Raw genomic sequence first — 84,631 nt, 5'->3', positions numbered from 1 at the left:
GGGTTATGCCGTACATCTTTGTCACTCTTATTTTCTTTAGCAGTCAAGAAAAATGAGTGCCTGTTTTGGGACATTAAAGTATCCTCATCTGAAAACAATACAGTTTGTTCCTTATTTTCATTACTATGGTCAGTTTCTGCAGGCAATAACGCGTGAATGGTCTTTAAACATTCAGGATTATTAGAAGCCAGATCAAGTACTGTATCGCCATATCTGTTTTTAACCATCACCACCTCTAGGCGTTTATTTTCCGGCAATAACTCTAAAATGGTCTTTAGGCTTTCAGCGCTCATAGACGCCCAATGAAGTACTGTTTTGTCATATTTGTCTTTAACCAGCACCGCCTCTAGACGTTGATTTTCCGGCAATAACTCTAAAATGGTCTTTAGGCTTTCAGCTCTCATATACGCCCAATGAAGTACTGTTTTGTCATATTTGCCTTTAACCAGCACCGCCTCTAGACGTTGATTTTCCGGCAATAATGCTAGAATGGTCTTTAGGCTTTCAGCTCTCGTATACGCCCAATGAAGTACTGTTTTGTCACATTTGTCTTTAACCAGCACCGCTTCTAAGCGTTTATTTTCCGGCAATAACTCTAAAATGGTCTTTAGGCTTTCAGCGCTCATAGACGCCCAATTAAGTACTGTTTTGTCACATTTGTCTTTAACCAGCACCGCCTCTAGACGTTGATTTTCCGGCAATAACTCTAAAATGGTCTTTAGGCTTTCAGCTCTCGTATACGCCCAATGAAGTACTGTTTTGTCACATTTGTCTTTAACTAGCACCGCCTCTAGACGTTGATTTTCCGGCAATAATGCTAGAATAGTTTTTAGGCTTTCAGGAATATCAGCCGCATCATGAAGGACTGTATTGCCGTCTTTGTTTTGAATCATCACCGCCTCTAAGCGCTGATTTTCTGGTAACAATTCGAGAATGGCCTTTAGGATTTCAGCTCTCGTATACGCCCAATGAAGTACTGTTTTGTCACATTTGTCTTTAACCAGCACCGCCTCTAAGCGTTGATTTTCTGGATATAATTCGAGAATAGTCTTTAGGATTTCAGAATTATCAGCAGCCCAATGAAGTGCTCTCTCGCCATATCTGTTTTGTTGTTTTATGGCCACTTCTTTTTGTGCCACGATTTTTTGTGCGATACTGAAATGGTGCTTGATTAGTGCAACCATCAGTGGTGTATTTTCTTCAGGATAACTGACTATATTGACGTTAGCACCGTATTTCAGAAGCACATCAAAAATGGCCCCATCTCCGTTCTCAGCCGCCCAAAATAAAGCGGTTTTCATGTCGCCATCAAAGGTTTCAAGACAGGCTCCGTGTTCCAACAGATAGTTCACCATGGCTAAGTCCTTGTTTTGAACGGCGATGATAAGCGGTGTATTTTCATCCTCATCTTTGATGTCAAGTTGTGCCTGCGCTGCAATCAATTGTTTGGCAATATCGCGCCCAACTTCGTTTTTATCTTTGTAGAGCACTTTAATGCCGCATGCAATGAGTTTGCTGAGACTCTCTTTATCGGCCTTTAAGGCAGCAAGATGCAAGGCGCTTTGCCCTTTTTTGTTCCTCGCATTAATAGAGGCACCTTGTTCCAAAGCATCAAAAGCGATGATTCCTTGGTCTAATTGCTGCAGATAATACCGGTTAGTTGCTAACAGCGCGTCAAAGGCTTCTTGGTGATGGGAAGCGGAAGCATACCGCGCTAATAACTGCAGTAACGCATGGTTCTTGGTATAGAGAATAAAAGCAATGACTTGTTGCAAGGCCTCGTTGTTGTGCAGTACATCTTGGGTGCTGAATAATTCTTGAAAAAAACGTTTCGTTTCCTCTGCAATCCTGGCTTGCAATTGAGAAGAGGCCACCTTGCCGTAGAAAAGGTAAGGCATGGTTACACCGGCAAGAGGAAGTTGCGATTTAGAATCGCAATACCCTTTATAATCCTGGAAGTGCTCTTTGAGCGTGGGATAATCTTTGAGCGCCACTTGACGCGTGATGCCGCTTTGCGCCCCTGTAGTAACCTGAGTGATGTGATGCTCCTGACACAGAGTGTGACCCAGCAACCGAAACATATCCGCCACCTGCGCGATTTTTTCTTTTTTCACTGCAGACTCAATTGAATCCAAACACAAACCACCTTGTTGCCCTTTCCAGACCCAAGATTGGGCCAAAATGGCATCATCTAGGGAGGGATTTTGTGCCTCACCTTGGCATAAAACATAAAAACCACCATTAGGCGAGGTGATGCCATGAATCACACACTCACTGCCCACACCGCCAAGATATTGGCAGCACTGTGTTATTTTCCCAAGACAGGCCGCAAGTGCTGCTCCTTTATTAGTGGTCGTATCGAGTTTTTTAATATAAATTCCAGGATAGCCAATGTCTTTGCCATCAATAACCACATCAGGAATCGTCTTCTCTGCATTATCGCGCTTGAGAGAATAAAATTGCTCTCTACTTTGGGGGCTGATGCCGTGTTTAATTAAGATGTTTTGGGCTGCACTGCTTTCTTGTTGGTATTTGGCATAAAAAGCTTCCAGAACAATCATGTCAACATTTGCTAAAGGTAATCGTCCTTGGCAAAGAAAGACGAGTTGGGTTTGCAGCTCAAATAGGCGTTGACTGAGTACTTTGAGCTGTTCTTCACGCGCTATTCGTTCTGCGGGGTTAGTCAAAGGCTTTTTCTTAAGGTTCTTGTATTGTCTTGATACCTGGGACAGTTCCTTTTTGACGTCTTGAATTGTATCTCTGACTTGTGCATCGAACTTTTGGCCTTCTTGTTTCGTTGCTTTCGTGCCCATCTTCCCCAGGGCTTCAATGGCTTCTGCATGCGGTAAGAAGGCACGAAAACGGGGATTGGCAAGGTAAAGGTTGGCCAGTTTTAGCCATTGCGGAAACGCACACGTATCTTTTTTGGGAAGCTCAAATAAGCACGCATCATGAACCAGGTAGTTGTAGGCATTATGGTCTTTAAATTGGAGTAAATAATTCAATACCGCTTTTTCATCCTTAAAAATCGTGGCTAGTTTCAAAGCGTGGTCTTCAGCAACCCCATTGTGCTCCACAATAAGGGCTAATTGGCATAAAGGAAGCACTTTTTGATAACATGCATGATGAACAAATCCCTTATCATTTTCTGCTCTAAAGTCCCCTAATCCCCATTGCTGTAACGTAGCCTTCATGAAAGTAGCAGCTTCTTCACCATAATCATGGTGAATGCGCTTGATGAGCTCATTGGCTTTGTCACTAAAGACGAGTGATTTTTGTTGTAATCCCTGAATAGTTTGTAGCTCTTGTAGAATATCCAGCATGGGCAAGGTTGGCATATCTTCTTTCTCTCGGGTTGGATTATGTGAAGTGGCCAAATCAGCCTTTTTTACTGACCGCATAGGAGTTCACTAAAAGTAAAACCAGTACAACAAAAAAATGGCTTACCTCACTTTAATATGCGCAGACTTTAATCTATCTGGTTACTCAATATAACTGTCAAAAATGAACAGGTTGCAAAAGTAGAAAAATACACTTAGTGAAAACGATGTATCTGCCTTTGCATGACGCAACAATTTCTAAGAAAAATTGCTCTACGGTTTCTACACCTCATCGTTTTTTTATACGACTTAAGAATGAGTGATGAGGGACAGGATCTTCAAAGTTAACCCATAAAACCATCGATAACAAATAGTGTATTTTGTATGATCGAAAATATGAAATTAGATCATTATCAACAGATTGAGTAAAGTTTTTTCATATTTTCAACACGCCGGTGGGCTTAACTTACTTTTCTTAATTAGCTCTTTATTACAACTTTTCGTGCAACTATTGATTTATAGGTTCAATTTAAATACCCTAGTGATGTTTATTTTATAAATGCTGTTCTACATCCATCATGCGAAGATAATAGCACTATTTCTTCATAAAGAGAGTAAATCATAATGACTTTAGATCTTATTCACAATGAACAAATCGATTCCAATGATTATGAGCTCTGGCTAAAAGAATATGGATATACCGAACTTGATGAAAATCTTAAGCAAGACATCTTAGCAATCTGTAAATTCTTCTGTAATGAAGAATTGATTTCGCAAGGTTTAAAAAAACTTGCAGAACAATATTTTGTTTTTAATAGAGTGGAAAAAAAATCTCTACGGCAATTTTTTGATAATTGGGGAAGTCAAAATCATTTTAATAATCCGAATCCGCTTAATAGTATCGAGGAATTTAAAACGAGTGCTAATTTCCAGTACCCCAAACAGATACCTATATTATATGGTGAATTAACAGCCAACTTATTTAATAATGTTCTATTAAAAAATGGTTATTTATCTGCAGACGTAGGAGCTGGCCCAAAACATGGGAAATGGGCTCATACGATTCAATTGTTTCTTATAGAAGAAGCAAGAAAAGAAGGAATTTTAAAACTTCATACACCAACCGCCTGTCAATTTATACAATTAATCTCTCAAATCAAAGGTCAGTTTGAATCTTTTAGCTTGTGGAATCTTTTATTTGATTCTTTTGACGATCATATTTTTACTAACCCAAACAACATCACAACTGCCTTAACCCATCCCCATAGTGCCACTGAAGCACAAATCTTTTTAGCATCCAAATTACATGCCTATGAAAAAAAATTCAATCAGGCTGCATCAGTCTCTGGTTATGAAAGTTTCGCTCATACTAAGTATTTAAGTAGGTTAAGTGAAGCAAGTTATGTCAGTTACAAAGATAAATGCGGACTATTGTGGTTTGCGCCAAAAAATAAAATTTCCAATTCCGCCCCATCGCAAAAAGTAGATGTATTTGTGCCAGATATATAGTAAATTAGGTGATAATTGACTTATAATTGTTCACCAATGGCATTTTTAAGTTAAAGATTATGAAGATAGCATTTATTGTGAGTAGCATAGGCGATACAGATTTAGCCCTAAATACAATTAAATCTATGGAGCAAAATAGTTTGCATAAAAGTACCTTGATATCGCTGACTAAAACAGCACAACAACGTATAGATGGTTTCAAGTTATCATCACATGTCGATAAAAAATCACTACCTGAAATACTTCATCTCAATCCAGATCTTTACCCAGAAGAGAAATGTACAGAAGAACAATTAAAAAAAGTTACTAAATTTCTCACAAGTGAAAATATTCATTACCTATACATTGGGGTGCCTTCAGTAAGTAATGAAATTCCCTTTCAAATTGCCGAAGCATCAGACAATATTCCAGTACTTATAGCCTATGAGTTTATGTTTAAACCAGAAACACATTGTTTATGGAACTATGTGCCAGTACTAAAAATGAAATCCAATATTCAATGGGCACTCCCATTGACAGAGGCAATAGCAGATTTTGGAGTTGATGAAAAGAGTAAAGTACATCTCACTGGACATCTCAGTATCGATAATGCTTACTCACTCAAATCGCCACCCCAAAAAACAGCTGAAGAAATCAAAACCACCCTGCAAGTAATCAAAAACCAATCACTGGCTTTTATTAGCAGTACCACACAACCAATTTCTACTGATATAAAATTTTTAGATTGTTTGTTAACTGAGCTTTCTAATCATCCCAATATACAAGTGCGGCTTGGGCTTCATCCAGGCATTCAAGATTTAGATACTTATCTCAATGAACTTTTAGTTATTTATAAAAGGCACATGGATGTAAGCAATCAATTTAAAATTATTTTGCCAGATAATTTAATAGAGCGTTTTAAACATCCCGAACTAACTATCAATGCACCGCAGTTTCAAGAACTATTTTTAAGAGTTAATATCAATGGAACTGAAGCATCTTTCGCGGCTGATAGAGTGGCTCAAGCTGTACCTGGAGCACTTCTAAATCAAGCTGTTTTAGAAGGGAAACCATCCTATTCCCATTTCGGAAAGCCCTATTTGCCAAATCAATATTTTTCAAACAATATTAATGGATTCTTTTCAGGAGTTCGACAAAAACCCCCATTAAAAACGGAATTAGGTTTAGATGAAAAATCGGCTCCTGAAAAATATACTGAAATTATGATTGGTTCAATTATTTGATGAGACGATTGAACAAACGTTTCAGAAAAGTGGCCATATGGGTATTTTCTGAAACGCTTTTTTTGCTAAATAGTACTTAAGAGGATGACTAATTATGTTGATTATGATGCGCAGGATGGGATTCCTTAAGCAAGAAAGCGGCAATAAGCAAACTGGCTAAAAAGCATATGGGCATAACTATCAAGGAAACTTGATAACTTTCAATACTGTATACATGAACTCCATTAACCAAATGCCAAGAATGAGTATGTTGCAATATATAACCAACTAAGGGTTGAAATATTGCCCCACCAATTAGTACAGAAAGATTATTAAACCCTGAGGCAGTACCAACAAGCTCTAGAGGATTATTTTCTTTAACTACAGCAAAGCTCACGGTTTGTCCTCCAGCTCCCAATCCAAGTACAAACAATATCAATGGAGCCCATCCATAGGTTAATCCCGGAACATACAATAATACTAAGGTTGCCAATAAACCTAAAACAGAACTAAGAATCAATGCTATGCGACGGCTTTCAATTCGATCACTGAGCCAACCAAGAAGAGGACTACCTACTCCTATACCAATCCAAATCAAACTGCAGAGACCTGAAGCAGCAACAACACTAATTTGAAATTTTTCTTGTAAATAAGGAACACCCCAAAGGGCAGCAAAAACAGCAATTGGAGTCCAAATAGCAAAAGCATATCCCCCTATTATCCAGGTATAACTATGTTTGCATACTGCAACAAGCCGCTTCCATTCTTCACGCAGATAATGTTCAGGTATAGGTTGATTTTGCTGATGCGGATAATCACGAATAAAAAACCAAAAAAATATCGCTAATATAAAACCAATAAAGGATAAAATAAAACTTGCATTACGCCAGCCAACTCCCTCAATCAAATAGGCTAATGGCATTTCTCCAAATATAGCGCCTACTGAACTCATTAACTGAGCAACTCCTGCCAAAATCGCAAAATAATAAGGAGGAAACCAACGAGATAAAAGAACCAAAACACCTATGAAAGAAAAAGCAGAACCAATTCCAATAAGAAATCTACCGATACAAGCAGTAAATATACTATCCGTTGACGCAAAAAAAGCGGAACCCAAAGCACATAAAATAATGGCAAAAGTCATTAACTTGCGTGGACCATAACGATCGTATAATACCCCTGCTGGCAATTGGGTTGGTGCATACGCATAGAAGTAAAAAGCTGAAATAAAACCAAATCCCTGCCCTGTAACACCAAAGGTTTTCATCATCGATTCCGCCATAACACTTGGCGCTACTTGAAGAATGAATTCATATAAATAAAATGAGGCAGCTAGAAAAAAAATAAAATATGCTGTTCCAAGTCGAGCATTCGCTCCTTGATGTGCATTATCAATACCATATGAGCTCAATTTAAGGTCACTCCGTTTGAAAAATTCCACATTTAAGCTTATACATATTTACTTTGTCAATATGATTCTAGTATATAAAGGCAATTACCACTCAATAGAATATAAAATATTCTGTAATATTTTGTCTAAAGTAAAACTCTCGCTCAAAATTGTTTGAATTTTATCCAGATCAAGTAATCGAAACGATTTTAATAGAGTCTTTGAGAAATAGCAGTGGTTTCTCAGCATAAACCCTGAGAAATTTAGAGAAATAAATGGAAATACCAACAAACGCTAGGTTTGTTTCGACTTATTTTGTTATAGGATAAATTGCACCTAATAGAGTAGGATGCGTTGATCCGGTTATCGTTCTTAAATCTAGGGGAGTATAATTTATTGTTTGCGCAGCTAGCCAAGCAAACATCATTGCCTCTAAATGGTCAGGACTTATGCCTACCTCTGCAATACTCTTCACTTCTGTTTCAGGCAATAGCTGATTAAGCATATCTAATAAAGCAAGATTATGTGTACCGCCTCCACATAAGTACAACTTCTCAACATAGTTTTCTTCTGTTAAAAGACTATTAGCAATCGTTTTTGCGGTAAATAACAGCAATGTTTTTTGCACATCTACGGGCTTATATTCATTGCGTAAATGACCTTCTAACCATGCTAAAGAAAAGTACTCTTTACCTATACTCTTTGGTGCTGAAAGATGGACAAAAGGATCTGCCATTAAGGTTGTAAGCAGAGGTTCAATAACGTCTCCCTGCTGCGCCCAACCACCATGAGCATCGTAAGGTTTCCCTTGATGCTTCATAATCCATGCATCCATTAAACAATTTCCAGGGCCAACATCCCATCCTTTAATAGGTTCATTGGGGTGAATCAGCGTAATGTTAGCAATACCACCCACATTAACTACAGCTATATGATTATTATCATGTTTAAATAGTTCTTGGTGATAAATTGGTGCAAAAGGAGCCCCCTGCCCTCCAAGTACTATATCTCGAGTTCTGAAATCAGCGACCACAGTAATGCCGGTTAATGTAGAAATAGTATGAGCACATCCTAATTGCAATGTATATGGTATAGCGCAATTAGTATCGTGGCAAACCGTTTGGCCGTGACTTCCTATAGCACAAATATCACTGGAGGATAATCGAGCTTCTTGTAACAGCTCATTGACAGCACGTGCAAATTCTTTTCCGATTAATGTATTTAATTGACAAATAGAAGCAAGACTTATATTTGAGCCATCCAACAGAGTATTAATGCGATTTTTGACTTCATCACTATATCTTATGGTGTTGCCCAAAAGTAACTTATTTTTAGAGATATCAACCAGTGCCGCATCAATACCGTCCATACTTGTTCCAGACATTAAGCCTATATATAAACTCATTAGCTATTCCTCAGTTTGAAACAATTATAAAAATTTTCTGTTGTTATCGCCGCAATTTCTTCAAATTTCATCCCACGCAGTTCTGCTAGAGCTTCTGCTACATATTTCACTAAAGCAGGATGGTTTTGTTTGCCACGATAAGGAACTGGCGCTAGATAAGGTGAATCTGTTTCTATAAGTATTCGATTTAAGGGTATTTGTCGAGCAACCTCTTGAAGAGCGGTTGCATTTTTAAAAGTAAGGATACCTGAAAATGAAATATAAAAATTAAGATCCATAGCTTTATGGGCTATATCTAAACTCTCCGCAAAACAATGCATGACCCCGCCAATTTGATCTGCATTTTCTTCTATCATCAGTGCGATTGTATCATCTGCTGCTTCACGAGTATGAATAATCAGGGGTTTTGCAGTTTTTAAGGCAGCTTTAATATGCTCTTTAAAACGATGGCGCTGTATTTCTCGTGCCTCCTCTGTATGTGTTCGATAATAATCCAATCCTGTTTCGCCAATTGCAATACATGCAGGATTCACAGCTAAATCACACAACATTTCAGAAGTAATAGGAAAATCTATTTCACTATTTGGGTGAACACCAACAGAAATACTAATATTGGAGTAATTCATGGCAAGATTTTCTAATTGTACATAATCAGCCAACTCCACACAAACACATAAAAAATGCGCCACATCATTGGCTTTTGCTTGTGCTAAAACATTTGAAATATCATGATTAAAATCAGTTAAATCAATAAAATTCAAATGACAATGCGAATCAACTAACATGGGGATGACCTCATTAAATAGCATAAAATGGCTTAGAATAATGAAGCTTCTTCAGAGCTTTGTTATTTCAAAACCAACTAAATTGTATCTGTTATCTGAGATGATTTTAACATGCCAGCTAAACAGGTCTCTATTTTATTGCACAAATTACGGCTATTTTCTCCCATAAACTGTACCCCTATTCCAGGAATCTTATTACCTTGAGCTCCTTTAGGTGTAATCCATACTACTTTTCCATCAACATCGAAACACTCATCCTCATCCATTAATTTTATTGATAAACTAACCATTGCTCCAAACTCAATCTTGTGATTCGTACGAATAAATACACCACCATTTTTTACAAAAGGCATATATGCCGCATACAGCGCTGATTCGTTAGGAAAGATACAGTTAATCTGTTGTTTATCCATATTTGATTTCCTTATTTCATAAATCAAAAATGCAATCCATTCTTCTTATTATAACTATTCACTGTGAATAGCCAACAATAGATCCTCTAAGGCTAAAGTTTGATTCACATTAATATTATGGCTTAACTTTCTCTGCAATGCGTTTATTCTATCAATTTGAGCAAAAATCATAACGGGACTTAATAAAGTTGCTAAGCTTTGCAATTGTTGAGTTGCAGGTCCAACATTAATAACTCCATTAATTTGTATTATTTGTATTTGTGAATAAACCAAATACAAAAACCACAATAAAGAATTAATCTCAAATTGGCCCCATTGAGCAGCAACCATACACGGATGTGTCTTTTCTTTAATCACAGAAATCAAACCATCTAAGACAAATTCTGCTTGATTTATAATTACAGTTTGTTCTGATTCTTGGGGGTAGAGCTCTGCCAACTGCAGAAAATTTAAGGTAGATAAATCAACATACGATGCAAAATGCATTATCTGGCATCGGCTTAGAACTGTTGGTAATACTGTACTCAACTGCTGTGCCACCAGTAAAAATAAAATATGTTGAGCAGGTTCTTCCAAAATTTTTAATAGTGAATTTGCTGCAGAGATATTCATGCGTTCGGCTGATTCAATCACAATCAAACGATGATTTGCTCGTTGTGGTGTTAAATAAGAATAATCGTGTAGCTCTCTTATGGAATCAATTTTTATTGGTCCTCCTTTTTTTTCTGGCTTAACCCACCTCAGATCAGGATGCTCAGAACAGAGAACCATTCGGCAATCAATACATTCACCACACGGTTTTGTTTCTTTTTTACAAAAAACGAATTGAGAAAATTTCCGAATAAAATCAATTAAAGCACAATCTAATGAACCAACAAATAACATTCCTTGGGGTATACGCTCCTTTTGCCACGATAATTGAATCTGCTTCCATTGAGATAAATATTTTTCTTCTTTTGGGGCATAAGCGATCATATTTGATGCTCTATAAACTCATTTATTGCTTTTTGAATCGCCATCTGTACTTTTTTTAATGGAAGTGTTGCATCAATACTCACTATATAGGGATTCATTTTGATATGTTGGAGATAACTATCATGCACTCGATGAAAAAATTCGATTGATTGTTGTTCGATTCTATCAAGTTCCCCTCTCGATTTAACTCGTTGCATCCCCTCCTCAGGACTAATATCTAAATACACAGTCAAATCAGGTTTCAACCCTTGTAATGAAAAAGAAGACAGATGACTAATCATCTCCTGATCCAACCCTCGACCTCCACCTTGATAAGCCATGGTTGACAATTCAAATCGATCAGCAATAACCCAAATACCATTTTGCAGTGCAGGCTCAATAACTTGTCTCAATAATTGGATTCTTGCGGTATAAAGAAGTAATAATTCACTTCGATCATCTAAAACATCATGATACTCAGGATTCTTTATTAGGTTACGTAAAATCTCACCGATAGCCGTCCCCCCAGGCTCACGTGTAGTAATCGTCTTAATCTGTCTTTCGGCCAAAAGGTCGATTACTGTATTTACTGCCGTGGATTTTCCTGCCCCCTCTAATCCTTCGATAACAATTAACTTCCCCTTTGAAGAGATCATTTAGAAATCCTTTCGTTTATATTGGTTAATTGCTTGCTTTTGCTGCTGATAAGTTTCTGAAAACTGATGGGTTCCATCTCCTCTAGCAACAAAATATAAATAATTAGACAGTTGAGGATGAGCCGCTGCATCCAAAGACTCTTTACCTACCATAGCAATGGGAGTTGGTGGCAAACCTCTATAACGATATGAGTTATAGGGTGAATCAATTTGCATATCATCATGAGATAGTTTTCCCGTGTATGCAGCACCTAAACCATAGATTACAGTAGGATCCATCTGCAATGGCATATTTTTATTTAAGCGGTTAATCATTACTCCAGAAATGAGCTTTCGCTCTTGTGCAATAGCAGTTTCCTTTTCGATAATCGAAGCTGCTGTAAGCAATTCATAAGGAGTTTTATAAGGTAAATGAGGCGCTCTATTAGCCCAACTTTTATTCAAATAGTTAATTAAATTACGATGTGCATATTCTAATAAACTCTTACTACTACTCCCACCTTGATACTGGTAAGTATCTGCAAGCAGCAATCCCTCAGCATTAGGATAATTACCTTTTATATTATTCCAATCACTAGCTTGATAGTGTAGATAAGCTGCTTTTGTTAAATCCTGCGTCACTTTTTGTTGGGTAGTTCCTGCAATAATTGTAAATTTTTGTGTTAAAACATCTCCATCTACAACTCGATGAAGCAATTGTAGTGCCGTTTCACCAGGGTTTATTTGATATACTCCTGCTTTGAGTTGTGACGAAAGACCTGTGAACCGAATCACCACGAGCAGGGGTGATCCCGCAGAAATTAAATTTCTTTCCTTTAGGATTTGCACAAATTGTGAGGCAGTAGTAGTCCGATCAAGAGTGATGACCACCGGTACCCCTTGAATAGGAACGAGCGGTTTTGCTATCTGAATATAGATAGACACAAGAAAAAACAGGCAAGACATAAAAAACAGTATTGCAATAGAGAATAACCACTTTTTATGTCTTAAAAATGCCATTTAGATCCGTTTAAATAAGAGACTACCATTAGTTCCGCCAAAACCTAAGGAATTGCTAAGAACATAATTAACATCTCTTTTTTGAGGAGTATGAGGCACATAATTCAAATCACATCCCTCATCTGGATTATCCAAATTAATGGTTGGTGGGACAATTTGATCTCTTATTGCCAAAATACTGAATATCGCTTCCACTGCTCCAGCAGCACCTAGTAAATGACCCGTCATCGATTTAGTAGAGCTGACAGCTAACTCATAAGCATGTTGTTTGAATATTCGCTTAATCGCTTTTGTTTCATTTAAATCGTTTAGATAAGTTGATGTACCGTGCGCATTAATGTAATCAACTTGTTCTACATCAATATGCGCATCATGTAAAGCCGCTTCCATTGCACGTGCGGCACCATCAGCATCTTCATCAGGTGCAGTTATATGATACGCATCCCCAGACATACCGAAGCCTACAAGCTCTGCATAAATTTTTGCACCACGAGCTTTCGCGTGTTCATATTCTTCCAACACTAGAACACCAGCCCCTTCCCCCATAACAAAACCATCTCTGTCTTTGTCGAAAGGTCGCGATGCTTTCTCTGGCTCATCATTACGTTTAGATAAAGAACGTACGGCAGAGAACCCAGCTAAACACAGTGGAGTTAAGGTCATTTCCGCTCCACCACATACCATAACATCAGCATCACCATAAGAGATCATGCGCCCAGCAAGCCCAATATTATGAGTTCCGGTAGTACACGCAGTAACTACGGAAATATTAGGACCTTTAAGCTGATGTCTAATCGAAATCTGTCCGGCAACCATGTTAATAATACCTGCCGGAATAAAAAATGGAGAAACTTTTCGAGCTCCACCTGCCATAAGTTTATCTTGATTATTCGTGATGGTTTGAATACCGCCAATACCTGCACCGACTGCCACACCAACACGTGTTGATAAACGTGCATCTATTTTTAAACCCGAATCCAGAATTGCTTCATCAGCTGCAGCAATACCATATTGGGTAAATACATCCATTTTACGAGCATCTTTAAGCGGAACATAGTCCTCAATATTAAAATTCTTAACCTTAGCCCATATCCGTGTGCTGTATTCATTTGGATCAAATTCTTCTGCCAAAACGACACCACTCACGCCGGCTAGTATATTTTGCCAAGCTTCTTTTACATTAAGTCCAACAGGAGTAATCATACCCATGCCAGTAACTACTACACGCCGCTTATTCAATGAAAGCTCCTTAAAACATCCTCTATCTCTTAACAATATGCAAAAGAGATGAGATAAAAGCAAAAAATCAGTAAGTGGTCAGCCCCCCTATTTTGGGACAGCAATATTTGGCACATTTTGCGAGAAAATTTTCCTAAGCAATGCTCATGTAACAATTTGTATGCTACGCTTACTTAGAAAAATTTCCTCACAACCCGAACTCAAATCCTACCGTTCAAGTGAATATTGGTATAGGGGTATCTGACTTATTACAAATTATGCTTCTTCTTTATTTAAATTAGATTCAATATAATCAATCGCTTCTTGAATTGTGGTAATTTTTTCAGCTTTTTCATCAGGAATTTCTGTTTCAAATTCTTCTTCAAGAGCCATAACCAATTCCACAGTATCTAAAGAATCAGCACCTAAATCATCAACAAATGATGCATCATTCTTTAATTCCTCTTCCTTAACACCCAATTGTTCAACAACAATTTTGCGAACACGCTCTTCAACTGTACTCATAACTTGATTTTCCTCTTTCGGTTGATAGAAATATAAAAACTATAGATATTTTACCATACTACTTCCACTTAACTTTAACTGCTTGACAAGAACATCAGTGAATTAACTTATTTGTAAGTATTACACGCATTAAATCAATTAATTATTTAAATTTAGCATCTAATCCAACAGAAAACAGCCAAAGTTAAATGGAAGTGGTATAGTTTATTCATTTATACAGATAACGCAAGTGCATTAATTCATATACATGCCACCATTGACATGAATTGTTTCACCTGTGATATATTTAGCACTTTCTGATGCTAGAAAAGCAACTGCTTCAGCGATATCAGATGGCTCACCAAGCTTACGCATAGGGATTCTTTTTAACATTTCTTCTTTAACCATATCGGGTAATGAAGCAGTCATATCAGTATCAATAAAACCAGGTGCAACAACATTAACAGTAATTCCTCTGCTTCCTAGTTCTTGTGCTAAAGATTTACTAAAACCAACGATACCTGCTTTGGCAGCAGTATAATTGACTTGGCCTGAATTACCACTTGAGCCAACAACAGAGCCAATGGAAATAATTCGCCCCCATCTTGCTCTAAACATCGACTTTATACAAATTTTAGTCATCTTGTATATGGAGTTCAAATTGGTTTCAATGACCTTATACCATTCATCATCATCCATACGTAACAATAAATTATCAGAGGTAATTCCAGCATTATTCACTAAGATTGAAGGGGATTGATTCTCATGACTCAACTTCCCAATCACCTCTTCTATTTGCTCTGAATTAGTTACATCAAGCACTAGGCCTTTTCCAGATAACTTTTCCTTCTCAAAATAAGCATTGATTGATTGAGCACCTTGTTCTGTAGTTGCTGTGCCAAAAACCAAAGCTCCTTGTTGTGCTAACTTTGAAGCTATTGCTTGACCTATTCCTCGGCTTGCTCCTGTAACTAAGGCAATTTTCCCCTCTAAATTGATCATTTAGTTTCCTCTAAATAGAAAATGTTTCTTTTAACACTCAGCCCTGCCTATATTCATGCTTGTCTGAGGAACATAACGGGTTGAATAATTTGTTATGTTTTGTTGGCAAAGCTCAATTTTTCAAGAGTTCTACCATTTATGCAAATTGTTCCTCAACTTGTTCAAGACTAATACTATCGTAAACACTAATAGTATTTAAACTTCTATCTATTCGTTTAATTAACCCACCAAGCACTTTTCCAGGCCCACACTCAAGAACAAGCTCTATACCATTTTGTTTAAAAAGTTGTATTGTCTCAACCCATCGTACAGGACTATATAATTGCTCTTGCAGTTTTTTACGTATATGTTCTGCTGAATGATAAATACTTAAATCCACATTACTAACAACATCAATTTTTGGTTTTTTGAATTCGATTTTAGCCAAATATTCACCAAAAACCGCCGCTGCATCAAATAATAAAGGACAGTGGCATGGCACACTGACAGGAATTATCTTAGCGAGTCGAGCTCCAGCATCTTCAGCTAATCCCAAAATCCGTGTCACCGCAGGAGTATGACCAGCAACAACAACTTGTCCAATTGCATTATAATTTGCCGGAGTAACCACTTCATTTGTTCGGCTTGCTTGATCACATAAATTTTTTACTTGCTCATCACTTAAACCTACGAGAGCTGCCATGGCTCCTAAACCTAAGGGCACTGCATTTTGCATTACTTGCCCTCTACGACTGACTAAACAAGCAGCATCAAACAAGGATAAAGCATCAGCACAGACTAATGCAGCATACTCACCTAAGCTATGACCCGCTATAATGCATGGTTGAACAATACCTTGTTGCATCAGCAATCTGTAGATAGCAACATCTGCAGTAAGCATTGCAACCTGAGTATGTTCTGTTTGATTAAGTTTTTCTTCAGGTCCATGTTGTATGAGTTTCCATAAGTCATAGCCTACAGCCTCTGATGCTTCAGCAAAAGTCTTAACAACAATAGGATATTGCAACTCAAAATCAGCCAACATCCCTATTGATTGTGATCCTTGCCCAGGAAATACAAACGCCGTTTTTACCATGTTAAAAATAGCTCCGAACTAGATTTTAATTTAAATTTACAATTAATTAATAACGAATAACCATAGCTCCCCAAGTCATTCCTCCACCAAACGACTCAATCAATAACAATTCATCTCGCTTGATCTGATTGGTCTTAATAGAATGATCTAGAGCTAAAGGAATGGAAGCAGCCGAGGTATTACCTTGACTGCCTATCGTAACAATTACTCGAGACATAGGCAGGTCTAACTTTTTAGCTATAGCTAAAATAATACGCATATTTGCTTGATGGGGAATTAACCATTGAATGTCTGATTTAGTCAATTGACTCGCTTCTAAAACCTCGTCAACAACATCTCCCATATATTTAACCGCGATTTTAAAAACTTCATTACCACGCATACTTATCACGGCTCGTTGGCTATCAAATGTTCCATTACTCAAGTTTAATAATTTTTCAGCATCATAAGATGCATGTAATACGCTTCCTAAAATACCTTGTCGATCACTTGCACTTAAAACTACAGCGCCTGCACCATCACCGAAAAGAACACAGGTTGCTCGGTCAGTCCAATCCACTGCCCTGGACATGCTTTCACTACCAATAACGAGAATATGTTTTGCTGCACCACTCATAATGTATTGTTTAGCAATATCCATAGCATACACAAAACCACTACATGCGGCACCGACATCAAATGCAGGTATGGATTTTTTAATTTTTAAAGCATGCTGTACATAGCATGCTACTCCAGGAAAAAAATGATCTGGAGTACAGGTGGCAACCACTATTAAATCAATTTCATTAGCATCTAAACCTGCTGCATTCAATGCCTGTTCAGCAGCTTGAGCTGCCATATATGATGTACTTTCATAAGGTTGCGCAATACTACGACTGCTTATGCCTGTTCTGGTGACAATCCATTCATCAGTGGTCTCTAACATTGACTCCAGTTCAAGATTGGTAAGTTGTTTCTCGGGAATATAACTTCCAGTGCCACTAATTACAGCATTTTTCATAACAGCAACCCTTGATTTATAAAATCATTTATTTGAGCACGCACTAAATCAATCACATTATTTTTTACTTCAAGAACTGCTTGCTCTATGGCATGTTGAAACCCAAGTTCATTCGCACCACCATGACTTTTAACGACTATACCATTTAAACCAAGCATACTCGCTCCATTGTAGCTAGAAGGATCGAACCGTCTTTTAAGATGCCTTAATGCCGGACGTGCAATTAATGCAGAAAGTTTGGTATACCAGTTTTTATTAAATGATTCCATGAGTAAGCCCACAAAAAGCTTTGCAAGACCTTCACTAGCTTTTAAAGCAACATTCCCCACAAAACCATCACAAACTACTAAATCCACTTCTCCGGTATAAAAATGATCTCCCTCAACATAGCCTACATAATTCATTACTGAGCATTCAGCAAGCATGTGTGCAGTACGCTTAACTTGATCATTTCCTTTCATTTCTTCTACGCCAATGTTTAATAAGGCGATTTTAGGTTTAGGTTTATTGGCAACAGCTTGTACCAATGCGGATCCCATCACTGCGAACTGAAACAAATGCTCGGCACAAGAATCCACATTAGCGCCTAGATCAATAACCCAGGTTCTACCAGTTTTCGTTGGTAATTCAGAAACAATCGCAGGTCTATCAATCCCGGGGAGAGTCTTAAGAACAAAACGTGCTGTAGCCATTAAGGCGCCAGTATTCCCAGCGCTAACACAGGCTTGCGCCATGCCTTCTTTAACTAAATTAATTGCCACTCTCATGGAAGAGTCTTTTTTATTACGCAATGCATGTGAAGGCAATTCATCCATAGTTACTACTTCTGAGGCATGAACTATAGAAAATTGATCTGAAGATGATACACCATATTTTTTTAAAAAAGCGTGTACCTTGTCGTGAACCCCGACAAGTATCAGCTTTAATTCAGGATTATTTTTCGCAGCGCGAACACAGGCAGGAATCACTACGCTCAATCCATGATCCCCACCCATCGCATCAATTGCAATGGTGATATTTTTCAAGAAAATTACTCTTGTTCGTATACAGTATCAGTATCAATAATTTTTTTACCACGATAGTAACCATCTGGGGTCATATGATGACGAAGATGTGTTTCACCAGTAGTTGCATCAACAGAAAGCGTTGGCTTAGTCAAGGCATCATGTGAACGACGCATATCACGACGTGAGCGTGATTTTTTATTTTGCTGTACAGCCATTGTATTACTCCTAAACAATTTGCATTCATAAAGCGTGAATATTAGTGTTAATTCAATAAAATTTCAATAAAATTCACTTTGTTCCCATCAAAATTTGATTTATTTCACTGCTGCAATCACTCATTTCAGCATGAAATTGTGGTGCATAAAGATGTAATTCGTCAATAAGCACGTCCTCTAAACTTATTTGTAAATTAGCAGAAACAATACACTCATAATGTTCAAGTATCTGTTCTGCACGTTCATCATTACGACATACAGCAACCACTGTCCTATTATCATATGGAAAATTAAATTCGTCTAGACAGCGCTGACATTGAAGAGGTAATTCACCTGTAACGTGAAGATGGATGAGGTAAAAATCCTCCTTAGCTTCAACCTGATAAGTCACATACAAATGGCATGGAGCAGTTATAAAATTTGGTAAACGTTCACTAAGTATAATTGTTCTATTTTGCGAGCCTTGTTTGACCATTTCTTGTAAGTGAAGCATTATTATCTTATCCTAGAATGTTATATTTTTTGCTTTAACGGTGAAAAAGCAGTTAAAATCTATTATATAAAACTAAATTTACTAAAATTAAATTTTTTCACTTAATATTAAGCGGTATCTCAATTTTATGAAAGCTAAAGTTATTATTGGAATGTCCGGAGGAGTTGATTCTTCCGTTGCAGCATGGTTATTACAAGAAGCAGGCTATCAAGTCGAAGGCTTGTTTATGAAAAACTGGGAACAAGATGATAAAGATGGATTTTGTCCTGCAGCACAAGATCTTGCTGATGCTCAAGCAGTATGTAATCAATTGCGAATTCCCCTACATACTGTTAATTTTTCTAATGAATACTGGCAAAATGTATTTACTTATTTTTTGAGTGAATATGAAAAGGGAAGAACCCCAAATCCTGACGTGCTCTGTAATAAAGAAATAAAATTCAAAGCTTTTTTAAATCATGCTTTAACACTTGGCGCCGATTATATTGCAACTGGACATTATGCTAAAAACGTAATCGATGGAGATGCTGGCTTTTTATTCAAAGCAAAAGATAGAGATAAAGATCAGACTTACTTTCTTCATGCGGTAGATCCCAAAGCTCTGGCAAAAACCTTATTCCCCATTGGCGATTATACAAAACCTGAAATTAGAGAGTTTGCCCAAAAGTTAGGGTTAGTTACACATGCTAAGAAAGACTCAACAGGTATTTGTTTTATTGGTGAAAAACGATTTAAGTCCTTCTTACAAGAGTTCATTTTGGCCCGACCAGGAGAAATCAAGAGTGCCGAAGGAACAGTATTGGGAAAACATGATGGATTAATGTTTTATACTATAGGACAAAGACAAGGATTAGGCATTGGTGGTCTACAAAACACAACAGATGATCCTTGGTACGTTGTCGATAAAGAGATAGGCACTAATACTTTATATGTAGCTCAAGGAAGTCAACATCCAATGCTTTATGCACATGGTCTTGTATGCGGCCCAATTCATTGGTTAGCCGATTGCAAGGATAAATTACCACTTACTTGTTATGCGAAAACAAGATATAGGCAAGTAGAACAAGGATGCATGATATCTCCTGAAGACGGGAATCAACATTACGTGATGTTTTCAAATCCACAACGTGCTGTTACTCCAGGACAATATATCGTTTTTTATGATAAAAACCAGTGCCTGGGTGGCGCTACTATTGAACACATTATTAGATAATTCTAAATTCGGCAATTGAATTTAGGATAATTAGATTATAATTATATGAATACAACGGGAGTTAAAATGGCTGCTATAGATATATCCCCTACTACCAGCGACATTCGCTTTTCTGTTAGTGCAGCAGATAAAGTGGCTGAGTTGATTAAGGAGGAAAATAATTTTAACTTGAATCTTCGTATTTCTATTACGGGCGGAGGCTGCTCCGGATTTCAATATGGATTTAGTTTCGATGAAGAGATTAATGAAGATGATACAGTAATTGTGCAACAGTGCTCGGACGGATTATCCTCCGTAAAACTTCTTATTGATTCAATGAGCTATCCATATTTGCATGATGCTGAAATTGATTATACTCAAGGGATTCAAGGCGAACAATTTGTTATCCGCAATCCAAATGCCAAAACTACTTGTGGGTGTGGTTCCTCATTTAGCATTGATGATGAAGAATAAAAAATGCCCAGTAAAACAGAAAATTAAATTCTGTTTCACTAGAACAATATTCAGATCAATAAGGATAAACAATTACCTTAGTTCCTATTTTAATAAAATTATTACTTAGCCACTTAGCATCACTAGGAATCAAACGTATGCATCCGTGGCTGGCGTTGTAATGAGGCACTTCATAGGAACCATGTATCGCATAATTCTTAGTAAAATACATGCAATAAGGCATAGGAGCTCCACCTTTACCTACAGGATAGCGACTGGAAACACATCCTGGCCCACCTTTGCTCCAAACTGAGAAAACGCCCGAGGGAGTTTTACAACCTCGATGTATATCGGGACAATATCGCCTGCCTCCCGAAGCTCTTCCTGTACGAACTACCTTGCCTTGTGAATTAATGGCTTTCCATGAAAGCGTATTTGGATTGAAAACAAAAGTATTCGCATCAGCTGGAGACAAACAAAGAAAATACAATAGAGGAAGGAATAAGGTATAAGCTAGCGACGATAAAATAGGATTTTGTTTTTCCATAATTATTCCCTAATTATTATTCATCTTCACTTTATATTTTAGATTAATTTTTAATCAAAACAAGATTTTTTTGTACAATCAAGCAATAATTGTTCTACTATATTAATTGAGCACCTTTAAAAGGATTCAATCATGCGTAGACTTATACCTGCAGTAACAGCAATTTTTATTAGTTGCACCATTATACCGTACACTGCACAAGCGGATAGCCCTAGCACCGCTAGCACGACAAACACTGACACTACAGGCACGAGCACATCTAGCACTTCTACAAGTATTACAAAAGATGAATGGTTCAAATCAATTACCCCTTTACTACCTGATCTTATTTGTAAAGGATTCGAGAATGATGCTCAGTTGAAAAAACGACTTGATGATATCAAAATGACTCACGAGCAATGTCTGACTGCAATTCCTGAAAGTGTCAGTAAATGTCAACAAGAGCTCTATTCAAAGATCCCCGATAAACTCAATGATGAGACCGCTGCTACTTGGGGAAAAACACTTGGTGAATGTATCGGTAAAGATTTTGCGATTAAGTATTTGATTCCAAAAAGCTAACAAAAGGACAAATAAAAGAATAAAGATTACTTAGGGCACCGCTATTACGTTAAAGTGAGCTCGGGATAGAAATTATTATTATTTCCTGAGCCTATTATTCACCGCACATAACACGTTCATTTATATGAACGTGTGCATGTCTATATATGTTGCATTTAATCGTGTAAATTTACCCATTTTTTTGAAGAGTCCTTAAAGATTAAAAAAGACATCATCCCAAATTCATTTATTCCTTATTTGTAAAAGTTATATGTCATATAAAAACAATCAGTTGGTCATATATATACCAATATGATTAAATATAATTATAAAAATTAATCAGACTACAGAATCTTATCGAGTTATAAAATGAAAGATATTAATCAGAACAAAGTAGATATATATGATTATTCCAAGAAAGTTGAAGAGGACCGAGATTCAACCACTATTGACACCCTTAATGGCAAATCACAAAAAATTATTGGATTACTTGCAGCTGCAGGTTTGTTGATTGGAATTGGTATCAGAGTTGGTCTATGCACCACCGAAATACTTGCTCCATTTAGTGTCGGAGTATTGGACATAATTGCTTTTACTGCAACAATAGGGGGCTTGGCATTAATTAGCGGTGCTCTGGGATACGGCACAACAAAACGTTCTTCACAATCTAAGGTGGTAAATAGTACGGTTCCACCTCAAGAAAGTTACAGGGTAATATCAAAATCTTTAGGTACAAGTTCAAAGACAGTTAAGAGTAAAGTAAATCACCAACAAACACAAAAAAGTCCCAGGGAAAACTCTTTATTATCAACTAACTTACCAAAAACCATCTTCGAAGAAGAAAAAACAACTCAATCAGGTGAACAGAACTACTCAAGTCTTTTCGGTTAATCATTTTAGTCATTGAGCACAGTGAGCAGAGCAGGAATTCCTCGCTCGCAAATTGTATTCTTGAAACAGAAAAAAACAATTAGTTGCCTTCCCAGTAATTCACTCCAGATTTTTTATGCAAAAAATCAATAAATAATTGATGTAATTCAAGCTCTCCAGAGCTTGCTGGCAAAACTACAGAATTTTCCAAGTGAAGTGCAACCGTTTCTTGGCTTTTAGAGTTTACATGAATGGAGGTTTCTTCAACTTCTGCAAATAAACTAGTTTGCCCACCAGTCATTGCTAAATAAACAAAGGCTAGAATCTCAGCATCTAGTAAAGCCCCATGCAACTCTCGATTAAAATGGTCAATTCCATATCGCTTACATAAGGCATCTAGGCTATTACGTTGTCCTGGATATTTTTCTCTTGCTAAAACTAAGGTATCGAAAATCTTACAGTAAACTTCAAGCTTCTTATTCCAGTTAATATGTTGTAGCTCAGAGTTTAAAAAACCGACATCAAAAGGCGCATTGTGAATAATTAATTCTGCACCACTAATAAACTGCCAAAACTCCTCAGCTACCTCTTCAAATAAAGGTTTGTCTTGTAGGAATTCATTACTTATTCCATGGACACGGAATGCTCCTTCGTCAACAAGACGTTGTGGATTGAGATAAACATGAAAATGATTTCCAGTTAATTTTCTATCAATTAATTCCACACAACCAATTTCTATGACACGATGTCCTTGCTCATGCCCAATACCTGTAGTTTCTGTATCTAAAACAACTTGTCTCATGCGTTACTCTCTTAACTCTTGAATAGCTTGGTTAGCCAAAGCGTCAACGAGTTCATTTTCCAAATGACCTGAGTGACCTTTAACCCAGTGCCAATTTATTTGATGACGAGAAGCCAACTCATCAAGCAACATCCAAAGATCAGCGTTCTTTACGGGCTCTTTCTTGGAGTTTCTCCATCCTTTCATTTTCCAATTAGGCAACCAATCCATCATTCCCTGTCTTAAATATTGAGAATCCGTATACAGATCCACAGTACAAGAACGTTTTAGAGCTTCCAAACCTTTAATTGCGGCCATAAGCTCCATCCGATTATTGGTAGTATGTGCCTCTCCGCCGTGTAGGGTCTTTTCCTGCCCCTTATAACGGAGTAGCACCCCCCAACCCCCAGGCCCTGGATTTCCTTTACACGCCCCATCAGTATAAATTTCAACAATCACATTGGATCCTACTCAACATCCCAGAAGTGAAAAAAAGGTGTCGCAAACTTCCCTGCTAGAATTTTTTCTTTGATTATGTCAATATCAGGCGCAAAGAAACGATCACTATCATAAGGTTCTACATCGGATCGTATACGTTGATGTACTTCTTCTAATAATTGCGATGATTTTAACGGCCTATGGAATTCTAATCCTTGACTTGCAGCTAATAATTCAATTGCCAAAATAGTTGAGGTATTATCATTCATACTATGTAATCGTCTTGCAGCACTTGTTGCCATAGAAACATGATCTTCTTGATTCGCTGAAGTAGGTAAACTATCCACTGAGTGTGGATGAGCAAGTGCTTTATTTTCGCTCGCACATGCAGCAGCAGTCACATGAGCAATCATAAAACCTGAATTTAAACCACTTTCTTTAATTAGAAAAGCCGGTAAATAACTAAAGTTTTTATCAATAAGTAATGCAATCCGACGTTCCGCATTAGAACCAATTTCAGCTATAGCTAAAGCAAGATTATCAGCTGCCATAGCAACAATTTCACCATGAAAATTACCGCCTGAAATAATTTGTTCTTGTTCACTAAAAACGAGGGGATTATCAGAAATAGCATTCACCTCCACCTGTAAAGTCTCCTTTACAAACTTAATTTGATGAAGTATTGCCCCCATAATCTGTGGTTGACATCGTAACGAATAGGGATCTTGTACGCGAGAACAATCAAGGTGTGACTCTCTGATCTGACTTCCTGCTAATAATTCTCTATAACATGCGGCCACACTTCGTTGAGCTTCGTGACCTCTCACCTTTTGGATGCGATCATCAAAAGGAACGTCACTGCCATTTGCTGCATCAACGGATAATGCCCCTGCAATCAATGCCGTTTCAAACAAATTTTCCGCAGCAAACAATGCGGTTAAAGCGATTGCTGTTGAAACTTGTAATCCATTTAAAAGTGCTAACCCCTCTTTAGCTTCTAACTCAATTGGTTTTAGGCCAGCAATTTTTAAGCCTTCTACTGCACTTATTTTTTTCCCTTGATAACGAACATCTCCTACGCCAAGTAAAGGTAAAGACATATGTGCTAAAGGAGCTAAATCACCTGAAGCACCAACAGAACCCTTAGATGGGATACAGGGGTAAATCCTATGATTATATAAAGAAATTAAGGTTTCAATGAGCTCTAATCGCACCCCTGAATAACCTTGTGCTAAGTTATTTATTTTAAGTAATAATATTAGTGCAACGATTTCATCGGAGAGTAATTCACCGGTCCCACAAGCATGAGAAAGCACAATATTTCTTTGTAATTGTTTTAAGTTTTCTGAAGAGATGGTTTGATTAGCTAATGAGCCAAACCCTGTATTAATGCCATATACTGTCTTTTTATCAAGAATTACTTTTTTAACAGTTTGATGCGATGCATTAATTTGCGCCAATGCATTTTCAGCTAAGGTGCATTTTAGCTGTTGATTTAAAACATGCTTAATTGACTGTAAAGTCAATGCTCCAGGTTGAAGAATAAAATGTTCAGACATTCAATTAACTCCTTGCTATTTAAAACATATAGCCTGGGTGCAGCGAAGCGAAACCCGGGAAATCGTGCTATAAAAATTGGGGTCGTATCGCTGCCCCCTGAGTCTTCTACCTCTCACTTGAAAGCCATATTTGATGCATATTCTCAAATGTGACATTTCCCTTTATAACCAGCAACAACGCTGGACTCAGCCAACATTTTTAAATGTCCATAGGCAGCCAAAGTAAATTTTCTTTAGCACACTTTTTCGCAATCTCATAACCTGCATCAGCATGGCGCATCACCCCTGTAGCAGGATCATTATGCAGGACTCGCGCTATTCGCAGTGAGGCTTCTTCTGTACCGTCCGCCACAATAACAACGCCAGCATGTTGTGAAAAACCCATACCAACTCCCCCTCCATGGTGAATACTAACCCAAGTTGCGCCACTGGCACAATTAAGTAACGCGTTAAGTAAGGGCCAATCAGAAACTGCATCGCTGCCATCCATCATGCCTTCTGTTTCACGATTTGGGCTTGCTACAGAACCTGAGTCTAGATGATCACGACCAATTACAATAGGTGCTTTAAGTTCTCCGCTACGAACCATCCCATTAAATGCTAATGCTAAACGGGCACGATCTTTTAAACCAACCCAACAGATTCTGGCTGGTAAACCTTGAAATGAAATTTTCTCTTTTGCCATATCCAACCAATGATGCAGATGGGGATTATTCGGAATAAGTTTTTTTACCATTTCATCAGTGGCATAAATATCCTCAGGATCTCCTGATAAAGCCACCCATCTAAAAGGTCCTATTCCCTCACAAAATAGTGGTCGAATATAAGCTGGAACAAAACCTTCAAATGCAAAGGCATTTTTTTCTCCTGCCTCAAAAGCCATTTGCCTTATATTATTACCATAATCGAAAACAGGGATACCTCGTTTTTGAAATTGCAACATTGCATGAACTTGAACTGCCATCGATTTTTTAGCTGCGGCCACAACTTCTTCAGGGGCAGTTTTTCGTAATTCAGCCGCATGCTCTAAAGACCAACCTGCTGGAAGATAGCCATTTAATGGATCATGGGCGCTTGTTTGATCTGTAACTAAAGCTGGAGAAACCCCACGCTCAACCAACTTAGGAAAAATTTCTGCGGCATTACCTAACACAGCAACAGATAAAGGAGTTTTTTTCTCACAAGATTCGTTTATCCAATTTAAAGCTTCATCTAAATCTGTAGTATAGCGATCTAAGTATTTGGTTTTAAGGCGTTTCTCAATTCTTGATAAATCACATTCAACCGCCAAAACACTCGCTCCTGCCATTGTGCCAGCCAAAGTTTGTGCTCCACCCATACCACCTAAACCACCGGTTAAAATCCAGCGGCCTTCTAAACGTCCTTCGTAGTGTTTGCGAGCCGCAGCAACAAAAGTTTCATAGGTTCCTTGTACAATACCTTGGGAACCAATATAAATCCAACTGCCTGCAGTCATCTGTCCATACATCATCAACCCTTTTTTATCTAACTCATTAAAGTGTTCCCAAGTAGCCCAATGGGGAACTAAATTAGAGTTAGCAATGAGTACTCGCGGCGCATCTTCATGGGTAGTAAATACACCGACTGGTTTCCCTGATTGGATTAATAAAGTTTGGTGATCTTCTAAGGATTTAAGAACTTCTACAATCTTATCAAAGCATTCCCAATTACGTGCCGCTTTTCCCAGGCCTCCATAAACAATTAAAGAATTAGGATCTTCTGCTACATCTGGATCAAGATTATTGCAAAGCATACGAAGTGCTGCCTCTGTCAACCAAGTTTTAGCTTGCTTTTCAGCTCCACGATTAGCCCTAATTACCCGATTTTGGGTGTGTCCATTCATACAAACGCCCCTATAGAAAATCAAATAGAAGCATCATACACCAGAGAAATTTCAGAGCATAGACATCTATACAGGTTCTGAGGTAATAATTTTTGTTTGACAAACATAAGAAGACTTTTATCAAGATGGAGAGGTATTTCTTAGGGTTAACACCGTATATTATTTTTAAATATCTAATAATTGTGTTATCTGACTTACAACATGTAATATAAAAAAACACTTTGTATATAACATAAAGAATGATATGTTATATAATTAAATTATCCAACCAAGTGTATTATTAAAGTGCAAAACGAAAAACATCCAAAATCACTACGCATCTTTTTCGCCACTGAAATGTGGGAACGTTACGGCTTTTATGTAGTTCAATCACTTCTTGCACTTTATTTAGCACTGTATTTTAAATGGCCGGATAAACAAATTTATGCATTAGTTGGCTCGTTTACGGCTCTAACCTATCTCTCACCAGTAGTTGGTGGTTGGATAGCCGACAAATTAATTGGCCAAAAAAGAGCTATTTTACTTGGGGCTGTTGTTTTATTTATAAGTTATTGTCTCCTATCATTGGTAGATAATCCTTCAGTGCTTACTGCGGCACTCGCTGCTATTGCCGTAGGAACTGGTTTGTTAAAGCCCAATATTTCCTCCCTTTTAGGTAATGAATATCTTGCAGGTTGTGCTCGACGCGAAAGCGGCTTTACTATCTTTTATATGGGAATAACCACCGGTATTATCTTAGGTACTACTTTACCAAGTATCTTACATGACCATTTTGGTTGGGTGGCTTCTTTTACAAGTGCCGCAATTGGAATGATCATTGCTTTTATTGTCTTTTTATATGGAATCCGGAAATATAAAATAAATGACTACAACCCTTTTGTTTTTCAATATAAAAAAATCATAGCAGCAATTGCTCTAATGATATTTCTTTGGTCTTTATCATTTTATATCCTAAACTCTCCCAAATTAGCTGATCTTATATTCGGACTTGTTGTTTTATTTTCTGCAGGTTACATCTTATATTCAGTGAGTAAAGAAAATGCCAATCAATCAAGACAAACACTGGTCATTGGTTTATTATGCATCATTTCAGTGGTATTTTGGGCTTTTTATTTTCAAATGTTTATGTCACTGACTCTGTTTATATCACGAGTTGTTGCGCCCACATTTGGTGGCATTTTATTTCCGCCTCCCTATTACGTTACCATCCAAAGCTTAGGCATGCTCGTTATTGGTTTTATTTTGTCACGAAGAAATCTCGAACTTAACTTAATTGAGCGTGGTTTAAGCATTGGAAAAAAATTCTTGCTTGCAATATTTATTACTACTTTAGCTTATGCAGTCATCGCGTTGGTCAGTAATTTTACCGACAAGAGCTCTTTACTCTCTCCACTTTTAATTATTCCCGCATATTTAATGTTTTCATTAGCTGAGCTACTGTTATCACCAGTGGGATTATCAGCAATTACACTTTTAGCCGATAAAAATAAAGTGAGTACTATGATGGGCATCTTTTTTGTTTCCTTAGGAATTGGAGGATTTTTATCAGGCAAACTCGCAGCATTAACCGCAATTCCTTCTGGGGAAACGAACATTGCTGTATTAAAAACACTTTATGCTACTGCATTTACACAACAATTAGGTATTCTTTTTCTTGCCTCTTTATGTTGTTTGGTTTTGTTTGCAGTTATTAAATTTTTATTAACACATGTCCATTTGACTGAATAAATCAGATTGAGTTCTTTGAATAGTGTTAGCCTAAAGCGAGTTTCTTCTTATAACTCTTTTTATATAGAGAAAATACTGTTATCATTCAGCGCTTTTTTATAAATAACTACCTAAAAATATGTCAGCACAAAATCCAATGTTAGACAAATTATTGCATCTGCTTGATGACAATCAGGCAAATGACATTAAAGTAATAGACGTTCGCAAACAAACCACTATTACTGACTATATGATTATTGCTTCGGGCCGTTCATCACGTCATGTCAAAGCAATCGCACAAAAGATAATGGAGGAAATGAAGTCCTTTGGGATTCCTGCAATGCACTGTACTGGCTTGGAGACAGGGGATTGGGTATTGATAGACTTTAGTGATATTATTGTTCATGTTATGCAACCTGAATACAGACAATACTATAATCTTGAGGGACTTTGGGAAGATCCGCATTAAAAAATATTATGCTAAAAGTTACCATCATCACTTTAGGCAATAAAATGCCAGCTTGGGTCATCCAAGGTTCTCAAGAATATGCAAAGCGGCTTAATGACGGTATTCAACTTAAAATCATCGAAATTCCTTTAATTCGTCGTAGTAAATCTTCTGATTTAATTAAGATATTAGAAAAAGAATCGGCGCTAATTCAAGAAGCATTACCGCATAACTCGCGAATTATTGCTTTAGAAATTGAGGGAAAATCATTTAGCAGTGAAGAATTGGCAGTTAAAATTTCCCAATTACAACATACAGACAGTCACCTCTGTTTTTTAATAGGCGGCCCGGAAGGACTTTCACAAGAAACGCTTAAACGTTGTGATGAACGATGGTCACTGTCAAAGCTTACTCTCCCCCATCCATTAGTACGAATTATTTTGTTAGAAACATTATATAGAGCTTGGTCTATTATTCACAATCATCCGTATCATAAGTAAGTAAATCTATAGTAAACAGCCCCATTTTAAGTTACCATGCGATTTTTTGTATCCTTCTTAATTGACTGTAGGTTATGAGTCGAAATCAATCATTTAAAAATTATCGAATCGAATCTCGGCATCAACTTTTCAGAATTAACTTGCTGGTCGCTTTTCTTATTATTTTATCTTTAATCCTAGTTTTAAGGCTTGCATTCCTACAAATTTCCGAATTCAAAAAATACCAAACACTTTCACTAAAAAATCAAATGAGTATTATTCCGATTGCGCCACCAAGAGGAGTTATTCTTGACAGAAATGGGATATTGCTGGCAGAAAACGTACCTGTATATGTTTTGGAAATTATTCCTGAACATGTAAAGAATATGGAGCATACATTAGCTGAACTACAAAAGCTAATTCCTTCAATTTCTGATGAAGATATTGAAAATTTCAAGCGCACTCGAAAACAAAATCGTTCATTTGTCCCCATACCCATCAAATTAAAATTAACTCAAGAAGAAGTTGCCATTTTTGCTATTAATCAATACCGTTTTCCAGGTGTGAGTATTAAAGCTCGTCTGATGCGACATTACCCTTTAGGAGAAATAACAGCACATGTTCTTGGTTATGTAGGTAGAATCAATATCCAAGAATTAAAGACTGTAGATCCTACCAATTACCGTGCTACAAACTTTATTGGCAAAGCCGGCATTGAAAAATACTACGAGGATATTCTCCACGGTAAAGTAGGATATCAAATGGTAGAAACAGATGTTAGTGGTCGTACTCTAAGAACCATTGATAAAATTAATCCTCATTCCGGGGCAAAACTCTATTTAAGCCTTGATGTCAGACTGCAACAAGCAGCTTATGAGGCATTAAAAGATAAGCGTGGGGCAGCCGTAGCTATCAATACTAAAAATGGCGAAGTTCTGGCTATGGTAAGTTCTCCTAGTTTTGATCCCAATATTTTTGTGGCTGGAGTAAGCTCTAAGGAATACAAAAAACTTTCTAATACCTTACAAAGACCACTATTTAATCGTGCTGTTCGCGGCGTCTATCCTCCTGCATCAACAATTAAACCTTTTGTTGGCTTAGCAGGCTTAGAGAAAGGATTTATAACTACAGCAACAACAATCTATGATCCAGGTAAATATAAACTACCTAATTCCACCCATATCTATAGAGACTGGAAAAAAACAGGACATGGAATGATCAATTTTAAAAGAGCAATCACTGTTTCGTGTGATACTTATTTTTATCAATTAGGTAATAAAATGGGTATTTCCAATATTGAAGATATGCTTGTCAAATTTGGCCTAGGCCATTTAAGTCAAATTGATCTTCATGAAGAAGCCTCCGGTATCGTCCCAAGCTTGCGTTGGAAAAAACAAACTAAGGGTGTGCCCTGGTATCCTGGTGATACCTTAATTACCTCTATAGGACAAGGATTTATGTTAGCTACACCATTACAGATGGCAAACGCAACAGCATCTTTAAGCGAACATGGCCGTCGATTCAGACCTCATTTATTAACAAAAACTGTCAATAGTGACAGTGGTGAAGTAAAACGATACAAACCTATAGAAGAATACCCCATTTATCTCAAGGATGAAACGAACTGGGACATAGTTGCAGATGCCATGCATAATGTTTTAATCAGTAATGAAGGTACTGGTTATCGCTTTGGCCGCAATCCCCCATATCCTGTTGCAGGAAAAACAGGAACAGCCCAAGTTTTTAGTGGCAGGCAATATGAAAAAACAAAGTATGAAGATATCCCTGAAGCGTTACGAGACAACTCATTGTTTATTGCATTTACTCCTGTTGAAAAACCAGAAATTGCAATCGCGGTAGTTGTAGAAAATGATGTTGCGGCCTCCACAGTTGCACGCAAAATGCTTGATACTTATTATAAACTTTATCCGATGAAAAAGACTCATGAACAGACTCAATAGTAAACCCGTTTATCGTTTTACTGCGAAATCATTACATCTGGACTTTCCCTTATTAGGTCTATTACTTGTCCTCATTAGTTTTGGTCTTTTGATTTTGTACAGTGCATCTAACGCGAATACGGGAATGATTTTACGTCAATCAATGAGACTTATTTTTGCATCGTTCATTATGCTTATACTTGGTTTTATTCCGCCACATAAATATAAAATATGGACGCCATGGATATATAGCATAGGATTAACTTTATTGATTGCAGTGATGCTCATGGGTAAAATCGGTAAAGGAGCTCAACGTTGGCTCGAATTAGGTTTATTCCGATTTCAACCGTCTGAAATCATGAAATTAGCGGTGCCTATGATGGCTGCTTGGTATTTTGACCGTCAAGCTCGTCCTAGTAGTTTTAAAGCAATTGCTGTTGCAGGCCTCATTATCTGTGTTCCGGCATTATTAATTGCCAAGCAGCCTGATTTGGGTACAGCGATTATGGTATCAGCTGCGGGATTATGTGTTGTGTTTTTAGCAGGAATTCGCTTTAAAGTGATTCTGTTACTTATGCTTATGGTAGGCTCAGCTATTCCAGTCATTTGGCATGTTATGCATGACTATCAAAAACAGCGAGTTTATACGCTGCTTGATCCAGAACAAGATCCTCTTGGTGCCGGCTACCATATTATCCAATCGAAAATTGCTATTGGTTCAGGAGGACTTGCAGGAAAAGGTTGGTTAGAAGGAAGTCAATCTCATCTTAATTTTTTACCAGAACACGCCACTGATTTTATTTTTGCTGTGAGTAGCGAAGAGTTCGGCTTTGCTGGTGGATTCGCTATTATTGCCCTTATTGTTATGATTGCTCTACGTAGCCTCCACATTGCATCTAATGCCCAAACTACATTTACCCGTTTATTAGCGGCAAGTCTTGCCATGTCCTTCTTCATGTCTGGTTTTGTTAATATTGGCATGGTTATGGGAATCATTCCTGTTGTAGGCATTCCATTACCATTGGTGAGTTATGGAGGAACAGCAATGGTTACCTTTTTAGCAAGCTTTGGTATCTTGATGTCTATTAGCTCACATAAGATTTTATTTAATAGTTGGAATTAAATTAACGTGAATTATGGATAGCAGATCATCATCCCGTTACGTTCGTGCTGAGGAGATGCATCAGCATCATCTCGAAGCCTTGGTATTATCCTCGTGCTAAGGCTTCGAGACAGCGCTTTGCGCTTCCTCAGCCCGAATGTGCCGGAATGATAACGCGCCGATTTATCCCAGTCTCACGTTAAATCTCACCGATTAGTGAAAAGCTTTTTCGGTGAATCTTACTCGGTCCAAGTCGCTTTAATGCTTCTCGATGAGCAACTGTTGGATATCCTTTATGTCCTGTAAAACCATATCCGGGATAAATTGCATCAAGTGCTGCCATTTCCGCATCACGAGACACTTTAGCGAGAATAGAAGCAGCACTAATTTCGGGAACTAATGCATCACCTTGAACGATTGCTTTACATGGAATAGTAAGCTTAGGAATATGTAAACCATCTACTAATACCTGATCAGGTTTAACCGGTAAAGCTTCTACTGCTCGTTGCATTGCCAATAAAGTTGCATGATGAATATTAAGCGCATCAATTTCATCTACTTCCGCACGACCATAAGCATAGGCAATAGCTTGTTCTTTAATAAGTAATGATAGTAATTCTCGCTTTTTTGCGCTTAATTTTTTGGAGTCCGCAAGTCCCTCTATAGGTTCTTTTAAAATAACAGCAGCAGTTACAACTGCCCCAGCCAAAGGCCCCCGTCCTACTTCATCTACACCAGCTACAAGCATTATGTTATCCGTGATTCTTTTTCTTAAGGCTAATAATATCCTTTTAAAATTGATTTATCATCAAAGAAATGCGATCATGCGCACAAATAATTAACAGATAGACAGAATGAGTAAAATTCGCTGTGCAGTAATAGGTGTCGGTTATTTAGGTAGATTTCACGCACAAAAATATCAACTTCTTCCTAATGCAGAATTAGTTGCCGTTTGTGACCTAAATCAAAAAGCATTAGAAACGGTATCGCATGAGTTACACGTTCCCGGCTATATTAATTATCATGATTTATTTGACAAGGTTGATGCCGTAAGTATTGTGGCAACCACTAACAAGCATTATGAAATTGCGAAATCCTTTTTAGAACGAGGGATACACACCTTAATAGAAAAACCAATGACTGAAACATTATCGCAAGCAGCTGAGTTAATACAACTTGCCAAAAAACACCATGTTAAATTGCAAGTTGGACATTTAGAGCGTTTTAATTCCGCTCGATTAGCTTTAGATGAGTACTTAGAAAAACCTTTGTTTATAGACTCACAGCGCTTAGCTCCATATAATCCACGCGGTGCCGATGTCAATGTGATACTTGATGTAATGATTCATGATATTGATTTAATTCAAAATATGGTTAATAGCCCTATTATTTCAATTTCTGCTCAAGGAGCCCCTGTACTTACAAACGCAATCGATATTGCTAATGCTCGTATTACTTTTGCCAACCATTGCGTCGCCAATCTTACAGCAAGCCGTATTAGTTTTAAAACAGAACGTACGACACGAATTTTTCAACAAGATACTTATCTTTCAATAGACTATCAGAACAAAAAATTTGCGGTCTTTAAAAAAGGTAAGGGTGAGTTATTCCCAGGAATTCCTGATATCACGCATGAGCAAAAAGAATTTGCCAAAGGGGATGCTTTGTTTGAAGAAATAAAAGCTTTTATCAAATGTATTGAAGAAGATAGTATCCCGCTGGTTACTGGCGAAGATGGCCTTCAGGCCCTGGAAACTGCAGAAAAAATTACTTCGCTTATCAATACTAACTTGATGGAGCACCATGCAAGAATCTAAACGGATTGTCATTATTGCAGGTGAAGAATCAGGTGATGTTCATGCATCAGTTTTGATTCGCCAATTAAAAGACGCCTACCCTAATGTAAAAATTAGTGGAATAGGAGGTCAACATATGCAAGAAGCAGGCGCAGAATTAATTTCCGATTTAGCGCGCTTTGGGGTAACAGGCCTTACAGCAGTTATTCGTCACCTTAAAGTAATTCGTGAGGCATTTATTGCTGTAAAGAAACATTTAAGCCAGCAAAAACCAGATTTACTCATTTTGGTTGACTACCCAGGTTTTAATTTAAGATTAGCAAAATATGCAAAGCGAAAACTAGGCATTAAAATTCTTTACTACATAAGTCCCCAAATTTGGGCATGGAAAGCCAAACGTATTCACCTTATAAAGCAATGCATTGACCAAATGGCCGTTATTTTGCCGTTTGAAAAACCTTTATATGAAAAAGCAAAGGTTCCAGTAAATTTTGTTGGCCACCCCTTAGTAGAAAAAATGTCTTCCACTGGCAACAATATTCAAACACAGCGTGAAGCACTTAAACTTCCTTCTGACAGTCGGATTATTGCGCTTCTTCCAGGAAGCCGTAATAATGAGATTGAACACCATATGCCAATCTTACGTGATACAGCCCTACTTCTTCAAGAGCGTCATCCGAACTTATGCTTTGTAATTCCTATTGCAAATACAATTAAACCTGAAAAAATTAAGCATTATTTTTTCGGCACTAATTTGTCAATAAGCTTTATAGAAGGACAAGCATTAAATTGTATGGCGGCTGCGGATTTTGTGATTGTTTCTTCAGGTACTGCTTCTCTTGAATGTGCGTTATTAGAAAAACCTATGTGTATTATTTATAAATCATCTTTGCTCAACTATGTTTTAGCAATGAAGTTTATCAAAGTAAAATTTTTAGGTTTATGCAATCTTTTAGCAAATAGAATGATAGTTCCTGAGTTCTTGCAGTATGATTGCAACGCTTATGAATTAACTCGCTATATTGATCGTTTTTATAACGATCCTGAACAACCCCACAAAATGCTCTCTCAATTAACGAAGGTAAAACAGTCATTGTCTTCGGAAAAATCTGATCGCTCATTGTTTGATCTTGTGGTGAATGAATTGCACAAAAAAAGTACATAGTTTTATCTTAAAAATATAGAATATCAATTATCCTTCATGTACAATTAATTTTGCTTTCATTGTGAATGTAAGCAATTGGAATGTATGATTTAATTATTAATAAGGAAGTTAAGATGACTGTCATTGAAACACCTGAAACAACCCAAAGTATCATTAAACAAGATCAAGGTCTACAAGATCTCGTCTATAATTTAGTCTCTCGTTTTCTTGCCGAAAATAAAAATAAAAACATTGATGATCTATACGACATGATATTATCTGAGGTTGAGCCTCCATTGTTGCAAGCAGTAATGGAAAAACGACGTGGCAATCAACTACAAGCTGCAAAAATGCTTGGCATTAGTCGCGGCACAATCAGGAAGAAACTCCAAAGATATTTTGGAACAAAATATTTTCGCTTAACTGACGAATAGTTTTAATTTGGAACGATTTCCGATTAGAATAAAAAGGCTCGATGAATCGAGCCTTTTTTTTACAGTATGTTTTAAGGATTTATTAGATGAAAAAATTTATGTATCTAGCGCCCCTAATCGGTCTTCTTGCAACTTCTTGTGTTACTGACAAACCTGATGTTATCGCTGATGATGCAGGTCAATTGCATTACACCACACCCTACCAAGATGATACACGCGGTCAAAAAGTGTTCCCTGCAACATGGAATGTAAAAGGCAAAAAACTTTTTGTTTTTGATCCTAACGCTGATGCATGGGCTGCCTATGATGCTCAAGGTAACCGAGTAATGACAGGTAGTGCCTCCGGAGGAATGGATCGTTGCCCAGATGCTGATGAATCATGTCGAACTGTAGTTGGAACTTTCGCTGTGTTTAATAAAAAAGGGGCTGATTGTAAATCCAATGAATATCCTCTTGCACGTGATGGTCATGTAGCCGGTGGTGCCAAAATGCCTTATTGCATGCATTTTCATGATGGCTATGCAATTCATGCTGCTTATGAGGTTCCTAAATACAATAGCAGCCATGGCTGTATTCGTGTTCTCCCAGGTGCCGCAAAATGGCTCAATGAAAACTTTATTGATGTAGGAACAACTGTATTAATTCTTCCTTATGCATAATCCTTTCTTATTGATAATTCCTGAAAAAAGTATGAGATCTTTTTTCAGGATCTTTTTAAATTTAATGGTTGACTCTTTAGTATCCTTCTATAAAATGGGCAAAAAATTTGCATGGAGGAACTCAGTATGTCACTATCAACCCTTAATATTAATAATTTGCTTGAAGAAATAACAGATAAGTACCTTGTTCATTCAAATTACGCCACTCTACGTAATTCCTGTATTCACTTATCACCAGTATCTGGCGTGACAACTGAAATTCAAAAAGAACTTAACCACCTTCTCGCCATAGATAAACAAAACGCTACCACTCAATTAACGTTAAATGCATGTGAAAAACAAATTCAACAAGATCTGAAAGAAAAAGAACTTGATCATCAAGAAAGCCAAAACGATTTAGACTTAGTCGCTCGATTGGAAAATGAATTGCTCTCCGTGCAAATACAAAAACGATTGATTGGTAATGAACTTAATGAAATTGAAGGGGAAATATTACGTCACGAATCGTACATCAAAGAGATTTCACGACAAATTGCACTAACGTCTCAACCAGAATCAACGCAACACCCACATACTGATTCAGAGCCAACGCAACATACGCATACTCATCCAGAGCCAACGCAACATACACATACCCATCCAGAGCCAACGCAACATACACATACTCATCCAGAGCCAATACAACATACACATACCCATCCAGAGCCAATACAACATACACATACCCATCCGAACACTACAGAACAACGCCCTAAAACAACACACACCCACGACTCGACGCATCACCATGTTCATGAAAACGAGTCATTAGAGTTTCAGAAAAATACTCTTTCTCAAAAATTGAGACAATTGCAAGAAACATTAAGAGATAAAGGTATTCTTAGCCAAAAACAACAAAGACGCATAGAAGAAATAACAAGCAGATTAACTATAGAATTACCTGAAAAACAAAGACAACGAAACAATCGTGCACAAGCACGCACAATACGAGATCAAGCTCGTGTATTCGAAGAAACAACCGAAAAGCAATTATCCGCAAAAAATTACCGTTCATTACAACAATCTATTGTTGATGCACATGAAAAGCTACAAAAAATGGAGCATCAATTAATGCAAAAAGCAACAGAGATGAGCTATCAAACGTTCTTAACCCGGCTTCGATATCTTTTGCAATCGCTAACCTTAAACTATCAAGAAAAAGAAGCGTTAAAACAAATTGTTAGCACTATGGAAAATTATCTCTTAATTCAAGCGGAAAAACAAAAACAAAATTCAATCCGTCAATTAACTTATCGTGAAAAAGAAACACTTGTACAAGATTTTCTTCAACAAGAAAACAGAGTAGCTCAATTAAAAAAAGCAAATCCTCAGCTCCATGCTCAAAATCAAACTCTTGAAGTAGAAAATCAACAATTAGAACATACTATTAAAGAGCGAGGTGCTTACAGAGATTATCTACTAAAAATTGGATTATTCAGCCTTCTAGGATCTGGACTCGCTGTTGGCGGAGGATTTTTAGGAATGTATTTGATGCCTATGGCTTTAATCTCTCTGTGTTTTGCCCCTGCGGCAGTAATAAGTTTTATTACTGTGGGTGTCTTCATTGCTACTTTAGCATATACCCTTAAAAACAACAGTGATAACAATCAATTGGAACACAATAAAACAAAAATTCAGCAAAATAGAACAGCCATTTCGGAACAATCTGGAGAAATCATATCGCTTGAACAAGAAATACTTCCTGCATTAAAAGAAAAGATCAGTGAAGCAGAAAGGAATCTTAATTTACTTGATAATAAAATTAAGGATTTGCAGCAACACGAAGAGTCTTTACTTCATCAGGCAAAACAAGTTGTTGTGACACCTACAATGAAGCCTTTCTTTAGTGGTGGTGCAATAACTCAATCTACAATTAACCCAACAACTCAAGAATTAGAACAAATTCAGAGAAATACTTTTTCTTGCTAGGGAATGACTAACATTATCCTTCTTGGAGTCGGGCCTTCCGCTTTCGCGGAAGGTGACGAGACATCTATTCATAAAGCCTTTCTAATCAGATCGATACTTCGTTAGAGTAAAGGTTCATACCTCATGCACCTAAAGGATATCTTTGGCTCATGCGCGAAAATCCAGCCTTTCACCAAGAGGCAAGTATCCCCCTGAACAGAAATGAAGACAGTTTGAAAGATTATACGTAAAGCCGGGTAAGTGCAGCAAAACCTCATGAAACGTTGTTTCACTGCACTTCACTCACACTTAAACTGCTGATGATGCTAATAACTTATTGACTCTACTTACAAAATCTGCAGGATTATCTAATTGACCACCTTCTGCTAAAACGGCTTGCTCAAATAACATGGTGACCCATAATTCAAACAAATTATCATCTTGAATATCATGCAAACGTTTAATTAATACATGCTCAGGATTGATTTCAAATACGGGTTTCGCCGTTGGAATTTGTTGACCTGCAGCTTGTAAAATACGCTGCATTTCCAGCCCCATATCTTGTTCATCAGCAACAATACATGCCGGTGAATCTGTTAAACGATTAGTAACAACAACGTCCTTAACTTTGTTTTCTAAAATTTTCTTAATGTGAGTAAGAATTGGTTCTAGCGTTTTTTCTTGTTCTTTTATTTGATCTGTAGATTCATCATCAAACTCAACCTTTCCTTTAGAAATCGATTGCAATTTTTTACCAGAATATTCATTTAAATAGCCTACTAACCATTCATCAATTTTGTCACTTAATAATAATACTTCAATTCCTTTTTTCTTAAAAATTTCTAAATGAGGGCTATTCTTAGCTGCATTATAACTGGATGCTGTAATGTAGTAGATTTTATCCTGCCCTTCTTTCATACGACTTATATAATCATCCAAAGTCGCTTCTTGCTTTTCTGATTCAGTGGCCGTAGTAGCAAATCTCAATAATTTAGCAATCGTTTCTTTATTAGCAAAATCCTCAATAGGACCTTCCTTTAATACCAAACCAAATTCATTCCAAAACTTTTGATAAGTTTCTTTGTCTTGAGTACTCATCTTTTCAAGCATGGACAAAACACGTTTTGTGCATGCCGCACGGATGCTTTCTACCTGTTTATTATCTTGTAAAATCTCGCGTGATACATTTAATGGTAAATCACTTGCATCAACAATACCTTTTATAAATCGCAAGTAACGCGGTAAAAACTGGGTTGCATCATCCATAATAAATACGCGTTTTACATAGAGTTTTAATCCATGCTTAGTTTCCTGTTGCCATAAATCAAAAGGAGCATGTGCTGGAATATAAAGCAAAGAAATATAATCATGTTTACCCTCAACATGATTATGTGACCATATAAGCGGATCTTGATAATCATGAGAAATATGCTTATAAAGTAATTTATAATCTTCGTCGGTAATGTCTGATTTTTGCATCGTCCATAAAGCGGTTGCTTTATTTACTGTTTCATATTCATCGGACTCTTTTTCCTCAGTTGATGTTTTTTTCATCACTATGGGCCAACAAATATGATCGGAATATTTACTAATAATACTGCGTAAACGCCAACTACTCAAAAACTCATCACTATCTTCTTTAATATGAAGAATAACTTCTGTCCCACGAGATGCTTTTTTCTCATAATCTATGGTAAATTCGCCTTCCCCATTGGATTCCCAAACAATACCTTCTTCAGATTTTAATCCCGCACGGCGACTTTTCACGGTCACTTTATCAGCAACTATAAAAGCTGAATAAAAACCAACCCCAAATTGACCAATTAACTGAGAATCTTTTGCGCTTTCCCCCGTTAAATGGCTCATAAATTCTTTAGTGCCTGATTTAGCGATAGTACCTAAATTTTCAACAGCTTCATCCCAACTTAAACCAATCCCATTATCACTGATGGTGATGGTTTTTAATTTTTCATTAAAATCAATACTGATTTTTAAATCTGAATCATTTTCATAAAGTGCACTATTTGATAAAGCTAAAAATCTTAATTTATCTAAAGCATCCGAAGCATTAGAAATTAACTCACGTAAGAATATTTCTTTATTGCTATAAAGCGAATGCACCACTAAATGCAACATTTGTTTTACTTCTGTTTGAAAACCCATAGTTTGTTGCTTGCTTGACATTTTTATCTAGTCTCCTGTTTACGCATTTTCTAATGATTTAATTGATATAGGGATCAGTTGAGAAATTTCAAGGGCGGCATGATGAAAAATTAGAAGAATTATAATTCTAGGTATAGTCACAGCACTATCAATATTGATAATAAGATAATACCTCGTTGTCTTCTTTTTGTTATGAATAATTCTATACGTTCACCCTAATCGATTACTGTACGCCTTAAAGTAATTGATTGGAAATAATATGATATTTACATATTTAATATGATATATAAAAATAATCAATTTGATTTATGAGAAATCTATCTGATAATTTTTAGACCATGAGTGATGAAAATTAATAGATTCACTCACGTTTTAATTTAATACAAATTATTAGTTGGAGAAAATTATGAGTTTTTTTGGGCATTCTTTTTTTAAGCATACTACAAAAACTAATGCCGAGAATAATAACGCCAATAGTTATCAGAAAAGCGTTGAAAAGACAACTAGCAGTCAAAATACTCGACATCCAAGCGAATTTATACCTACCAATAATGAAACTGCAGGACTGACAGGAAGCTTTCAAACGAGAGATAAGGAGGAGCATTTCCACCAAATGAAACGTTCTATTTCTCAGGCAAGTGTAAAACGACGTCTCAAAGCGGCTGGTCTTGATCGAGAAAATTTTGGAGAGGTCATTGCGGCACAAATCGGTCGTAAGCTATTAAAAGAGTGTCTAGTTCCAGATGTATTTCCAGTCTATGGCTCGAGTAATGATGGTGTTTATGTGGCCTCCAGATACTTGGGATCTAAAAAAAATCCAGCCATTACTTTAGATAAATTTGCTAAGGAATTTGATGTAACTCTTTCTGGTCCCCATGTGCGTGTTATTTCTAATAAATATCCAAGGCGTGATAAAGGTGAAATTACATTGGATTATGCTCCTGGTCTAAAGCGTGATCTTTGTACTGCAATAGTATTTTCTGCAGTTATAGGTGATCATGATATTAATCCCGGGAACATGATGGTTTTTAGAGATGACGAAGGAAAAAAACGTATTGCGCGAATAGACTTTGGTCATGCATTCAATGATCTATTAAAATGCTCTCAAGTGAATGGAGGTGAAGTTCGTGATACCAAATATCCAATTTTAGATTTTTTTAATCGATCAGAAGTTGGAGGAATTCTGGGTGCTCAATCTAAATTATGGCGAGATTACCCTGATTTTATCTTATGTGAAGAAATGGTGGATGCATTGAGAACAATGAGTAAGAATTTTGATGCAAAAGTGCAAGAAGGAATTGAAGCCTCAAAGACACACTTTATAGATCTTATAGAAGATATGGATAATAACAATGATACAGGGGGGGTAGATCATGTTAGAAAATCTCTGGATGCAATTTGTCCGGAAGTGATTACAGAAAACTCCGGAGCACTTCAAGAGAGCATGGAAACATTAACAGAAAGCCCAAGAGCATCTACAGAAAGCATAGGAACATCTACAGAAAGTATAGGAGCATCTGACGAAAATAATGATCCATTATATCTTGATCTCATATTCGATAAAATTGAACATTTCGTAAAGGAACAAGGGAAAAATTTAGAACATATAGCCAATGTGATGGCACTACAAATTGCAATAGATAATGCATTAAAAGGAAAAGGAAGCTTCCACAAAATAAAGGAACTTTATAAACAGTTTGATGGAATACTTCCTAAAACGGACGAGAAAATTCATTGGATAAAATCAGGTGTACATTATGAGTCAAAATTTTGTACAATAGAGGAGTTTATGACTCAAAGAGCTAAGGAATTGATAATAGAAAACCCAAAAGAGAAACATAAAATAAGAAATAACACACACTATATTTTCACTATGTGTCAGTTTAATTCTACATTAAAATTTAAAGAAAGTCTTAATATTCAAAAAGGCGCCAGCCAACTTGAGGAAGAAAAGACACTTAATATTAATACATAAAGTATCCAAAAGAATTTACTAAATAGAAAACGGGGGTATAAGAAATTTTATCTCCATGACTTAAATATAATCAAATGCAGGCATACTCAAAGTTCCACCAGAATGAATAATCAATACATTTCCTTTTAATCGTTCTATTTGGATACGTTTTCTTGATTCATAAAATAATTTAGCCGCATAAATAGGATCCGCCAAAATCCCCTCCTCTCTTGCTAAACGCAGCACTTCATTTTTAATCGTTTGATTCACAGAGCCAAAAGCTTTGGCCGTTGTTGGATAAAAACAACTGAAATTTTTAGGAATTAATCCAATCCATTGATTTAATTTACTGTAAAATAGTTCTTCATCATCAGCCAATAACAGTACATGAATTTTGGCCTGATGATTTAATTCAGTGAGCCTGTTAATAAGAGCAGACGCAGAAAATCCAGTTCCTGCATCAATAAAAATATGTTGAAACCTTAATTTTAAGGTGTTTTCATTGAGAATAATATCTTCAGCTAAAGTGGACGCACCCCTCATTGCTTCAGCAACACTCGCCCCTTCAAATAATACAAAACCTGACTCATTGAGCGTGTTCAAATAATTAAAGGCGAGTTCATTTACCTGAGGCCACTTATCACGAGCAACCCACACAATCTCTTCCTCTTCAAGAAAAAGACGGCTTAATTTATAATTTCCTTGTAACTCTAATTTCCAAGGCTGAATCAAAAAGGCAGTCACTTTGAATTGAAACTCTCTTGCTAGCTGTAAAACCGCAAGTAAATTATTGGATTGCGGCCCCGCAATAATAATTAAGTGACGTATTTTCTGCTCTATCAAAAAAGGCAAAAGACTGGCATATTTGCGTAATTTCGAACCGCTAACGCCACAACTTAACTCATCATCTCTTTTGACATAACAAACTACGTCGTCCTCAGGAAAATGATTTAAACGATGTACTCTGCTGGATAAATTCCACATGATAGTCGATTAGATTTTTATAGCCTTAACTTTAGGTACAATAATTCACGCCGGAGAGCCTCTAACAAAATCTAAATGTCGCTCCGAAGATGTTGATTCATGAAACTTATAACCTAGATCGTTAAACTCTTTAATATGTGACAAATTGTCAAATTGATTTTGCATGAGAAATCTTGCCATGGCACCACGAGCTTTTTTAGCATGAATACCAATCATTTTTAACTGTTCATTCTTTTTTTCATAAAAATTAATCGTAATAATTGGATAATTTAGTTTTTTTTCATTAACTACCTTAAAATATTCAGCAGAGGCAAGATTAATTAAGATAGGATTTTCTTGAGTCGCCAATTGTTGGTTAAGTGCATCTGTTACTTTATGCTGCCAAAAATCATACAAATTCTTACCAGCAGGATTTTCTAAACGAACACCCATTTCGAGTCTATATGGTTGAATTGCATCTAGAGGACTCAATAGACCATAAAGTCCTGACAAAATCCTTAAATGATCTTGAGAGTACTGTACTGCTTTTTGAGCCCAGCTCTTTGCTTGTAAGCCCTGATAGACATCCCCTTGAAATAAAAATAATGCTGGGTATGAATGAAATAAAGCGTGATCATCCAAATGAAATATTTGGTAACGATGATAATTTAACTCAGCGAGATCTTTGGATAAATCCATGAGAGCGGCAATGTCATCTACAGATTTAGTTTGCATCAACTTTACAAGAATGCCAGTCTTATCCATAAATATGGGTTTAGATGTGTTAGCTTCGTATGGCTCAGAAATTTCTAATAATTTTTTAGCTGGTGATAATAAAATAAGCATAAATTATTCTCATATATTCTTTAATGTGGTTTCGTACCAGGGACCATTCCCACTCTCGGTCTGAAAACATAAATCGTTATGGGATCACTACTATCCAGTACATTTCCATCTTCATCCATAACTTGAATCGCTAAAATATGTGATCCTCGATACATACCATTTATTTCAAACACAGGATTTTTTTGTGGCTCTCCAAGAGCAGCACTATCATAAAGCAATTGTAATTTGTCCCCTGGAAAAAGATCCGGTTCTGTTTGTGCTGTTACTGTCACAAAACCTTGATTGTTACGAATTGTTGCCCCACTTTCAGGTTGAACAATCTCAATTTTGGTATAAGAATGTTTTAATTTTACAGGACTATGCTCCTGTGATTCGTTTGATTCCGTAGCTGTTTGAGGTGTTGAAGAAGATGGTGATGAAGAGTTTTGTTCATCAGGAAGAGTAATGATTTGAGCTCCTTTATGAGGTGTATCGCTAAAATGAACACCCCCCTGACTGTCTACCCATTTGTAAATTTGCGCATTGGATGCGCAAATTACCATCATTAATAATAGAGAGACAAAAACTTTCATCACCCTGATTCCTAAAGGCTGTAATATAACTCAAACTCATAAGGATGAGTCATGCTTCTAATTCTGCTTGTTTCTTCATCTTTCATGTTGATGTAATTCATAATAAAGTCCTTGGTAAATACATCACCTTGTAATAAGAAGTCATGATCCATTTTCAGATGTTCCATTGATTGTTCCAAAGAAGAACATACTGTAGGTATATCAACAAGCTCCTCAGGCGGTAAATCATAAAGATCTTTATCCATTGCTTGCCCTGGATGAATTTTCTTTTGAATACCATCTAATCCAGCCATCATCATTGCTGAAAACGCCAGATAAGGATTTGCTGTAGGATCTGGGAATCGTATTTCAATACGACGTGCTTTAGGATTATTCACATGAGGAATACGGATAGCTGCTGATCGATTTCTTGCAGAATAAGCCAAAAGAACGGGAGCTTCAAAACCAGGGACCAAACGCTTATAACTGTTCGTTGCTGGATTAGTAAATGCATTTAAAGCACGAGCATGTTTTATAATGCCGCCAATATAATACAGCGCCATTTCTGAAAGCCCTGCATACTGATCTCCAGAAAACAAATTAACGCCATTTTTGGACAAGGATTGATGACAATGCATCCCATTTCCATTGTCTCCTACTAATGGCTTAGGCATAAAAGTAGCTGTTTTACCATAGTTATGTGCGACATTATGAACTACATATTTTAAAATTTGCAATTCATCTGCTTTTTTGGTCAACGTATTAAAGCGAGTTGCAATTTCACACTGATTTGCAGTAGCGACCTCATGATGATGCGCTTCAACGATCGTTCCTAATGATTCTAAAGTTAAACACATTGCTGAACGTATATCATGAGAAGAATCTACCGGAGGAACAGGGAAATAACCACCTTTAATCCCTGGACGATGGCCAATATTTCCTCCCTCTAACTCCTTTCCTGAGTACCATTGGGCCTCTTCCGAATCGATTTTATAAAAAGCGCCACCAATATTTGTTTCCCATTGTACGCTATCAAAAATGAAAAATTCGGGTTCAGGACCAAAAAAAGCAGTATCCGCTATTCCTGTGGATTGTAAATAAGCTTCGGCTCGTAAAGCGAGAGATCGAGGACAACGCTCATACCCCATCATTGTTTTAGGATCAACAACGTTGCAACGGATAAATAAGGTATTGTCTTGAAAAAAAGGATCAAGCTTAATTGTTTCTAAATCAGGTACCAAAGCTAAATCTGACTGATGAATTTTTTGCCATCCTTTAAAAGAAGATCCATCGATCATTTTCCCATTTTCAACAAAATCATTATCTACAGCTGAAACTGGAATAGTAATGTGTTGTTCCTTCCCTCGTATGTCAGTAAATCGTAAGTCAATTAATTTTGCCTCATGCTCTTTAATTGCCTCAAGTATAATATTTTTGCTCATTATAGGTCTCCAGGATAATCTGGTTGTATAGTGTACCTTAAGTGACTTCTTAAACCCAATAGATTAAACTGCATGTTTTACTTCAAAACAATAAAAAACTATGGGTGCGTATCAATATCAAGCACTACAAAAAAATGGGAATACGACTAAAGGAGTGCTCGAAGCTGACTCCGAACGCCATGCACGCCAACTTTTACGTGATCGCGGGCTTATCCCCACACAAATCCGCATTTTAACACAACAACGCTCGGGCAATCACGTCAAAAGTAAAGTTTCTGCAGCAGATCTGGCTTTATTTACTCGTCAGTTAGCTACATTATTGGCTGCTGGAATCCCTGTAGAAGAATCATTACGTGGTGTAAGTGAACAAACAGAAAAAGATAAAGTTAGAGAGTTAATTATTGGGGTTCGATCAAAAGTACTTGAGGGTTATGGTTTAGCACAAGCTATGGCTCAATATCCGTATGCATTTCCCGAATTATATCGTGCAACAGTCGGGTCAGGTGAACAAACTGGGCGTTTGGATGTTGTTTTAGAAAAATTAGCAGATTACACGGAAAATCAACAGCAGACAAAACAAAAAGTTCAGCAGGCATTGATCTATCCGATCATTATGATTGTCGTTTCAATTGGCATTATTTCTTTTTTATTAAGCTTCGTGGTTCCCAAAATCATCGAAGTATTCACAAGCAGCGGACAAACGCTACCCGAAATGACTGTACTCTTAATCAGCTTGAGCAATTTCATTAAAAATTATGGCCTTTATACCTTACTTGGACTCATTCTCCTATTGATTGCGTTTAAGAAAAGCTTAGCGAATATTAAAATTAAAACATTCTGGCATCGTCTGCTACTTAAGCTTCCTATAGTGTCTTATTTGGTAAAAACTATTAATGTCTCACGGTATATTCATACTTTTGGTATACTTTTCGCCGCCGGTGTGAACGTTCTCGAAACAATGCGTGTTGCAGCAAGTTTAGTAACTAATGTTATCATGCGTCAGTCTTTTGATACTGCGGCAATAAAAGTAAGGGAAGGATGCGGTATCAATGAGGCCCTAAAAGACACAGGTTATATCAGTCCTATGGCAATCCATTTAATTGCCAGCGGCGAAAAAAGTGGCCAATTAGCAAATATGATGGAACGTGCCGCGCTTCATCTTGATAACGAAGTAAAACGTTTAATTGATACCTCACTTACGTTATTAGAACCTATGGTCATTCTGTTGATGGGGGCAATAGTTTTATTTATTGTTTTAGCTACCTTACTGCCTATTTTCTCAATGGAACAATTAATTACATAAGAATAATGGTACAATACCGCGATAGATAAAACCCTAAATGGGGTATAATATGGATTTCTGGGATTTGCTTTATGGCTGATGCCGCTAGTACCTAGGTTATAATTAGACGGAGTAAAGATGAATAGACAAAAAGGTTTCTCATTAATTGAAATCATGGTTGTAGTCGTTATATTGGGCATTCTCGCCTCTATAGTGGTTCCTAAAATTATGGGCCGTCCTGACGAAGCCCGAAAAGTCAAAGCAAAACAAGATGTACTTGCCATCCAAAATGCTCTTGACTTATATAAACTTGATAACGGCAATTACCCAACTACGGATCAAGGATTATCAGCGCTGGTCGAAAAACCTAACTCCAACCCAATACCTAACAATTGGAAACAATATTTAAAATCATTACCAACGGATCCTTGGGGAAGAGATTATCTTTATTTAAATCCTGGACAACATGGTGATGTAGATGTATTTACCTACGGTGCGGAAGGGCAGCCTGGAGGTACAGGAATTAATGCCGAGATCGGTAATTGGGATGAGAAAAAATAATCTAGGTTTTACTTTAATTGAAATTTTAATTGTTCTAGTGATTATAGGCATAACCTTTGGTTTTGCCTTAATTAGCTTTGGTGATTTTGGGGAAAGTCGACGTATTCTGTTTGCCGCCGAGCAACTACTAAATACACTTCAGTTAGCACAACAGCAAGCTATTTTAGAGACCAGTACACTTGGCCTACGTATTAATAATGATAGCTATCAAATTCTTCAGCTGCAAAATAATTCGCAATGGAAACCCATTTCTAATAAAGGGGCGTTTAAAATCACCTATTTTCCCCAAGACACCCACATTCGCCTAAAGACTAACCATCGTACTCTGTCTGGAGCACCCTCTATTATTCTTACCTCATCTGGTGATATGACGCCATTTTCTTTGTATTTCGGTAATGAGCAAGAACACAATATTGCCTTAATTGTAGGTAAAGCAAATGGAAGTTTAAAATTTAATGTGGTCAATAATAAATGATAAAGCATGATAAAAAAGCTGGATTTACACTAATAGAAGTATTAATAGCTCTTTCTATTATCGCTATTGCACTAACGGCTTTGCTCAAAGCAATTTCACAAAATGTTGAAACTGCGCGACGAATCAAAGAAAAAACAGTAAGCCATTGGATTGCCATGCAAGGGGTAGCCATGATACAGCTTAACTTACTGCAGGTGAACCAAAGTCAAGAAACAACCCAAGATACAACGATGCTTAATGAACATTGGTATTGGCGAGCAAAAATCAGCTCAACGTCGCAAAAAAATATTCAAAAGATAACTATCTTGGTGAGCACCGAAAAAGCAGGTCCTTTTAGAGAAGAGTTACAAGCATTCAGGTATGTATTATGAAAAAGTGCTTAAAAAGACAAAAGAAATTTCAGGGCTTTACTCTAATTGAAATTTTAATTGCACTGGCAGTATTTGCTATTCTTGCCACAATCACCACTTCCGTTTTATATAATGCATTTACAACTCGCTCTCGAGTTAATGAACAAAGTAATCGTTTAAATGAATTGCAACTCGCAATAAGTCTGCTTCAACAAGATACAAGTCAAGCCGTAGAGCGAGCCATAAGAGGAAATGAAATGCGGCTATTTTCAGCTTTTATAGGGCAGCCGAATTACCTGGAGTTTACTCGTGATGGAATGGTAAATCCTGGTAGTATTGAGAAACGGAGCACACTTAAACGGGTGGCTTATGTTTGTCAAGAAGGAACTTTAATTCGTAGATCATGGAATACACTTGATACTTTAAATCGAAATGCTTATGAAGATAAGCCTTTATTATCTCACCTTACTGATTGTCATTTTGGTTACTTAAATCAAAACTTGGAAATACTTCCTGAATGGAGGGAACAGGCAGTGAGCTTAAATCAACGTAAAGAGCCATTTCCCAAAGCCATACAAGTGAATATGACATTGCGGGATCTAGGTGAAATCAATTTATTATTTACTCTACCAGGGGCACTTTATGCCCAAAGTTAAGACGATTAATCTCACAGTAAAATTTGAGAAAAAATCTACTGTAGCATTTCATAAGCGACTAAATAAGGGTAGCGCGCTGCTTACTGCTCTTTTTATCATGACCTTAGTTGCAATAGTAGCTACAGCAATGAGTACTAAAATCCAGTTAGATATTTACCGTACAAAACTTATAGTCACTCATGATAAACTTTATCTTGCTGCTCAAGCAGAAACTTTTTGGGCAATGGGAGAGTTAAGTAATCCAAAAAATAAATTTCTTAAAGCGAGCGCTCAAGGAATAGTCAGTCAATATCCTCTAAATATGGAACATATTGAGAAAACGGTGGTACTAACTGGTGCACTTTATGATTTACAATCTCGATATAACCTCAATAATTTGACAAATAGAAAAGCAATGATGGGGTTTGTCAATCTTATTGGCGCAACCATACCGCAAATTCCCGAGGCAGAAAAAACACAACTAACTCTTGCTGTCAGCGATTGGGTCGCATTCTATGATCTTGCACGCGGCAAAGATAACTATTTATCTTATTACACAAGCCAAAAACCCCCTTATTACCCAAGTCATCAGCTTATGAGTAGCCAATCCGAATTACGATTGGTTAAAGATATAAGCGCGCCTATTTATTTAGCCTTAGAACCTTTCATATGCGCATTACCTGAGGTCACGCCTATTAATATCAATACAGCACCAAAACAAGTGCTAAAGTCCCTGAGTAGTTCAATAAAAGATACCCAACTTAATGAGCTACTGGAACAAAGAAAAGAAAATGGAATTAAAGATTTAAAAAAAATCGCTGAAGTACTCCAAAAACTTGATGTTGCTAGTGAGCAAATCACTCTAGAAAGTAGTTACTTTCTCAATGTAGCTTCTGCTACCAGTGATAATATAAACTTAACAGTATACTCTTTGTTTAAAAGGAATCGTGATAAAAATGGAAAAATTACGGTTACGCTTCTTAGAGAAAGCTTGAATATTTTTTAATTATCTTGAGATTCTTGTTTCATATTCTGGGCTATTTCTTTAGTCAACTCTTCAGCTGCTTTTAGCTCCTCTGGAGATAACTTCTTTTGGAGTATTTTTAGTTCTTTTGCTGCTTCCTGATTTTTATTTTCTGCTGCGATTTTAAATAAAGCATAAGCTTTGATCCAATCTTTATCGACTCCTAATCCTGCAAGATACATATAACCTAATTTAGCCTGGCCTAATGTGTTTCCCTGTGCAGCCGCCTTGGTAAACCAATAAAAAGATTGCGCATAATCTTTATCGACCCCTATTCCTGTGAGTAGCAATTGACCTATTTCAACTTGAGCATCAGATTGTCCACTTTGAGCAGCAACCTGATACCAATAAGCTGCTTTTTGTGGATCAGCCTCTACTCCATAGCCTTTTAGATAATAATAAGCTAAATAAGTTTGTGCTCTGGGATGACCTTGATTTGCCGCTAGTGAAAACCAATAAAAAGCCGCTTGATCATCTTGGCCAACACCGGGTTGCTGTCCGGTATATAATAGCCCTAAACTGTACTCTGCCTTCGCATCGCCTTGTTCTGCCGCTTTTTGATACCAATAGAGAGCCTTATTTACATCTTTTTTGGTTCCCTCCCCCATAATATAATCATAAGCAAGATTCACCTGCGATTTACTGTATCCTTGTTTTGCTGATTTTTCGAACCACTCAAATGCCATCTTTTTATTGACGTTGACACCATCCCCGGTACTATACATCAAAGCGATATTTCTTTGCGCAATAGCATTACCTTGTTGTGCCGACTTCATATACCATTTAAACGCCTCAGGAAAATTTTGTTTTACCCCCTCACCCAGATCATACATAAAACCTATACTTAATTGAGCTAAAGGATAATCTTTTTCTGCAGATTTTTGATACCACTTGAGCGCTTCTGTGGGATTTTTTGAGACACCCTGTCCATATTGGAACATGCGTCCCAGCAAATACATGGCTTCGATATTGCCATCTCTTGCTGCCTGCATCAAATAAGGATAAGCAGTAGTATAATCTCCATTTTCAAATGCTGCAAAACCGATAACTTCTCCATCAGCAAAAGCAGTATTGACAACCAGCAATGCTGCTAAGATAAAGCTGCGCATGCTGTCTCCAATTGAATCCTCTTATCTAAAGCGTAGAATATAGAATCAACAAAGCAAGTAATTACCTCTATTTAAAGAAGAATTGCATCTGTTTCAGAGAGTATTTTTGACTCTTAGTAAAATGATCCATTTGTAGATTCTAGACCTTCCGCTTTCGCGGAAGGGGACAAATGGAAAAACTTTTTCGAATATTTAGAATAAATATGGGTAAGTTTTTCTCAACTTCATATGATGAATAGATACCTCAAATTGCTCTAATTATTTTCCTGCCACCATCATTTTTTCAATGAGTACAGAACCACATCGTGTAGCAATATTAGGGTTAATATCACTTCCCACCGCAAGAATCCCTTTAAATATATCTTTTAAATTTCCTGCAATGGTCACTTCATCAACAGGATATTGAATCACTCCATTTTCTACCCAATAGCCACTAGCGCCTCGTGAGTAATCTCCTGTAACTCCATTTACTCCTTGTCCCATCAATTCAGTAACTAACAATCCCTTGTCCATTGTTTTTAATAAATCAGCAAGGTCACCTGCAGTTGGATCAATTGTTAAATTATGTACTCCATCACTATTTGCCGTCGTATTTAATCCAAGCTTACGTGCAGAATAACTTCCTAATACATATTGCATCACATGCCCTTTTTCTACTATAAGATTAGGCCGAGTTGGAACACCCTCGCTATCAAATGGCGAACTCCCTAAGGCGCCTAACAAATGAGGTTGTTCATAAATACGTATAAACTCAGGAAACACTTGTTGTCCTATTGAATCCAATAAAAATGTATTTTTTCTATAAAGATTCGAACCACTAATTGCATTAATAAAGCTTGAAAATAAGCTACTGGAAATTCGCGACGAAAAAATAATGGGAATTGTTTGTGTAGCAATTTGTTTTGCTCCCAACCGTCTGACAGCTCGTTCTACTGCATTCTTTGCGACTAAATGACTATCCACCAAATCCTTTGCATGACGAACGGTGGTATAATCATAATCACGTTGCATTTCCTCACCTTCTTTCGCAATCAACGAACAGCTTAAACTATGACGTGTACTATGAATGAAACCACCCCCCCCATATGTATTCGCAAATCCATGATGGGATTCATGTGTAGACACATTAACTCCATCTGAGTTTGTAATTCGTTTATCCAATGACAAGGCGTAATTTTCACATTTTAAAGCTAAATCAATTGCTTGTTGAGGGTTTACATCCCAGGGATGAAATAAATCAAGATCAGGGTAATTGGTCGTCATTAACTCCTTATCTGCTAATCCAAAACAAGGATCTTCAGCACTTACTCTTGCTATATCGCAAGCAGCTTTAACCATTGCCTCCAATGCAGCAGACGAAGTATCCGTACTGCTTGCGCCCCCTTTTCGTTTGCCAATATAAACAGTCAAACCAATCCCTTTGTCTTCACTAAAAGCAACGGTTTCAACCTCTCTCATACGTACATCAACTGAAAAGCCCTTGTCATTACTCACAGCGACCATAGCGTCTGTTGCACCCTCTTTTTTGGCAAGTTCGAGTACTTCATTCATTAAACGAGTTAAATCTGTAGTTGACTTATGTACTTCACTATTGTTATGTTGCGTTTTAATTTGCATAAGAGATTCCGTGGTGTTGAATGATGTACATAAGGATACAATAACATGTCTTCGCAAACCAATGTTTATCATGCAAACAAATTATATTTGTTCTTTTTATTGTTTTTTATAGCTATTTTTTTAGCGCCACTTCAATCATACGCTGAAGGAAATTGGCAAAAATTAAGTCCTGGCATTGAGTATCAAGATCTAACCGGCGGTATACTGGCTCCTTGGTCGCATGTCTATGTTTTTCGAGTTGATCTCAATAAAAACAGGCTAGGCTTAGTCAATGCAAAAAATTTATCCTTAAAAAATGCATCTGTTAATCAATTTGCGGAGCACAGTAAAGCACTTCTAAGCCTCAATGGTGGTTTTTTTGATCATGAATTTAACCCCCTTGGGTTAAGGATCACTAATAGAAAACTAGAAAATCCTTTAAAACGCATCAGTTGGTGGGGTATTTTCTTTATAAAAAACAATAAGGCGCATATTTCCAGTCTTCGCCAGTTTCAATATGATAATGATATTGATTTTGCCATTCAAAGTGGGCCCCGATTATTGATTAACCGAAAAATTCCATCGCTAAAACCTGGAATTGCGGAGCGCTCTGCTTTGGGGATCACTGCAGACGGGAAAGTTATTCTCTTGGTCACGACCAATGCTGCAATGACTACTAATAAACTTGCTCATTTGCTGCGCTCACCACCCTTATCTTGTATTGATGCCATTAACTTAGACGGAGGAAGCTCAAGCCAATTGTACGCTCACATAGGTTCGTTCTTGCTTAATGTTCATGGATTTTCTAATGTCAGTGATGCAATAATTGTAAAAAAAAGAGGTTTGTGATTGAGAAAGAAACTATTCTGAAAATAATCACAAGTTATCCACAAAATACCCCCATATTATTCTCTTGACAAAAATACACTACCATTCATAAAACACATTATATTGTTGCACTCAATAAAAAAACCCACAACATATTGATTTTTTTTACTGCTATAATTTAATATATTCATTTAGAAATAATAATAAAAACCCAGCGGAGGAAAAATGTCTGCAACTATTGATCCGGTAAATGATGTGCCGCAAATCAGTCAATTGGAATTGACCGCTAATGCCCCTGGTTTATTAAAAACCATTAAGCGCAATGGTAAGGTAGTAAATTACGATGATACAAAAATTAAAATAGCAATTACTAAAGCCTTTATTGCTGACGAAGGAGGCACAGCATCTACATCGGATCGCATTCATCAGCAAATTGAAGAAATTACCCGCCAAATCACCCAAGTATTCAAACGCCGTTTACCCAGTGGTGGTGCGCTTCACATAGAAGAAATCCAGGATCAAGTCGAATTGGCGCTTATGCGTAGTGGCCACTATAAAGTAGCCAGAGCCTATGTGTTATACCGTGAAGAACATCGTAAAGCACGCGAAAATGAATTAAAAAAGCAAGCGAGTGACCAGAAGCTTCTGTTAATTACTATGCCTGATGGAGAATTAAAACCATTAGATACAGACCGTATGAATACGATTGTTCATGAAGCATGCCGCAATTTAGAACATGTTGATGCGGAACCGGTCATTAAAGATGCGCTGCGCAATCTTTACAATGAAGCAAAATTTGCAGATGTGCATAAAGCATTAATTATGGCAGCACGTACTTTAGTTGAAAAAGAGCCCAATTATACTTATGTCAGCGCACGCTTGTTATTAGACAGTTTGCGAATAGAAGCACTGCATAAATTAGGTATTGAAACCGATGCAACCTTTGATGAAATGAGTCAACTCTACCCTGCTTACTTTAAAATCTATGTTGCTCATGGCATCAAGCAAGGAATGCTTGATGAAAAAATGGCTGATTTTGATTTAGAAAAATTGGGTAAAGCGCTATTGCCTGAGCGTGATATGAAATTTTCCTATCTAAGTTTACAGACTTTATATGACCGTTATTTTATTCATGACCAAGGAATACGTTATGAATTGCCCCAGGCTTTTTTTATGCGCGTTGCTATGGGTCTGGCAATACGCGAAAAAGATAAAAATGAAAAAGCAATTGAGTTTTATCAATTACTGTCTTCTTTTGATTACATGTCCTCTACACCAACCCTATTTAACTCTGGGACGATTAGACCACAGCTCTCCAGCTGCTATTTGACTACAGTCCCTGATCATTTAGATGGTATTTACAGTGCCATCAAAGATAATGCCTTACTTTCTAAATATGCAGGAGGTTTAGGGAATGACTGGACACCCGTACGTGCAATGGGATCTCACATCAAAGGAACCAATGGAAAGTCACAAGGAGTGGTTCCTTTTCTAAATGTTGCTGATGCCACAGCAGTTGCCGTAAACCAAGGCGGAAAACGCAAAGGCGCAGTTTGTGCTTATTTGGAGTGTTGGCATAAAGATGTAGAAGAGTTTTTAGAATTAAGAAAAAATACTGGAGATGATCGACGTCGTACCCATGATATGAATACCGCATTGTGGATACCTGATTTATTTATGATGCGGGTACGTGAAAATGCTGATTGGACTTTATTTTCTCCTGATGAAGTTCCTGAGTTACATGATCAATTCGGTAAGGCCTTTGAAGTTTTATATGGTGAATATGAAGAAAAAGCACGCCAAGGTCTTATGAAAAATGTAAAAACTGTATCTGCAGTCAAACTGTGGCGTAAAATGTTATCGATGCTTTTTGAAACTGGCCATCCATGGATGACGTTTAAAGATCCTTGTAACTTGCGCTCACCACAGCAACATGCTGGAGTGGTTCACAGCTCTAACTTATGTACTGAAATTACGCTTAATACTTCAGAAGAAGAAATTGCGGTATGTAATTTGGGCAGTATCAATCTTCCAGCACACATCAAAAATGGCGAGCTTGATATTGAGAAATTAAAGCAAACCATTAGAACAGCTGTTCGTATGTTGGATAACGTGATTGATATTAATTATTATTCTGTACCTCAAGCACGTAATTCCAATTTAAAACATAGACCTGTTGGACTTGGCTTGATGGGCTTCCAAGATGCCTTGTATGAATTAAAAATTGATTATGCTTCCCAAGAAGCTGTCGAATTTGCGGATTCATCTATGGAATTAATTAGCTATTATGCAATCGAAGCTTCTTGTGATTTGGCTAAAGAAAGAGGCAGCTACTCCAGTTATGAAGGTTCCTTATGGAGTAAAGGTATATTACCAATTGACTCTATTAATTTATTACAACAAGCACGCAATAAATACTTGGAACAAGATCGTTCACAACGTTTGGATTGGGAAAACTTGCGCATTAAAGTACGTACTCAAGGAATGCGTAATTCAAATGTGATGGCTATTGCACCAACAGCCACTATCTCCAATATTTGCGGTGTAGCACAATCCATTGAACCTACTTATCAAAACCTGTATGTCAAATCCAATTTGTCAGGCGAGTTCACAGTGATCAATCCCTACCTTGTTGCTGATTTGAAAGCGCTGGATCTGTGGGATGAAGTGATGGTTAATGACTTGAAATATTTTAATGGCAGCGTACAACCAATCAGTCGGATTCCAGCTGACTTGAAAAAACGTTATGCGACTTCCTTTGAAATTGATCCGATTTGGTTAGTGGATGCTGCTTCTCGTCGCCAAAAATGGATCGATCAAGCCCAATCACTCAACATCTATATGGCTCAACCTTCTGGTAAAAAACTGGATCAACTTTATATGCATGCGTGGATACGTGGGCTAAAAACAACTTATTACTTACGTAGCATGGGCGCATCTAATGCGGAGAAGTCCACAGTGACTGATAGTGCACTCAATGCAGTCAAAATAATGACCGAAGCACCAAAAGCATGCTCCATACTCGATCCAGATTGCGAAGCGTGCCAATAATTAGGGGAACTTAAATGTCAGAAAATATCATACAACAACAAGACATCATTCTTACAGGTGCGACAGGCTATGAGTCTCTTGAAATGGGCGCTGCACGCATTCATGTGGATGATAAGCGTATCATCAATTGCCGCGCCGACTTAAACCAGCTGGTTCCCTTTAAATATAAATGGGCTTGGGATAAGTATTTAACTGCTTGTGCCAATCACTGGATGCCCAATGAAATCAGTATGAGTGCTGACGTAGCACTCTGGAAAGATCCTAATGGCCTTACAGAAGCAGAACGCTTAATTATCAAACGCAACTTAGGCTTTTTCTCAACAGCCGACTCTTTAGTTGCCAATAATCTGGTTCTGGCTGTTTATAGACATATAACCAATCCAGAATGCAGACAATATCTCTTGCGACAAGCCTTTGAAGAAGCTCTGCATACTCATGCATATCAATATGTTATTGAAAGTTTAGGGCTTGATGAAGCAGAAGTCTTCAATATGTATCGAGAAATCCCGTCAGTAGCTACTAAAGCAGCTTGGGCATTACCCTATACCCAAAGTTTGGCCGATGAAACATTCCACACCGGCACAGTAGAAAATGACCAACGTTTATTACGCGATTTGATTGCTTTTTACGTCGTATTTGAGGGAATATTCTTTTATGTTGGTTTTACACAAATTCTTTCCATGGGTCGTAGAAACAAAATGGTAGGAACCTCTGAGCAATTCCAGTACATTTTACGTGATGAATCCATGCATATGAATTTTGGTATTGATGTGATTAATCAAATTAAAATTGAAAATCCACATTTATGGACTTCTGAGTTTAAAGAGGAAATAATTCAGCTCATTCGTCAAGGAGTAGAGTTGGAATATCAATATGCCAAAGATACTATGCCGCAAGGAATTCTTGGAATGAATGCAGAAATGTTTGAAGAGTACTTACACTTCATCGCAAATCGTCGCCTCACCCAAATTGGTTTAGCAGAACAATATCCCGGTGCTGTCAATCCATTCCCATGGATGAGTGAAATGATGGATTTGAAAAAAGAGAAAAATTTCTTCGAAACTCGTGTGATTGAATATCAAGCAGGTGGTACGTTAAGCTGGGAAGATGAATAAACATTCTAAGCCGGCGAGCGATACCTAAAATATCGTGAAACAAATAACATGCATCCTTGCTCTATATGCTTAGGTTGCACTAAGAAAAGCAATAATGCATGTTACTCACATTAGCTGTAGCAGTTCCTATCCATACTCCTCTCCGAAATCACTTCATGCTTCTGCATGACAAAGATTTTTTTTGCTACTAAATAATGTCATAATACGCCCGCAGTTTTATAAAAATAGAATTGATTTTATTAACTTTGTTTTTAAAAACGGCTGAATTTAAATAAACCTATATCAAACAGGATGTTTTACTATGAAAAAATTTTTTTGTTCTCTTGGCTTGAGTTTTTGTCTCGCATCTAGCGTATTTGCAAGTGATAGTGCACTTGACCTCCTAAATTCTGAAATTACAAATATTCTTGTACCCTTTCAAAATCAAAGCACTACCGCTAAACTCAAGTTTGATGCAGTAGAAATCGATGATGAGCGCGCAACTAACGTCATTTTAAATGGGCTTTATAGCAAAATTGGTTCAACCAATGTCTTTAATGTGACAATCGATAACCTAAGTTATAATTATGGTGATGGAAAATCGCCAACCACTGCTTTAAAAGGTTCGATTGGACTCGATCTTACCAAGTTTTTAACGCGTGAAGAAAGTAATAGGATAATTCCTAGCGCTATTGAGTTTTTGCAAGACCTTACAAAAGATTATACGGAAGAATATGGAGATGCAGTTTCAGTCAATGGTGTGGTCACGTCAACAACAAAAGATACCGATGGTAATTACACAGGATTAACCGCATTAATTTCAGCAAAGATCGATCTTGATAAAATTTCAGATGAACAAACACGTGAGCTAGTTATGGTTACCGATGTAGTGGTCTCACTCACATTAAATCTAAAAACAGGAATAGCCATAGATTCCTATGTGATCAGTAATCCAGAATATTCGGGATTCAAGGAGGATCAAATAGGTCTAAAAGAAATACTAGAACGTCTGCTGAATCGTGATGAAGAAGTACTAGAGATAATTAACGGACTATTTATGTATTTTGACTATGTGGCTTCTGATATTGTTGAAATGGACAATTCCTCATTTTGGAAACTTCTCCCTAAAAAACACCTCTTAAAGTAACATGAAACGGACATCAAAGGTATTTTATTATCTTTGATGTCTCAAGCTTACGGTACATATTTAATTAAATTCGATCATTATTTAGGAGCTAATTGCTTGAATTTAATAATCCTTATTCAAGCCCCAATATAAAGGAGTAACTCATGAAAACACAACAGACAAAGCAGAAAGACACTACCAATTACAGTTTTTTACTCAAATGCATGGCGGCTCTCACAGCAGCTGCAGTAGCCACCGCAGGGATATTTGCAGCAATAAGTCTCAAATCCGCAGCAGCGACCACGACCACTATAGCTGCTAAAATGGCATTTGCATCAGCTTTTACCCCAATATTTCCAATTGCGCTTGTTCTAATTGGTCTTGTTTGTGTATTACCCTTCCTATTTAGCCGCAATACTACTTACATGCCAAGTCGCACCGTTACGACTGGTTATAATAGTTTTGGCTTTTATTCGCCCAGTTACTCTACTGCATCAGTTTATACAGATTCTCACCACCATGGACATCAGGATACAGGATCTGTTTATACTAGCAGCCATGTACATGGGCACGATAACCACGTCCATGGACATGATAGTCATGCACATGGACACGATAGCAATACACATGGGCACAGTGCAGGTGGGTATGTGCACGGTCATCGTTAAGATTTCTCCATCTCCCCTCAATGGGGAGAAGATTTAAAAATACTTATTAAAATAAATTATCCTTTCTTGTTAACCGCAAAGGCCGCTTTATTCATTTAATGATCAAATGGTGCTATAGTTAACCATAGCATCCCTAATTAAGGATACTGATTATTTTAGAATATACATGCAGGGAGGATGTAAATGAAAAGCATATTACTTATCGCATTGCAGTTAGCAATTACTACAGCTGTTTTTGCTGATACCACTATAATCACAGAAACCAAAACATGGAAAAGCGTTCCTATTACAGTTGATCCACAAACCCAAACTTATACCACAGTTGAGGGACCTGTACCTGAAGGTGATTATTACTATACGTACTCGGGATATCGATGTCTAAAAGAAAAAGTGGAAGTTGTTGGAGGCAATGTAATTATATATCATTCAGGCGCCACTGGTGGAGGTGATATATATTGCTATCCCGAATAAAATAGGGATAACTCACGATCATGGTTTGGAGAATAGAGTGAAGCAGAACTTTACAAAACTACTTCCGTTTTGCTTCACATGACCCAATTTTCCCTTTGATTTTATAAAACCATTCCATTCACCTGGCTATCCCAAAGTTTTTTAAAGTAACTATCTTGGTTATTGACCAGTTCATCAAACCCCCCCTCTTCGATGATCATGCCATCTTCCATTACAACAATTCTATCCATATGACGAATAGTAGACAAACGATGGGCAATTGCAATAACTGTTGCTTTGTTTTGTTCTAGCATTTCATTAATGGACTGTTGAATTTCGTGCTCCGAAATACTGTCAAGACTTGAAGTTGCCTCATCGAGAATAACAATTGTTGCATTTTTTAAAAATGCTCTGGCAATTGCAATACGTTGGCGTTGGCCACCAGAAAGTTTTACTCCTCGCTCACCAACAAGAGTATTATATTTTTCCGGCAATGACTCAATAAAATCATCTATATTAGCCATGGCAGCTGCCTTCTTTATTTCCTGAATTGTTGCATTATCCCTTGCATAACCTATATTTTCACCAATCGTACGATGAAAAAGCATAATATCTTGGGGAATAAGCGCGATTTGCTGCCGTAATGAATCGGATGTAATGTTTGTAATAGGCTTATCATCAATTAAAATTTGACCTGAAGTAGGTTTGAAATTTTTCAATAACAACGAAATTAAAGTAGATTTACCAGCTCCAGAATGACCGACTAAACCAATTTTTTCGCCGGGTTTGATGCGCAAATTAAGATTTGCAAATACAGACTTCCCTTCATTATAAACAAAAGACAATTGATGAAAATCAATTTTTCCTCCACTTATTTGAAAATCTTGTGCATGAGGCCCATCATCTGATTCATGAGGTATGGATAAAATGTTAAATGAAGATTTGAAATCACCAATTTCTTTTAAAAAAGTACAAAGACTACTCATAAGTGTCCATAAATCAAAAGAAATAGTAATCGCTGTCAGCATGACAAAACAGAAAATCACCTGTTGAAATTTCTCCATGCGTACGTAAATAAATCATAAATAAAAAAACAGTAATTAACATGAACCAGTAAAGCACTGATCCGATCATATTAAATTTAAAATCATATCGATAAAGTGCAATTTGGCGCGGCACAAAATCATCAGACATCAACTGCATCACACGTTGATGTTCAAAACGACGTTTTGCAAAATAAAATAAAGAAAATATATTGGTAATATTATCCGAAAGAGCGCCTATGACTTGGTGTTTACTCTCCGCGGTTTTATTAGATAACTGATTTAATTTAAGTGCCATGGGTAACATGATTGCCATCACTAACACACACCAGGCAAGCATAAAGTAAAATACATTCAGATTAACCACTAAAAGCACAAAAACTGAAACAACAACCACACAGAAATGTTTACCTACAATATGATGAATATTCGCAAAAACACTATCGTAGCCATCCAAAAGCCCTTTTAGCTTACTAATTACAGTTCCACTGGGGGTATTTTGGAAATAACTATATGAATGATATTGTACATAATTATAGGCAGAAGCTAACAACCTTTGTCGTGCGTAAGGTTCGGCCTTCCATTCCGCAAAATCACTAATCCTCCAGACTACATCCAAAGTAATTTGCGCTATAATAAACAACAAAATAGGAAATAGTAATTGATGATAAGAGGTTATTGTTTCATTGGAAAAAGCATCCACAATGAGTTTAAAAGAATAATTATTCGCAAAAATATAAAAAGCGGTGAGCACAGGAGCCTGAAGCATCAGTATATACCACCACCGATAAGGCTTAATTACCTGCCATAAAAAATGCCATGCTGAACGGAATGGGTATTTTAAATCGGAAGTATCCATTTAAGCTGCTCGACATGAAAAATCTTCACAGTATACCATAGCAAGTTTATCATGCGCTCACAAATATCAATTTTCAATCAATTCAAGCTTCTTCATATTCATCAATTTTCTAAAAATAGAAATGGAAGTTGTCATTTATCAATGATAACGGTAGACTTACAATCTTCTAAAGTCCCGGTGGCACAGCTGGATAGCGCAGCCCCCTCCTAAGGGGCAGGTCGGAGGTTCAAATCCTCTCCGGGACGCCATATTTATCAAAACACAATGAGGATTAGACGGACTGGAAATAGTTGGCTCTTCCTATTTAAGGGGGCAGCTTAGTCCATCACAGCACACATTCAACCGCACACTGTATTTTTAAAAATACAGATAGCTCCTAGTGCTTTATTCATTTTTATATTGCTTTCTAAACACTTTTTATGCTTTTAAATGCATAACATTTTCGTGAATTCTACATCAGAACAATTGCACCTCAAAACTAAACTGGCGATAATAGATATTTAATAAACACTGACTGGCAACCGATGCTGAACATACTAGAGAATATAGATTTAACTCCCTTAAATACATTGCACTTAAAATCAACGGCATCTCACTATGTTGTCTTAAATAAAATCCAACAGCTAGCTGAAATTAGAGAAATTATTTCTAATTTCCCAAAGTTCTTTGTCTTGGGAGGAGGCAGTAATTTAATTGTACCCACTCGATATCAAGGTTTAGTTATTCATAATGAGTTACGTGGCATTACAATTAATACGGTTGGGCAAGAACAAATTGTTACAGCAATGGCAGGTGAGAACTGGGATGAGTTTGTAGCTTATTGTAATACTCATGGTGCTTTTGGGTTAGAAAATTTAAGCTTAATCCCAGGCACGGTGGGTGCATCACCAATTCAAAATATTGGCGCGTATGGAGTCGAAGTTAAAGATTTTATAAAAAATGTTTTGGTATATGATCTTCAAACTGCAAAATTGGTTAATCTTAGCAACAGTGAATGTCAATTTAGTTATCGGAACAGTATTTTAAAAAATAATTCGCGCTTTATCGTTATTAGCGTCACATTTACTTTATCCGCGGAGGCTAATATTAATGTAAATTACGGTGATGTTGCGCAAAAAATTTCATCTTTAACTTATCCAACACCATATGATTTGCGTAATATAATTATAAAAATCCGTCAAAGTAAATTGCCCGACCCCAACGAGCTAGGTAATGCAGGTAGTTTTTTCCATAATCCCGTTATATCAAAGAAAATGGCGCAGAATTTATGTATTCAACACCCTACTTTACCTATATACCCCACACCCAATCCCGATAAAATTAAACTATCAGCAGGATGGCTTATTGATAATTTGGGTCTGAAAGGATCGCGACAAGGTAATGTTGGCATTTACCAGCAGCATGCATTGATTATGGTAAATTATGGTGGCGCTCATCATTCAGAGTTATTGGAATTTGCTGATTGGATTCAAACACAAATTAAAGAACATTATGATGTACAACTAAATATTGAACCTATTATTTTAGAATAAAATTCCTCAATACTATTTAATAACAAATAAATTCAGTAATTGGTTTAACAAATTAACAGCCTTAAGTTGCAGAGATTTGACTTAAATTCATCTATGGGTGGCAAATTTTTCATTAAAATAATTTTTACCCATAGATAATTAGTAATAAATCGTTCATAACTGCTCTCTATCCATAAATTATTATTTTGATCTTTAGATTAAAAAAGCATAGAGGCAGTATATACTTTTTCATTTAGGGTACATATAGGGTGCAAATTAATTGCGTATGGTTATATGACAATATATTTCCATACAATTAAAAACCATAAAAACCCTTTATTTATAAAGATATGATTTACATGCCGATATATGGAGATATATCGAGCCCCCCAAGGGGGGCAGGTCGGATGTTCAAATCCTCTCCGGGACGCCAATAAGGACACAACACAAAATCAAGTTTTAAACTTTCACACACAATATAATTGTCCTGTTTGCGTGCCTTCTACACTTTTGGAATATGCTATTGCTGCCTTAGCAGCAGGCACCGGTATAAATCCAGGAAAATAGTCGGCGTAGTCAATCATCGATTCCTGTAAAACAGTTGGACTAACTACGTTAATACGTACGCCTCTCGACATTTCAATGGCAGCACCTTTAACAAAACCATCCAAAGCCCCATTGACCATGGCGGCTGATGAGCCATAACGAATAGGATCACGGTTTAATATACCGCTAGTTAGTGTAAATGAACCACCATCATTGACATAAGGAAGTCCAATCAACACCGTATTAACTTGTCCCATAAGCTTATTATTTAAACCGATACAATATTGCGATCCTGTCATTTCATCCAACGCACCAAAATAGACAGTTCCAGTTGTTAAAATAACCGAATCGACTCGGCCTAACGTTTTATACATGTTTTCTATCGAATGATGCTCTGTTATATCAACAAAGACATCACCATTTTGCCTTGCAGCGATTATGACTTCATGACGTGATGATAATTCCTTGACTACTGCCCGCCCTAAAGTGCCTGTTCCACCTATAACCACGATACGCATAACAATCTCCAAAATTCGTGAATAAGAATAAGTATAATTATTTGCAAAATGGCAAACAACAAACAAAAATTGATAACATTATTTACTATTTAGAGGTAATCATGGAGATTCTTGGTAAAATTGCTACCGAAAGACTCAGAGGTACCCTGCAGTGCTCCAACTCAGCGAATATAATTGAGGCAACTACTATTTATTCATGAAAATCCAGCCCGTTTGAATAAAAATTATAAATCCTTGCACAGTAAGCGCCAATTTGATAGTTTTCAATCAAAGCTGTTGAATGAGATGGACTATGAAAACAGAACATGAAGATGGTAGTGTTGTTTTAGAAATGCAAGAGATTCCACCTGTAACCCATTCAAAAAATGGAAGAGAATGGAATATCAACCCTCTACCTAATTATCATACTTTCGAGCCGAGCCAAGATGCTGTCATGTTTGATGTGCCCCCTGCTTCTTCCACTAGCTGGCTGACTCGTTACTTACCTTCACCATCCTCATTGACACGCTATTTGCCTTCCTGGTCGACCGTGGCTTATGGCACTGCTGCTTTTGTGACCACTCTCCCCTTTTTGCCCTATGTATTGACAAAAACACCAGCTTCGTTAGGTGCTGAGTGGTGGGCCGGATTGGATCTGAACACGCAATTATATCTGATTGGTTCGTCCGCTATTTTTCTCGCTGTGGGTACAGGAACACGTTTTAGTTATTATCAACACATGATGGCAAGCTTAAAAAAAATCGCCGGAAGCTTCTGCACCAGCACCGGAAATTTTTTATCGAACTCTACTATCATGATGATCTCAACAATTTCCGCTATACCTTCAGGAGCCATGGGATATTATGCTGCCAGTTGGGCTCCGCAAGCTTTATCCAGTTTTTCTGCTTTATCCAGTTTTTGCATGACTTCCGCCGTACGTCTTGTCTTCTTACCCAATTTTTTTACCATGATTAAAAATAAATTTAATGAAGACAGACAATTTCAGAAACAAATCATAGCGCAATTAAGTCTTATTAATAAGCAACATCCTGATGCATTAGCATGGATGGGAACAGAGGATCAAACCATTGATGAGGAATTAATCCAAGATAAATTGGGACAATTTTACCAACAACTGCTAGATCAGCCTGATTTATTAGCGCCATTTTGCTCTACCCGTCTGAATGAGTTTGTGACTTTTCTAACCACAACCGGTACTGGTGCTTGGTTAAGTGCGGCATTTTTTATTTTTTGCAGTCAGGCAGGCTATGATGGTTTTAAATTGATCTGTCAGCTCTTGTTAGACAATTGCCCCATAGATGAACTTCATTATGCAGCTAAATTAGCCATTGCCATCACTCCCGGGATCACAGCTGGTATAGTAGCGTTTATGTCGGGATATGAATTTCCCGATCACATTGTTGGTAATGTTTTTGCCCACATCAAACAAAAACCCGTTGATCTGCTCAAAACATTGTTGATCACCGGCTGTTGCACGCTCACTGCTTTGGGGCTTAAAAATGCAGCTGCAAGTCTTGCATCACACCCTAATTTATTCAACTTAGCACCAAATGGCACTGATCCATGGGAGTACCTCTATTATGCGCTTTATGTGTATGGAAATTATGGGACAGGAATAGTTTTGGATTTAACAGCGTGCACCAAACTGTTAGGATTAACCCAAAATATCCATCCAACTTCAGCAGACAACATAATTGCTTGGTTAGAACAAAACTCACTAACGCCTGAAACCATAAGTGCATTAAAACAGCATGGATTTTTCAATCATAGAGACGAGAGAGCAACCTCACCCAGAAATGAACAAGCCATCGAACCCACATTCCCCTAAGCTTTAGAATTAATCCTGTCTACAGACCAAAAGCAGTTCCTCGATCATAAATTAAGTTAAATTCAACATAACGACCTCTTCGATAAACGTTTTAATAAACCACATTGATCTATATCATGGAAAAAATTTGTATTACAAAATGCATTTGCAATTTATAATAAATAACTAACCTTTTCAGTCTGCATGATGGTTTTAATATGATAGACATTGATAATTATCATTTAACATGTGAGCGTTGTACCTTCTCTCCTTTTTGTATTTCAGAAGAAAAAAACTCACGATGGATGAAGCAAATTAATCGTGCAGTGAAGCAACATCATTATTTAAAAAAACATGAAGCCTTATATCTTCCTCAGAATATATTTCGAAACATCTATGCGATTCAATGTGGGAATTTAAAAACTTTTCAAATTGATGCTGATGGGAATGAATTAATTCGAGGATTTTATTTCACTGGTGAAGTCCTTGGTTTTGAAGCAATTTACACAGGGCATTATCTTTTTTCAGCAGTGGCATTATCTGATAGTGTTATTTGTGAAATTCCTTATGACAATTTCCTGGAATTACTGCATTTAAATTCTGCGCTACAAGAACATATTTTATATTTAATGAGCCAACAACTAAATATGGGAAATTATTTGTTTTCAATCACAGCAGAACAACGCCTTGCTGCTTTTCTTATTGATTTATCATTCCGATTACAGCCATCAGAAATGCAAACGAAATTTCTTCTACCAATGTCTCGTCAAGATATAGGTAACTATTTAGGACTCACAGCAGAAACTATCAGCCGTCTTCTATCTCAATTTAAAGAAAATAAAATTATCGCGATCGATCATAAAAACATTCAATTTCTGCAACCAGAAAAATTAAAACTTATTGCTGGCATGAATGATACTCATGGCAAAAAATTTTAAGCCTGATTCTAATTATTAAAAGAATAAAATGTACCTGACCGTAGATATATTCCAAGCAAATAATTTAATACACAACTCTTTCATTTCCATATCGCTCGTTACGTCACGTCCAGTACAGAGTTATTGGAGCCATCATTTACGTTTCCATGATCTAGATCAATGTCATCTATAAAAAACTCCTTTAAAATAATCAAAAAATAAGATTATAGGTTGCGTTAGGACACTAACAACACTCATATTTTCTAAATAACTATTTTTTAGCACAATTTCATGATTATTTTTTTTATTTATTGAATTAGAAATTCCAATAACTTTTGTCAGCTGTATTAGAGGTAGCGTCTTATGAAATCCACCAAATCAGATAAATTATGGAAACAAATAAAGGAAATAAAGTCATCTGTGGCTCGTTCAAGCATTCCCAATGAGTGTTATAAGCGTTCTCATATGAAGACTTTATTCTGGTATTTTTTTGATCTTATGTTGTTTTTGTTAGGAATGTTCCTGGTTATTTTAAATTTTAATGTGGAATTACAGCTACTGGGAGGTTTCATTGCTGGCATAGCTACAGCTATGATGTTTGTTTGGGCACATGATGCGGCACATGGGGCTCTTTTCAAAGACAACAAAATTTCTGAGGTGCTGGGAACAATAGCCATGCTCCCCTCATTAAATATTTATCGAATGTGGGCCTTTGGCCATAATAAAGTTCACCATGGATTTGCCTCTTTTTCTCCAATAGATTGGATATGGCGTCCACTGACGTGTTCAGAGTACCAATCCCTTTCTACGTTCCAACGCTCACTCTATCGAATAGAACGGTGTTTTTTCACTTGTGCCTTCCATTATTTGCGCAGAATTTGGTGGGAGCAAATGGTGTGCTTTAATCCAGGTAAAGAAAAAAAACAATGCCGATATTATCGACATGGTAAGCTTGTAGTTTTGTTTTACGCACTCATGATGTCAGTTTTGGCATATGTTTTTGCAGGAGGTATTATTGGTATTTTTGCTGCAGTCATTTTACCTTTTATCGTTTTTAATTATTTCATTGCAATAATTGTATATCTACATCACACACATCCCGATATCCCTTTTTTTGATTTAAAAAATGAATGGTCTCATTCTGTGGGTGCGTTGTACTGCAGTACGATTATCCATTGCTCAAACATCTCCAGAGTATTATTACACAATATAATGATACATATCCCCCATCATTTAGATCCAAGAATTCCTTTTTATAACTTACCGCAAGCACATAAGGCATTAAAAGCCAAATATGAAGAGTACTTTCATGAGTATCATTTTAAGTTGCAGTACGTATTAAGCATTTTTAAGAAATGTAAGTTATATGATTTTGAGAACAAACTGTGGATGACCTTTAAGGATGCTAGATAATGCAGTGTTTCCACATCCATGATCATAGATTCACTTACCAGAATATGATAATTCCTTATCACGGAATTCATTCTTTTCATTATCTGTATTTATATAAAATAACTATATTATCTCAAGCGATAAGCAAAAAAATACAATCTTTTCGTGTGAGTTAGCCCCTGAAAGTCCTCTCCCCCCACATGTGTGGAGAGAGAGGTCGTTTTTCTTTGAACAGTAGTGGTTAGTTCTTAACTTAGCTCTTTTAAAAGCATTGAGGTTGGGCCTTAGCTTCCATTGAGTGATTTAATTTATTCACGTGCTGTGTTGGAACAGAAGGGGAAAAGAAATGAATATTTTTTCCAGCTGAGACTTTGTAAACATTTTTATTTTCTACTGACACAGGTAATATTACATCAAAATGTTTGAAAATCTCACTAACCTCCGCTTTCATTTTTTGAGCGACATATCCTTTAATGATGCGCTTTCCTTGATAGTTGTGAATGCTTCCATTAGCGTGAACTTGAATAAAGCGATCCTCACCATTGGAATTTTTTCCATGGACAATAAATCCTCCTTCAGGTTTTGTATTGGCGGCGATTCCTATTACTTTATGACCATGACCTAAAGAATAATCTTTTATCAAATGTACAGAAGGTGGATTCAATCCAGGTTGCGTTGCTATAAGGTGTGCATTATTTACTTTTTTAGCAAATACGTCAGAAAGTAACCTTTTGGGCCGCGAGCGCTCGTTACGTAAGGCTTTATGATCATCGACCCTATATCCTTCAATGTTAATATTGGCAGAACAGCAAGCAGCACATTTATCGATTTGGCTTTGAGTGTCATCAAAAAGCACACAATTAACTTTATAATTTTTTAAATCATCGTTCTCCATTATTACTTTTGACAGAAATTCAGCTTTCTTGCCTTCAGAGTGAATGGTGTGTAATTGATCACGCGGAATATTTAATTCTTGCCCAATATCGATACCATTATAAAATTTTATTTTTTCTAGTAGGTTATCGGAGTCTGGAGCAAATAATTTTTTCATATCATCTTTTTTATATGTCCAATTAGCCGTCACAATCCAGACTTCATGGCCATTACTTATTGCCTCTGCCATTTTTGCCTTAATTTTAGACATTTCTTTCTGCTTAAAGACAGGCCCCCCTTTATCTTTGAATGAATGCTGTTTGATTAACGTGTCATCTATATCAAAGGCAAATACATGTTTAGTCAAAGAAGGTTGAGGAGGACTTATTGGAATATCTAAATTTATCACAGGAGTTGATGTTGTTAATTTTAGCTGAGATAGATCGGTAATGGCTTGATCTATATTAGTCACTACCTCGACTAGCTTTTTGCCATCTAAAGAAGGCTTATAAGTATAATGAACTCCAGCTTCTTGGTGAGCAACTTTATTTCCGGTCATTGCATTGGCCTTACATCCCATCTCTACTAAATTATTAGCAACTTCCTTTAATTGAGCATCATCAAAATAGTATTGAAGAGAATTTTCTAAAGCACTCCGCTTTACAGAAAATATTCGGGTTAAATCTATCCGATGAGCTGACATCAATACGTTTTCAGTAAAGTATCTCAAAGCTTTACCATTAATGCCTGCGACATCTTTGTAACTGTCTAAGGTGTGTTTCTCTTTGGGGGTGGGTTCAAGCATGCCATCTTTAATAATTTGAATTAAATTATGGTTAAATCCTAATTCTGTCGCTATCTGTTCAAACATATCTGCAGAGCGTTTTGAATAAATAGTTGCATGGCCACGATTATCTTTTTCATGATCAAACGTACGGCCAATACGTTTACAATATGCAGCTAATTTTAAAGCACTTTTAATTTCAGGATTACTATTAATTGTTTGGGCGATAGCACGTCCTTTTGAATTGCCATCCACAGCCATCTTATTGATTAAGGCATCGGTATAAATCATCTGTCGTATTGCATGGCCGGTTCCATGATTTTGCTTATAGACAGCGACGTCAGGAATTTTTTCTGGAGGTTCAGTGTTATTTGCTTTACTAAATGGATACTTATCTATTTTTTTACCTTGAGCATTAAATACTTTATGAGGATCATAATGGTATGGGCGCTCAATAATATCTCGAGAAATACGCTTATATACTTCAGCCAAGCTGTTATCTGAGAAATCAGTTAAAGCAGCAAAAGTCTCCCATTCAAATACTGCCACAGAGTCCATAGGAGGTTGTGAATGGTTTGGTTTTGTTTGATAGCTAGGTTTCTTTGATTCATAGCGTGATTTTTGTGCTGGAAAAGGAGAATTTGATGGTAAGTTTGTAGCTGTTTTTGGAGCATATTTAGACATTTATAGATCCCACTAAAATTGGTTGCTCGCAATTATACATTGTGTGTATTAAGTAATCATTAAGCATGGGTAATTGATATTTTTTTGAGGGACACTCTTGTCTTTAATCAGGATGAAAATTATTCATTAACTTTTATATAGTATTGGCTCCCATACTTCATTGGGAATTTGCCCGCGATTTGTTCGTGCTCACCAGTGTCTGAATGATTGTTTGACAGAATCTAATTTTATCGAGCCTCAACATATTTTAAAGAAATGCAAGTAACCCATCAAAGCGGAAAATTATGTCTTGGTAGGCTCTTCATCCTGGGAAACAAGAGATTTAAAAGAGATTTTACAAACAAACGAGTAATAGATTTTGATGAATCTGATCCCATGACTTTAAATTATCTAAAATACTATGATTTACTAAAGCATATTCGACCAGAGCGTCATTTTGTTAACGTCAATGAATCATTATTATCTTTGTTTATAAATGGGTATGGGTTTGGAGTACTATCCACTGAATTATGCCAACCTTATTTAGACAAGAAAGAATTAGTATTACTCAACTCTGGCTTATCCTATGAAAATAAACTTGTGCTAGCCTGGTACACAAGAACAGGGCAACCAAGCTATTTTTCTGATGTTATCGATTTAATTGTTTAAACACTGATTTATGAAGGACGTATTACATTAATGGGTTGGCCCTTTATAAAATGAATAATATTTTCGCATACTGTATTTAGCAATCGTTTTCGTGCTGCAACCGAGGCCCAGGCAATATGAGGCGTGATGATGCAATTGGTTAAGCCAATTAAACGATTATCAATACACGGAGGTTCTTCGCTTAGAACATCAAGATAGGCAGCAGTGATTTGCTTGGCCTTTAACGCACTGGCCAAATCTGATTCATTAATTAAACCCCCACGACCAGTATTAATAAGCACAGCGGTCGGTTTCATTTGTTGCAGCGTCACGCTGTTAATTATATTTTTTGTATCCTCAGTCAATGGACAATGCAAACTTAATACGTCACTTTGTTTAAAAAGATCAGAGAAACTTACCCACGTTGTTAGCTTATCGATAAACATTCTTGGTTTATGAGCAATAACTTTCATTCCCAAAGCATTGCTCACCTGAGCCACTTTTTGTGCCACCCGGCCATATCCCATTAATCCTAAAGTCATTCCAGCTAATTCAATTATGGGATTTAACCAATACGAAAAATAAGGTTGAGTTTGCCACGCTCCCCGTTGAATAGATTGGTTATGAACTTCAACATGATTGGTATGAGTAAGTAATAAAGCAAGCACATGCTGTGCGACACTGTCAGTACTATAATCAGGAACATTAGTTACAATAATATTGTGCTTTGCAGCCGCCCTAATATCGATATTATCAACACCTGTAGCCGTTTCGCCAATATAGCGAAGGCATGGAAGTTTACTAAAATGTTTTTCGGTTAATTTTATTTTATTAGTAATAATAATATCAGCCTCTCTACTGCGTTCTATCACCAGTTCGTCAGGGGTTTTATCATAGAGGATCACTTCTCCTATCTCATAAAGACTATCAAGGCACAGTCCATCACTAATTAATGGCCTAGAATCCAAAACAACAATATTATTTTTTTTCATGATGAGTATTACCTGCTGACTAAATAAATGTAGGAGCTTTTCAATATTGCTTCTATTTATAATGATGATGCTCAGAATAGCAAGCAATTGTCTTGAATTCTTAGTTCAAGACAATTGCTATGCTTTCGTACCTACTAAAGTTGATGTCAAATTCAAGAGTCATTGTTTTCTTGCTCTGGTAAAAATCCACCCGCTTGCATTTGCCACATATGGGCATAATGACCATCAGCTTGTATAAGCTCCTCATGGGTTCCCTCTTCAATAATACTACCCGCATTAAAAACCAAAATACGATCCATTTGCGACAGAGTTGATAATCGATGTGCAATCACAATAGTTGTTTTATTTTGCATCAAAGCATGTAATCCATCTTGGATGTACTTTTCAGTAACAGAGTCTAATGCTGAAGTTGCTTCATCTAAAATGAGGATAGGCGCATTTTTTAACATTGCACGGGCAACAGCAATGCGTTGACGCTGGCCACCAGACAATTTAATACCCCGCTCTCCAACTAAAGATTCATATCCCTCTTTTAATTGACTCACAAATTCATGACAATGGGCCATTTTGGATGCTGCGATTACTTCTTCATCAGGTGCTGCCACACAACCGTAACGGATGTTTTCGAGCAAACTACGATGAAATAAGGTAGTATCCTGAGGAATCATAGTAATCTGTTCGCGCAAAGAGTTTTGAGTTACTTCAGCAATATTTTGTCCGTCAATGAGGATTTCACCGGACTCTACATCAAAGAGACGTAAAATCAGATTCACAAAGGTACTTTTCCCGCTTCCAGAAAATCCCACTAAGCCTACTTTTTGTCGCGCAGGAATTACAATGTTTTTATTTTTAAAAAGATGGGCTCCTTCGTGATAATGAAAGGTCACATCAAGAAACTCAATTTGTCCCTCTTTTACTACCAAGGGTTTTGCCGCTTTTTTATCTGCGATTTCATGAGGCATTTCCATGATACTTAAAGCTTGTTTGCATTTTCCGGCTTCCTCTGCAAATGTTACAAATTGACTCGCCAAATACCAAAGGTTGTAAAAAATACTAATGGAAAGGGAAATAATAAAACTGAAGTCTCCAACTGAAACCTGGTTGTTTTGGTACATATTAACCAAGAGCAGAATATTCACACCAATAAGTATAATAATACTGATATCCCAGAAAATTCGCATCTTGATAATCATCCACTCCATAGCTCTATCTTGACTGACAGCCTCAGCTACCGATTCCCTGATCCGTTGACTTTCATAAGTATTTCTAGAAAATAATCGAATATTAGTAATATTACTAATACTGTCCACCCAGCGACCAAATATTTTGGTGCGTGTAGTAGAAAAAATGTGGGATAGATTTTGTATAGGATGGAAAAAATAATAGGAAATACATAAAAAAGAAGCCGCCCAGCCCAATAAAATAACTGCAAATAAAGGATGCACCAACAACATCATCCCAATAGCAACGATTAATCCCAAAAATTGAGCAAAAGCATCATCAAGAGTTGTTAATATAGTGATAACCCCAGAATGCATGTCTCCAATTTTATTGGATAAACTACCAGCAAAATTATTTTGAAAATAACGATAGGAATGCTCTGTTAAATAATCAAACATTTTATTCATCAAATCTTGACGTATACTTGGAAATACACGCAACTTGACCCAATCCAAGAGACGCATATCAAAAGCAATTCCTATCCATAATGCGATATAAAACCAGACATAGGGTTGCACCGCACTCCATACTTCCTGTCTATGTCCCTCATGAGCTACTACTGTATCAATGATAATTTTAAGTATGTAGGGTGCAAGAGCATTATTGACTGCCCAATAAAGTGCAATAAAAACAAACATGAAAACATAATGTTTGTAAGGCCTGAGTGCTTGTAGAATAAAATGGTTTAATGATAAGGCTGTTTTCATTTTATCTCCTCGAATGATGGCATCCATCCGATCGCTCCTTAATGAATTAAGTAAACCGTATTAATTTCAATGAATTTTAAAAATCGTTATCCATAAGCAATGATAATCCTTACTCCCAAGTAATCTTTTAAAATCGGAATAAAAATCATTGGGATGTGCTCTTAACTCGTAGTATCAGAAAACATTGCTTATATATAGAGAAAAGTAGACTGGTGCATGAAATTACGCTCTTAAGTATTCATTAAATTATCCCTATCTCGTTAGGGCATACTTAAGCTGCAATTCGCATCGGATTCAAATTTGAAGTAATTACTTCAAACGTAAATAATACGCTATTATTGAATAAAAATCAATCATCTATGGTATGCTTTTTAGATGACTGATCTATGTTTTGGGTCTAAATCACATTCTTGTACGTTTCAATACTTCATTGTATTCATGCATGCTGATCAAGCCAGCATCAAATTTTTTCTGAGCCTCATAAATACTCATATAACGTTTATTAGGTTTCTCTTCAGCAACACCAACAATGTCATCGAGCACTACAGCCAACCATTGAAATATCTTTTTCATCTGACACCTTCCTTGTGAAAAATTACATCCGTCTAAGCATTATAATCATATTTCAAATTTTATTGTCAATAATATATCCAGATAGATAGTTCATTATGAGGTTTTTGTTGTTGCCAATACGATACTAAAGCATGTGCTACAGGGTGTTCAGAGAGACTATCAAGACTGACAGTCAACGAAGACTGTTGTAGTTAATGGCATTATCATATTGACTGTCCACATTGGCAGCATGAGAAACAATCCACTGTCTTCAGTCACGCATGCTTGCTGAAAACTCAGAGATACGTTGGTCTTTACAATGATTTTTGGGCGCCTATATTGCTCAGGAAAGCGCCTTCGCGATGCCTCAGCATCCTTTAAAAGACTGAAATACAATTCATGAGTAAATATACTACAATATGATTATATGCTGTACTTATTCAAAAGAAATCATGCAAAGTAAAAATATAATTACCGATAAACGTCCAGCTCTAAAACTTGATGAATTTTTGGAGTCTTATAATAAACACCATAAATTTAAATTAGTGAAAGATGATTTCAAAGGGCTTGATCCTGAAATCGTAATGATAGAAATGATAAAGGGAAGTAATATCGCATTCCTCCGCGAAATAATGCCATTACTTATAGTCGAGTCAGTAAATGATTCAAATCTCACAACAAGGCGCGATCAATATATCAGTCAACATGAAGAAAATCTAAATTTTACAGGAAAAAATGAATTAGAAGAGATAAAACAATCATTAGAACGATTAAAGAATTCTAGTCCTGAAGGCTTAGAGGAAGCGAAAAAAATAAAAGAGGAATTAACACATCAGCATCAAAAAAAAGAAGGAGAAATTCAGTCAGTTAAGAAAGAGTTAGAAAAAATAGAACAAGAATTTATAGAACTACAATTCCCCCCATCTGAAAAAGAGTTAAAAGAAGCAGATACAATACTTGCTAATCTTGATAGGGAGGTACAAGAACATTTAAAAAATGTATTACAGGAGATACACCAAGAAGGACTCACTAATCAACTTATAGGTCTTGATGAAAAGGATTTTGCCAATAACAATGCTAAAGATATTTTTTTGAGTGTGCGGCAACATTTGTTCGAGTTATCCAATAACATCAGAGAAAAGCTGAATAAGCATGATCTAAGTGAAGAAGAAAAAAAAGAGCTCATGTCAAAGCTAAATAGCTTAGAAAAGGTGTTTCCAACAATTAATGAGACGATTAAATATATCGAAAACAAATCTAAAGATCGAGAATATTTAACAAACATAGTTAATTACCTTAAGCTCAAAAACGGAAACGAACTTTTGCTTGGTTTATATCAAGCTGATCTTAGTGAAATTGAAAAAAAATTAACGAATAATAATAATTTAGTTAAACAAATCGAAAACAAATTTGAAAACCAGAAAAGTGACCTAAAATCCGAGATAGAAAATATTGAGGTAAAAAATAAATATATTGATAACTATAATAATGAACAAAAAAATGCAGTACGCAAACTCTTAAAAATAGAAACATTCCTAAGTTCATCGCCAATCACATACACATCGGGTACCAAAATTTCAGAGCTTACAGAGAATATTCAACAAATAGCACAATCGCTGAAAGATAAGGAAATCGAGCGCAATGACAATAAGAAAGAGTTAAACAAGTTGCGATTAGAAAAAGATAACACCATAAATAAGGATCTACAGGAATATAAAAATGATAGACTAACGTTAGATAACACAGAGCGCAACAATTTAATTCAAGCTCGGAAAAGCACCGTGACAAATGCGAGCGAAAGGATCTATGGGAAGAAAATAAGTGAAAGAGAGGTGAAAATAGAAAAACTCGGTGAAAAAATTGAGGGACTTGAAGGCAAGTTAGATAAGGCCCAGCGCGAACTCATGAAAGCCATCCTTCTTGATTATACTAAGAACAATTCTGTATTTCAGCGCATTTTAAGTGGAGCCTGGAACAGACATCATATAAAAGCAGCAGAAGATTTAATTAATAAAATCGATAAACTTGAATCATCCCAATTAAAACAGGAAATCAACAAACTCGATAACCAGGTAAATAATAGCAAACATAAGACTGGCGCTTTTAAACAAAAGCTTAATGAAATAAAAGCATTATACAATGTTGATAAACAACCTGAATTAGAGCATGATGAGAGTAGGGGCCTCCGCATACAAAATTGAGAATGAAAACGTAATAACCTTTTTAAAGCTCAAAATTCAAAATTTTTTGCGAAAAAACCAAATTTCATACCTCCTGCAAAAAAACCTTTTATGACATAAAAAAGAATGTTTTTATCTGTTGTATTAATCTCTATTTACGAGATTAGACGCAAAAAACATAAAAAAATTGTGACTCTGCAGCAAAAAAGCGTCGACTCATTATTTTCCTTCATTAATCTATTGATTTTATTATTATGTAGTTTTTATTTTTAGATCTACAATTACAGAAGGAGAATTATAAATGCCAATACCCACCGATTTAACCTTATTTGCTAGAACTGAAGAGATTGATAGTCCTAAAGGATGCAAGCTCATGACCCAACAAGAAAGAGATGAGTTTATAAAATATCATTATTCTCCTGTCAGTGAATTAAAAAATGATAAGCTTCATAGTGAGTATTTTTCAATGTTTGCACTCAGGACCTATATATGGGGCATCACTAAATATGCGGAAGGAACACACAATTTTGATATCATGGGTTCTAAAAAACAAATGACCTCTCAAAAAAGTAAGGCTGGAACTCCAACCTCCAGGATAATAAGAGGTCAATTTTTTAAAAAAGCAAATTCTACCCGATTAAAATTACCTCCAATTACAACCGAACAAATTATACGAAATGAGCTTAGCTACGGATCTAATTTAGCCAATAGCCTAGATTATTACGCTCGCGCCAATAATATTAGTGAACAGTATTTTTTGAATATGATAGAGCCTTTAGCTAAAGCTTATGGATCTAATGAAGAAAATCATTATACAAAAGCAATCATAGATGCGACTACAAGCTTATCTCTCTATCAGCCTTTAATCAGGTTAGGAGCTGGCTATATGCAACTTAAAAGAGCTGGTGAAATAAATAAAGAAATAGAGGACGATTGGCAAGTGACCCAACTCATGGGCGCATTCCAACAAGCCGCTTTTGATATCGTAAGCTACAATATAGGAGCATCCCTATTTTATGCTCAAGCCAAATCTTTATCTATAAAGAATATCCCTACACATATTTCTGAAATTTTTAGCCCGGAAATTGATTCATGTTTTGAATTGTCAAAAAATGATGCGCTTGAAGCATTATCTAAAATAGAACAAAAATTTGGGAAAAATTGCTTAGGGAATTTCTTAAAAGATTTAAAACAAGAAATGAATCTAACTTCAAGTGATAACTTTAATCAAATATTACATTCTGTATTAACGAAATATCAAACTGAGGAAGCATATAAACCGATAACAGAGATGAATGGTCATTACGATCATTATGCTCAGGTAACTTCTGCTTATAAAATGCCTATAGCACCAAGTTATCAAACCTAAACAGAGATCCAATGGCTGCAATGAGTTTTAGTTCGTACATACAAAAACAGGAACCTTTTCAATTCAACAATCTATGTCTTGGAATGTTCACGCGTTAACCATGTTTAAGTACACTAAGAAATGCTCTTTTTTTTACAAAGTAGATCCATTTTACACTTGACTTATATGCACAATATCATCAATATGAAGCCATCATGGATAAAATAAAACTACTCTATAGATATTAGATAGTGGTTACATAATAAACATGATTCAGCGCTTTTGTTATATTAGCAATCAATTTTAAACTTTCTGAATAGGTTCGTAATTATGCGCGATAAAATGGCAGAAAAAGCCCCACATTTTTTTTATCATAATGCTAATCCTGGTTTCTCTCAAACGTTATGCAAAGAACCATTAATCATTAAGGATAGCAAATTACCAGAACTATTAAATGCCCCGCTCGACAAAGAAGCTAAATATAATCTTCTAATGTCTTTCATTCAAAGCTACGATGCTGAATATTTAAATCAACAAATTATAGTTAATAGCCATACTACTATTGAAAAAGAGGGCCATACCCCCCCTCATTGGACTAATACCGCAACAAAGAGAATTTATGGCAGTCATGAGTCTATAACTCAAGAAAATCAATCAAGAACAACTTTAGCAAATATTATCGCGACCAATGAATTAAATTTCTCTTCCACTCAAATGACCTCTTTGTTTCGGGAATTGATGGCAAAGCGAGTTAATTTTGCGACTATTGATCAATCCCCTTACCTGAATTTGATTCATCCCAAAAGCGGCAATAACCCATTCAAAAGTTTAATTGTATCGAGCTTAGATGACCCAGCTCTTATTGAATTATTATACGATTTTATTGGTTATATTGAGACTAGCATAACTCATGATGAGCGATTATCTATTATTGATAATGAAGATAATTTTACCTATGAAGCAATGTTGCCTGCTGAATTTTTGTTGCGTTTAGGTCATGAGGATTTAGCATTACGTCTTTATCATTTGGGAGCAAAACCTACCCCATTCGCATTCCGACTTGCTTGTGCAAGTTATGGCACAACTCTTCATTATAAAGAAACAATGCAATGCATTCATTTCTTAATGGACTCTCTCCATTTGAGTGAAACAGATTTGCAGGAAGGAAAATCCTCTCTGAAAAAAGCAAGTCCTACACAATATAACGATATGCTTTCAAGAATAGTACGCATGCTACGTGAAGACTCAAAACTTGATAGCGGACATTCCACCGTTTTCGAAACAATACAAAATGAGTACTTAGAACATTATCAAGACGAAATGTCTCTTTCATTTGGCGATTTCTGCCAAAATAAGGCAAGCGTTGATCATCCATTGATTCAAAAACATGCTCTTTTACGTATCAAACAAGAAAATATAGGTAATGGTTTTTTCTCGATTTATTATCGTACTGAACCCCACTTAGCTGAGAAAAAATGGGGATTACTCAACCACGATCAAAAAGCCAACCAATTACTTCTTGAGCTTATTGCTTTGATCGACGCCCCACCAGAAGCAATTCCCCTCTTCTCCTTGGGTAGATAAGCTTATTTTCAGAACTGTCCCCCTACTTCGGGGGATTTTCGAGTACATACTCACCTATCTAATTCTTATAATGTTTTTAATCAAATACATTATCTACTCATTGACATATCTCTTCTACTTTCAGAAGTGATATCTTCGTACCCACTATTTTGAGCCTTTTTATTTGCCAAACCTTTTATATCATTTAATCTATTTTTCGCATTTGTTGTCTTATTCGTCATTTTTTGCGCCTCCATCGCCTTGCTACTTTCATCCTTAATAAACTCTTTGGGCTTATTCATGCTTGCTAATTTACAGCCTTTTGAATGAAGCTCTTTAAACTGTCCCTCTTGGCGAATACCATCATCAATAATTTTAGAGATTCCATTTGATTTAGTCCCTACACAACCTGGTGTATTAAAAGCAGCTGCCTCTTGGATCTTCTGTGATGCATTAAGCATCGCTGCAAGTTGACAAAATGAATTTCGACGATCGCCTTTCTCATCATAACTCAAGAGTGCATCAGATTCTGAATGGAGCATGGTAAATAAAGTGAGGGCATGTTGATAGACTTCACTTTGTCCGGTTCGATCTTTTCCACTTTTACAATTATTACTAGCTGCCCCTCCCATTGCTTCAACTAATAGCTTTTTTAAAGCAATAATATATTCTGCCTTATTACGTGATAATTTTGGATCTTCTTGAGGGTCACGATGATATTCATCCAAAACTCGAATCATGATGATGATACTTGCCTTCTGCTCCGATGTTATATGTGGATTTCCTTCTAATCTTTCTATGAATTTATTAAGACGGGTCTGTTGTTCAACTGCTTTTCCTTTTTCAACACAAAATAAATATCCTCCTTCAACTTCCAAGGCAGAATTAGCATGCTCTGATTTTTCATTAATTCTTTGGTCAAGTTCGTGATAAACTGCAGCAAGGAATTCGTCAGCAATATTGACTAATTCTTCAAACTCAGGATCATCACGCATACTGATTTTATTTCCACGTGAAAAAGCATTAGTCCCATCATTGTGATACATGAGGTGAAATCCTTCTGCATCCAGATCTTTCATGGCCTTTACCTGGCCTTGAATTAGTCGGTTATCCGCCTTTGCTACTTCGAACCCCATCTTTTCTACTTTTTCGCTTAATAATGATTGGATTAAAATCGGTATTTTAGGTTTATTATCACGAAAGAAATTCCCCCATAAATTTTCATGATTGATGGAGGCCAAATGTTGGGTAATATTTACAAGTTGTTGTGCATTATCTTTAGAGTGTTTTTCCTGTTCCTCAGAAGGCATTTCATAACTCACAGGAGTAGCCGATTTCACACTTGCACTAACAACTTCAAGGCCTTCATTTCGTTTTAGCATTAAATAATTGATTCGAGCATTAGGAAAGCCAGGGGCATGCGGCATAGCCGATGATTTGAAAAGAAGTTGGAAATTATTCCATTTCTCTTCTTTTACTGCTTCAGGATTATTAGGATGTGGGATTCTTTCCAAATACCAAGATTGTTCGGCGGCACTCAACGCTTGAAACCACTTAGGTTGCTTGTCTTCGTTATTATGAATGGCCAAGTATTCTTGTTTTTGCTCCGGAGTGAGTTGATGATTGAGTCCAATATCTATTTGTAGGATTGTTTCATTTTCTCTAGGGGTTTCTACAATTAAAACCTGATTTTTGTTATGTTCGGCAACAAAATAACGCTCTGCTTCGCGAATATCACGGATTATATTATTGGGTACTGGATTAGTCATTGTTTTAAGCGATGTGGCTAAGCTGACCACAAAACGATCCAGCTCTTCTTTGGGATCAGGTGTCACCGCATTGTTTCTGGATGCAATGATTTCATTACTCAGCCTGGCAAGTTCATTTCTTATTGCTTGTTTTTGTTCCGGGTTAGATGTTAAATAATCTGGTGAGTCAAGAAGAGTTAATACTCCGCCTATGATACTTAATTTTCTCGTAATTATAGAATACTTAATCTTTGTATCTAATTCTTTATGTGTTATAGAGGTTGTTGGATCGTGTTTTATTTTTATGATGGCCTTCTCTCCCGGCTGTTCAGGCTCAATTCTTGTGTAAACCCAAGTAGGGTAAGGATGTTTTAAGCGTTCACAAATTCTTAAATTTTGCTCTAAACTGCTCAGCATCTCCTGGCTGCTTTGAGATGAAATAGATTCAAAATTACCCTTAAGATTAGGTGCATAATTGGTATTTATTACTTTAATAATTTGCTGATTCGTTGCTTCAGAAACAAAGGTAAAACTCGGAGAAGATGCTTGTGGAGCCTCTTGTTTTTCAACAGCTTTACCTTGATCTTCTGCATTGATATTTATCAGAGGTCTTATTACTGACTGTCTAAATATAGCTCTATCTGCACGTTGTAATCGCGGTCTTCTTAACCCTGGATCAGGTTGTGAAGAAGAAGAGGAGGAGGAGGAAGCAGGTGATGATATCTCTTTTAACTCTGGAGATTGTTGTGAAGAAGGTATAGAGGAGGATATCGACAAATCATTAAGATCAATAGTCTCCTGTTGAGGGCTTCTAGCCTTACGCCTTCGAATAGGTCTTTCCCAAATCTCATCATCGTAAGTTTTTGCTGAGAATGATAATTTTTGTTCCTCCCTTTTTAACTCCGGATCAGGCCGCGAAGAAGGTAAAGGTAAAGATGAAGATATAAGTAAATCACTCTCACTGATTTCTTCACTCATACTCTCTTTAGGGCTTTCAGATCTACCTTGTGAAGAGAGCTCTATCCAATTCTCTTGTTGTACTTCTGGAGATGATACTGAATCTTGCAACAACTTATTCATTTTGATAGCAGCAATACTATTCACAATATCATCGTACACTCCTGAAGAATCAGCCATCAAAAATCGAGCAAGTGGATTATCTCGATTACGTTGGGAAGCTAAAGCTAATCTTTCTATTTTTGCAACCACGCGATTAAGTTTTTCGATATTATCTTGTTCTTCTGCATTTAAAGTTTTAAATTCATTAATCACATTAAGAATCTTAGAAGCAGAAGAGGCTGGCCCTTTCAGAATTGGGTGACTTTTTATTTCTTCTTTGATAAGAATTTCTACAGAAACAATTAAGTTTTGTAACATTTCTTTTTTTAGCTCTTCCATTTTCAACTCCTAAAATCAAAATCTCATACCTTTTATTTAAATATAAAAAAATTAGGACAGGATTAATGGAGTTATTCGAATTATGTTGGAGGTATGCACTTTTTAGATTTCATAGAAACAGAAGAGAACTAACAGGTTTTATGATT

Annotated in this window: 74 protein-coding genes, 1 tRNA gene and 1 pseudogene; 38 read left to right on the top strand and 38 right to left on the bottom strand. The window is 36.6% G+C overall.

Annotated elements, in window-relative coordinates; all coding sequences use genetic code 11:
- The coding region (locus Lsan_RS16695) for an ankyrin repeat domain-containing protein (RefSeq protein ID WP_193392735.1) at positions 1 to 3,401 on the bottom strand (3,401 nt) is incomplete at its 3' end.
- 543 nt (positions 3,402 to 3,944) lie between these two features.
- Between Lsan_RS16695 and Lsan_RS16690 the strand changes: the two genes are divergently transcribed.
- Positions 3,945 to 4,829, top strand: a complete 885-nt coding sequence (locus tag Lsan_RS16690) for a LirA/MavJ family T4SS effector (RefSeq protein ID WP_058515249.1) — start codon at positions 3,945 to 3,947, stop codon at positions 4,827 to 4,829.
- A 59-nt stretch (positions 4,830 to 4,888) separates the two neighbouring features.
- On the top strand, positions 4,889 to 6,052 hold the full coding sequence (locus Lsan_RS16685; protein WP_058515248.1) for a hypothetical protein: 1,164 nt from the start codon (positions 4,889 to 4,891) through the stop codon (positions 6,050 to 6,052).
- Positions 6,053 to 6,140: 88 nt separating this feature from the next.
- Here the strand turns inward: Lsan_RS16685 and Lsan_RS16680 are convergent, their stop codons facing one another.
- The 15 genes from Lsan_RS16680 to Lsan_RS16610 form a co-directional block, all read right to left on the bottom strand.
- Positions 6,141 to 7,442 (bottom strand): MFS transporter, encoded by a 1,302-nt coding sequence (locus Lsan_RS16680; RefSeq protein ID WP_058515247.1) that lies wholly within the window; start codon positions 7,440 to 7,442, stop codon positions 6,141 to 6,143.
- Positions 7,443 to 7,731: 289 nt separating this feature from the next.
- Positions 7,732 to 8,826 carry an anhydro-N-acetylmuramic acid kinase gene (locus tag Lsan_RS16675; protein ID WP_058515246.1) on the bottom strand — a complete coding sequence of 365 codons (1,095 nt, stop codon included), beginning with the start codon at positions 8,824 to 8,826 and terminating at the stop codon, positions 7,732 to 7,734.
- Positions 8,826 to 9,611 carry a TatD family hydrolase gene (locus Lsan_RS16670; RefSeq protein WP_058515245.1) on the bottom strand — a complete coding sequence of 262 codons (786 nt, stop codon included), beginning with the start codon at positions 9,609 to 9,611 and terminating at the stop codon, positions 8,826 to 8,828. Before Lsan_RS16670 ends, Lsan_RS16675 begins: the two co-directional genes overlap by 1 nt.
- Before the next feature lie 77 nt (positions 9,612 to 9,688).
- The gene (locus Lsan_RS16665; protein WP_058515244.1) at positions 9,689 to 10,024 is read right to left on the bottom strand and encodes a PilZ domain-containing protein; all 336 of its coding nucleotides are present in this window, start codon (positions 10,022 to 10,024) and stop codon (positions 9,689 to 9,691) included.
- Positions 10,025 to 10,078: 54 nt separating this feature from the next.
- Positions 10,079 to 10,999: a DNA polymerase III subunit delta' C-terminal domain-containing protein gene (locus Lsan_RS16660; protein ID WP_058515243.1), complete on the bottom strand. Its 921-nt coding sequence runs from the start codon at positions 10,997 to 10,999 to the stop codon at positions 10,079 to 10,081.
- The gene (tmk, locus tag Lsan_RS16655) at positions 10,996 to 11,634 is read right to left on the bottom strand and encodes a dTMP kinase (RefSeq protein WP_058515242.1); all 639 of its coding nucleotides are present in this window, start codon (positions 11,632 to 11,634) and stop codon (positions 10,996 to 10,998) included. Before tmk ends, Lsan_RS16660 begins: the two co-directional genes overlap by 4 nt.
- Positions 11,635 to 12,633, bottom strand: a complete 999-nt coding sequence (mltG, locus tag Lsan_RS16650; RefSeq protein ID WP_058515241.1) for an endolytic transglycosylase MltG — start codon at positions 12,631 to 12,633, stop codon at positions 11,635 to 11,637.
- The gene (gene fabF / locus Lsan_RS16645; RefSeq protein WP_058515240.1) at positions 12,634 to 13,872 is read right to left on the bottom strand and encodes a beta-ketoacyl-ACP synthase II; all 1,239 of its coding nucleotides are present in this window, start codon (positions 13,870 to 13,872) and stop codon (positions 12,634 to 12,636) included.
- 255 nt (positions 13,873 to 14,127) lie between these two features.
- Positions 14,128 to 14,376, bottom strand: a complete 249-nt coding sequence (gene acpP / locus Lsan_RS16640; RefSeq protein ID WP_003631752.1) for an acyl carrier protein — start codon at positions 14,374 to 14,376, stop codon at positions 14,128 to 14,130.
- A gap of 234 nt (positions 14,377 to 14,610) precedes the next feature.
- Positions 14,611 to 15,357: a 3-oxoacyl-ACP reductase FabG gene (gene fabG / locus Lsan_RS16635; protein WP_058515239.1), complete on the bottom strand. Its 747-nt coding sequence runs from the start codon at positions 15,355 to 15,357 to the stop codon at positions 14,611 to 14,613.
- A gap of 136 nt (positions 15,358 to 15,493) precedes the next feature.
- On the bottom strand, positions 15,494 to 16,432 hold the full coding sequence (gene fabD / locus Lsan_RS16630) for an ACP S-malonyltransferase (protein WP_058515238.1): 939 nt from the start codon (positions 16,430 to 16,432) through the stop codon (positions 15,494 to 15,496).
- Between the two features lie 46 nt (positions 16,433 to 16,478).
- Complete coding sequence (locus Lsan_RS16625) at positions 16,479 to 17,432, bottom strand: beta-ketoacyl-ACP synthase III (RefSeq protein ID WP_058515237.1); 954 nt, start codon at positions 17,430 to 17,432, stop codon at positions 16,479 to 16,481.
- Positions 17,429 to 18,457, bottom strand: a complete 1,029-nt coding sequence (gene plsX / locus Lsan_RS16620) for a phosphate acyltransferase PlsX (protein WP_058515236.1) — start codon at positions 18,455 to 18,457, stop codon at positions 17,429 to 17,431. The genes Lsan_RS16625 and plsX overlap by 4 nt, the downstream gene beginning before the upstream one ends.
- A 5-nt stretch (positions 18,458 to 18,462) precedes the next feature.
- Entirely contained in the window at positions 18,463 to 18,654 is a 192-nt protein-coding gene (rpmF, locus tag Lsan_RS16615; RefSeq protein ID WP_003631757.1) for a 50S ribosomal protein L32, read from the bottom strand.
- A gap of 73 nt (positions 18,655 to 18,727) precedes the next feature.
- Entirely contained in the window at positions 18,728 to 19,147 is a 420-nt protein-coding gene (locus tag Lsan_RS16610; RefSeq protein ID WP_058515235.1) for a YceD family protein, read from the bottom strand.
- 127 nt (positions 19,148 to 19,274) lie between these two features.
- Between Lsan_RS16610 and mnmA the strand changes: the two genes are divergently transcribed.
- Both mnmA and erpA read left to right on the top strand, forming a co-directional pair.
- Complete coding sequence (gene mnmA / locus Lsan_RS16605) at positions 19,275 to 20,360, top strand: tRNA 2-thiouridine(34) synthase MnmA (protein ID WP_058515234.1); 1,086 nt, start codon at positions 19,275 to 19,277, stop codon at positions 20,358 to 20,360.
- Positions 20,361 to 20,426: 66 nt separating this feature from the next.
- Positions 20,427 to 20,813 (top strand): iron-sulfur cluster insertion protein ErpA, encoded by a 387-nt coding sequence (erpA, locus tag Lsan_RS16600; RefSeq protein ID WP_058515233.1) that lies wholly within the window; start codon positions 20,427 to 20,429, stop codon positions 20,811 to 20,813.
- Positions 20,814 to 20,868: 55 nt separating this feature from the next.
- Here erpA and Lsan_RS16595 read toward each other — a convergent pair whose 3' ends face one another.
- The gene (locus tag Lsan_RS16595; RefSeq protein WP_058515232.1) at positions 20,869 to 21,339 is read right to left on the bottom strand and encodes a L,D-transpeptidase; all 471 of its coding nucleotides are present in this window, start codon (positions 21,337 to 21,339) and stop codon (positions 20,869 to 20,871) included.
- A gap of 132 nt (positions 21,340 to 21,471) precedes the next feature.
- Between Lsan_RS16595 and Lsan_RS16590 the strand changes: the two genes are divergently transcribed.
- Entirely contained in the window at positions 21,472 to 21,900 is a 429-nt protein-coding gene (locus Lsan_RS16590) for a hypothetical protein (RefSeq protein ID WP_058515231.1), read from the top strand.
- A 348-nt stretch (positions 21,901 to 22,248) separates the two neighbouring features.
- The gene (locus Lsan_RS16585) at positions 22,249 to 22,770 is read left to right on the top strand and encodes a hypothetical protein (protein ID WP_058515230.1); all 522 of its coding nucleotides are present in this window, start codon (positions 22,249 to 22,251) and stop codon (positions 22,768 to 22,770) included.
- 79 nt (positions 22,771 to 22,849) lie between these two features.
- Here Lsan_RS16585 and dnaQ read toward each other — a convergent pair whose 3' ends face one another.
- From dnaQ to hutU, 4 genes are all read right to left on the bottom strand, one after another.
- Entirely contained in the window at positions 22,850 to 23,551 is a 702-nt protein-coding gene (dnaQ, locus tag Lsan_RS16580; protein ID WP_058515229.1) for a DNA polymerase III subunit epsilon, read from the bottom strand.
- A 3-nt stretch (positions 23,552 to 23,554) separates the two neighbouring features.
- Positions 23,555 to 23,989: a ribonuclease HI gene (gene rnhA, locus Lsan_RS16575; protein ID WP_058515228.1), complete on the bottom strand. Its 435-nt coding sequence runs from the start codon at positions 23,987 to 23,989 to the stop codon at positions 23,555 to 23,557.
- An 8-nt stretch (positions 23,990 to 23,997) separates the two neighbouring features.
- A complete protein-coding gene (hutH, locus tag Lsan_RS16570) occupies positions 23,998 to 25,527 on the bottom strand; it encodes a histidine ammonia-lyase (protein WP_058515227.1) in 1,530 nt (509 codons plus the stop codon).
- Positions 25,528 to 25,726: 199 nt separating this feature from the next.
- A complete protein-coding gene (gene hutU, locus Lsan_RS16565; RefSeq protein ID WP_058515226.1) occupies positions 25,727 to 27,391 on the bottom strand; it encodes a urocanate hydratase in 1,665 nt (554 codons plus the stop codon).
- Positions 27,392 to 27,676: 285 nt separating this feature from the next.
- On the opposite strand from hutU, the gene Lsan_RS16560 reads away from it, so the two are divergent.
- From Lsan_RS16560 to rodA, 5 genes are all read left to right on the top strand, one after another.
- Positions 27,677 to 29,119: a peptide MFS transporter gene (locus tag Lsan_RS16560; RefSeq protein WP_083505169.1), complete on the top strand. Its 1,443-nt coding sequence runs from the start codon at positions 27,677 to 27,679 to the stop codon at positions 29,117 to 29,119.
- A 118-nt stretch (positions 29,120 to 29,237) separates the two neighbouring features.
- Entirely contained in the window at positions 29,238 to 29,567 is a 330-nt protein-coding gene (gene rsfS, locus Lsan_RS16555) for a ribosome silencing factor (protein WP_058515225.1), read from the top strand.
- 8 nt (positions 29,568 to 29,575) lie between these two features.
- Positions 29,576 to 30,046, top strand: a complete 471-nt coding sequence (gene rlmH / locus Lsan_RS16550) for a 23S rRNA (pseudouridine(1915)-N(3))-methyltransferase RlmH (RefSeq protein ID WP_058515371.1) — start codon at positions 29,576 to 29,578, stop codon at positions 30,044 to 30,046.
- Between the two features lie 74 nt (positions 30,047 to 30,120).
- Positions 30,121 to 31,986, top strand: coding sequence for a penicillin-binding protein 2 (mrdA, locus tag Lsan_RS16545; protein ID WP_058515224.1), 1,866 nt, complete (start codon positions 30,121 to 30,123; stop codon positions 31,984 to 31,986).
- Positions 31,970 to 33,088 carry a rod shape-determining protein RodA gene (rodA, locus tag Lsan_RS16540; protein ID WP_058515223.1) on the top strand — a complete coding sequence of 373 codons (1,119 nt, stop codon included), beginning with the start codon at positions 31,970 to 31,972 and terminating at the stop codon, positions 33,086 to 33,088. Before mrdA ends, rodA begins: the two co-directional genes overlap by 17 nt.
- 178 nt (positions 33,089 to 33,266) lie before the next feature.
- On the opposite strand, the gene rnhB is transcribed toward rodA, so the two are convergent.
- Positions 33,267 to 33,815: a ribonuclease HII gene (rnhB, locus tag Lsan_RS16535; protein WP_058515222.1), complete on the bottom strand. Its 549-nt coding sequence runs from the start codon at positions 33,813 to 33,815 to the stop codon at positions 33,267 to 33,269.
- A gap of 106 nt (positions 33,816 to 33,921) precedes the next feature.
- On the opposite strand from rnhB, the gene Lsan_RS16530 reads away from it, so the two are divergent.
- From Lsan_RS16530 to Lsan_RS16510, 5 genes are all read left to right on the top strand, one after another.
- Positions 33,922 to 34,884 (top strand): Gfo/Idh/MocA family protein, encoded by a 963-nt coding sequence (locus Lsan_RS16530; RefSeq protein WP_058515221.1) that lies wholly within the window; start codon positions 33,922 to 33,924, stop codon positions 34,882 to 34,884.
- Positions 34,871 to 36,028, top strand: a complete 1,158-nt coding sequence (lpxB, locus tag Lsan_RS16525) for a lipid-A-disaccharide synthase (protein ID WP_058515220.1) — start codon at positions 34,871 to 34,873, stop codon at positions 36,026 to 36,028. The genes Lsan_RS16530 and lpxB overlap by 14 nt, the downstream gene beginning before the upstream one ends.
- 113 nt (positions 36,029 to 36,141) lie before the next feature.
- A complete protein-coding gene (locus tag Lsan_RS16520; protein WP_027269723.1) occupies positions 36,142 to 36,441 on the top strand; it encodes a helix-turn-helix domain-containing protein in 300 nt (99 codons plus the stop codon).
- Between the two features lie 86 nt (positions 36,442 to 36,527).
- A complete protein-coding gene (locus Lsan_RS16515) occupies positions 36,528 to 37,100 on the top strand; it encodes a L,D-transpeptidase (RefSeq protein WP_058515219.1) in 573 nt (190 codons plus the stop codon).
- 126 nt (positions 37,101 to 37,226) lie between these two features.
- Complete coding sequence (locus Lsan_RS16510) at positions 37,227 to 39,068, top strand: hypothetical protein (protein ID WP_058515218.1); 1,842 nt, start codon at positions 37,227 to 37,229, stop codon at positions 39,066 to 39,068.
- A 288-nt stretch (positions 39,069 to 39,356) separates the two neighbouring features.
- Here the strand turns inward: Lsan_RS16510 and htpG are convergent, their stop codons facing one another.
- The gene (htpG, locus tag Lsan_RS16505; protein ID WP_058515217.1) at positions 39,357 to 41,231 is read right to left on the bottom strand and encodes a molecular chaperone HtpG; all 1,875 of its coding nucleotides are present in this window, start codon (positions 41,229 to 41,231) and stop codon (positions 39,357 to 39,359) included.
- A 385-nt stretch (positions 41,232 to 41,616) separates the two neighbouring features.
- On the opposite strand from htpG, the gene Lsan_RS16500 reads away from it, so the two are divergent.
- Positions 41,617 to 43,185 carry a hypothetical protein gene (locus Lsan_RS16500; protein ID WP_058515216.1) on the top strand — a complete coding sequence of 523 codons (1,569 nt, stop codon included), beginning with the start codon at positions 41,617 to 41,619 and terminating at the stop codon, positions 43,183 to 43,185.
- A 60-nt stretch (positions 43,186 to 43,245) separates the two neighbouring features.
- Here Lsan_RS16500 and Lsan_RS16495 read toward each other — a convergent pair whose 3' ends face one another.
- From Lsan_RS16495 to glnA, 4 genes are read right to left on the bottom strand one after another with little or no spacing between them, the layout of a single operon-like run.
- A complete protein-coding gene (locus Lsan_RS16495; protein ID WP_058515215.1) occupies positions 43,246 to 44,148 on the bottom strand; it encodes a pyridoxal-phosphate dependent enzyme in 903 nt (300 codons plus the stop codon).
- A gap of 45 nt (positions 44,149 to 44,193) precedes the next feature.
- The gene (gene yaaA, locus Lsan_RS16490; protein ID WP_058515214.1) at positions 44,194 to 44,973 is read right to left on the bottom strand and encodes a peroxide stress protein YaaA; all 780 of its coding nucleotides are present in this window, start codon (positions 44,971 to 44,973) and stop codon (positions 44,194 to 44,196) included.
- Between the two features lie 20 nt (positions 44,974 to 44,993).
- A complete protein-coding gene (locus Lsan_RS16485) occupies positions 44,994 to 45,545 on the bottom strand; it encodes a DUF4124 domain-containing protein (protein ID WP_133134229.1) in 552 nt (183 codons plus the stop codon).
- Positions 45,546 to 45,556: 11 nt separating this feature from the next.
- Positions 45,557 to 46,966 (bottom strand): type I glutamate--ammonia ligase, encoded by a 1,410-nt coding sequence (glnA, locus tag Lsan_RS16480; protein ID WP_058515212.1) that lies wholly within the window; start codon positions 46,964 to 46,966, stop codon positions 45,557 to 45,559.
- 100 nt (positions 46,967 to 47,066) lie between these two features.
- On the opposite strand from glnA, the gene lspF reads away from it, so the two are divergent.
- The 6 genes from lspF to gspK all read left to right on the top strand — a co-directional run bounded on the left by lspF (position 47,067) and on the right by gspK (position 51,275).
- Positions 47,067 to 48,269, top strand: coding sequence for a GspF family T2SS innner membrane protein variant LspF (lspF, locus tag Lsan_RS16475; RefSeq protein WP_058515211.1), 1,203 nt, complete (start codon positions 47,067 to 47,069; stop codon positions 48,267 to 48,269).
- A 117-nt stretch (positions 48,270 to 48,386) separates the two neighbouring features.
- Complete coding sequence (lspG, locus tag Lsan_RS16470) at positions 48,387 to 48,809, top strand: GspG family T2SS major pseudopilin variant LspG (protein ID WP_058515210.1); 423 nt, start codon at positions 48,387 to 48,389, stop codon at positions 48,807 to 48,809.
- A complete protein-coding gene (gene gspH, locus Lsan_RS16465; protein ID WP_058515209.1) occupies positions 48,796 to 49,284 on the top strand; it encodes a type II secretion system minor pseudopilin GspH in 489 nt (162 codons plus the stop codon). Before lspG ends, gspH begins: the two co-directional genes overlap by 14 nt.
- Positions 49,281 to 49,655 (top strand): GspI family T2SS minor pseudopilin variant LspI, encoded by a 375-nt coding sequence (lspI, locus tag Lsan_RS16460; protein ID WP_058515208.1) that lies wholly within the window; start codon positions 49,281 to 49,283, stop codon positions 49,653 to 49,655. Before gspH ends, lspI begins: the two co-directional genes overlap by 4 nt.
- Positions 49,652 to 50,290, top strand: a complete 639-nt coding sequence (gene lspJ / locus Lsan_RS16455) for a GspJ family T2SS minor pseudopilin variant LspJ (protein ID WP_058515207.1) — start codon at positions 49,652 to 49,654, stop codon at positions 50,288 to 50,290. Before lspI ends, lspJ begins: the two co-directional genes overlap by 4 nt.
- Positions 50,277 to 51,275, top strand: coding sequence for a type II secretion system minor pseudopilin GspK (gspK, locus tag Lsan_RS16450; protein ID WP_058515206.1), 999 nt, complete (start codon positions 50,277 to 50,279; stop codon positions 51,273 to 51,275). The genes lspJ and gspK overlap by 14 nt, the downstream gene beginning before the upstream one ends.
- On the opposite strand, the gene Lsan_RS16445 is transcribed toward gspK, so the two are convergent.
- Together Lsan_RS16445 and pmbA are read right to left on the bottom strand one after the other, a co-directional pair.
- Entirely contained in the window at positions 51,272 to 52,402 is a 1,131-nt protein-coding gene (locus Lsan_RS16445; RefSeq protein WP_058515205.1) for a tetratricopeptide repeat protein, read from the bottom strand. The two genes, gspK and Lsan_RS16445, sit on opposite strands and share 4 nt — an antisense overlap.
- 258 nt (positions 52,403 to 52,660) lie before the next feature.
- Positions 52,661 to 54,019: a metalloprotease PmbA gene (gene pmbA / locus Lsan_RS16440; protein ID WP_058515204.1), complete on the bottom strand. Its 1,359-nt coding sequence runs from the start codon at positions 54,017 to 54,019 to the stop codon at positions 52,661 to 52,663.
- A gap of 45 nt (positions 54,020 to 54,064) precedes the next feature.
- On the opposite strand from pmbA, the gene Lsan_RS16435 reads away from it, so the two are divergent.
- From Lsan_RS16435 to Lsan_RS16410, 6 genes are all read left to right on the top strand, one after another.
- On the top strand, positions 54,065 to 54,847 hold the full coding sequence (locus tag Lsan_RS16435) for a phosphodiester glycosidase family protein (protein ID WP_058515203.1): 783 nt from the start codon (positions 54,065 to 54,067) through the stop codon (positions 54,845 to 54,847).
- A 204-nt stretch (positions 54,848 to 55,051) separates the two neighbouring features.
- The gene (locus Lsan_RS16430; RefSeq protein ID WP_058515202.1) at positions 55,052 to 57,877 is read left to right on the top strand and encodes a ribonucleoside-diphosphate reductase subunit alpha; all 2,826 of its coding nucleotides are present in this window, start codon (positions 55,052 to 55,054) and stop codon (positions 57,875 to 57,877) included.
- A 14-nt stretch (positions 57,878 to 57,891) separates the two neighbouring features.
- Entirely contained in the window at positions 57,892 to 58,992 is a 1,101-nt protein-coding gene (locus tag Lsan_RS16425) for a ribonucleotide-diphosphate reductase subunit beta (protein ID WP_058515201.1), read from the top strand.
- A 301-nt stretch (positions 58,993 to 59,293) separates the two neighbouring features.
- Positions 59,294 to 60,118 carry a hypothetical protein gene (locus Lsan_RS16420; protein ID WP_058515200.1) on the top strand — a complete coding sequence of 275 codons (825 nt, stop codon included), beginning with the start codon at positions 59,294 to 59,296 and terminating at the stop codon, positions 60,116 to 60,118.
- Positions 60,119 to 60,261: 143 nt separating this feature from the next.
- Positions 60,262 to 60,765 carry an urease accessory protein UreE gene (locus Lsan_RS16415; protein WP_058515199.1) on the top strand — a complete coding sequence of 168 codons (504 nt, stop codon included), beginning with the start codon at positions 60,262 to 60,264 and terminating at the stop codon, positions 60,763 to 60,765.
- A 183-nt stretch (positions 60,766 to 60,948) separates the two neighbouring features.
- A complete protein-coding gene (locus Lsan_RS16410; RefSeq protein WP_058515198.1) occupies positions 60,949 to 61,236 on the top strand; it encodes a hypothetical protein in 288 nt (95 codons plus the stop codon).
- Positions 61,237 to 61,337: 101 nt separating this feature from the next.
- On the opposite strand, the gene Lsan_RS23175 is transcribed toward Lsan_RS16410, so the two are convergent.
- A complete protein-coding gene (locus tag Lsan_RS23175) occupies positions 61,338 to 62,261 on the bottom strand; it encodes an ABC transporter ATP-binding protein (protein ID WP_237762177.1) in 924 nt (307 codons plus the stop codon).
- Positions 62,215 to 63,117: an ABC transporter transmembrane domain-containing protein gene (locus tag Lsan_RS23170; protein ID WP_237762176.1), complete on the bottom strand. Its 903-nt coding sequence runs from the start codon at positions 63,115 to 63,117 to the stop codon at positions 62,215 to 62,217. The genes Lsan_RS23175 and Lsan_RS23170 overlap by 47 nt, the downstream gene beginning before the upstream one ends.
- A gap of 171 nt (positions 63,118 to 63,288) precedes the next feature.
- Here Lsan_RS23170 and Lsan_RS16400 point away from each other — a divergent pair.
- Positions 63,289 to 63,365: transfer RNA gene (locus tag Lsan_RS16400), tRNA-Arg, on the top strand.
- 276 nt (positions 63,366 to 63,641) lie between these two features.
- Positions 63,642 to 64,649: a UDP-N-acetylmuramate dehydrogenase gene (murB, locus tag Lsan_RS16395; RefSeq protein WP_058515197.1), complete on the top strand. Its 1,008-nt coding sequence runs from the start codon at positions 63,642 to 63,644 to the stop codon at positions 64,647 to 64,649.
- Positions 64,650 to 65,095: 446 nt separating this feature from the next.
- Here the strand turns inward: murB and Lsan_RS16390 are convergent, their stop codons facing one another.
- Positions 65,096 to 65,692 carry a short chain dehydrogenase gene (locus tag Lsan_RS16390; RefSeq protein WP_058515196.1) on the bottom strand — a complete coding sequence of 199 codons (597 nt, stop codon included), beginning with the start codon at positions 65,690 to 65,692 and terminating at the stop codon, positions 65,096 to 65,098.
- Between the two features lie 292 nt (positions 65,693 to 65,984).
- On the opposite strand from Lsan_RS16390, the gene Lsan_RS23165 reads away from it, so the two are divergent.
- Complete coding sequence (locus tag Lsan_RS23165; protein ID WP_237762175.1) at positions 65,985 to 67,520, top strand: hypothetical protein; 1,536 nt, start codon at positions 65,985 to 65,987, stop codon at positions 67,518 to 67,520.
- Positions 67,521 to 67,539: 19 nt separating this feature from the next.
- Here the strand turns inward: Lsan_RS23165 and Lsan_RS23385 are convergent.
- Positions 67,540 to 67,602, bottom strand: a pseudogene (locus Lsan_RS23385) (coproporphyrinogen III oxidase); the annotation flags it as partial.
- Between the two features lie 115 nt (positions 67,603 to 67,717).
- Here Lsan_RS23385 and Lsan_RS16375 point away from each other — a divergent pair.
- Together Lsan_RS16375 and Lsan_RS16370 are read left to right on the top strand one after the other, a co-directional pair.
- Positions 67,718 to 68,437 (top strand): helix-turn-helix domain-containing protein, encoded by a 720-nt coding sequence (locus Lsan_RS16375; protein WP_058515195.1) that lies wholly within the window; start codon positions 67,718 to 67,720, stop codon positions 68,435 to 68,437.
- Positions 68,438 to 68,779: 342 nt separating this feature from the next.
- Positions 68,780 to 69,829, top strand: a complete 1,050-nt coding sequence (locus Lsan_RS16370) for a fatty acid desaturase (protein ID WP_058515194.1) — start codon at positions 68,780 to 68,782, stop codon at positions 69,827 to 69,829.
- Positions 69,830 to 70,070: 241 nt separating this feature from the next.
- Here the strand turns inward: Lsan_RS16370 and Lsan_RS16365 are convergent, their stop codons facing one another.
- Positions 70,071 to 72,149, bottom strand: coding sequence for a SidE phosphodiesterase domain-containing protein (locus Lsan_RS16365; RefSeq protein ID WP_058515193.1), 2,079 nt, complete (start codon positions 72,147 to 72,149; stop codon positions 70,071 to 70,073).
- Between the two features lie 375 nt (positions 72,150 to 72,524).
- Here Lsan_RS16365 and Lsan_RS16360 point away from each other — a divergent pair, with 375 nt between their 5' ends.
- Positions 72,525 to 72,797, top strand: a complete 273-nt coding sequence (locus Lsan_RS16360; RefSeq protein WP_133134230.1) for a hypothetical protein — start codon at positions 72,525 to 72,527, stop codon at positions 72,795 to 72,797.
- A gap of 8 nt (positions 72,798 to 72,805) precedes the next feature.
- Here Lsan_RS16360 and Lsan_RS16355 read toward each other — a convergent pair whose 3' ends face one another.
- From Lsan_RS16355 to Lsan_RS22535, 3 genes are all read right to left on the bottom strand, one after another.
- Positions 72,806 to 73,768 carry a D-2-hydroxyacid dehydrogenase gene (locus tag Lsan_RS16355; protein ID WP_058515191.1) on the bottom strand — a complete coding sequence of 321 codons (963 nt, stop codon included), beginning with the start codon at positions 73,766 to 73,768 and terminating at the stop codon, positions 72,806 to 72,808.
- A 152-nt stretch (positions 73,769 to 73,920) separates the two neighbouring features.
- Positions 73,921 to 75,723 carry an ABC transporter ATP-binding protein gene (locus Lsan_RS16350; RefSeq protein WP_237762174.1) on the bottom strand — a complete coding sequence of 601 codons (1,803 nt, stop codon included), beginning with the start codon at positions 75,721 to 75,723 and terminating at the stop codon, positions 73,921 to 73,923.
- Between the two features lie 375 nt (positions 75,724 to 76,098).
- Entirely contained in the window at positions 76,099 to 76,269 is a 171-nt protein-coding gene (locus Lsan_RS22535; RefSeq protein ID WP_165482575.1) for a hypothetical protein, read from the bottom strand.
- 431 nt (positions 76,270 to 76,700) lie between these two features.
- On the opposite strand from Lsan_RS22535, the gene Lsan_RS16345 reads away from it, so the two are divergent.
- From Lsan_RS16345 to Lsan_RS16335, 3 genes are all read left to right on the top strand, one after another.
- Complete coding sequence (locus Lsan_RS16345; protein WP_058515190.1) at positions 76,701 to 78,449, top strand: DUF5617 domain-containing protein; 1,749 nt, start codon at positions 76,701 to 76,703, stop codon at positions 78,447 to 78,449.
- Positions 78,450 to 78,729: 280 nt separating this feature from the next.
- The gene (locus tag Lsan_RS16340) at positions 78,730 to 79,797 is read left to right on the top strand and encodes a hypothetical protein (RefSeq protein ID WP_058515189.1); all 1,068 of its coding nucleotides are present in this window, start codon (positions 78,730 to 78,732) and stop codon (positions 79,795 to 79,797) included.
- Between the two features lie 309 nt (positions 79,798 to 80,106).
- A complete protein-coding gene (locus Lsan_RS16335; RefSeq protein WP_058515188.1) occupies positions 80,107 to 81,360 on the top strand; it encodes a hypothetical protein in 1,254 nt (417 codons plus the stop codon).
- An 89-nt stretch (positions 81,361 to 81,449) separates the two neighbouring features.
- Here Lsan_RS16335 and Lsan_RS16330 read toward each other — a convergent pair whose 3' ends face one another.
- Entirely contained in the window at positions 81,450 to 84,485 is a 3,036-nt protein-coding gene (locus Lsan_RS16330) for a hypothetical protein (protein WP_058515187.1), read from the bottom strand.
- Between the last annotated feature and the right edge of the window lie 146 nt (positions 84,486 to 84,631).

This window comes from Legionella santicrucis, assembly GCF_001468135.1.
GTDB classification, from domain to species: Bacteria; Pseudomonadota; Gammaproteobacteria; order Legionellales; family Legionellaceae; genus Legionella; species Legionella santicrucis.
The sequence above is the reverse complement of the archived record's forward strand: the minus strand, read 5'-3'. Positions and strand labels throughout refer to the sequence as shown.

Coding starts and splice junctions, on each gene's coding strand:
- Lsan_RS16360 (WP_133134230.1), top strand. CDS start 72,525: ATGACTTTAAATTATCTAAAATACTATGATTTACTAAAGCATATTCGA.
- Lsan_RS16585 (WP_058515230.1), top strand. CDS start 22,249: ATGAAAGATATTAATCAGAACAAAGTAGATATATATGATTATTCCAAG.
- Lsan_RS16420 (WP_058515200.1), top strand. CDS start 59,294: ATGAAAAAATTTTTTTGTTCTCTTGGCTTGAGTTTTTGTCTCGCATCT.
- acpP (WP_003631752.1), bottom strand. CDS start 14,376: ATGAGTACAGTTGAAGAGCGTGTTCGCAAAATTGTTGTTGAACAATTG.
- Lsan_RS16430 (WP_058515202.1), top strand. CDS start 55,052: ATGTCTGCAACTATTGATCCGGTAAATGATGTGCCGCAAATCAGTCAA.
- Lsan_RS16415 (WP_058515199.1), top strand. CDS start 60,262: ATGAAAACACAACAGACAAAGCAGAAAGACACTACCAATTACAGTTTT.
- glnA (WP_058515212.1), bottom strand. CDS start 46,966: ATGAGCAAAAATATTATACTTGAGGCAATTAAAGAGCATGAGGCAAAA.
- mrdA (WP_058515224.1), top strand. CDS start 30,121: ATGAGTCGAAATCAATCATTTAAAAATTATCGAATCGAATCTCGGCAT.
- Lsan_RS22535 (WP_165482575.1), bottom strand. CDS start 76,269: ATGAAAAAGATATTTCAATGGTTGGCTGTAGTGCTCGATGACATTGTT.
- rsfS (WP_058515225.1), top strand. CDS start 29,238: ATGTCAGCACAAAATCCAATGTTAGACAAATTATTGCATCTGCTTGAT.
- Lsan_RS16335 (WP_058515188.1), top strand. CDS start 80,107: ATGCGCGATAAAATGGCAGAAAAAGCCCCACATTTTTTTTATCATAAT.
- lpxB (WP_058515220.1), top strand. CDS start 34,871: ATGCAAGAATCTAAACGGATTGTCATTATTGCAGGTGAAGAATCAGGT.
- tmk (WP_058515242.1), bottom strand. CDS start 11,634: ATGATCTCTTCAAAGGGGAAGTTAATTGTTATCGAAGGATTAGAGGGG.
- fabG (WP_058515239.1), bottom strand. CDS start 15,357: ATGATCAATTTAGAGGGGAAAATTGCCTTAGTTACAGGAGCAAGCCGA.
- lspI (WP_058515208.1), top strand. CDS start 49,281: ATGATAAAGCATGATAAAAAAGCTGGATTTACACTAATAGAAGTATTA.
- htpG (WP_058515217.1), bottom strand. CDS start 41,231: ATGTCAAGCAAGCAACAAACTATGGGTTTTCAAACAGAAGTAAAACAA.
- yaaA (WP_058515214.1), bottom strand. CDS start 44,973: ATGCTTATTTTATTATCACCAGCTAAAAAATTATTAGAAATTTCTGAG.
- Lsan_RS16375 (WP_058515195.1), top strand. CDS start 67,718: ATGATAGACATTGATAATTATCATTTAACATGTGAGCGTTGTACCTTC.
- Lsan_RS16485 (WP_133134229.1), bottom strand. CDS start 45,545: ATGAAAGTTTTTGTCTCTCTATTATTAATGATGGTAATTTGCGCATCC.
- rpmF (WP_003631757.1), bottom strand. CDS start 18,654: ATGGCTGTACAGCAAAATAAAAAATCACGCTCACGTCGTGATATGCGT.
- Lsan_RS16610 (WP_058515235.1), bottom strand. CDS start 19,147: ATGCTTCACTTACAAGAAATGGTCAAACAAGGCTCGCAAAATAGAACA.
- rlmH (WP_058515371.1), top strand. CDS start 29,576: ATGCTAAAAGTTACCATCATCACTTTAGGCAATAAAATGCCAGCTTGG.
- Lsan_RS16350 (WP_237762174.1), bottom strand. CDS start 75,723: ATGGATGCCATCATTCGAGGAGATAAAATGAAAACAGCCTTATCATTA.
- Lsan_RS16530 (WP_058515221.1), top strand. CDS start 33,922: ATGAGTAAAATTCGCTGTGCAGTAATAGGTGTCGGTTATTTAGGTAGA.
- Lsan_RS23165 (WP_237762175.1), top strand. CDS start 65,985: ATGAAAACAGAACATGAAGATGGTAGTGTTGTTTTAGAAATGCAAGAG.
- gspK (WP_058515206.1), top strand. CDS start 50,277: ATGCCCAAAGTTAAGACGATTAATCTCACAGTAAAATTTGAGAAAAAA.
- Lsan_RS16665 (WP_058515244.1), bottom strand. CDS start 10,024: ATGGATAAACAACAGATTAACTGTATCTTTCCTAACGAATCAGCGCTG.
- Lsan_RS16590 (WP_058515231.1), top strand. CDS start 21,472: ATGCGTAGACTTATACCTGCAGTAACAGCAATTTTTATTAGTTGCACC.
- Lsan_RS16495 (WP_058515215.1), bottom strand. CDS start 44,148: ATGTGGAATTTATCCAGCAGAGTACATCGTTTAAATCATTTTCCTGAG.
- lspJ (WP_058515207.1), top strand. CDS start 49,652: ATGAAAAAGTGCTTAAAAAGACAAAAGAAATTTCAGGGCTTTACTCTA.
- murB (WP_058515197.1), top strand. CDS start 63,642: ATGCTGAACATACTAGAGAATATAGATTTAACTCCCTTAAATACATTG.
- Lsan_RS16625 (WP_058515237.1), bottom strand. CDS start 17,432: ATGAAAAATGCTGTAATTAGTGGCACTGGAAGTTATATTCCCGAGAAA.
- Lsan_RS16365 (WP_058515193.1), bottom strand. CDS start 72,149: ATGTCTAAATATGCTCCAAAAACAGCTACAAACTTACCATCAAATTCT.
- dnaQ (WP_058515229.1), bottom strand. CDS start 23,551: ATGAGACAAGTTGTTTTAGATACAGAAACTACAGGTATTGGGCATGAG.
- Lsan_RS16410 (WP_058515198.1), top strand. CDS start 60,949: ATGAAAAGCATATTACTTATCGCATTGCAGTTAGCAATTACTACAGCT.
- Lsan_RS16660 (WP_058515243.1), bottom strand. CDS start 10,999: ATGATCGCTTATGCCCCAAAAGAAGAAAAATATTTATCTCAATGGAAG.
- Lsan_RS16345 (WP_058515190.1), top strand. CDS start 76,701: ATGCAAAGTAAAAATATAATTACCGATAAACGTCCAGCTCTAAAACTT.
- hutU (WP_058515226.1), bottom strand. CDS start 27,391: ATGAATGGACACACCCAAAATCGGGTAATTAGGGCTAATCGTGGAGCT.
- Lsan_RS16390 (WP_058515196.1), bottom strand. CDS start 65,692: ATGCGTATCGTGGTTATAGGTGGAACAGGCACTTTAGGGCGGGCAGTA.
- rnhB (WP_058515222.1), bottom strand. CDS start 33,815: ATGCTTGTAGCTGGTGTAGATGAAGTAGGACGGGGGCCTTTGGCTGGG.
- mltG (WP_058515241.1), bottom strand. CDS start 12,633: ATGGCATTTTTAAGACATAAAAAGTGGTTATTCTCTATTGCAATACTG.
- Lsan_RS16595 (WP_058515232.1), bottom strand. CDS start 21,339: ATGGAAAAACAAAATCCTATTTTATCGTCGCTAGCTTATACCTTATTC.
- rodA (WP_058515223.1), top strand. CDS start 31,970: ATGAACAGACTCAATAGTAAACCCGTTTATCGTTTTACTGCGAAATCA.
- Lsan_RS16675 (WP_058515246.1), bottom strand. CDS start 8,826: ATGAGTTTATATATAGGCTTAATGTCTGGAACAAGTATGGACGGTATT.
- Lsan_RS16500 (WP_058515216.1), top strand. CDS start 41,617: ATGAGTTTTTTTGGGCATTCTTTTTTTAAGCATACTACAAAAACTAAT.
- Lsan_RS16330 (WP_058515187.1), bottom strand. CDS start 84,485: ATGGAAGAGCTAAAAAAAGAAATGTTACAAAACTTAATTGTTTCTGTA.
- lspG (WP_058515210.1), top strand. CDS start 48,387: ATGAATAGACAAAAAGGTTTCTCATTAATTGAAATCATGGTTGTAGTC.
- Lsan_RS16355 (WP_058515191.1), bottom strand. CDS start 73,768: ATGAAAAAAAATAATATTGTTGTTTTGGATTCTAGGCCATTAATTAGT.
- mnmA (WP_058515234.1), top strand. CDS start 19,275: ATGAAAGCTAAAGTTATTATTGGAATGTCCGGAGGAGTTGATTCTTCC.
- pmbA (WP_058515204.1), bottom strand. CDS start 54,019: ATGCAAATTAAAACGCAACATAACAATAGTGAAGTACATAAGTCAACT.
- gspH (WP_058515209.1), top strand. CDS start 48,796: ATGAGAAAAAATAATCTAGGTTTTACTTTAATTGAAATTTTAATTGTT.
- hutH (WP_058515227.1), bottom strand. CDS start 25,527: ATGTCTGAACATTTTATTCTTCAACCTGGAGCATTGACTTTACAGTCA.
- Lsan_RS23170 (WP_237762176.1), bottom strand. CDS start 63,117: ATGGATACTTCCGATTTAAAATACCCATTCCGTTCAGCATGGCATTTT.
- Lsan_RS16690 (WP_058515249.1), top strand. CDS start 3,945: ATGACTTTAGATCTTATTCACAATGAACAAATCGATTCCAATGATTAT.
- Lsan_RS16520 (WP_027269723.1), top strand. CDS start 36,142: ATGACTGTCATTGAAACACCTGAAACAACCCAAAGTATCATTAAACAA.
- fabD (WP_058515238.1), bottom strand. CDS start 16,432: ATGGTAAAAACGGCGTTTGTATTTCCTGGGCAAGGATCACAATCAATA.
- Lsan_RS16435 (WP_058515203.1), top strand. CDS start 54,065: ATGTCTTCGCAAACCAATGTTTATCATGCAAACAAATTATATTTGTTC.
- lspF (WP_058515211.1), top strand. CDS start 47,067: ATGGGTGCGTATCAATATCAAGCACTACAAAAAAATGGGAATACGACT.
- Lsan_RS16670 (WP_058515245.1), bottom strand. CDS start 9,611: ATGTTAGTTGATTCGCATTGTCATTTGAATTTTATTGATTTAACTGAT.
- Lsan_RS16340 (WP_058515189.1), top strand. CDS start 78,730: ATGCCAATACCCACCGATTTAACCTTATTTGCTAGAACTGAAGAGATT.
- erpA (WP_058515233.1), top strand. CDS start 20,427: ATGGCTGCTATAGATATATCCCCTACTACCAGCGACATTCGCTTTTCT.
- Lsan_RS16685 (WP_058515248.1), top strand. CDS start 4,889: ATGAAGATAGCATTTATTGTGAGTAGCATAGGCGATACAGATTTAGCC.
- Lsan_RS16425 (WP_058515201.1), top strand. CDS start 57,892: ATGTCAGAAAATATCATACAACAACAAGACATCATTCTTACAGGTGCG.
- Lsan_RS16445 (WP_058515205.1), bottom strand. CDS start 52,402: ATGCGCAGCTTTATCTTAGCAGCATTGCTGGTTGTCAATACTGCTTTT.
- Lsan_RS16515 (WP_058515219.1), top strand. CDS start 36,528: ATGAAAAAATTTATGTATCTAGCGCCCCTAATCGGTCTTCTTGCAACT.
- Lsan_RS16510 (WP_058515218.1), top strand. CDS start 37,227: ATGTCACTATCAACCCTTAATATTAATAATTTGCTTGAAGAAATAACA.
- Lsan_RS16370 (WP_058515194.1), top strand. CDS start 68,780: ATGAAATCCACCAAATCAGATAAATTATGGAAACAAATAAAGGAAATA.